Annotated in this window: 80 protein-coding genes; 45 read left to right on the top strand and 35 right to left on the bottom strand. The window is 69.6% G+C overall.

Features of this window, described 5'->3' with window-relative positions:
* Window positions 1-28 precede the first annotated feature (28 nt).
* From Q0Q47_RS18140 to Q0Q47_RS18120, 5 genes are all read right to left on the bottom strand, one after another.
* Window positions 29-808 carry a 3-hydroxybutyrate dehydrogenase gene (locus tag Q0Q47_RS18140; protein WP_293862904.1) on the bottom strand — a complete coding sequence of 260 codons (780 nt, stop codon included), beginning with the start codon at window positions 806-808 and terminating at the stop codon, window positions 29-31.
* Window positions 809-834: 26 nt separating this feature from the next.
* The gene (locus tag Q0Q47_RS18135) at window positions 835-1,572 is read right to left on the bottom strand and encodes an acetoacetate decarboxylase (RefSeq protein ID WP_293862902.1); all 738 of its coding nucleotides are present in this window, start codon (window positions 1,570-1,572) and stop codon (window positions 835-837) included.
* A gap of 83 nt (window positions 1,573-1,655) precedes the next feature.
* Window positions 1,656-2,894, bottom strand: a complete 1,239-nt coding sequence (locus Q0Q47_RS18130) for a patatin-like phospholipase family protein (protein ID WP_293862900.1) — start codon at window positions 2,892-2,894, stop codon at window positions 1,656-1,658.
* 135 nt (window positions 2,895-3,029) lie between these two features.
* On the bottom strand, window positions 3,030-3,287 hold the full coding sequence (locus Q0Q47_RS18125) for a hypothetical protein (protein ID WP_293862898.1): 258 nt from the start codon (window positions 3,285-3,287) through the stop codon (window positions 3,030-3,032).
* 362 nt (window positions 3,288-3,649) lie between these two features.
* Entirely contained in the window at window positions 3,650-3,853 is a 204-nt protein-coding gene (locus Q0Q47_RS18120; protein WP_293862896.1) for a hypothetical protein, read from the bottom strand.
* 217 nt (window positions 3,854-4,070) lie between these two features.
* Here Q0Q47_RS18120 and Q0Q47_RS18115 point away from each other — a divergent pair, with 217 nt between their 5' ends.
* On the top strand, window positions 4,071-4,454 hold the full coding sequence (locus tag Q0Q47_RS18115; RefSeq protein ID WP_293862894.1) for a hypothetical protein: 384 nt from the start codon (window positions 4,071-4,073) through the stop codon (window positions 4,452-4,454).
* Window positions 4,455-4,487: 33 nt separating this feature from the next.
* Here Q0Q47_RS18115 and Q0Q47_RS18110 read toward each other — a convergent pair whose 3' ends face one another.
* Window positions 4,488-8,768: a PAS domain S-box protein gene (locus tag Q0Q47_RS18110; RefSeq protein WP_293862892.1), complete on the bottom strand. Its 4,281-nt coding sequence runs from the start codon at window positions 8,766-8,768 to the stop codon at window positions 4,488-4,490.
* A gap of 278 nt (window positions 8,769-9,046) precedes the next feature.
* On the opposite strand from Q0Q47_RS18110, the gene Q0Q47_RS18105 reads away from it, so the two are divergent.
* Together Q0Q47_RS18105 and Q0Q47_RS18100 are read left to right on the top strand one after the other, a co-directional pair.
* Window positions 9,047-10,327: an arsenic transporter gene (locus Q0Q47_RS18105; protein WP_293862890.1), complete on the top strand. Its 1,281-nt coding sequence runs from the start codon at window positions 9,047-9,049 to the stop codon at window positions 10,325-10,327.
* Window positions 10,328-10,355: 28 nt separating this feature from the next.
* Complete coding sequence (locus Q0Q47_RS18100; protein WP_293862888.1) at window positions 10,356-11,633, top strand: MFS transporter; 1,278 nt, start codon at window positions 10,356-10,358, stop codon at window positions 11,631-11,633.
* On the opposite strand, the gene Q0Q47_RS18095 is transcribed toward Q0Q47_RS18100, so the two are convergent.
* The 3 genes from Q0Q47_RS18095 to Q0Q47_RS18085 all read right to left on the bottom strand — a co-directional run bounded on the left by Q0Q47_RS18095 (window position 11,630) and on the right by Q0Q47_RS18085 (window position 15,161).
* Window positions 11,630-12,760 (bottom strand): sugar ABC transporter substrate-binding protein, encoded by a 1,131-nt coding sequence (locus Q0Q47_RS18095; protein WP_293862886.1) that lies wholly within the window; start codon window positions 12,758-12,760, stop codon window positions 11,630-11,632. The genes Q0Q47_RS18100 and Q0Q47_RS18095 overlap by 4 nt on opposite strands.
* Window positions 12,761-12,815: 55 nt before the next feature.
* Window positions 12,816-14,150 carry a CHASE3 domain-containing protein gene (locus tag Q0Q47_RS18090; protein ID WP_293862884.1) on the bottom strand — a complete coding sequence of 445 codons (1,335 nt, stop codon included), beginning with the start codon at window positions 14,148-14,150 and terminating at the stop codon, window positions 12,816-12,818.
* A gap of 96 nt (window positions 14,151-14,246) precedes the next feature.
* Window positions 14,247-15,161, bottom strand: coding sequence for a LysR family transcriptional regulator (locus tag Q0Q47_RS18085; protein ID WP_293862882.1), 915 nt, complete (start codon window positions 15,159-15,161; stop codon window positions 14,247-14,249).
* Between the two features lie 176 nt (window positions 15,162-15,337).
* On the opposite strand from Q0Q47_RS18085, the gene Q0Q47_RS18080 reads away from it, so the two are divergent.
* The 6 genes from Q0Q47_RS18080 to Q0Q47_RS18055 are packed head-to-tail and all read left to right on the top strand — an operon-like array spanning window position 15,338 to window position 22,359.
* The gene (locus Q0Q47_RS18080) at window positions 15,338-16,918 is read left to right on the top strand and encodes an ABC transporter substrate-binding protein (protein WP_293862880.1); all 1,581 of its coding nucleotides are present in this window, start codon (window positions 15,338-15,340) and stop codon (window positions 16,916-16,918) included.
* Between the two features lie 55 nt (window positions 16,919-16,973).
* Window positions 16,974-17,948 carry an ABC transporter permease gene (locus Q0Q47_RS18075; protein WP_293862878.1) on the top strand — a complete coding sequence of 325 codons (975 nt, stop codon included), beginning with the start codon at window positions 16,974-16,976 and terminating at the stop codon, window positions 17,946-17,948.
* The gene (locus tag Q0Q47_RS18070) at window positions 17,948-19,021 is read left to right on the top strand and encodes an ABC transporter permease (protein WP_367278265.1); all 1,074 of its coding nucleotides are present in this window, start codon (window positions 17,948-17,950) and stop codon (window positions 19,019-19,021) included. The genes Q0Q47_RS18075 and Q0Q47_RS18070 overlap by 1 nt, the downstream gene beginning before the upstream one ends.
* Complete coding sequence (locus Q0Q47_RS18065; RefSeq protein WP_367278266.1) at window positions 18,957-19,859, top strand: ABC transporter ATP-binding protein; 903 nt, start codon at window positions 18,957-18,959, stop codon at window positions 19,857-19,859. The genes Q0Q47_RS18070 and Q0Q47_RS18065 overlap by 65 nt, the downstream gene beginning before the upstream one ends.
* On the top strand, window positions 19,856-20,863 hold the full coding sequence (locus Q0Q47_RS18060; protein ID WP_293862874.1) for an ABC transporter ATP-binding protein: 1,008 nt from the start codon (window positions 19,856-19,858) through the stop codon (window positions 20,861-20,863). Before Q0Q47_RS18065 ends, Q0Q47_RS18060 begins: the two co-directional genes overlap by 4 nt.
* Window positions 20,864-20,904: 41 nt before the next feature.
* Window positions 20,905-22,359: an amidohydrolase gene (locus tag Q0Q47_RS18055; RefSeq protein ID WP_293862872.1), complete on the top strand. Its 1,455-nt coding sequence runs from the start codon at window positions 20,905-20,907 to the stop codon at window positions 22,357-22,359.
* 106 nt (window positions 22,360-22,465) lie between these two features.
* Here Q0Q47_RS18055 and Q0Q47_RS18050 read toward each other — a convergent pair whose 3' ends face one another.
* Together Q0Q47_RS18050 and Q0Q47_RS18045 are read right to left on the bottom strand one after the other, a co-directional pair.
* Window positions 22,466-23,305, bottom strand: coding sequence for an SDR family oxidoreductase (locus Q0Q47_RS18050; protein WP_293862870.1), 840 nt, complete (start codon window positions 23,303-23,305; stop codon window positions 22,466-22,468).
* Between the two features lie 242 nt (window positions 23,306-23,547).
* Complete coding sequence (locus tag Q0Q47_RS18045) at window positions 23,548-24,156, bottom strand: FMN-dependent NADH-azoreductase (protein ID WP_293862910.1); 609 nt, start codon at window positions 24,154-24,156, stop codon at window positions 23,548-23,550.
* A gap of 126 nt (window positions 24,157-24,282) precedes the next feature.
* On the opposite strand from Q0Q47_RS18045, the gene Q0Q47_RS18040 reads away from it, so the two are divergent.
* Together Q0Q47_RS18040 and Q0Q47_RS18035 are read left to right on the top strand one after the other, a co-directional pair.
* Complete coding sequence (locus tag Q0Q47_RS18040) at window positions 24,283-25,227, top strand: LysR family transcriptional regulator (protein WP_293862868.1); 945 nt, start codon at window positions 24,283-24,285, stop codon at window positions 25,225-25,227.
* A gap of 99 nt (window positions 25,228-25,326) precedes the next feature.
* Window positions 25,327-26,712: a Xaa-Pro peptidase family protein gene (locus tag Q0Q47_RS18035; protein ID WP_293862866.1), complete on the top strand. Its 1,386-nt coding sequence runs from the start codon at window positions 25,327-25,329 to the stop codon at window positions 26,710-26,712.
* Window positions 26,713-26,781: 69 nt separating this feature from the next.
* Here Q0Q47_RS18035 and Q0Q47_RS18030 read toward each other — a convergent pair whose 3' ends face one another.
* The 3 genes from Q0Q47_RS18030 to Q0Q47_RS18020 form a co-directional block, all read right to left on the bottom strand.
* Window positions 26,782-28,062, bottom strand: a complete 1,281-nt coding sequence (locus Q0Q47_RS18030; RefSeq protein ID WP_293862864.1) for a flavin-dependent oxidoreductase — start codon at window positions 28,060-28,062, stop codon at window positions 26,782-26,784.
* An 85-nt stretch (window positions 28,063-28,147) separates the two neighbouring features.
* Window positions 28,148-28,993, bottom strand: a complete 846-nt coding sequence (locus tag Q0Q47_RS18025) for a c-type cytochrome (protein ID WP_293862862.1) — start codon at window positions 28,991-28,993, stop codon at window positions 28,148-28,150.
* 140 nt (window positions 28,994-29,133) lie between these two features.
* On the bottom strand, window positions 29,134-29,697 hold the full coding sequence (locus Q0Q47_RS18020; protein ID WP_293862860.1) for a GNAT family N-acetyltransferase: 564 nt from the start codon (window positions 29,695-29,697) through the stop codon (window positions 29,134-29,136).
* Window positions 29,698-30,006: 309 nt separating this feature from the next.
* Between Q0Q47_RS18020 and Q0Q47_RS18015 the strand changes: the two genes are divergently transcribed.
* Both Q0Q47_RS18015 and Q0Q47_RS18010 read left to right on the top strand, forming a co-directional pair.
* A complete protein-coding gene (locus tag Q0Q47_RS18015; protein WP_293862858.1) occupies window positions 30,007-30,978 on the top strand; it encodes an ABC transporter substrate-binding protein in 972 nt (323 codons plus the stop codon).
* A gap of 14 nt (window positions 30,979-30,992) precedes the next feature.
* Window positions 30,993-32,708, top strand: a complete 1,716-nt coding sequence (locus tag Q0Q47_RS18010; RefSeq protein WP_293862856.1) for an iron ABC transporter permease — start codon at window positions 30,993-30,995, stop codon at window positions 32,706-32,708.
* Window positions 32,709-32,728: 20 nt separating this feature from the next.
* On the opposite strand, the gene Q0Q47_RS18005 is transcribed toward Q0Q47_RS18010, so the two are convergent.
* Window positions 32,729-33,379: an alpha/beta family hydrolase gene (locus Q0Q47_RS18005; RefSeq protein WP_293862854.1), complete on the bottom strand. Its 651-nt coding sequence runs from the start codon at window positions 33,377-33,379 to the stop codon at window positions 32,729-32,731.
* 85 nt (window positions 33,380-33,464) lie between these two features.
* Window positions 33,465-34,634, bottom strand: coding sequence for a mandelate racemase/muconate lactonizing enzyme family protein (locus Q0Q47_RS18000; RefSeq protein ID WP_293862852.1), 1,170 nt, complete (start codon window positions 34,632-34,634; stop codon window positions 33,465-33,467).
* A 139-nt stretch (window positions 34,635-34,773) separates the two neighbouring features.
* Between Q0Q47_RS18000 and Q0Q47_RS17995 the strand changes: the two genes are divergently transcribed.
* The 3 genes from Q0Q47_RS17995 to Q0Q47_RS17985 are packed head-to-tail and all read left to right on the top strand — an operon-like array spanning window position 34,774 to window position 38,592.
* Complete coding sequence (locus Q0Q47_RS17995; RefSeq protein WP_293862850.1) at window positions 34,774-35,817, top strand: succinylglutamate desuccinylase/aspartoacylase family protein; 1,044 nt, start codon at window positions 34,774-34,776, stop codon at window positions 35,815-35,817.
* A gap of 59 nt (window positions 35,818-35,876) precedes the next feature.
* Window positions 35,877-37,379 (top strand): M81 family metallopeptidase, encoded by a 1,503-nt coding sequence (locus Q0Q47_RS17990; protein WP_293862848.1) that lies wholly within the window; start codon window positions 35,877-35,879, stop codon window positions 37,377-37,379.
* 37 nt (window positions 37,380-37,416) lie between these two features.
* Window positions 37,417-38,592: a mandelate racemase/muconate lactonizing enzyme family protein gene (locus tag Q0Q47_RS17985; protein ID WP_293862846.1), complete on the top strand. Its 1,176-nt coding sequence runs from the start codon at window positions 37,417-37,419 to the stop codon at window positions 38,590-38,592.
* 400 nt (window positions 38,593-38,992) lie between these two features.
* Here Q0Q47_RS17985 and Q0Q47_RS17980 read toward each other — a convergent pair whose 3' ends face one another.
* Genes Q0Q47_RS17980 through Q0Q47_RS17965 form a run of 4 tightly spaced genes read right to left on the bottom strand, consistent with a single transcriptional unit; the run spans window position 38,993 to window position 42,249 of the window.
* Entirely contained in the window at window positions 38,993-39,454 is a 462-nt protein-coding gene (locus Q0Q47_RS17980) for a hypothetical protein (RefSeq protein WP_293862844.1), read from the bottom strand.
* Between the two features lie 60 nt (window positions 39,455-39,514).
* Window positions 39,515-40,510 (bottom strand): ABC transporter ATP-binding protein, encoded by a 996-nt coding sequence (locus Q0Q47_RS17975; RefSeq protein ID WP_293862842.1) that lies wholly within the window; start codon window positions 40,508-40,510, stop codon window positions 39,515-39,517.
* Window positions 40,507-41,517 (bottom strand): ABC transporter ATP-binding protein, encoded by a 1,011-nt coding sequence (locus tag Q0Q47_RS17970; RefSeq protein WP_293862840.1) that lies wholly within the window; start codon window positions 41,515-41,517, stop codon window positions 40,507-40,509. Before Q0Q47_RS17970 ends, Q0Q47_RS17975 begins: the two co-directional genes overlap by 4 nt.
* A 12-nt stretch (window positions 41,518-41,529) precedes the next feature.
* Entirely contained in the window at window positions 41,530-42,249 is a 720-nt protein-coding gene (locus Q0Q47_RS17965) for a GntR family transcriptional regulator (RefSeq protein ID WP_293862838.1), read from the bottom strand.
* Between the two features lie 138 nt (window positions 42,250-42,387).
* Here Q0Q47_RS17965 and Q0Q47_RS17960 point away from each other — a divergent pair, with 138 nt between their 5' ends.
* From Q0Q47_RS17960 to Q0Q47_RS17935, 6 genes are all read left to right on the top strand, one after another.
* The gene (locus tag Q0Q47_RS17960; RefSeq protein ID WP_293862836.1) at window positions 42,388-43,938 is read left to right on the top strand and encodes an ABC transporter substrate-binding protein; all 1,551 of its coding nucleotides are present in this window, start codon (window positions 42,388-42,390) and stop codon (window positions 43,936-43,938) included.
* A gap of 18 nt (window positions 43,939-43,956) precedes the next feature.
* The gene (locus tag Q0Q47_RS17955) at window positions 43,957-44,904 is read left to right on the top strand and encodes an ABC transporter permease (RefSeq protein ID WP_293862834.1); all 948 of its coding nucleotides are present in this window, start codon (window positions 43,957-43,959) and stop codon (window positions 44,902-44,904) included.
* The gene (locus Q0Q47_RS17950; RefSeq protein ID WP_293862832.1) at window positions 44,894-45,787 is read left to right on the top strand and encodes an ABC transporter permease; all 894 of its coding nucleotides are present in this window, start codon (window positions 44,894-44,896) and stop codon (window positions 45,785-45,787) included. The genes Q0Q47_RS17955 and Q0Q47_RS17950 overlap by 11 nt, the downstream gene beginning before the upstream one ends.
* Before the next feature lie 115 nt (window positions 45,788-45,902).
* Window positions 45,903-46,223, top strand: a complete 321-nt coding sequence (locus tag Q0Q47_RS17945; protein ID WP_293862830.1) for a DUF1330 domain-containing protein — start codon at window positions 45,903-45,905, stop codon at window positions 46,221-46,223.
* A 76-nt stretch (window positions 46,224-46,299) separates the two neighbouring features.
* On the top strand, window positions 46,300-47,286 hold the full coding sequence (locus tag Q0Q47_RS17940) for an acetamidase/formamidase family protein (protein WP_293862828.1): 987 nt from the start codon (window positions 46,300-46,302) through the stop codon (window positions 47,284-47,286).
* Window positions 47,287-47,301: 15 nt separating this feature from the next.
* Window positions 47,302-48,063, top strand: coding sequence for an SDR family NAD(P)-dependent oxidoreductase (locus Q0Q47_RS17935; RefSeq protein WP_293862826.1), 762 nt, complete (start codon window positions 47,302-47,304; stop codon window positions 48,061-48,063).
* Window positions 48,064-48,151: 88 nt separating this feature from the next.
* Here the strand turns inward: Q0Q47_RS17935 and xth are convergent, their stop codons facing one another.
* Window positions 48,152-48,958 carry an exodeoxyribonuclease III gene (gene xth / locus Q0Q47_RS17930; RefSeq protein ID WP_293862824.1) on the bottom strand — a complete coding sequence of 269 codons (807 nt, stop codon included), beginning with the start codon at window positions 48,956-48,958 and terminating at the stop codon, window positions 48,152-48,154.
* 286 nt (window positions 48,959-49,244) lie between these two features.
* Here xth and Q0Q47_RS17925 point away from each other — a divergent pair, with 286 nt between their 5' ends.
* From Q0Q47_RS17925 to Q0Q47_RS17900, 6 genes are all read left to right on the top strand, one after another.
* Window positions 49,245-50,225, top strand: coding sequence for an ABC transporter substrate-binding protein (locus Q0Q47_RS17925; protein ID WP_293862822.1), 981 nt, complete (start codon window positions 49,245-49,247; stop codon window positions 50,223-50,225).
* Window positions 50,226-50,418: 193 nt separating this feature from the next.
* Entirely contained in the window at window positions 50,419-51,939 is a 1,521-nt protein-coding gene (locus Q0Q47_RS17920; RefSeq protein ID WP_293862821.1) for a sugar ABC transporter ATP-binding protein, read from the top strand.
* Window positions 51,932-52,930 (top strand): ABC transporter permease, encoded by a 999-nt coding sequence (locus tag Q0Q47_RS17915; protein WP_293862820.1) that lies wholly within the window; start codon window positions 51,932-51,934, stop codon window positions 52,928-52,930. The genes Q0Q47_RS17920 and Q0Q47_RS17915 overlap by 8 nt, the downstream gene beginning before the upstream one ends.
* A 14-nt stretch (window positions 52,931-52,944) precedes the next feature.
* Window positions 52,945-53,928, top strand: a complete 984-nt coding sequence (locus Q0Q47_RS17910; protein ID WP_293862908.1) for an ABC transporter permease — start codon at window positions 52,945-52,947, stop codon at window positions 53,926-53,928.
* A gap of 30 nt (window positions 53,929-53,958) precedes the next feature.
* Window positions 53,959-55,047 carry a mandelate racemase/muconate lactonizing enzyme family protein gene (locus Q0Q47_RS17905; RefSeq protein ID WP_293862818.1) on the top strand — a complete coding sequence of 363 codons (1,089 nt, stop codon included), beginning with the start codon at window positions 53,959-53,961 and terminating at the stop codon, window positions 55,045-55,047.
* Window positions 55,044-56,672, top strand: coding sequence for a GMC family oxidoreductase (locus Q0Q47_RS17900; protein ID WP_293862816.1), 1,629 nt, complete (start codon window positions 55,044-55,046; stop codon window positions 56,670-56,672). Before Q0Q47_RS17905 ends, Q0Q47_RS17900 begins: the two co-directional genes overlap by 4 nt.
* Window positions 56,673-56,810: 138 nt before the next feature.
* Here Q0Q47_RS17900 and Q0Q47_RS17895 read toward each other — a convergent pair whose 3' ends face one another.
* Both Q0Q47_RS17895 and Q0Q47_RS17890 read right to left on the bottom strand, forming a co-directional pair.
* Window positions 56,811-58,418: an arylsulfatase gene (locus Q0Q47_RS17895; RefSeq protein WP_293862814.1), complete on the bottom strand. Its 1,608-nt coding sequence runs from the start codon at window positions 58,416-58,418 to the stop codon at window positions 56,811-56,813.
* Window positions 58,419-58,483: 65 nt separating this feature from the next.
* A complete protein-coding gene (locus Q0Q47_RS17890) occupies window positions 58,484-59,395 on the bottom strand; it encodes a LysR family transcriptional regulator (protein WP_293862812.1) in 912 nt (303 codons plus the stop codon).
* Between the two features lie 205 nt (window positions 59,396-59,600).
* Here Q0Q47_RS17890 and Q0Q47_RS17885 point away from each other — a divergent pair, with 205 nt between their 5' ends.
* From Q0Q47_RS17885 to Q0Q47_RS17875, 3 genes are all read left to right on the top strand, one after another.
* Entirely contained in the window at window positions 59,601-60,956 is a 1,356-nt protein-coding gene (locus Q0Q47_RS17885; protein ID WP_293862810.1) for an ABC transporter substrate-binding protein, read from the top strand.
* Between the two features lie 194 nt (window positions 60,957-61,150).
* Window positions 61,151-62,041 (top strand): carbohydrate ABC transporter permease, encoded by an 891-nt coding sequence (locus Q0Q47_RS17880; RefSeq protein WP_293862808.1) that lies wholly within the window; start codon window positions 61,151-61,153, stop codon window positions 62,039-62,041.
* A 5-nt stretch (window positions 62,042-62,046) separates the two neighbouring features.
* Window positions 62,047-62,865 (top strand): carbohydrate ABC transporter permease, encoded by an 819-nt coding sequence (locus Q0Q47_RS17875; RefSeq protein WP_293862806.1) that lies wholly within the window; start codon window positions 62,047-62,049, stop codon window positions 62,863-62,865.
* Window positions 62,866-62,980: 115 nt separating this feature from the next.
* Here Q0Q47_RS17875 and Q0Q47_RS17870 read toward each other — a convergent pair whose 3' ends face one another.
* Window positions 62,981-63,907 (bottom strand): formylglycine-generating enzyme family protein, encoded by a 927-nt coding sequence (locus Q0Q47_RS17870; RefSeq protein ID WP_293862804.1) that lies wholly within the window; start codon window positions 63,905-63,907, stop codon window positions 62,981-62,983.
* Window positions 63,908-64,066: 159 nt separating this feature from the next.
* On the opposite strand from Q0Q47_RS17870, the gene Q0Q47_RS17865 reads away from it, so the two are divergent.
* The gene (locus tag Q0Q47_RS17865; protein WP_293862802.1) at window positions 64,067-65,446 is read left to right on the top strand and encodes a sulfatase-like hydrolase/transferase; all 1,380 of its coding nucleotides are present in this window, start codon (window positions 64,067-64,069) and stop codon (window positions 65,444-65,446) included.
* 127 nt (window positions 65,447-65,573) lie between these two features.
* Window positions 65,574-66,566 carry a DUF808 domain-containing protein gene (locus Q0Q47_RS17860; protein WP_293862800.1) on the top strand — a complete coding sequence of 331 codons (993 nt, stop codon included), beginning with the start codon at window positions 65,574-65,576 and terminating at the stop codon, window positions 66,564-66,566.
* 28 nt (window positions 66,567-66,594) lie between these two features.
* Here the strand turns inward: Q0Q47_RS17860 and Q0Q47_RS17855 are convergent, their stop codons facing one another.
* From Q0Q47_RS17855 to Q0Q47_RS17825, 7 genes are all read right to left on the bottom strand, one after another.
* Entirely contained in the window at window positions 66,595-67,698 is a 1,104-nt protein-coding gene (locus Q0Q47_RS17855) for an ABC transporter ATP-binding protein (RefSeq protein WP_293862798.1), read from the bottom strand.
* Entirely contained in the window at window positions 67,695-68,777 is a 1,083-nt protein-coding gene (locus Q0Q47_RS17850; protein ID WP_293862796.1) for an extracellular solute-binding protein, read from the bottom strand. Before Q0Q47_RS17850 ends, Q0Q47_RS17855 begins: the two co-directional genes overlap by 4 nt.
* A 31-nt stretch (window positions 68,778-68,808) precedes the next feature.
* A complete protein-coding gene (locus Q0Q47_RS17845; RefSeq protein ID WP_293862794.1) occupies window positions 68,809-69,618 on the bottom strand; it encodes an ABC transporter permease in 810 nt (269 codons plus the stop codon).
* The gene (locus Q0Q47_RS17840) at window positions 69,615-70,541 is read right to left on the bottom strand and encodes an ABC transporter permease (protein WP_293862792.1); all 927 of its coding nucleotides are present in this window, start codon (window positions 70,539-70,541) and stop codon (window positions 69,615-69,617) included. Before Q0Q47_RS17840 ends, Q0Q47_RS17845 begins: the two co-directional genes overlap by 4 nt.
* A 17-nt stretch (window positions 70,542-70,558) precedes the next feature.
* Complete coding sequence (locus Q0Q47_RS17835) at window positions 70,559-71,578, bottom strand: DUF6282 family protein (protein ID WP_293862790.1); 1,020 nt, start codon at window positions 71,576-71,578, stop codon at window positions 70,559-70,561.
* A 183-nt stretch (window positions 71,579-71,761) separates the two neighbouring features.
* Window positions 71,762-72,604 (bottom strand): MurR/RpiR family transcriptional regulator, encoded by an 843-nt coding sequence (locus tag Q0Q47_RS17830; protein WP_293862788.1) that lies wholly within the window; start codon window positions 72,602-72,604, stop codon window positions 71,762-71,764.
* A gap of 103 nt (window positions 72,605-72,707) precedes the next feature.
* Complete coding sequence (locus Q0Q47_RS17825; RefSeq protein ID WP_293862786.1) at window positions 72,708-73,754, bottom strand: D-2-hydroxyacid dehydrogenase; 1,047 nt, start codon at window positions 73,752-73,754, stop codon at window positions 72,708-72,710.
* 185 nt (window positions 73,755-73,939) lie between these two features.
* On the opposite strand from Q0Q47_RS17825, the gene Q0Q47_RS17820 reads away from it, so the two are divergent.
* The 6 genes from Q0Q47_RS17820 to Q0Q47_RS17795 all read left to right on the top strand — a co-directional run bounded on the left by Q0Q47_RS17820 (window position 73,940) and on the right by Q0Q47_RS17795 (window position 80,528).
* Window positions 73,940-74,929 (top strand): ABC transporter ATP-binding protein, encoded by a 990-nt coding sequence (locus tag Q0Q47_RS17820; RefSeq protein ID WP_293862784.1) that lies wholly within the window; start codon window positions 73,940-73,942, stop codon window positions 74,927-74,929.
* A complete protein-coding gene (locus Q0Q47_RS17815) occupies window positions 74,926-75,903 on the top strand; it encodes an ABC transporter ATP-binding protein (RefSeq protein ID WP_293862782.1) in 978 nt (325 codons plus the stop codon). Before Q0Q47_RS17820 ends, Q0Q47_RS17815 begins: the two co-directional genes overlap by 4 nt.
* Before the next feature lie 268 nt (window positions 75,904-76,171).
* A complete protein-coding gene (locus Q0Q47_RS17810; RefSeq protein ID WP_293862780.1) occupies window positions 76,172-77,098 on the top strand; it encodes an ABC transporter permease in 927 nt (308 codons plus the stop codon).
* A 2-nt stretch (window positions 77,099-77,100) separates the two neighbouring features.
* The gene (locus Q0Q47_RS17805; protein ID WP_293862778.1) at window positions 77,101-78,012 is read left to right on the top strand and encodes an ABC transporter permease; all 912 of its coding nucleotides are present in this window, start codon (window positions 77,101-77,103) and stop codon (window positions 78,010-78,012) included.
* Window positions 78,013-78,048: 36 nt separating this feature from the next.
* Window positions 78,049-79,614 carry an ABC transporter substrate-binding protein gene (locus tag Q0Q47_RS17800; protein ID WP_293862776.1) on the top strand — a complete coding sequence of 522 codons (1,566 nt, stop codon included), beginning with the start codon at window positions 78,049-78,051 and terminating at the stop codon, window positions 79,612-79,614.
* A gap of 65 nt (window positions 79,615-79,679) precedes the next feature.
* Window positions 79,680-80,528 carry a MaoC family dehydratase N-terminal domain-containing protein gene (locus Q0Q47_RS17795; protein WP_293862774.1) on the top strand — a complete coding sequence of 283 codons (849 nt, stop codon included), beginning with the start codon at window positions 79,680-79,682 and terminating at the stop codon, window positions 80,526-80,528.
* 13 nt (window positions 80,529-80,541) lie between these two features.
* On the opposite strand, the gene Q0Q47_RS17790 is transcribed toward Q0Q47_RS17795, so the two are convergent.
* Together Q0Q47_RS17790 and Q0Q47_RS17785 are read right to left on the bottom strand one after the other, a co-directional pair.
* Window positions 80,542-81,219: a methyl-accepting chemotaxis protein gene (locus tag Q0Q47_RS17790; protein ID WP_293862906.1), complete on the bottom strand. Its 678-nt coding sequence runs from the start codon at window positions 81,217-81,219 to the stop codon at window positions 80,542-80,544.
* Window positions 81,123-82,472 carry a protoglobin domain-containing protein gene (locus tag Q0Q47_RS17785; RefSeq protein WP_293862772.1) on the bottom strand — a complete coding sequence of 450 codons (1,350 nt, stop codon included), beginning with the start codon at window positions 82,470-82,472 and terminating at the stop codon, window positions 81,123-81,125. The genes Q0Q47_RS17790 and Q0Q47_RS17785 overlap by 97 nt, the downstream gene beginning before the upstream one ends.
* Window positions 82,473-82,492: 20 nt before the next feature.
* On the opposite strand from Q0Q47_RS17785, the gene Q0Q47_RS17780 reads away from it, so the two are divergent.
* Complete coding sequence (locus Q0Q47_RS17780) at window positions 82,493-83,479, top strand: aldo/keto reductase (RefSeq protein ID WP_293862770.1); 987 nt, start codon at window positions 82,493-82,495, stop codon at window positions 83,477-83,479.
* A 70-nt stretch (window positions 83,480-83,549) separates the two neighbouring features.
* On the opposite strand, the gene Q0Q47_RS17775 is transcribed toward Q0Q47_RS17780, so the two are convergent.
* The gene (locus Q0Q47_RS17775) at window positions 83,550-84,695 is read right to left on the bottom strand and encodes a pilus assembly protein TadG-related protein (protein ID WP_293862768.1); all 1,146 of its coding nucleotides are present in this window, start codon (window positions 84,693-84,695) and stop codon (window positions 83,550-83,552) included.
* A 307-nt stretch (window positions 84,696-85,002) separates the two neighbouring features.
* On the opposite strand from Q0Q47_RS17775, the gene Q0Q47_RS17770 reads away from it, so the two are divergent.
* The 3 genes from Q0Q47_RS17770 (at window position 85,003) to Q0Q47_RS17755 (ending at window position 89,373) form a co-directional block, all read left to right on the top strand.
* Entirely contained in the window at window positions 85,003-85,782 is a 780-nt protein-coding gene (locus Q0Q47_RS17770; RefSeq protein WP_293862766.1) for a TIM barrel protein, read from the top strand.
* 435 nt (window positions 85,783-86,217) lie between these two features.
* The gene (locus Q0Q47_RS17760) at window positions 86,218-87,411 is read left to right on the top strand and encodes an aminotransferase class V-fold PLP-dependent enzyme (RefSeq protein ID WP_293862764.1); all 1,194 of its coding nucleotides are present in this window, start codon (window positions 86,218-86,220) and stop codon (window positions 87,409-87,411) included.
* A 213-nt stretch (window positions 87,412-87,624) separates the two neighbouring features.
* Window positions 87,625-89,373, top strand: a complete 1,749-nt coding sequence (locus Q0Q47_RS17755; RefSeq protein ID WP_293862762.1) for an adenylate/guanylate cyclase domain-containing protein — start codon at window positions 87,625-87,627, stop codon at window positions 89,371-89,373.
* A gap of 26 nt (window positions 89,374-89,399) precedes the next feature.
* On the opposite strand, the gene Q0Q47_RS17750 is transcribed toward Q0Q47_RS17755, so the two are convergent.
* Entirely contained in the window at window positions 89,400-90,338 is a 939-nt protein-coding gene (locus tag Q0Q47_RS17750) for a dihydrodipicolinate synthase family protein (protein ID WP_293862760.1), read from the bottom strand.
* Between the two features lie 103 nt (window positions 90,339-90,441).
* On the opposite strand from Q0Q47_RS17750, the gene Q0Q47_RS17745 reads away from it, so the two are divergent.
* Both Q0Q47_RS17745 and Q0Q47_RS17740 read left to right on the top strand, forming a co-directional pair.
* On the top strand, window positions 90,442-91,113 hold the full coding sequence (locus tag Q0Q47_RS17745; RefSeq protein WP_293862758.1) for a GntR family transcriptional regulator: 672 nt from the start codon (window positions 90,442-90,444) through the stop codon (window positions 91,111-91,113).
* A 42-nt stretch (window positions 91,114-91,155) separates the two neighbouring features.
* Complete coding sequence (locus Q0Q47_RS17740) at window positions 91,156-91,536, top strand: VOC family protein (protein ID WP_293862756.1); 381 nt, start codon at window positions 91,156-91,158, stop codon at window positions 91,534-91,536.
* The last annotated feature ends 134 nt before the right edge of the window (window positions 91,537-91,670 follow it).

Here is a 91,670-nt window from a genome sequence, read left to right as displayed (position 1 = left end):
CTCCCGGGGCGCATCGGCGGCGCTTGGCTCACTGCATGAACCATCCGTGGCTGACCACCAGCGACTGGCCGGTCAGGACGTTGGTGGGCGACGCCGCGAAGTAGAGCACCGCCGAGGCGACGTCGTCGGTGGTGGTGAACTGGCCGTCCACGGTGTCCTTCAGCATCACCGTCTTGACGACCTCCTCCTCCGAGATGCCCAGCTCCTTGGCCTGCTCGGGGATCTGTTTCTCGACGAGCGGCGTGCGGACGAAGCCCGGGCAGACCACGTTGGCCGTGACGTTGTGCTCCGCGCCTTCCTTGGCCAGGACGCGCGCCAGGCCCAGGAGGCCGTGCTTGGCGGTGACGTAGGGAGCCTTGAGCTTGGAGGCCTCGTGGGAGTGGACCGAGCCCATGTAGACCACCCGGCCGTAGTTGGCGGCGTACATGTGCTTGAGGCACGCCCGCGTGGTCAGGAAGGCTCCGTCGAGATGGATCGACAGGAGCTTCTTCCAGTCCGCGAAGGGGAAGTCGACCAGCGGCTTGACGATCTGGATGCCGGCGTTGCTGATGAGGATGTCGATCCTGCCGTACTTCGCGACGACCTCGGCGACGCCCTTTTCCACCGCCTCCTCGTTGGTGACGTCCATCGCCACCGCGAAGGCATCCGCCCCCGTGGCCTTGATGGCGTCGGCCGTGGCCTTGGCGGCCTCCAGGTTGAGATCCGCGATGACGGGAATGCCGCCGCGCTCGGCGAGCTTGATGGCGATCTCCTTGCCGATGCCGCTGGCGGCCCCGGTGATGATGCCGACGCGTTGTGCGAGGTCCATGACGAACTCCTTCGGTTGTCCGGCCCTCAGGCCAGGTAATCGTGAACGACCTTGCCGAGCTCGAGCGTCAGGTCCGCCTTGATGTGGACGGCCGACAGGACCTCGAGCACGGGCAGTTCCGCGACGGGCGCGAGCGCGTGCGAATGCAGTTGCAGTTGGGCGGGACCGGTCCAGGCGCCCTTCATCACGATGTCGCTGAGGCGGTACTCGACGAGTTCGCAGATGCGCGGCGTGCCGTCCACGTGCGGGATGATCTTCAGCAGGAAATTGGGCGCTTCCATGCCCGCCTTCACCGCGGCGATGTCCGCCTGCCGGTGCTTGTAGCCCATCGTTCCCAGGGCCACCTGCATGCGCCCGTAGTGCAGTTCTCCCACCAGCGTGTCGATGTCGACCGCCAGCCGGGGCTGCGCCAGCTTCTTGGGGAAGCCCCAGAGTTCACGGCCGCCGGCGATGGGCGGGTGGTCGTTGAGGAACATGCAGTGGGTGTAGGAGCCCTTGCGTCCCTGGAAGCTGACCGGGATCACCTGCCCGCTTTCGGTGTAGTCCCCGAACCCGGTCGAATCCGGCATGCGGATGAATTCGTACTTCACCACCGGCTCGTCGACCTGCAGGGGCTCCGGCACCACGGCGCGCAGCCGCTCCGGATCGGTCCGATAGGTGACGATCATGTATTCCCGGTCGATGAACCTGTAGGGGCCCGGCGGATAGGCCGGACTGGTCAGGGGCATCGCGAAGGCGCGCTTGACGACGTCGTCGCTGTTCACATCGGGTCTCCTGCTCGGGGGAAGGACTGCGGTCGGGTTCGACGGGCGGCGGCGCTGCCCGCGACGCGGCGCCGGCGCGGCGGCTAGCCGTCGGGCCAGTCGCGGCACACGTCGTAGATCGCCACGCCGTCGGCATCGGTCGGCCGTTCGTAGATGGCGCGGTGGCGCAGCGTCTTGCGCGCGTCGGTGAGCCCGGCGTGCCAGTGCTCGTCCATGCTGACGCGCGAGAACTCGTAGTCCTTGGCATGGCCTTCGTAGCGCTGCGACCGGTAGATCAGGTGGACGATGTTGTAGACCTTCGGGTCGGCCTCGTCCCGCAGCAACCGGGCGGCGGCCCCGTCCCGAAGGTTCTCCGGAAGTCCGTCGAGAAGCTCCGCCAGCGCCACCCGCAGCCGCTGCATCCGTTCGAAATTCGTGGTGTTGGCCCGCGTCCGGCTGGAGAACTGGATCTCCTTCTGCCGGACCGCGACCTCGTTGAGGTCCCTCGGCAGGTCGCCGCGGGCGTTCCACAGGTCCACCTGGAACGCCAGCGTGTCCAGACGCGCCCCGCTGTCCGACACGACCCATTGCAGCGGCGTGTTGGAGATGAGGCCACCGTCCCAGTAGTGCTGGCCGTCGATCTCCACGGGCGGAAAGCCGGGAGGCAAGGCCCCGCTCGCCATGATGTGCTCGGGCCCGATCCGGTGCGTGGTCGTGTCGAAGTAGACGAAGTTGCCGGACTGGATGTTGACCGCACCGACGCTCAGGCGCATCGGGCCGTCATTGATCCGGTCGAAATCGACGAGCTTCAGGAGGGTCTCCCGCAACGCGTCCGTCGAATAGTGGCTGAGCGCCCCCGGCGAGCCGACCGGCGCCAGCCAGGGCGGCGGCATGCGGGGCCGGAAGAAGCCGTTCGCCCCGGACGCCAGCGCGGCGGAGGCGCTGAGATTGTTCAGGCCGACGCGCGCCTGGTCGCCCGTGTCCTTGAAAAGCGGCGACAGCAGATCGACGAAGGGGTTCTCGGTGATCGTCGACCAGAAGTCCCGCAGGCGCTGCACGCGGTGCTCGGGTGGATTTCCGGCGATCAGCGCGCAGTTGATGGCGCCGATGGAGATGCCCGCGACCCAGTCCGGCGTCACGTCGCGCTCGGCCAGGGCCTCGAAGACGCCGCACTGGTAGGCGCCAAGGGCTCCGCCGCCCTGCAGGACCAGCGCCACCGCCTCGAACGGCGGCCGGCCGGGATTGTCCACCGGCTTGTCGCGGGTCGGCAGCAGCCGGTCCGGCGACCGCGGGGTCTTCCCAGGCCGGCGCTTCTCGGATCGCTCGCGCTGGTCTGCGCTCATGGGCTGGCCCCGGGGATGACCGCTGGATCGGTTCGCAGGTGCAGCATAGCCGAAAGAGGGCAAGCGTCAGATAGTGATTTTGCAATTCATACCGGGCATGTGATCGCCTTGCCCCCCGCTCGCCGTATCGCGCGGTCAGGGCGCGGCGGCCGCCGTGGCTGGACTCCAGTCGATCTCGCCCACGCGATAGCGGCGCTGCAGGTTGAACTCCTTCGCCGTCAGTCGGGCGGCCAGCGCTTGCTCGCGCGTGTCCGACCGCGTGCACACGGAGCGCCAGCGCGCGGGATCGGGGAGCGGGAGGGATGTGCGAAAGGCGTCACTCAGCTGGTCGACGTCCAGGGAGCTCGCGAACGTGCCGGCGGTGACGATCGAGGCCTGGCTGTCGTCGCTCACGGCCACGCAGACCCACCAGTCCGCTGCGCAGGCACCATCAAGCAGTGCTCCCGGAGCTGCGCAGAACACGACTGTCGCCAGCCACCACCTTGCCGAAACGCCCATGGTCCTTCCACCGGCCTCGGTGTGGCCGTCATCCTTGCTGCCGAACGAGCCTCTGCCTTGGCACGAGCGTGCTGGGGCAGACTCGCGACGGTCTCAGCAAGGCCCGGGCCACACTGCATGGGCTCAGAAACACCGGTTTTTTCGGGACGTGCGACCGTCGAAGCGGATCGCCCGGCCTCCACGCGTTGGAGGATCCCGCATGTTTTGGAGGTTGTTGAAGGTGTGGGCGTCCGGGCGGCGAGCCGCCCGCGCCGTCGTCACCGGCGGGAGGGTTCTTTCGCCTCGAGCCGCGCATTGACGAGCTTCGGAGCGAGACGATCGATCACGCTGATTTCGTCGAGAAGGCGCGCGCGCTCCTCGGCTCCGAGATTGATGGCCTGGAGCGTGACGACGTGGGCGCCCTTGACCCGCAGGATGATGGCCAGGAGCGCGTCGAGATCGTGGAGTGACAGTGTTTTCATGCTCGTCGCTTGTCGGGGGAATCAAGCTGCCGGCTGACATGCATGCATAAGGCCAATCGAGGTGGTCCGAAAGCGAAAGCAACGCCCAGCCCACGTCAAAGGCCACGATCAAGCTGCAGGTTGTCTCTGGCACTTCCTACTGTTGATTATTGTGGAATTCGTCTCTCTCTATTATGATCTTTCAATCCTATCGCGTGGATGCGGAAGGACTGCGGTCATGGTGGACGGTTCGCTTGCGGCCAAGGTCATCGTGGCCGCCCTCCTGGGCGCCTTCGCGAGCGAAAGCGTCGCGCGACAGACCTGCGACGGGGCGCGCGCCGAGGCGCGCCGGCATCTCGCACAGGCCGAGGAAAGCCGGGATTGGGTCGAACTCTGGCGCGGGCTCGACGACCGCGAGGCCGCGGCGGAGCTCGGCTTTTTCGAAGACCATCTGCGCCATGCCGAGAAGGCTCTCGACGATGCGGACTGTACGGCGCTGGAGAGCGGCGAGATCCTCGGCCCGCGCTTGCGGCACGAGGCGGTCTGGCTGGAACGGACCAGACGTGTGCTCGGCCGCCCGGCCCCCTTCGCGGATGCGAGCCTGAAGCGCCCGGGCCGTTGATGCGCCGGGCGGCGACCGGCTCGCGCGGCGCGCTCACAGGCGCCGCGCCAGCATCCGGGTGAGGACGGCCTGCAACTCGTCGAGGCCGAAGGGCTTGCGCAGCACGGCGGACTCTCCCCCCGCGGCGCTCTCGATGGCCGAGCTCTCGGCAAAGCCCGACGCGAAGACGATCGGCAGGTCCGGGTGCCTGGCGCGGATCCGTCTCGCCACCTCGGCGCCGTTCAGCTCGGGCATGGCGAAATCCAGGATGACCGCGTCCGGCACCGCGCTCTCGAGAGCGGCGAGCCCGCTGGTCCCGTTGTCGGCCTCGACGACGCCGAAGCCGAGCGCGTCGAGCGAGTCCGTCAGGAACCGCCGGACATCGGGGTCGTCATCGATGACGAGAATGCGCGCCGCCGTGGCCGCGGGCCCGAGCGCGCCGGCCCCCGGCGCCGCCGGGATCTCGGGCGCCTCGGTGCGGGGCAGCAGGAGGCGGACCGTCGTGCCGGCGCCCTCCCGGCTCTCGATGCGCACGGTGCCGCCCGCCTGGCGCATGGCGCCGTAGACCTGGCTCAGGCCCAGGCCAGTGCCCTTCCCCAGGCCCTTGGTGGTGAAGAAGGGGTCGAAGGCGCGGGCGATCACGTCCGGCGACATGCCCGTGCCGGAGTCGACGATCGCCAGCTCGACATAGTCGCCGTCGGCGAGATCCGGATCGCCGGCGATGCCGAGGGGGCGGGTGCGGATGACGAGATCGCCCCCCTCCGGCATGGCGTCGCGGGCGTTGAGCGCCAGGTTCAGCACGGCCATCTCGATCTGGACCTCGTCGCCCAGCACCACCAGGGAGTCGGTGGCGAGATCCAGCCTGACGCGGACGAGCGCCCCGATGGTCCGGTCCAGCATGTCGCGGAAGCCGGTGACGAGGTCCGAGATGACGATGGGCCGCAACTCGAGCTTCTGGGATCGGCTGAACGCCAGCAGCTGGCCGGTGAGCTTGGCGCCGCGCTCGGCCGCCTTGAACCCCGCCTCCGCCCACCGCTGCACCCGCTCGCGTTCCGCGGGACGGCGGCGGATCAGGTCGAGGCTGCCGGCGACGCCCTGAAGCAGGTTGTTGAAGTCGTGGGCGATGCCGCCGGTCAGCTGGCCCACCGCCTCCATCTTCTGGGCCTGTCGCAAGGCGTCCTCCGCCTTGCGCAGGCGCTCCTGCTCCTGCATGCGCTGCGTGACGTCGTAGACGAACTGGTAGGCGCCCACGAGGCGCCCCTGCGCGTCGCGCAGGGAGTTGTACTTCATCTCGTAGTGGCGCCGGGCCCGCGTCGGATCGCCGAACTCGCTCACCTGCGTGAACTGCTCGCCGGCGAGGGCCCGGCTCCACACCGCCTTCACGGCCGCCTGCTGTTCGGGCATCCCGGCGAGCGCGTCGAGCATGGAGGCCCCCACCCGCGGGCGCACCCCGAAGATCTCCTGGAATTCCCGAGCCGCCGCCTTGTTGATGGCGAGCCAGCGGAAGTCGCGATCGGCGACCTGGACCAGGGCATCCGTGCCCTCGACGATGTCGGCGAGCAGCTTGCGCTCGGCCAGCGCCGCTTCCACCCGTCGTTCCAGGGTCTCGTTGAGGTCGCGCAGGCGCTCCTCGGCCAGCTTGCGCGGCGTGACGTCGATGGCGGTCCCGGCGACGCGCAGGCAGCGGCCATCCGGGTCGAACACGCCCCGGCCCTTGGCGGCCACCCAGCGCACCACGCCGTCGTCCTTGCCGACGGTGCGATACTCCACGTCGTAGAGGGCGCGCAGCGTGGGGTCGGTGGCGGCACGGTAGGCGGCGGCCGTGGCGTCGCGGTCCTCGGGGTGAAGCCCCTCGTAGAAGTCCCGCATGGTGACGGGTGCGTCCTGCGAAATCCCGAACATGGCCTTCACCCGCCCGGGCCAGTGGAGCACGTCGTTGACGACGTCGACGTCCCAGAAGCCGACCTCGGCATTCTCGGTCGCGAGCCGCAGGCGCTCCTCGTTCTCGCGAAGCTTCGCCTGCGCCGCCTTCACGTCCGTGAGGTCGTCGATGACGGCGACGACGCGACCGGGCTCGCCCGGCAGCGGAGCCGACGACAGGCGGACGGGCACGCGCCGGCCGCACTTGTCGACGAACTCCTTCTCGAAGGGGGCCCAGAAGCCGCGGGTCTGCGCCTCGGCGACGGCGGCGGCATCGAGAGGCAGGTGCTCCGCCGGGGTGAAGACCCGCCAGTCCCACTCCCCGCTCTCGAACTCGGCCCGGCTGTGTCCCGTCATGGCCAGGAGGCGATCGTTGACGGCGAGGGTCTCGCCGGTGTTGGCATCGAAGATGGAAAAGCCCAGGGCGCCCGACTCGAAGACGCCCCGGAACCGGGCTTCGCTCGCCCTCACCTCGGCCTCGGCGCGCTTCCTTTCGGTGATGTCGACGACCGTGGCGCCGACCTGCACGACCGTGCCGTCGATGGCGAACACCGGAAAGAACCCGGTCAGCCACGACCGGCGCTCGCCGGGCCTCGCCGGCGTCTCGCCATCGACCTCCAGGGCGCTGACCGCCTCGCCGGTCGAGAAAACCCGGTCGAGCACGGGCCCGACGGACAGCGCGTTGACCGGAAGCAGGTCCTCGATGGCGCGGCCCACGTGGGCCTCGGGTGGCAACCCGTTGATCCCGGCCAGCACGGCGTTGACGCGCAGATAGCGATGCTGCCGGTCGAAGAAGGCAAAGCCGATGGGGGCGTTGGCCACGAGCGCGTTCAGGGCCGCCGCCGTCTCGGCGAACTGGGCCTGGATCTGCTTCAGGGCGTCGATATCGGTGGCCGTTCCGTACCAGCGGACCCCGTCGCTGCCCTGCGAACGCACCGGCACCGCCCTGCTGATGTGCCAGGCCCATGTGCCGTCGGCCCTGGCCAGACGGTGCTCGCACGAATAGACGGCCCCCTGGCGGCTCGCCTCCTGCCAGGCGGCGACGGTGCGCTCGAGATCGTCCGGATGGACCACCGGCACCCAGTTCCACCGGTCCGGCACCGCCTGCGGCGTCGGGACGTAGGCCTGTCGCCGGGCGTTGTAGTAGTCGACGACGCCGTCCGCGTCGGCCGTCCAGACGAGCTGGGGCATGGCATCGGCGAGGTAGCGGAAGCGCTGCTCGCTTTCCGCCAGGGCTTGCTGGTCGAGCTTGCGCTCGGTGATGTCCATGACCACGCCGACCGAGCGGATGCCGTTGGGCGCCGCCACGAACTGGCCGTGCGTGCGAAGCCAGCGAACCTCCCCGCCGTCGGCGCGCACGACGCGGTAGGAGACCTGCCAATGACCGCCCTTCGCCGCCATCTTCCGGTGGCGCCGTTCGAGCCGGGGCAGGTCGTCGGGGTGGATCCGCTCCCGCCAGCGGGCGTAGGGCACTTCACCGTCGGGTGTCGGCTCGAGGCCCAGCATGCGGAAGGCGGCCGGCGACAGCGTCCCGTCCCCGCTGGCGAGATCGATGTCGTAGGTTCCGATCCCGGTGCCCTCGGTGGCCAGGCGCAGACGTTCCGCCGTCGTGCGGATGGCGGCCTCATGGCGCCTGCGATCGGTGATGTCGATGACGTAGGCGTGGAAGCCGTCGATGGCGCCTGTTTCGTCCCGGTGGGGCAGGTAACGGGCCTCGCCGTACCGGACGCTCCCGTCGCTGCGGGCGATCTCGACGTCGAGGCTGCACTCCTCGCCGGCCAGCGCGCGCTCGATGTAGGGCCGGCGCACCGCGTAGGCGGCCTCGCCCAGCACGCTGCGCACGTCCCGGCCGACGATCTCCGCCGGGTCCCGGCCGTACCAGGTCTCGAACGCCCTGTTCGCGAAGCGGTAGATGCAGGTCTTGTCAATGAAGCTGATCAGCTCGGGCAGGGAATCCGCGATGATCCGGAGTTCGGCCTGGCTCTCCCGCAGGGCCTCGTTGGCCCGGTGCTGCTCGGTCACGTCCAGGTTGATGCCCACCATGCGGACCGGCCGGCCCACGTCGTCGCGGACGGCCGTCGCATCCGTGCGGATCCAGCGGATCTCGCCGGTGTCGGGACGCACGATCCGGAACGTCCTCGAGAACCCCTCGCCGCGCGCGGCGTCGGCACGGGTCAATTCGTCCTGCGCCTGCCGGTCCTGCGGATGCAGCACGCGCAGCCACCCGGCATAGGGATCGGCGGCGTCGGCCACCGGATCCAGGCCGAGGATCGCGTACATCTCGGGCGACCACTCGACCCGCTGCCGCAGCAGGTCCCAGTCCCAGACGCCGAAGCCAAGCGCCCGCTGGGCCAGCGAGAGCCTTTCCTCGCTCGCCTTGAGGGCAGAGTCGCCCCGTTGATCGCCCGCTGACACGAACAACTCCTGGTCAGCCCCCTGGGCAACGGCTGTCCGCCGGTCCGCGTCTTCTCAGGCGCGCGGTCCGACATGGCCGTCCGCCTGAAGCTTGGGACCGGGATCGCGGTTTGTGTCAAGCGAGGGCTAGGGCGCGCCGATCGCGCGCATCTGCACGGGTGACCCGCCCCCGCAGAGGTGGATCGAACCTTTCGAGCGCTGCTGCGTTTGAGCTTGGTGCGGCGGTGGCTCGGCCTTCTCGTTCCCCGGTCCAGTCGCCGCATCCCTCCTGGACGCCCATGCTCGACACGGTCTCTCCCGCCCACGCGATCTGGTTCATCGCCGCCGCCGCCACGAGCGGCGTCGTCCTGCGGCCGTTCCGTCTTCCGGAGGCCGTCTGGGCGCTCGCGGGAGCCGGGGCGCTCGTGCTCCTGGGGCTCATGCCGTGGGCGGATGCGCTCGCCGCGGCGGCCGAGGGCACCGACGTCTATCTGTTCCTGGCCGGCATGATGCTGGCCGCCGAACTGGCGCGCCGGGAGGGCCTGTTCGACTGGATCGCGGTCCACGCCGTCGCTGCCGCCCGCGGGTCGAAGAGGCGCCTGTTCGTGCTCGTCTACCTCGTGGGCGTCGCCGTCACCGCGCTCCTGTCCAACGACGCGACCGCCGTGGTGCTCACGCCCGCGGTCTATGCGGCGACGCGGGCGGCGAAGGCGGAGCCCCTGCCCTACCTGCTCGTCTGCGCCTTCGTCGCCAACGCGGCGAGCTTCGTGCTGCCCATCTCCAATCCTGCCAACCTCGTGATCTTCGGCGCCGCCATGCCGCGGCTGGCGGACTGGCTGGCCCTGTTCTGGCTGCCCTCGCTCGCCGCCGTCGCCATCACCTTCGCGGTTCTCTACGCGACGCAGCGCAAGGCCCTGTGCGGCACGCTGGAGCCCGTCGGCGCGCCCGTGCCCCTGTCGCGCGGGGGACGCCTGGCCGCCGGCGGCCTCGTCCTCACCGCCGCGGCGATCCTGGGCGCCTCGGCGCTGGGCCAGCCTCTCGGCTGGCCGACGGCGCTCGCGGGCCTCGCCAGCAGCCTCGCCGTGCTCGCGCTGAAGCGGGAGAGCCCGGGGCCGCTGCTGCGCGGCGTGGCCTGGGGCGTGCTTCCCCTCGTCGCCGGGCTGTTCGTCCTGGTCGAAGCCGTGGGGCGCACGGGCGTCCTGGCCGAGCTGTCGGGCCGTCTCCAGGCGCTCGCCGCCACCTCGCCCGCCGAGGCGTCCTGGTGGGCGGGCGGGCTCGTGGCCGTGGCGTGCAATCTCGTGAACAACCTGCCGGCCGGGCTCCTGGCGGGCTCGGCCGTCCAGGCAGCCCATGTCCCGCCGCAGGTGGCCGCCGCCGTCGTGATCGGCGTGGACCTCGGCCCGAACCTGTCCATCACGGGATCGCTGGCGACGATCCTCTGGCTCGTCGCCCTCCGGCGGGAGGGCGAGACGATGGGCGCCTGGTCGTTCCTGAAGCTCGGGCTGATGGTGATGCCGCCGGCGCTGGCCGCGGCCTTGGCGGCCCTCGTCCACGTGCCTCTGCCCGGCCTCACCCCCTGACATCGCCCCGCTCGCCCGAGAGGCCGCCATGACGCTGCTCGCATCCCCCCTCGATCCCGCCGCGCGGGAGAACGACGGCAAGAGCCGCTCCCTGCGGGCGCTCAACGCCGTCAATTTCTTCCTGGCGGACGTCCGCGACGGGCTGGGCCCCTTCCTCGGCGTGTTCCTGATCGGCCAGGGCTGGGGCACCGAGACGATCGGCCTGGTGATGACCGTCGGCGGCATCGCCGGGATGCTGGCGACCACGCCGCTGGGGATCCTCGCCGACGCCACGCGGGCCAAGCGGTTCGTGATCGGTCTTTGCGCGGCCCTCGTCGTGGCCGCGAGCCTCCTGATCCTCTTCGCACCGACAGTGGGGTGGGTGGCCGCCTCCCAGGTCGCCACGGGCATTGCGGGCGCGGCCATCGGACCGGCACTGGCGGGCCTGACGCTGGGGCTCGTCGGCCAGGCCGGACTTGCGCATCAGCTCGGCCGCAACGAGGCCTGGAACCACGGCGGCAACGTCGTCGCGGCGGCGCTCGCCGGCCTGCTCGGCTATCGGTGGGGGCTTCCGGCCGTCTTCGCATTGATGACCGCGATGGCGCTGGGCTCGATCGCTTCGGTCCTGCTGGTCCGCCCCGAGGACATCGACCACGACACGGCGCGGGGGCTGGAGCGTGCGGGAGACGGCGCCGCCGAGGCCCCGTCGAGCTTCGCGGTGCTGCTGCGCTGTCCGCCGCTGCTGGTGCTGGCCGGAACGCTCATGCTCTTCCACTTCGGCAACGGCGCGCTCCTGCCGCTCCTCGGGCAGCAGGTCGCCTCGGACGGATCGGCCGACCCTGCGGTCTACACGGCGGCGACGATCATCATCGCGCAGCTCACGATGATCCCGGTCGCGCTCGGCGCCGCCAGGACCGCCGAACGGCACGGCTACTTCGTCGTGATGCTCGCGGCCTTGATCGCCCTTCCCGTGCGCGCCGTCCTCGCCGCGCTGTGGGCCAGCCCCTGGGCCGTGGTCCCCGTGCAGGTTCTCGACGGCGTCGGCGCGGGGCTGCTCGGCGTCGCCGTACCGGGCCTCGTCGCGCGCATCCTGAGGGGCACGGGACACGTCAATGCCGGGCTGGGCGCGGTGATGACCGTCCAGGGGGTGGGCGCGTCGCTCAGCCCGCTCGTGGCCGGGTGGATCGCCGCGCGCTACGGCTTCACCGCCGCCTATCTGTCGCTCGGCGCGATGGCGGCCCTCGCGCTCGTCGCCTGGATGGCGCTGTCGCGTGGCCCGGGCGCGGCGGATGGCGCCCGGGATGCCACCGCCCGGCGCAGGCCCTAGGGCCGCCGTTCCGAGGACCAGGCGAAGTTCACGAAGCGGTCGCGCGTCTCGTAGCAGATGTTGCCGTACATCTTGAGATAGCGATCCCGCCGCGTGCGGTCCCGGTACACGGCGCCGGGATCGGCAAGGTCGGCTTCGTATTGCGTGATGTTGGAGGCCGACAGCGTCGTCGGCAGGATGTCCATCGCCTGGGGGATGCTCCGGCCGTCGAGCCAGTCCGCCGCGTGCTGGCCCATGGCATAGCCGAAGACGGGCGACGCCAGGCTGATGCTGGCCTTGTAGACCGTGCCGGCCTTCAGCTCGGCCACAGCCTCGGGTTCGCCGTCGATCCCGCCCAGGAACTGGTCGGGCCTCGCCTTGCCGGCCGCGCGCAGGGCCGCCAGCGCGCCCAGGACCACCGTGTCGGCGCCCAGCACCACGTCGATGTTGGCGTGGGCGAGCAGCACCATCTGCATCGTCGCGTAGCCGCCCTCCTTGTTCACGGTCTGGGGCGAGATGTCGGCCACGATGGAGACGTCGGGCAGTTCCTTCAGCGCCTGGCGGATCGCGACGAAGCGCTGCGCCAGGTACTGGTTCGTGTCGTGCGTCAGCAGGACGACCCGGGCCTTTCCGTTGAGGCGGCTGCGGATGTAGGACACGGCAGCGTCGCCCAGCGCCCTGCCCGTGAGGAACTGGGGCGCGTTGAGGAGGGAGACGGCCGGCGGGGGAACGATGGTCCCCACATAGCCCCCGTCCCAGATCATCTCCATGAGCGCGGGCGCCAGGGTCGAGGCGTTGATGGGCGCGGCGACGACGGCGCCCGCCTTCTGCTCCTTCGCCTCGCGCACGTGCCGGATCATCTGGTTGGGGTCGTTGGCGGCCGTGGCCACCCGGAACGCGAGACCGCGATCACGCGCAGCCGCGGACAGGCCGGCGGCCACGCCCTGCATGAACTGGCGGTCGTTGTCCTGGGCGAAGACGAGCGAGCGTTCCCGGCCCGGCGGCGGCGCGCAGGGCGCCGCATTCTCGTCGAAGGCGGGGAAGGCCTGTGGCCTCGTGATGCCGGTGGGGCGATCCTGGGCGAAGCCGGCCCCGTTCACCAGAAGACATCCCGAGGCCAGGAGCGCTCGGCGAGACAGGCCTGTCATCGTTCCGTGTCCTCGTGCGAGAGGCCGCAATCGGGATGGGGCGACGACCGCGGGATCATGCGGCCAGCGCCAGCTTGAGCTGTGCCCGGGTGCCCGGGTTTCGCGGGGCGTAGTCGATGTCGGCCGACATGGAACTGGCGATGATCTTGACGATCCGCGTGCCGAGGCCGGTTCCCTGGACCGGCTTCTGCTCGCTGCGCCCCACGCCGTCGTCCTCGACCGTGACCTCGAGCGCCTTGTCCTTGCGCTCGAGCCTGACGCGCACCTCGCCCGGCGTGCCGCCATAGGCGTATTTGAACGCGTTGGTCACCCACTCGGTGATGATGATGCCGAGATTGATGCAGTCGTCGGCGGGCAACTCCACATGGTCGAAGCTGCAGTTCAGGCGCACGCCCGAGCCCCCGGCGATCATGGCCGTCTCGGTCTGCGACAGGACGGCGGTCAGATACTCGTCGACGGCGACGTGGCTCACGTCCGAGGACGTGAACAGGTGCTTGTGCAGCTGCGCGATCGCATGGATGCGGCCCTGGATTTCCTGCAGGGCCTCGCGGGCGGCGGGATCGGAGAGGCCGCCGACCTGCAGGCGGATGAGCGAGATGACGAGGGCCAGGCTGTTGGCGACGCGGTGGTTCACCTCGGCCAGCAGCACCTCCGCCCGGTCGCGCGCCCGCGACAGCGCCGCGGTCCGGTCCTTCACCCGGATCTCGAGCGTCTCGTTCATGCGGCGGACCTCGTCGCGCGCCGCCAGGATCTCCTGCGTGTAGCGGGCGATCGTGACGATGGTGCCGCCCACGACGAGGATGATGACGAGGCCGCCCAGGATCGAGGTCCACCGCAGCCACGCCGCGTTCGACCTCTGCTCGGAGACGCTTTCGGTGAGCCGGTCCTCGGCCTGGAGGGTCAGCGCCGTGATGAAGACGTTGGCCTCGTCCATCAGCGCCTTGCCCCGGTTGGAGCGCATGATGGCGAGCGCCTCGGCCTCCTCGCCGGACGTCTTCAGGCGGATCGTCGTCTCCAGCTCCGCCATCTTCTCGCGCACCACGGTCTGCAGGCGGTCCAGCATCGCCGCGCGCTCGGGGACGCCCGCCAGCAGACGCTGGAGGCGCTCCAGCTCCGACGTCACCTCGAGCTTCGCGTTGTCGAGGGGGGCGAGGTAGATCTCGTTGCCGGTGAGAAGATAGCCGCGCTGGCTGGATTCCGCCGTCGAAAGGCTTTCGCGCAGCACCGTGGCCGCCGTGCGCAGGTCGCGCGCCGACATGACGGCGTCGAAATGCTGGTTGGCGCGCTCGCCCAGCCACGCATTGGCGCCCACGATGAAGACGAGGACGCAGAAGGCGATGCCGAGCAGCCCGATCGACGATCTGACGACAAATCGGGCCGAGATGGGCATGGGTCGGGTACCGGCTTCGCGCGAACGGGGGATCTTCGTCTTTCGTCTGATTGGCAGCTATATACCACCGTTGGCGAAGGGGGCGAGCCTTTGCAACTAAAGGTCGTTGCGCCGCCGGAAGTCGGCGAACGCCAGCTTCAGCTCGCGAACGAAGCTGTTGATGACCGGTCGCACCATGCTGCGGCGGCGATAGATCAGGCCGATGTCGCGCGACCAGGTGGGGCGATCGAGGGTCAGAGCCACGAACTGGGCCCCCGGCCCCAGGCGGTAGGCGCTGGTGCGGGTGAGATAGCTCAGCCACTGCGACCCGGCGATCATGGCCACCTGGAAATTGGCCGAGGTGGTCTCGCAGACGGCGACCGGCCGCGGCAGCCGGGCCGCGGTGAACATCGCGTCGAGCGCCATGCGGTCGGGCTCCGGGCGCGACGGGATGAGCCAGCGATAGCCGGTGAGCTCCTCCAGCGCGACCACGCGATCCCCAACGAGGGGGTGGGCGCGGTCGGCGACGATGTCCACGGGGAGGTCCAGGAGTTCGACGAACTCGACGTCGTCGGACACGTCGCGCGGGCGCACCACCACCGCCACGTCGATGGCGCCGCTGAGCACGGCCGCGTGCAGGCCCGGGCTCATGTCCTCGGTGAACGACACCTCGACATCGGGATGCGACGCCATGAAGGCCTTGATGGCGGTGGGCGCGAGTTCGCGGATCGCGGTGGTGATCGCGCCGATGCGCAGCCGGCCGCGCTTCGCGCCGCGCATGGCGTCGATCTCGCTGCGGGCCTCCTCGGTCAGCGAGAGGAGCAGGTCGGCGTATTCGATCAGCTTCTCGCCGTAGGCGGTCGGCTTGACGCCCCAGGGACCGCGCTCCAGCAGCCGCACGCCGGTCGACTCCTCGAGGGCCCGGATGCTCTTGCTCAGCGCGGGCTGAGTGAGGTTGAGCTGCGCGGCGGCGGCGCCGATGCTCGCGTGACGCGCCACGAGCACCAGGTACTTCAGCTGCTTCAGGTCCATGCCGTCCTCCCGCCGTTCGCCCCGGCGCGCCCTGCCGCCGAGCCACAATCATGGTCATAAGATTTTTTCATGCCTTCGGCAGCCTTAGTTTGTAGCGGGCCGCCGGGCGCCGGGGAACGATGAGGGGTGCGCCCTTGCGCGTGCGCCTCTTTCCACCAACGGCGGGAACCACGACCATGAGCTTCGTTTGCAAGGGGATGGCCGTGTCGGCGGCCGCCCTTCTCATCGCCCTCCCCCCGGCTTCCGCGGCCGACCTGAAGATCGGCATCAAGTCCGAGCCGTCGTCGATGGACCCGCAGTTCCACGTGCTCGTGCCGAACATGCAGGTGTCCCTCGCCATGTTCGACCCGCTCGTGATGATGAGCCCGAAGCTCGTCGCCGAACCCGCGCTGGCCCAGAGCTGGAAGACGGTCAGCGACACCGTGTGGGAGTTCAAGCTGCGCCAGGGCGTCAAGTTCTCCGACGGCTCGCCGCTCACGGCCGACGACGTCGTCTTCACCTTCGACCGCATTCCGAAGGTGCCCAACAGCCCCACGGCGTTCACGCTGTTCACCCGGCAGATCGCCAAGGTCGAAGCCGTGGACGCCGGCACGGTGCGCTTCACCACGAAGCAGCCCTACCCGCTCCTCGTCACCGACCTCGCCAACCTCCCGATCCTGTCGAAGGTCGCCGCCTCCGGCCCGGCGCCCGAAGGCAGGACCACGACCGAGCTCAACCGCGGCGAAGGCCTGGTGGGCACGGGGCCGTTCAAGTTCGTGTCCTGGCAGAAGGGCGCGGACATCGTGCTGGAGCGCAACCCCAACTACTGGGGCAAGGCCTCCGAGTGGGACAAGGTCATCATCCGGCCGATGACCAATCCGGCGGCGCGCAGCGCGGCTCTGCTGTCCGGCGACATCGACATGATGGAGGACCCGCCGACGGCCGACCTCGAGCAGCTCAAGGCCAATCCCAAGGTCGAGGTGTCCGAAGGCCTCGCGATGCGGATCATCTACGTCGCGCTCGATTCCTTCGCCGAACCCAGCCCCGGCATTCCCGGCGTCGGCAGCCGGAACCCGCTCAAGGACCGGCGGGTGCGCGAGGCCCTGTCGCTGGCGCTGGACCGCAAGGCGCTCGTCTCCCGCGTGATGGCCGGGGCCGGGGTCGCCACGGGCGACATCATGCCGACGCCGCTCGCCGGCGCCCTGGCAGCCCGCCAGGCGCCCCCGCCCGCGGACATCGCCAAGGCCAAGGCCCTGCTGGCCGAGGCCGGCTATCCGGACGGCTTCCAGATGACGCTGGGAACGCCCAACGGGCGCTATGTCAACGACGCCCGCGTGGCCCAGACCATCGCCGCCATGTGGTCGCGCGCCGGGGTAAAGACCGAGGTGTCGGCCGTCGCCTCGCCCCTCTACTTCAAGGCCCGCGACAGCTTCGAGTACAGCGCCTATCTCGGCGGCTGGGGGAACTCGACCGGCGAGGTCGCGACCACCCTGCGCTCGCTCGTGGGAACCCGCGACGCCGCCAAGGGCTCGGGCGCCAGCAACGGCGGCCGCTACTCGAACCCGGAGCTCGACGCCCTGCTCGACAAGGCCTCCGGCACGATGGACGACAAGGCGCGCGAGGAGATGCTGCGCAAGGCCTCGGAGATGGCGCTGTCGGACTACGCGGTCCTGCCCATCCATTTCGAGGTGCCCACCTGGGCGCTGCGCAAGGGCCTGACCTACGCCGCCCGGGCCGACCAGTACACGCTGCCCCAGGGCGTCGTGTCGGCGAAGTGAGCCGGCGCCGGCCCCGCGCCGGCGCTCCCTTCTCCCTCGCTGTGGATCCCCCCGGATGGCGGTCTTCATCATCAACAGGCTGATGCAGGCGGCGGGCGCCATCCTGGTGATGTCGGTCCTCGTCTTCGTGGCGCTGTTCCTCATCGGCGATCCCACCGCCATGATGATCAGCCCGCAGGCGACGGAGGCCGAGCGGGATGCCTTGCGTGTGGCCTTCGGCCTCGACCGGCCGCTGTGGACGCAGTACGCGTCCTTCCTGGCCCACGCGGCCTCCGGCGATTTCGGGCGCAGCTTCCTCACGGGGCAGCCGGCCCTCCAGCTCATCCTGCAGCGCCTGCCCGCCACGCTCGAGCTCGTCATCGTTGCGATGACCCTCGCCGTGGTCGTCGGCGTCCCCCTGGGCATCCTCGCCGGGCTGCGTCCGAAGGCGGTCTCCAGCAAGGCGATCATGACCGGCTCGATCCTCGGCTTCAGCCTGCCGAACTTCTGGATCGGGCTGATGCTGATCCTGCTCTTCGCCGTCTATCTCGGCGTGCTCCCCGCCTCGGGACGCGGAGACACCGTCGCCATCGGGTCGCTGAAGCTCAGCGTGCTCACGCTCGACGGCTGGCGCCACCTCGCCCTGCCCGCCCTGACGCTGGGCCTCGCCAAGGCCGCCCTGATCATCCGGGTGACGCGGGCGGCGACGCGCGAGATCCTGCCCATGGACTACATCAAGTTCGCCCGCGCCAAGGGCCTCGCCCCCTCGCGCGTCCTGCGGGTGCACCTGCTCAAGAACATCATGATCCCGATCGTGACGGTGACCGGGCTCGAGTTCGGGCAGGCGGTCGCCTTCGCCGTGGTCACGGAGAGCGTGTTCTCCTGGCCCGGCATGGGCAAGCTGCTGATCGACTCCATCGTCACGCTCGATCGCCCGGTGGTCGTTGCCTACCTGATCCTGGTCCTCGGCTTCCTCGTCGTCCTGAACCTGCTCATCGACATCGCCTACATGGCGCTCGATCCCAGCGCCCGCGAAACGGTGAAGAGCTGATGAGCGCGGTCACGGAGACGCCGGTCGCGGCGGCGGCCAGGCCCGAGACGCCGCTGCGTCGCCTGCTGTCGCAGTTCTTCGAGAACCGGCTTGCCACGCTGGGCCTGGTGCTCCTGGTGGTGCTGGCCGTTCCCGCCTTCGCCGCGCCCTGGATCGCGCCCCAGAACCCCTACGACATCGCCAGCCTGGACATCCTCGACGCGCAACTGCCGCCCGGCAGCGTCGCCGAGGGCACGGGCATGACCTACTGGCTCGGCACCGACGGGCAGGCCCGCGACGTGCTCTCGGCCATCCTCTACGGCCTTCGCACCAGCCTGACCGTGGCCTTCGTCGCGGTGGGCGCGTCCCTCCTCCTGGGCGCCACGGTGGGGCTTTCGGCCGCCTATGCCGGCGGCTGGATCGACGCGCTGTTGATGCGCATCGTCGACATCCAGCTGTCGATCCCGGCGATCCTGGTCGCGCTCACCATGCTGTCGATCCTCGGCCAGGGGCTCGACAAGGTGATCGTCGCGCTGGTGATCGTGCAATGGGCCTATTTCGCGCGCACGGCCCGCGCCGCGGCGCTCGTGGAGCGCAACAGGGAGTACATGCTGGCGGCCCGCTGCCTCGCGCTGGGCTGGCCGCGCATCGTGTTCCGGCACCTGCTGCCCAACTGCATGCCGCCGCTCATCGTGATCGCCACGATCGACCTCGCGCACGCGATCGCGCTGGAGGCGACGCTGTCGTTCCTGGGCATCGGCGTACCGGTGACCCAGCCCTCGCTGGGCATGCTGATCGCAAACGGCTTCGAGTTCATGATGTCGGGGCGCTACTGGATCTCGTTCTTCCCGGGCATCGCGCTGGCGCTCGCCATCGTCGCCATCAACCTCGTGGCGACCACCTGCGCGACATCCTCAATCCGAGGAACGCCCCATGACCGCCGATGCCGCCCTGCGCCCGGGTGCATTCCGGCGTCCGCTGCTCGCGGTCGAGGGCCTGAAGACGCATTTCGCCACGCGGGCCGGCCTGGTGAAGGCGGTCGACGGCATCAGCTTCGGGCTGGCCGAAGGCGAGATCCTGGGCCTCGTGGGTGAATCGGGCTCGGGCAAGTCGATCACCGGCTTCTCGATCCTTGGCCTCGTCGATCCGCCCGGGCGCATCGTCGAGGGCTCGATCGACTTCGAGGGCCGCGACCTCGTGGGCATGTCGGAGGAGGAGCGCCGGGCGCTGCGGGGCAACCGCATCGCCATGATCTTCCAGGATCCGTCGATGACGCTGAACCCGGTCCTGCGCATCGACACGCAGATGATCGAGACCGTGCTCGCCCATCGCTCCATCCCGGAGGCGCAGGCGCGGCGGATCGCCCGCGATGCGCTGGAGAAGGTCGGGATCCCGTCGCCGGACGAACGGCTCAAGGCCTATCCCTACGAGCTGTCGGGCGGCATGCGCCAGCGCGTGGCGATCGCCATCGCGCTGCTCAACCAGCCACGGCTGATCATCGCCGACGAGCCCACCACGGCGCTCGACGTGTCGATCCAGGGGCAGATCCTGCACGAGGTGCGCACGCTGTGCCGGCAGACCGGCACGGCGCTCATCTGGATCACCCACGACCTCGCGGTCGTGGCCGGCCTCGCCGACCGGATCGCCGTCATGTATGCCGGCCGCATCGTCGAGACCGGCACGACGGCCGAGATCATCGAGAGGCCGCTGCATCCCTACACGCGGGGCCTCATCGCCTCGGTGCCCAGCCGCGCGACGCGCGGGCACCGGCTGAAGCCCATCCGCGGCATGACCCCTTCGCTCATCCACCTGCCGAAGGGCTGCGCCTTCAAGGACCGCTGCGACCGGACGATTGCCGCCTGCGACGAGGCGCCGCCGAGCACCGTGCTGCCGGGCGGCCGCACCCTGCGATGCTGGAACCCCGCCCCATGAGCCAGGCCCCCACGCCCCTGCTCGAGCTCGACGGGCTCACCAAGACCTTTTCCAAGCCCGTCGGAGTGGCGGGCCACATCGCCAACCTGTTCGGCGCCGGAATCGCGCCGGTCGACGTGCGGGCCGTCGCCGGCATCGACCTCACCGTCGCGGCGGGCGAGGTGGTCGGCGTCGTCGGCGAGTCGGGCTGCGGCAAGTCGACGGTGGCGCGCATGATCGCGGGCATCACCGGCATCAGCGCCGGCAGCATCCGCTACCGCGGCGTCGCGACCGGCGACATGACCCCGGCGCAGCGGCGCGACTTCGCGCTCAGCGTGCAGATGATTTTCCAGGATCCCTTCGCCTCCCTGAACCCGCGCATGCGGGTGCTCGACATCGTCGGCGAGGCGCCGGTGGCCCACGGCCTGGTGAGCCGGGCGGACCGGCGCGACTACGTCGTCGGGCTCCTGCAGAAGGTCGGGCTGCCGGGCGGCTACGTGGACCGCTACCCGCACCAGTTCTCAGGCGGGCAGCGCCAGCGCATCGGCATCACCCGGGCGCTCGCCGTGAAGCCGTCGCTGATCGTCTGCGACGAGGCGGTGGCGGCGCTCGACGTGTCGATCCAGGCGCAGGTCCTGAACCTGTTCATGGACCTGCGCGACGAGCTGGGCCTCACCTACCTGTTCATCTCGCACAATCTCGGCGTGGTCGAGCACATCAGCGACCGGGTGGTGATCATGTATCTCGGCCGGGTCGTCGAGATCGCGCCGACGGCCGAGCTGTTCGAGGCGCCCAACCACCCCTACACGAAGCTTCTGCTGGAGCTGCTGCCCGTGCTGGAAGCGGGCGAACGCGCCTACGAGCCGATCAAGGGCGAACTGCCCTCCCCGCTCGCGCCGCCGCCCGGCTGCGCCTTCCACCCACGCTGCCCCGCGGCGACGGAGCGGTGCCGCCGCGAGGCGCCCGTCCTCGCGCCGATCGGCCCCGGCCGCGCGTCGGCCTGCCATCTCAACGCCGGCGCGTGAACCACCACCGCCAGGCCAGTGCCTTCCACGAGGATACGCCCATGTCCGTGACCCCTTCCCTGCGCAACGCCGTCCTCGAGACGGACCACGTGGCCCGCTGCGCGGACCGCAAGGCCCCGGCCTTCGTCGCTCTCAGCGACCGGATCTGGGGCATGCCCGAGCTGCGCTTCGAGGAAACGCGCTCCATGGAGGAGCACGTGCGCGCGCTGGAGGCCGAGGGTTTCCGCATCACGCGCGATCTGGCCGGGATCCCGACGGCGTTCATGGCGGAGGCCGGCGAAGGCGACGTGACGATCGGTTTCCTGGGTGAGTTCGACGCGCTGGCCGGGCTGTCGCAGGAAGCCGGCGCGACGGAGCAGAGGCCCCTCGAGGAGGGCGGCAACGGGCACGGATGCCACCACAACCTGCTCGGCGCGGCCTCGCTGCTCGCCACCGTGGCGCTGCGCGACGCGCTGGCCGAGAGCGGCGTGCGGGCGCGGGTGCGCTACTACGGCTGCCCCGCCGAGGAAGGCGGGTCGGGCAAGACCTACATGGCGCGGGCCGGTTCGTTCGACGATCTCGACGCGGCCTTCTGCTGGCATCCCTGCGTCTACAACGCGGTCATGTCGGCCTCGACGCTGGCCAACATCCAGGCCTATTTCCGCTTCACCGGACGGGCGTCGCACGCCGGCATCAGCCCCCATGTAGGCCGCAGCGCGCTCGACGCGCTGGAGCTCATGAACGTCGGCGTCAACTTCATGCGCGAGCACATGCCTCCGGAGGCACGCGTGCACTACGCCATCACCGGCACTGGCGGCATCTCGCCCAACGTCGTTCAGGCCTCCGCCGAGGGGCTCTACCTGGTGCGCGCGCCGCGGCTCGACGACGTGCAGCGGCTGTTCGAGCGGGTGCGCAAGATCGCCGACGGCGCGGCGCTGATGACCGAGACGAGCGTGGAGATGGTGTTCGACCGCGCGACCTCCAACGTGCTGCCCAACCGGGCCCTGGAGGAAGCCATGGACGAGGAGTTCCAGGCGATCGGCCCGCCGCGGTTCGACGCGGCGGACTTCGCCTTCGCCGACCGGCTGCGGGCCGTGGCGATCACCGACGAGGACGTCCGCGCCGCCGCGGACTCGTTCGGCGGGCCAGCCGACTATCCCCGCTCGCTCCACGACGCGATCCTGCCCCTGCCCGACAAGCCCGGCCTGCTGCCGGGCTCGACGGACGTGGGCGACGTGAGCTGGGTGGTGCCGACCGCGCAGTGCCTGACGGCGACCGCCGCCGTCGGCACGCCCTTCCACAACTGGCAGACGGTGACCCAGGGCAAGCTGCCCGCCGCCCACAAGGCGATGGTGGTGGCGGCCAAGGTGATGGCCGCCACGGCGGCCCGCGCCATCTCCGACCCCGACCTCCTGGCGCGGGCCAAGGCCGAACTCGTGGCGCGGCGCGGCGGCGGCCCCTATCGCAGCCCTCTGCCCGACGGCGTCGGCGTGCCCACGAGCTCCTCGCGGCGCTAGAACGGTCGACCTGACTGCATCAGGTTCACCGCTCCAAGTTGTTGTTCTTTCGCACTTTCTTGCGACGAACCGGAGTCCACTTCGTCGGAAAATGCTCCAGGCGGCCTCAGCCCTTCGCCAAGTGGTCGGCGAAGGGCTGCGCCCAGTCCGCGTGCCAGCGCGAGAGCGCGGGCCGGTTCTCGATGATGTCGCCGACGGCCCAGGCCATGCGCTTCTCGTCGAGGGCGCGCGGCGTCTGGTTGTCCGGGCACAGGATGTAGAAGTCACCCCGGGCGAGGCTCTCCAGGAAGAAGTCCACGGTCTGCTCGGGCGTCCAGGCCCCGTCGGGCTTGGGCTGGCCCTGCCGGGCGGTCAGGCCCGTGTGGACCCATCCGGGGATGAGCAGGTGGGCGCTGACCCGGCAGCCCTCCCGGTTGCGCAGTTCGTGCGCCAGCGCCTCCGTGAAGGTCTTCACGGCGGACTTGGAGACGTTGTACGCGGGATTTCCCGGCGGCGTGGTGATGCCCTGCTTGGAGCCGGTGTTGACGATGACGCCGGGCTCGCCGTGCGCCAGCAGCAGCGGGGCGAAGACCTGCGTGCCGTGGATCACGCCCCACATGTTGGTCGCCAGGATGCGGTCGAACGCGCCGGGATCGCCCAGGCACGACGAGGCTTCGGAGCGCCCCGCATTGTTCATGACGACGGTTGCGGGCGGCAGCTCCGCGGCGATGCGCGCGCTCGCGGCCTCCAGCGCCGAGCGGTCCGAGACGTCGAGGGGCAACGCCAGGACCTTTGCGCCGGCGGCCGCGAGCTCGGCCACGGCGGCGTCGAGCGTGGGACCCGGCACGTCGATGACGGCCAGGGCCATGCCGCGGGCCGCCAGCGCGGCGGCCGCCGCGCGGCCGATCCCCGAGGCGCCGCCGGTGACGATGGCGGTCCGCCCGGAGGCGAGGGCTGGATGGGACATGGGGCGTTCCTTTGCCTGGCGGGCGGACAGGCAGCGAGCCTGACCGCCGATTTCACGACGCGTCGAGGCGACGAGTATAGTCGCCCCGGACGCTCCGGCGCAGGCCCTCCCATGCGGCGGGCGACAAGGTGGCGCACCTCGGCACCCGCCAGGGTCTCAGTCCGGACGCCCGTGCGCGTGGCGCGGCACGCGAGGCCGGACGGTTCTCGCCATGCCCCGCCTGGAGGCGGGACGGCCGGACGTCACGCGGCCAGCCCTTCGATTGCCCGGGCCGCATCGTCCATCGAGCGGGCGCGCTGCTCCTCGCCGAGCGCCACGCCCTCGGCCCGGACGAAGCGGATGTCGGTGATGCCCAGGAAGCCGAAGACCGACCGGAGGTAGCTCTCCTGGTGGTCGAGCGCGGCCATCGCGGTTCCCGGCCCGTAGAAGCCGCCGCGGGTGGACGCCACGATGACGACCTTCCCGCCGGCGAGCCCCACCGGGCCCTTCTCGGAATACTGGAAGGTGCGGCCCGCCACGGCGATCCGGTCGATCCAGGCCTTGAGCTGGCTCGGCACCGAGAAATTGTACATCGGGGCGCCCACGACCACGATGTCGGCGGCCAGGAACTCCTGGAGGACGGCCTCGCCCGCCGCCACGTCGTCGCGCACGCTCGCGCTTTCCGGCACGGCGCCGTGCAGGGCCGCGAGATGCTCGCCCGTGAGATGGGACACCGGGGCGCTGCCGAGGTCGCGGCGGACGACCTCGAGGCCGGGGTGGCGCGCGGTTTCGGCCTCGACGATGAGGGAGGTGAGGCGGCGGCTCGCCGAGCCGGCGCCGAGGATGCTCGAATCGATGTGGAGGAGCTTCATGGTCGTGCTTTCGATGGGCAGCGCTTGCTGCGGTGCATCGAAGCTAGGCATGCGGGCAGGATCGTTGTAGCCACTATCTCTGAATGCGAACCATCGGTCAGACCGATGGATAGATGGAGACCGGCCGTGCTGGACGCCCTCACCCTGGACCAGATCCTCACCTTCCTCGCCGCGGCGGACGAAGGGAGCTTTTCCGCGGCCGGCCGCCGCCTCAAGCGCTCCCAGTCGGTGGTCAGCCAGACGCTGGCCAACCTGGAGGCCCAGCTGGGCGTCAAGCTCTTCGATCGGTCGTCGCGCTACCCGGTACTCACGCGCGAGGGCCAGGCGCTGGTCGCCGACGCCCGCGCGATCACCCGCCAGGTCGGCACGCTGAAGGGAAAGGCCCGGGCGCTCGGCGGCGGGCTGGAGCCCGAGCTCGCGGTGGCGCTGGACGTGATGTTCCCCATCCAGGTGTTCGCGCGCGCCGTCCGCGACTTCAGCATCGCGTTCCCGGAGACCCCCCTGCGCGTCGAGGTGGAGGCGCTGGGAGGCATCCTCCTGCCGGTCCTCGAGGGGCGGTGTTCGCTCGCGGTGGCAGGCTTCATGCCCGACGTGCCTCCGCAGCTCGTGAAGGAACACCTGCTGTCGATCCGGATGGTCACGGTCGTGGCGCCCGGCCATCCCCTGGCCGCGGCGCCCTCGCCCGTCGCGCGCGACGAATTCGCCCGCCACGTCCAGCTCGTGCTGAGCGACAGGTCCGGCCTGACCAAGGGCAAGGACTTCGGCGTCATCGGCAGGAATCCGTGGCGCCTGGCTGATCTCGGGGCCAAGCGGACCTTCCTCATCGCGGGGCTGGGCTGGGGCAACATGCCGCTGCATCTCGTCCAGGACGACATCGCGGCCGGCCGGCTCGTCCTGATCCGCCAGGAGGACTGGCCCGATGGCGTCAGGGCGCCCATGCGCGCCGTCCACCGCGCCGACAGTCCCCCCGGCCCCGCCGGCCGCTGGCTGCTCGACCGCCTCACGGCGACGGTGGAGGAATGCATCGAGCACGGCGCCGCCGAGCGCGGGACGGACCCAGGCCCGGCCTGACGCCGATGCGGACTTGATCGAAGCGCCGCGCCCGGATGAACATCGCAGCGGCCGTGCCATCGGCGCGCGTGCCCGGACCTGCACTGCAACGGATTGCCCATGGACAGCGACCTCACCCACGCCCTGCGCGCGATCGGCTCCGGCTTCGATGCCGCCGTCGCGCTCGCACAGACGTATCGCGACCCGGCGGCCTCGCCGTCGGCGGCGCTGCTCGTCGATCGGCCGTTGCAGCCCGAGCCGGCGCCTTTCGGGACCGACCGCCTGCCGCTTCGCTGGTACCAGGACCGCGCCGAGGCCCTGAAGGCGCGGCTGCCGGAGGTCGACGCCATCCTGCTGGCGACGAAGTTCAACCAGATCTACTTCACCGGCTGCTTCCGCGGCGGTGACTCGCGCCGCTCCTGGGTGCTGCTGCCGGCGCGCGAGGCCGACGCCGCCCACTGGTTCATCCCGCGCATCGACCTCGCCCTGGTCGAGGCCTGGTGGGCGACGAGCTGCACCACCTATTTCTGCGATCCGCACGCGGCCGACGGCTACCCGAACGAAGGGCGCGTGACGCCGGGCAACCGGGTCGATCTCTTCGCCTGGATGCTCGAGAACCTGAAGGGCAAGGGCTACCGCACCATCGGCATCGACGCGACGCTGGGCGAGGCCGAGCGCGCCGCGATCGAGGCCATCCTGCCGGGCGTCACCTTCGTGCCCATCGCGGCGCCCTGCCAGGCCATGCGCGCCCGCAAGACGCCCGAGGAGGTCGCGCTCACCCAGCGGGTCTACCGGTACTTCGACCGGCTGCACTGCTTCGCCCGCGACTACATCCTGGCGCGCGGAACCGATGCGACGGACTTCGAGATCGGCATGGTGATGCGCATCTTCGGCATCCACCTGCTCCTGCAGGACGTGCAGCGCGACGGAAAGCCCCACAGCGCCATCGGGGTCGACGTGACCGCGCATTACGTGCGCTGCGGGCCCGCGACCGCCTACCCCCACCCCAACCAGTTCTTCTGCAACCGCGTCCAGCGCGGCGAGCCGCTCTACGTCAACTCCGACATGTATCTCGGAGGCTATGGCGGCGAGTGCTACCGCAACTACCAGATCGCTCCGGTGGCGCCCCACCAGGAGAAGATGTGGCAGGTGGTGGCCGACACCGCCCAGATCATGGTCGAGGGCTGCCGCCCCGGCCGGCGCTGCTGCGACGTCGCCCACGACGTCCATGCCTACCAGGTGAAGCACGGCATGGCCGACTACATCTATCACCGCCCGGGCCATGGCCAGGGGATGAACCACGAAGGCCACCAGATGCCGTGCCTGTCGCTGGGCGACGAGACGCCGATCGAGGCGGGCATGATGTTCAGCGTGGAGCCCGGCCTCTACGACACACAGCGCGGGCTCGGCATCAACCCCAGCGACACGATCCTCGTGACGGAGAAGGGTGGCGTGCTGATGAGCCGGGTGCCGTTCAGCCGGGAGTGGAGCTTCCTGACGCTCTGATGTGCGCAGCGGCCCGCCGACCGGCGGCGACCTTGCCCGCACCGACGGGCAAGGCCATGGGCCGGAGCCTCACCGCACCCGTGCGCCCGGCGCGATCGTCGGGGCCGCGCCGTTCAGCCGGTCCTTGGCGAAGCCGGCCGCCGCCTTGTAGCGGGCCATGAATTCGTCGCGCTCCGCGGGCGAGATCACGTCGTCGATGGCCTCGAAGGTGCCGCCGCAGCGTTCGTCGACGATGTTGAGCAGGCCGAACGGGCCGGCGCCGCGGTTGCGCAGGACGACGGCCGAGATGTCCTTGCAGAGCAGCCCGTCGTAGCGCGCCAGGGCCGCCTCGGTCACGCCGTGCTCGACCAGGCAGGAGCCGAGGACGCGCGCGTCGACGATGGCCTGGCTCGCGCCGTTCGACCCGGTCGGATACATGACGTGGGCGGCATCGCCGAGCAGCGCCACGCGGCCGTCCTGCCAGGTCGGCACCGGGTCGCGGTCGATCATCGGATACTCGTACACGACCTCGGCGCGCCGCAGCATGGCGGGAACGTCGATCCAGTCGTAGCTCCAGTCCGCGAAGTGATGGATGAAGTCGTCGATCTCGACCCGGCGGTTCCAGTCGCCCTGGGTCCAGCCGGCGGAGTTGTCGAACGTGACCTCGGCGATCCAGTTGATCGTCGCAAGCCCCGTCGCCGGATCGGCGGGCGAGATCGGGTAGAACACGACGCGGTGCCTGTGCGTGCCGAAGCCGACGAAGGACGCGCCGGTGCGCACCGGATAGCCCGGGCTGGTGCCGCGCCACATCACCGCGCCGCCCCAGTGGATCGGGGGCTGGCCCGGATGCATCTGCGCGCGGACGGCGGAATGCAGGCCGTCGGCCGCCACCAGCAGCGTGCCATTCACCTCGGCGGTCGTGCCGTCGGCCTTCCGGATCGAGGCCGTCACGCCATCGGGCCGGTTCGCGTAGCCGACCACCCGCTCGCCCGTACGCACCGCGTCCGGTCCCAGGCGCTCGATCACCGTCCGGTAGAGGAGCATCTGCAGCGCGCCCCGGTGCACGGCGTATTGCGGCCAGCGGTAGCCGGCGTCGAGCCCCCTCGGCTCCGAATAGATGTCCTTGCCGTTGAGGCCGACGAGCGCCCATTCCCGGGCCGGCAGGCCTATCGTGTCGAGGTCGGCGGCCGTGATGCCGAGGTCGTACAGCTCGCGGACGGCGTTGGGCTGCAGGTTGATGCCCACGCCCAGGGGCCGCAGGGTCTGAACGGTCTCGAAGACCCTGCAGGGCACGCCGATCTGGTGCAGGGTGAGCGCGGTGGCGAGCCCCCCGATGCCGCCGCCGGCGATCAACACGAAAGGCTGCGACATCGCTTCTTGGTCTCGCGCTCGGTTCCGAGCGCGGCATAAGGTCGGCCGCCTCCCGCGTCAATGCGGGCGCCGGCACAGCCCCGCTTCAGTCACGGGCCGGCAGGGTCCTCAGCCAGGCGACGATGGCGTCGAGGTCGGCCTCGCTGGCGCGCTCGTAGGAGGCGAAGGACATCGGCGGCGCGAGGTGCGAACCGTCCTTCGAGATCCCCTTCGTGATGGCCCGCTTGATCTCGGCATCGGTCCAGCCGCCCAGCCCCTTGGTGGTGCTCTGCGTGATGTTGCGGGAGATCGAGATGCCCCACGGGCCCTTGAGCTCGAACCCACCCTTGCCGAGGTCGTTGGCGAAGTCGCGTCCGCGCGGTCCCATCGGGGTGTGGCACTCCATGCAGTGGGCGAGCGTCGCGAGATAGAAGCCCCGGGCGACGGGCGCCTGAATGTCGGTCGCGGTGTAGGGCTTCTCCGCCCCGGGAAACACCTGGCGCGGAATGACCGCGCGGTAGACCGGGTCCGGCACCTTGTTCTTCACGGCCGGTACGGAGCGGAGGTAGGCGACCGCCTGGTCGAGGTCCTCCTCGCTCATCAGCCCGTAGAAGCCCGTCGGCATGATCGGCGCCAGCGGGACGCCGTTGGGGCGGACGCCGGTCCGCAGCAGGCGCTTGAGATCGTCGGCGCTCCACGATCCGATCCCGGTTTCCGGGTCCGGCGTGATGTTGGAGGCCGTGACCTTGAAGGGCCCCTCGTCGAAGGTGAGACCGCCCGAGAAAGCCTTCTCAGCGATGTCGCCCTGCGGCCCCTTCGGCGTGTGGCAGCTGCCGCACGCCATCAGGCCGTTGACGAGATAGCTGCCGCGACCGCCGTCGCCCGACTGCGCGACGGCGACGGTGGGAGCGAAGAGCACGGCGAATGCGAGGAGGACCCTGAAGGACGGCATGGACGGTCGATCCCTGTGGCACGCGTGGGGGGGACGGGCGACTGCGCACTCTTGAGGCAAATCGGGATTCCGGTTGAGAATTGTATGCAGTGCCCGCGCCTGTTGAAATGTATTTTCGCCAACACCGCCTTTGCCGAAGCTCAGTCCCGAACGCTCGCCGCGAGAGCCGGCAGGTCGTCCCACACGAAGATCAGGTTGCGGGAGCGCCACCGCGGCCCAGGGTCCGTGTAGGCGCCGACCATCCGGCCGCCCAGGCGCGTGTAGAACGCGATCGCGCCCCGGTTGCCGTCGACGACGCCGAGCCCCAGCCGCGTCTCGCCACGGTCGAGGGCGCGCCGTGCCGCCTCGGCCAGCAGGCGGCGCCCGAGGCCCCTGCCCTGCAGGGTGCCGCGCACGAAGAGATGCCTGATTTCGCAGCAGGCCCCGAAGGCAGGTTCGGACGGTGGCCCCATGAGCATGAACCCCGCCAGGGTGTCGCCCGCCCGGGCGACCATGACGAGATCCTGGCCGGGCTCGTCCAGGATCGCGCGCCACCGGGTCCGACGTGCCTCGAGCGTCATGAGTGCCGGCAGGTCGGGAGGAGCCAGCGCCGCGTAGGTCTCGTGCCAGAGGTCGTGGTGCAGCCGGGCGATCGCCTCCGCGTCGGCGCGCGACGCCTCGCGCAGGGCGATCGCGTCGGGTCCAGACGGGGCCGGGGTCGTCATCATGTGCTCCCGCGCATGGCCGCGGCTCGGGCGGCGATTTGCGTCGGCCGGTCGCTCGTGAGCGCAGTTCTGCCACGTTCGAGCCGGCTCTGACACCCCGCCTCCCAGCGGCCGGGGAGCGTCACGGAACCGTCGTGGAGGACGGCTAGGGACTTCGCCGGCCGGCGGGGCGCGGGCCGGGAGCGAGAAGCTGTGGATTTCGGCCGCGTCGGGGGCAAGGCTCCGCGACACGGTACCGGCTTGATCGCTATCGAGCTTGAACTAGCCTAGGACGCCGGCGATGCCGCAACGAACCAGGGAAACGTCACGATGAGAGCCTTGCTCACGGCGGCCGCGATGGCCATCGCCAGCACCGCCGCCTTCGGCCAGGAGGGAAAGCTCGTCCTCTACACGAGCCAGCCGCAGACCGACGCGCAACAGACGATCGACGCGTTCAAGGCGAAGTTCCCGAAGGTCGACGTCTCCTTCGTCCGCGACGGTACTCCGCGGGTTATGGCGAAGCTGCGGGCCGAAATCGAGGCCGGCCAGCCGCAGGCCGACATCCTGCTCATCGCCGACAGCGTCACCATGGAGGGCCTCAAGAAGGAAGGCCGGCTCCTGCCCCACAAGCCCGCCAACCTCGCCGCCTATCCCGCCGGCATCCATGACAAGGACGGGTTCTGGTTCGGCACGAAGCTCATCACCACGGGCATCGTCTACAACGCCAAGGCCCCCTTCAAGCCCACGAGCTGGGCGGACCTGAAGCGCCCCGAGGCCAAGGGCCAGCTGGCGCTGCCCTCGCCGCTGACGTCGGGCGCGGCGATGATCCACACCGTCACCCTGGTCGCGAACCTGCCCGAGGGCTGGGGCTTCTACGACGCGATCGCCGCCAACAAGGCGGTGCCCGGCGGCGGCAACGGCGACATTCTCAAGCAGGTGGCGGGCGGCGAGAAGATGTTCGGCATGATCGTCGACTACATGCCGATCCGCGAGAAGGCCAAGGGCGCGCCCGTCGAGTTCGTCTTCCCCAAGGAAGGCGTCTCGGCCGTCAGCGAACCGGTCGCGATCCTCAAGACCACGAAGAACGAGGCGGCGGCGCGCGCCTTCATCGACTTCGTGCTGTCGCCGGAGGGGCAGGATCTCGCCACCAAGCAGGGCTACGTGCCCGCTCTGCCGACCGCCGCGCTGCCTCCCGGCTATCCCGAGCGCGAGGCGATCCGGCTCATGACCTTCGATGCCGGCAAGGCCCTGGCGGAGGACGACGCCAACAAGAAGCGCTTCTCCGACATCTTCGGGCAGTGAGGGGCGGCGGGCGTTTGCGCACGACGAGGTTCGAGAGTTCGCCGCTCTGGCGCGGGCCGGGCGCGTTCGTCGCGCTGGCGGCGATCGGCGTGGCGGTGGGGCTCCTGTCGGCGCTCCCGGTCGTGCGCCTCGCCTTCGCCGGCCTGACGCGGGGCGGCGAACTGGCCGTGGCCGCGGCCTGGTCGCTCGCCAGCAGCCGAGCGGCCCTGCTGGCCACCCAGCACTCGCTGGAGACCAGCCTCGCCTCGGCGGCCATATCCCTGGTGCTGGGCGGCGCGGTCGCGCTGGTCGCGACCTTGTGGGACATGCCGGGGCGGAGGGCCTTCTCCTTCCTCTTCCTGCTGTCGATGATGATGGCGCCGCAGGTCGCGGCGCTGGCCTTCGCCGGGCTGCTGGGTCCCGCCTCTCCGCTGCTCCTCGCGCTCGACCTCGCGCCGCCGGCCGGCTCGAGCAACCCCATGCGCGGGGCGGCCGGCATCATCGGCGTGCTCGGCCTGCACCACGCGCCGCTCGCCTTCGTCGTGATCCGCGCGGGCCTGGCGCGCCTGCCGCGCGAGGTCGCGGAGGCGGCTGCACTCGACGGCGCGAGCCGGACGCAGACGATTTTGCGGGTCGTGCTGCCGCTGACCCGCGGCCACGTCGCGGCCGCGGCACTGTTGTGCTTCGCCTCCGCCCTCGGCAATTTCGGCATTCCCGCCATCCTCGGCCTGTCGAGCGGCTACCTGACGCTGCCGACGCTGATCTACCGGCGCCTGACGAGCTTCGGTCCCTCCGTCATCGGCGACGCGGCCAGCCTGAGCCTGGTGCTGGTGGTGCTGGCCGGCGGCAGCGTGCTCGCGGCCCAGCGCCTCGTCTCCCGCGCGCCGGCCCTGTCCTCGGACGGCCGCACGCTCGACGGGCTGTGGACCCCCGGCCGGGCCGCGCGCGCCGCCGCCGTCTTCTCCTGGTTCATGATCGTGCTGTGCACCGTGCTCCCGTTCCTGTCGCTGCTCGGCAGCGCGCTCGTGCCGTCCTACGGGATGCCGCTGTCCTGGCGCACGCTCACCGCCGACCACTTCGTCGAGGTGCTGCTGCGCCAGGACGTGACGACGCGGGCGTTCCGCAACTCGCTGCTGTTCGCCGGGACGGCGGCGCTGCTGTGCGCCAGCCTGGCGCTCGTGCTGGGCTACGCCCTCGTCCGGCGCTGGCCGCGCCTGAGGGCCACGGTCGAGACCGCGATCGAGCTGCCTTACGCCATCCCCGGCATCGTGCTGGCACTGGCCGCGATCCTGCTGCTGCTGCGTCCGCTGCCGCTCGTCGGCATCAGCCTCTACGGCACCGGGGCCATCATCGTGCTGGCCTATGCGGCGCGCTTCCTTCCCCTCGCCTTCAAGCCCGTGACGGCCTCCATCGACCAGCTCGATCCCGCGGTCGAGGAGGCGGCGGCGCTGTGCGGCGCCGGGGCCCTGCAGCGCCTGCGCTACGTCGTGGCCCCGGCCGTGGCGCCGGGCGTCGTGGCGGGCTCGCTGATGGTGTTCCTGCTCGCCTTCAACGAGCTCACCGTGTCGGCGCTGCTGTGGTCGCGCGGGACGGAGACCATCGGCGTGATCCTGTTCTCCCTCGACGAGGCGGGCCTCGCCTCCACCGCCGCCGCGGTCGCCGTGCTGTCGACGCTGGTCATCGCGACGGTGATGCTGGTTCTCGATCGCCTGGCCCCGCGCCTGCCGGCGGGTAGCCTGCCCTGGCAATAGCCCCCCGCGTGAGGGCGTGACTACGCCGACGGCAGGCGGTCGACCCAGGCCCGCACCGCGCCGGCGAGGGTCGCCATGTGGTCGGCCGCGGTGAAGCCGCTCACCGCCTTGCGCGGCTTGAGATCATGGTCGCCGTCGGCCAGCCACAGCAGCTCGATGGCCGGCGACAGCGCGTAGCCCGCCACCTCCTCCGCCGTCCCGAACGGATCGCGCGTGCCCTGGGCGATCAGTGTGGCCGTGCGCAGGGCCTCGAGGTGCGCGGTGCGGGTCTTCGCGGGCTGGCCGGGAGGGTGGAAGGGATAGCCGAGGCACAGCAGGCCGGCGATCGCCCCCTCGTCCAGCAGGTCGTCCGCCACCATCGAGGCGACCCGGCCGCCCATGGACTTGCCACCGATGACGAGGCGGGACCGCGGCGCGCGCAGCGCGGCGGCCCCCGCCACGGCGGCGCGATATTCCCCCATGAGGCTCTCCGCCCTGGGCGGAGGCCGGCGCTGGCCGGACCGGCGGGCCGCCATGTAGGCGAACTCGAACCGGAGCACCCTCAGCCCGGCCGTGGCCAGGGCCGTGGCGATCGCCGACATGGCCGGCGCGTCCATGGGCGCACCCGCGCCATGGGCCAGCAGCAGGGTGGCGGCCGCGTCCGCGGGACCGCTCTCGAGATAGTCTGGCATGGGCACACCGACCGGATGGGGCCTGCACCGTGCCCCATCCCGTCCGCGACGTCACCCTCTGCTGCGCGAGATCGACCGAAGGCTTTCAGGCGAACAGGGGCGCCGGATCGGGCGTGTACCGCGCGATCTTGTCGCGATCGATGCGCACGCCGAGGCCCGGCTCGTCCGGAATGTCGAGCATGCCGTCGGCGTCGAGCTTGAACGGCTCCTGGAGGATGCCGTCGACATAGGGACTGCCGCCGATGAACTCGACGAGGTCGCAATCGGGGAACGCCGAGGCGAGCTGCAGGTCGGCGGCGACGCCGAGCGCCGTGTTCCAGCCGTGCCCGATGTACTTCACGCCGAAGTCGTAGGCGAGCCAGGCGATCTTGCGCTGCTCGGAGATGCCGCCGACCTTGGTGACGTCCGGCTGGATGATGTCGAAGGCGCCCTTGGTGAGCCAGGGGATGAAGGCCTGGCGGCGCGTCAGCACCTCGCCGCCGGCGATCGGCACGGGGCTCGCCTTGCGCAGCGTGATGAAGTCGTCCAGCGCGTCGGGCTTCAGCGCCTCCTCGAACCAGCCGACGTCGTAGCCGGCCAGCATCTCGGCGGTGCGCAGCGCCCATTTGAGGCCCTGGGGCCAGTAGGCGTCGCTCGCGCCGGGGTCGACGAAGAGCTTGGAGTCCTGGCCGGCCGCGTCGCGCGCGGCGGCGACGATGGCCTCGTCGAGGCCGTAGTCCTTGGCGCGGCCGAAGGGGCCCCAGCCGATCTTGAAGGCGCGGAACCCCTGGGCGCGATACTGCGCCACGAGGCGGTGCATGGCGTCCGGCTCTTCCATCAGCAGCGAACAGTAGGGCTGCACCTTGCGCCGGTAGCTGCCGCCGAGCAGCCGGCCGACCGAGAGACCCGTCGCCTTGCCCAGGATGTCCCAGCAGGCGATGTCGATGCCGGAGATGGTGTGGGTGAGCGTGCCGCCGCGTCCCATCCAGAACGTGTTCTGGTGCAGCTTCTCGGTGACGCGCTCCGGCTCCAGCGCATTCTCGTCGCGGTAGAGGGGCTCCAGCACCTTCAGGCCCGCCTGCACGAGGCGCCCGTCTGTGAAGACGCTGCCATAGCCCGTGATGCCGGCGTCCGTGTGCACGGCGACGATGGCGTGGATGGAGTCTTCCGGCCGGATCTCCGCCGACCAGCCTCCCTTCGGGCTCTCGCCGAACAGCGGCGCGGCCTCGATGCGGGTGATCTTCACGGGCCCGAGTGCACGCCGTCCTTCGGCCATCGATCGCTCCTCCCTCAAGGCGCCTCGTGCGCCTGGAATCTGTGTCGCCCGGGGCGGCCGGCGACCTTCGCCGCCGCTTGACTTGCCCCAAGATCGTATACAAACATACGATCCGAGAAGAAACTTGTCGAGGGCTGCCATGGCGACCGAGAGACCAAGAAGCCGGGTTCGGTGTGAGGTCGACTTCGACAGGAACGGGCGGCAGGCGGGCTATGCGCGAGCCCCGCTGTCGCGCAACACGTCCGGCTGGGGCGTGGTCGAGATCCCGATCATCGTGCTCAAGAACGGCAGCGGCCCGACCGTGCTGCTCACCGGCGGCGTGCATGGCGACGAGTACGAGGGGCCCATCGCCGTCTCGAAGCTCGCACGCACACTCAAGCCCGAGCAGGTGCAGGGCCGCGTCATCATGATGCCGGCGGTCAACATCCCCGCGGTCATGAACGACACGCGCCTTTCGCCGGTCGACAACCGGGACATGAATCGCTGCTTCCCCGGCGACCCGCGCGGCACGTTCTCGGAGATGCTGGCCCACTTCATGGACAGCGTGATCCTGCCCCTGGTCGACGTGTCGGTGGACCTGCACACCTGCGGGCACTCCGGCGACAGCGCCCCCTCCACCAACATGCACTATGTCGACGACGCGGCGATCCGCGAGCGGACCATGGCGCTGGCCAAGGCCTTCGGCGCGCCCTTCAACGTGGTGTTCAGCGGGGTCGACGAGGGCGCGACGCTGACTTCCGCCGTCGAGCGGCGCGGCATCGTCTCCCTCGGCACGGAGCTCGGCGGCTGGGGCCGCGTCAGCGTCGAGGGCGTGCGCATCGGCGAGCGCGGCGTGCGCAACGTCCTGAAGCAGCTCGGCGTCATCGAGGGCAAGCCCGACACGGCGCAGCGCGACGGCAGCCCGGCCACCCGCCACATGATGGTCCGCAACGCCGAGTGCTACGCCTTCGCCCCGCGCAGCGGCCTGTTCGAGCCCCTGCAGGTGGTGGGCGACCGCATCGAGGCCGGGCAGACCGCGGGCTTCCTGCATTTCGTCGAGGACGTCGACGCCGCGCCGATCGAGGTCGTGCACCGCGCCTCGGGGCTCCTGTGGATGTCGGCGGGCCCCGGCCGCGTGCAGCGCGGCGACTGCGTGGCGGTCGTCATGCAGGACTACGACGAAGCCCAGTTCTCCCACGACTGACGGCGGCACGGCCCTGCCGCGTCCCGCCCTTCCGCTCACCCCTCCCCGAGGACCTCGCCATGACCAGGCGCCCGCGCATCCTGATCGTCGAATGCATGCAGGAAATCTCGTCGTTCAACCCCCTGCAGTCGGGCTATGACGACTTCCACATCGAGCGCGGCGAGGAGATGCTGTCGCAGGACGGGCTGAACACCGGCCTCGGCGGCGCCCTGCCGGTGCTGCGGGCCGCCGGCTACGACATCGTGCTCACCATGAGCGCGCGGGCCGGATCGGGCGGGCTCCTGGCCGCCGCCAGCTGGAAGCGGCTGTCCGGCGAACTCGTGGACGCCATCAAGGCGGGCGCGGCCGGCGGGATCGACGCGGTGTACTTCTCGCTGCACGGCGCCATGGGGGCCGACGGGGAGCTCGATCCCGAGGGCTGGCTGCTGCAAGAGACCCGGCGCATCGTCGGCGAGGCGATCCCGATCGTGATCTCGCTCGACCTGCACGGCATCCTCACCGACCGGATGCTGAAGCAGGTCAACGGGCTCGCGATCTACCACACCTATCCGCACGTCGACTTCGCCGACACCGGCGAGCGCGCCGCCAGGCTCCTCGTGCGCATCCTGGACGAGAAGCTGAAGACCACGATCGCCCGGGTCGTGATCCCGGCGCTGGTGCGCGGCGACGAATGCATCACCAAGTCCGGCTGCTACGGCGACTGCATCCGCGAGGCCCAGCGCATCGAGCGCGACGGCACCGCGCTCGCCGCAGGCATCATGATCGGCAACCCCTTCACCGACGTGCCGGAGCTGTGCTGCCAGGTGCTCGTGTGCACCGCCGGCGAAGAGGCCACCGCCAAGGCCGAGGCCGTGCGCATCGCCGAGGAATTCTGGCCGCTGCGCTTCCGCATGCAGGGCAAGTTCATCTCGCTGGAGCGCGCCATCGCCCAGGCCGAGACGATCAAGGGACCGGTGATCTTCACCGATGCCGCCGACGCGACCTCCTCCGGCGCGACCGGCGACAGCGCCATCATCATCGACGGCCTGCACCGGGCCGACACGCGCAAGCGCGTGCTGGCGCAGATCGTCGACCCGCATGCGGCGGCCGCCGCGCACAAGGCCGGCGTCGGCGCCACCATCGACGTGACGCTGGGCGGCGCGATCGATCCCAAGCGCTTCAAGCCCATGCGCGTGAAGGCGACGGTGAAGCTGCTCTCGGACGGCAAGGCGCGGCTGGAGACCATGAAGACCGGGCTCGATGCCGGCCCCACGGCGGTGCTCACCTTCGGCACCTTCACGGTCGTGGTGTTCTCGAAGACGCTGAGCCTGTTCGACCGCGCGATGTACTACGCCAACGGCCTCGACCCGCGGGACTTCGACGTCATCGTCGTGAAGTCGCCCCACACCGAGTACCACATGTACGACCAGTGGGTGGCCAAGAACTTCAACATCGACATCCCCGGCGCGACCTCGGCGAACCTGCCGACGCTGGGCCACACCATCTGCGCACGGCCGATGTACCCGCTCGACCCGAACGTGGAGTTCCATCCGCGTCCGGTGACCTACACCCGCCAGGCCTGAAGAGCCCCGCCCTCCCCCTGACAGGACCGCGTCCCCCATGAAAATCGAGGCCGTCGACTTCTTCTATCTCTCCATGCCGCAGGTGACGACCGAGGCGGACGGCAGCCAGGACGCCCTCGTGGTGCGGGTCGCCGGCGGCGGGCACGTGGGCTGGGGCGAATGCGAGGCGGCCCCCCTGCCCTCGATCGCGGCCTTCGTCTGCCCCATGTCGCACGGGGTCTGCCGGCCGGTACAGGATTCGGTGCTCGGCCAGACGCTGGACGGCCCCGCCGACATCGCGCGCATGGCCGCGCTGGTCGAATACGACAGCATGGACCTGCTGCAGGCCGCCCACACCTTCTCCGGCGTCGAGATGGCGATGTGGGACCTGCTCGGCCGGGCGCGCGGCGAGCCGGTGTGGAAGCTGCTCGGCTACAAGGCCTCGCACGGCAAGGTGCCCTACGCCTCGCAGCTGTTCGGCGACACGCCGCAGGAGACCCTCGAACTCGGCCGCAAGGCCAGGGCCCGGGGATTCCGCGCGGTGAAGTACGGCTGGGGTCCCATCGGGCGGGGCACGCCCGCCGAGGACGGCGACCACTTCGCCGCCGCGCGCGAGGGCATCGGCCCCGACGGCATCCTGCTCGTCGACGTCGGCCAGATCTTCGGCGAGGACGTGGACCGTGCGCTGGCCCGCCTTCCCGCGCTCGAGAAAGCCGGCGCGACCTGGCTGGAAGAGCCCTTCCACGCGAGCGCGCTCGAGGCCTACGGACAACTCGCGGCGAAGAGCGCGAAGGTGAAGCTCGCCGGCGGCGAAGGCGCGCACAACGTCTTCATGGCCCGCCATCTCATCGACTACGGCAAGGTCGGCTACGTCCAGATCGACTGCGGCCGTATCGGCGGCATCGGCCCGGCCAAGGCCATCGCCGACTACGCGTCGGCGCGCGGCGTGACCTACGTGAACCACACCTTCACGTCGCACCTCGCTTTGTCGGCTTCGCTGCAGCCGTACGCGGGGCTGGCGCAGGACACGATCTGCGAATTCCCGGTGGCGCCGAAGTCGCTCGCCGTGGACCTCACCTCCAACCACCTGAAGCCCGATGCCAATGGCGAGGTCCGGGCCCCCGACGCGCCCGGCCTCGGCATGACCGTGAGCGAGGCGGCGCTGCGGCAGTACCGGGTGGACGTGGAGATCAAGGTCGGCGGCAAGACGCTCTACGCCACGCCGGCGGTGTGAGGCGCGACGGGGGTCTTCCTGGGCCCCAAAATCGCTTTCGCGACCCCCTCCCCGCGTCCTGCCCGGGCCCGGCCCGGGCATCCACGACTTTGCCGGGGGCCGTCCTCAAGTCGCGGGTGGCCGGGCCAAGCCCGGCCATGACGTCGGAAAGGTTGGCGGAGGCTGGAAAGCCAGCAGACGTCGCAGGCCCGCCGGCCTCAGAGCGTGTGAATCTTTCGGCAGTCCAGCTGACACGTCCCTCTCCGCGTCCTGGCCGGGCTTGGCCCGGCCATCCACGACTTGAGTATGGCCCAGGCAAAGTCGTGGATGCCCGGGCCGAGCCCGGGCAGGACGGCGGAGGGGTGGTCGCGCACTGGAAGAGTTGGATGCAAAGCGGCGCCGAACATTGAATCACCAGCCCTCAGTTCGCCGCCGCCTGGCTCAGCACCTTGCGGATGCTCGGAGCCTGCTTGTCGCCGATGTCGAAGATCCGCAAGCCCGCCTTGGTCTTGCTCAGCACCAGCGTGACGCCGTCCTGCGCCGCGGAGTTTTCGAAGGTCACGTCCACGATGATTGTCTTGTCGTCGCTGGACCTTTCCACGAACGAGACGTTCTTGATGTCGAAGTCCTGGCAGGAGCACAGCGGGTTGTAGTCGATGGTGCCCACCTCCCCGCCGGCGCGCTTGCTGTCGGCCTTGAACAGGCGGATGAGCGAGTCGTCGAAATAGGCCTTGGCGTCCTTGCCGAGCGGTTGGAGCCCCCGGCCGTTGGCATCGAAATTCCGGTAGATCTTCGCCACGAGCGGCGCCACGCGCGCATCCTCGGCCGAACTTGCGGACGCGGCCAGGCAGAGTGCCGCCGCGATGAACCCTGTGCGTTGCATGTCGGCAGCCCGCTGAAACCTCGCGCTCCGCTGCATTGAGCTGAGCTCAAGCCGATCCTGTCAACCCGCGGGCCCCGTCTGGTGGGCCGGCCCGAGAAGATGGCACGCCGCCTCGTGCCCCGCGCCCACCGCAGCCAGCTTCGGCCGCACGCTCCGGCACACGTCCATCACGTGCGGGCAGCGCGTGTTGAAGCGGCAGCCCGGCGGCGGGTTGCTGGCGCTGGGGACGTCGCCGGTGAGCGGCTGGAAGCGGCGCTTTCCGACACCGACCTCGGGAATCGAGGCGAGGAGGGCCTGGGTGTAGGGGTGCCTCGGCGCGGCGAAGAGCGCGGCGCGGTCGGCGATCTCGACGATCTCGCCCAGATACATCACCGCCACCCGGTCGCAGATGAAGCGGATGACGCCGAGGTCGTGCGAGATGAAGAGGTAGGTGAGCGACAGCTCCGCCCGCAGGTCCTGCAACAGGTTCAGGATCTGGGCCTGGATGGAGACGTCGAGGGCGGACACGGCCTCGTCGAGCACCAGGAAGCGGGGCGAGAGCGCCAGCGCCCGGGCGATGCCGATGCGCTGGCGCTGGCCGCCCGAGAACTCGTGCGGGAAGCGCGCGGCGTGGTGCGGCAGGAGGCCCACGATGTCGATGAGCTCGCGCAGGCGCTTCTGGCGGGAGGCGTTGTCCCCCACGCCATGGACCACCAGCGGCTCGACGATGAGCTCGCCCGCCGTCATGCGCGGGTTCAGCGAGCTCATCGGATCCTGGAAGACGATCTGCAGGTCGCGCCGCAGGTCGCGCAGCGCCTTGCCGGCGAGCCCGGAGATCTCGGCGCCGTCGAAGCGGATCGAACCCATGCTGGGGTCGAGCAGGCGCACCACCATGCGCCCGGTCGTGGTCTTGCCGCAGCCCGACTCTCCGACCAGCCCCAGCGTCTCGCCCCGCGCGATGTCGAAGCTCACCCCGTCGACCGCCTTCGTCTCCAAGGGCGGCACGAGGAAGCCGCTGGCCCGGCTGCGGAAGACCTTGCCGAGGTCGCGGACGCGGACGAGCGGTTCCCCGGTCACGCGGGTGTCTCCAGCAGGGGCTTGAGGCAGGCCGCCCCGTGGGCGGGGCCGACCACGACGCGCGGCGGATCGGTGGCGGCGCAGGCGGCGTCCGCCTGGGCGCAGCGGGTGCGGAACCGGCAGCCGCTCGGCAGGTCGAAGGCTGGCGGGACGGTCCCGGGGATGGCGGTGAGCCGGGCCACGTCGTGCGTGGCGGAGGGCCGGCTGGCCAGCAGCCCGCGCGTGTAGGGATGGGCGGGCCGCGCGAAGATGGCGTCAGCGGCCGCGTCCTCGACGATGCGGCCGGCATACATCACGGCCACGCGGTCGGCGAAGGAGGACACGACGCCGAGATCGTGGCTGATGAGCACGATGCCCATGCGGTACTCCTGCTGCAACTCGCGCAGGAGCTCGAGAATCTGGGCCTGGATGGTGACATCGAGCGCCGTGGTGGGCTCGTCGGCGAAGAGCAGGCGCGGGTTGCAGGCGATGGCGATGGCGATCATCACCCGCTGCCGCATGCCGCCGGAGAGCTGGTGGGGATAGTCGTCGAGCTTGCTGCGGGGCGACGGGATGCCCACGCGCGCCAGCAGTTCGGCCGAGCGTTCCCGCGCCTGCCCCTGCGTCACGACACCGTGGCGCACCAGCGTCTCGCCGATCTGCCGGCCGATCGTCAGCACGGGGTTCAGGGCCGTCATCGGCTCCTGGAAGATCATGCTCATGGCCGAGCCGCGCAGGCGCTGCAGCCGCTTCTCGCCGATCCCCAGCAGGGTCTCGCCCATGAGCGACAGGCGGTCGGCGGTGACGCGGGCGGACGAGGGCAGAAGGCCCATGGTCGCCTGCGCCGTCACGCTCTTGCCCGAGCCCGACTCGCCGACGATGCCCAGCACCTCCCCCTCGCGCAGCGACAGGGAGACGCCGTCGACGACGGTGAGACCGGAGAAGGCGACGGAGAGCCGCGTCACCTCGAGGAGCGGCGCTTCGCCGCCCGCCTTCGCCGCCGCTGCCCGTCGCGCCGTGCCCAGCATCGACGGATGCCCTCAGCTCGCCTTGCCCGAGAGGCGAAGGCGCTCGATGAAGCCCTCGTGGTCGAGGGCCCGCGTGTAGTCGACGATGTGCTCGCGCATCAGCGTCGCCACGGCGCGCGCGGGCTTGCCGCGCAGCGCGTCGATGATGTCGGTGTGTTCGTCGGCGATCGGCACCAGGTCCTTTTGCATGGCCGACAGGCCGAAGATGATGGTGAGCTGCAGGGACAGCGGCTCCCAGGTGCGCAGCAGGACCTCGTTGCCGGTGAGGCCGCACAGCTGGCGGTGGAACACCGTGTCGAGGCGGGCGAGCTCGTAGCGGTCGCCGCGGCGGGCCGCGTCGACCATGAGGTCGCGGGTGCGCACCAGAGGCGCGAGGATCGACGGGTTCTTCTGCGCGGCGACCCGCGCCTCCTCGGCGGCGAGCTGCTCCAGCACGAGACGGACCTTCAGCACCTTCTCGAGCCGCACGACGCTGACGTCCATGAGGCGCATGCCGCGATAGGGCATGTTCTCGACGATGCCCTGGCTTTCCAGCAGCCGCAGCGCCTCGCGCACGGGCACCCGGCTCACCTGGAGCCGGCGGGCCACCTCGGCCTCGACCACGCGGTCGCCGGGCAGGAACGTGCCGCTCGCCGCGGCCTCGACGATGCGGTCGACGACCTGCTCCACGAGCGTCTTGCGCTCGTTCAGGGGTTCGAGCGCGTCGGACTGAAGGGGGATGGGAGAAGCCATTGCCTGCTCATTGCATTGTTCGACGAGTATCGTATACGATTATACGAACGGCGCCACAACCTGCCCTTCGTCGGCGCGACCAATTCAATCAAAGACGGGCATCAATCGGGTGCTAGGAGGACCGCCGTGAGGATCTGCATGAACGCTGTGCTTTTCCGCCGCATCGCCGTGGCCGTCGCGCTCGGCGCGGCGACGTCCCTGACATCGCCCGCCTTCGCCCAGAAGGCCGGCGGCAACATGATTTTCGCGCAAGGGTCGAACCCGCCGAGCCTGGACGGGATGGTCACATCGTCCCAGGCCTCGCGCAACATCACGATGCACATCTACGAGAGCCTGTTCGGCTACGACGAGGACATTCGTCCGATGCCGATCCTGGCCGAGTCCCTGAAGATCTCGGACGACGGGCTCACCTACACGATCCCGATCCGCAAGGGCGTGAAGTTCCACAACGGCAAGGAGATGACCGCCAAGGACGTCAAGGCGTCGCTCGAGCGGTACCGCAAGCACGGCGCCACCGCCGGCCTGCTCAATCCGGTGACCAGCATCGACATCACCGGTCCCTACGAGATCACCCTGAAGTTCGCCAAGGCGACCCCCACCTTCCTGGAAGCCTTCGCCTCGCCGCGCGCGCCAGCCGTCATCATCCCCGAGGAGGAGACGGGGAAGGATCCCGGCAAGATCGAGTTCATCGGCACCGGTCCCTACAAGTTCGTCGAGTACGTGCCCGACAGCCACGTGAAGCTCGCGAAGTTCGCCGAGTACTCCCAGGACACGCGCTTCAAGGGGCCCGACGGCTTCGGCGGCAAAAAGACCGCCTACTTCGACACCATCACCTTCCGCATCATGCCGGAGACCGGCGCGCGGACGGCGGCGCTGGAGGCGGGTGAGATCCAGGGCAACGAGCAGATCCCGGTGCCGACCGCCAAGCGCCTCGCCGGCGATCCGAAGTTCTCCGTCTACGAGAACAAGCGCTGGGGCTTCCTGACCTTCATCATGAACCTCAAGCAGCCCCCGGCGGACAATCCGAAGTTCCGCCAGGCCGTGCAGGTCGCGCTGAAGATGGAGCCCATCGTCGGCATCGCCACCGAGGGCCTGTTCGGGCTGAACCACGGCTGGCAGTATCCCGGCACCACCTACGACGCCGGCGACATCGGCAAGAACCTCTACAATCTCGGCGACGCGGCCCGGGCCAAGGCGCTGCTGCAGGAGGCGGGCTACAAGGGCGAGCCCTTCTCCATCCTCACCGACTCCAACACGCCCGAGCACGGCAAGTCGGCGGTCGTCATCGCCGAGCAGCTCAAGGCGGTGGGCATCAACGCGGTCATCAACCAGGTCGACTGGCCGACGGCGCTGAAGATCCGCCTGCAGGACACGGGCTGGAACGGCTGGACGCTGGTGATGGGCATCGAGCCCTACATGGGCCCGGTGGCCGTGGTCTCGACCCTGTCGGGCCCGACCACCCACTTCCGCCAGCCCGACGCGAAGCTCGACGAACTCTACCAGGAGCTGATCACCGGCAAGAGCGTGGAAGAGCGCCAGGCGACCTTCAAGAAGATCCAGGCCCGCCTCTACGAGCTCAACGCCATCATCAAGATCGGCGACGTGGGGCTGGCCCAAGCGACGCGGTCCAACGTGAAGGGCTTCAAGACCTTCCGCTTCCCGCGCCTCTACGACGTGTGGTTCGAGTAAGCTCGGCCGGGACTTCGCATGCTGCGTTTCCTGATATCGCGACTGATCAGCGCCGTTCCGGTGCTGATCGTCGTGTCCCTGGTCTGCTTCCTGCTGATGTGGATCGTTCCGGGCGATGTCGCCTCGGAGATCGCCGGCGCGGACGCGACCCCGCAGCAGATCGCGCAGATCCGGATGAATCTCGGCCTCGACCGCCCGCTGCTGCAGCGGGCGGTCGACTGGTACTGGAACCTGCTGCACGGGGACCTGGGCCGCTCCTACCTGCTGAACCGCAGCGTGACCGACGCCGTGCTCGAGCGCCTGCCGGTGACGCTGTCGCTGGCCGCCATCGCGCTGACGCTCGCCATCGTGCTCGGCGTGCTCCTGGGCGTGCTCGCGGCGGTCAACCACAACCGCCCCCTCGACCAGGGCGCCATGACGCTCGCCCTGCTCGGCCTGTCCATGCCGGATTTCTGGTTCGGGCTGATGCTGATCGTCGTTTTCGCCGTGCAGCTCGGCTGGCTGCCGACCGGCGGCTTCGTTCCGCCATCGGAGAGCCTCGTCGGCTGGGCGAAGTCCATGACCCTGCCGGCCCTCACCCTCGCCTTCACCCAGATGGGCGTGATCGCGCGCATGACGCGCTCGGGCATGCTCGACGCGCTGGGGCAGGACTACGTGCGCACCGCCCGGGCCAAGGGCCTCAGCGGCGGGCAGATCGTCTTCGTCCATGCGCTGCGCAACGCGCTCATCCCCATCGTCACGGTGGCCGGCGTCATGACCGGCGTGCTCATCGGCGGCGCGGTGGTGGTGGAGACCGTCTACTCGCTCCCCGGGAGCGGGCGCCTGATCGTGGGGGCCATCCAGCGGCGTGACTACCCGATCATCCAGGGCGGCCTCTTGATGACGGCAGGCATCTTCGTGTTCGTGAACATCGTCGTGGACGTGCTCTACGGCCTGCTCGACCCGCGGGTGCGCCATGGCCGCTGATGCCGCCCTGCCCTCCGCGACCGCGATCCGGCTGCGCCAGGCGTGGCGCTTCGCGGTTCGGCTCCTCGAGCACCGCTCCTTCCTGATCGGGGAGATCCTGTTCCTGGCCATCGTCGCCTGCGCGGCGCTGGCCGGCGTGCTGGCCCCCGACGATCCCAACCGCAACGACTACACCGCCATCCTGACCGCGCCCGGGGCCGAGCACCGCTTCGGCACCGACGCCTTCGGACGCGACATCTTCGCCCGCGTGCTGCACGGCGCCCGCGTCTCGCTCTTCATCGGGCTCAGCGTCGTGGTGGGAACGGGGATCGCCGGGGTCGTGATCGGAACCCTGGCCGCCTACGTCAACGCGCTCGACGGACTGTTCATGCGCACCATGGACGGGCTCATGGCCTTTCCCGGCGTGCTGCTGGCGATCGCGCTCTCCTCCGCGCTCGGGCCGTCGGAGTTCAACGTGATCCTGGCGCTCACGGTCTCCTTCATGCCGCGCACGGCGCGCGTGGTGCGCGCGAGCGTGCTGGTGGTCAAGGAACTGCCCTTCGTCGAGTCCGCGGTGGCCATCGGCGCGGGCCACTGGCGCATCGTCACGCGCTACATCCTGGCCAATTCGCTGTCCCCGCTCATCGTCCAGCTCACCTTCGTCTTCGCCGTGACGGTGCTGGCCGAGGCGATCCTGAGCTATATCGGCGTGGGGCCGCCTCCCCCCGCCCCCTCGCTCGGCAACATCATCGCCGAGGGGCGCAACTACATCCGCGAGGCGCCGTGGATCGCCTTCTTCCCCGGGATCGTGATCGCCGCCACCGTGCTGGGCCTGAACCTCATGGGCGACGGCCTTCGCGACGTGATCGACCCGCGCCTGCGCAAGCTGCGCGAGGCGGGCTGAGACCGGGGGCCGCCCCGGTTCGATGACCTCGGAGGTCATCGACTCGCCGCGCGATCCGCAGTGTTCTCCAGGCGTCGCGCCGGCATGGCGCATACGGCTGCCACGGAGACGCATCATGACCACCTATGCCATCGGCAACCTGCGGGACGTCCGGATGGGGCCGGACATCGTCGGCTATCTCGAGCGCATCGACGCGACGCTGCGCCCGTTCGGCGGGCGCTTCCTGGTGCACGGCGGGCCGGTCGAGACGCTGGAAGGCGACTGGCAAGGCGCCCTCGTGGTGATCGCCTTCCCGGACCGGGCGAGCGCCACGGGATGGTACGGATCGCCCGCCTATCGGGAGATCCTGCCGCTGCGCACGAACAACGCAACGACCGACGTGATCCTCGTCGACGATGTCGGACCGGCGCACAAGGCGACAGACGTACTAGGCTGAAGCGACGCCCGCCCCCTGGAACCGTCCGCCGTCGCGCCTAAGATCATGGCGTCATGCCATGGAATGGGAGGCGGGGATGAGCTGGATCGAAACGTCGTACATGGGCCGGCGCGGCGTGGCGCGCGGCGCGCAGGGCCAGACGCACGAGATCACCGAGGCGGTGCAGGGCGAGTATCGCTACATGTACGGCCCCTATGTCGCTCCCGTGCTGCGGATCAGGCCCGGCGACGTCGTCGCCGCCCACACCCACGATGCCTTCGGCGGGGCCATCAAGACCGAGGCGGACCTGCCGTCCAAGGTCCTCAACATGCCTTTCGTGAACCCGCAGAACGGCCCGGTGGCGGTGGAAGGCGCCGAGAAGGGCGACGTGCTGGCGGTGCGGATCCTCTCGATCGTGCCGCGGGGACCGCAGCCGGCGGGCACCACCGCGTTGATCCCCGAGTTCGGCGGCCTCGTCGCGACGCCGACGACCGCGATGCTCAACGCGCCGCTCGCCGAGAAGGTCAAGAAGATGGAGGTCACGACGGCGGGCGTGAAGTTCTCCGACCGGATCACCCTGCCCTACGAGCCCTTCGTGGGCACGCTCGGCGTGAGCCCGGAGATCGAGGCGGTGTCCTCGCTGCAGCCGGACTACTGGGGCGGCAACATGGACCTCCCCGACGTGGCGCCGGGCGCCATCGTCTACTTCCCGGTCCAGCACAAGGACGCCTACCTCTACATGGGCGACTGCCACGGCCGGCAGGGCGACGGCGAACTCTGCGGCGTGGCGGTCGAGATCCCGGCCGTGCTCACCGTGCAGGTCGACCTGATCAAGGGCTGGAGCATCCCCGGTGTCCGGCTGGAGACCGAGGACTTCATCATGAGCGTGGGCAGCGCGCGGCCCATGGAGGACGCGGCGCGCATGGCCTATCGCGACCTCATCCGCTGGCTCGTCTCCGACTACGGTTTCGACGAGGCGGAGGCCTATTTCCTGTGCACGCAAGCCGGACGCGTGCGCGTCGGCAACATGGTGGACCCCAAATACACGCTCGGGGCCTCCATGCTGAAGAGCTACATCCGGTAACAGAGGGGCATCGTCGTGGATCTCGGACTGAAGGGACTGAACGCGCTCGTCACGGGCGGCAGCAAGGGCATCGGACGGCGCTGCGCCGACATCTTCGCCGACGAAGGGGCGAACGTGTCGGTGTGCGCCCGCAACGCCGGCGAGGTGACCGACGCCGTCGCGGGCCTCACCGCCAAGGGCGTCAAGGGCTTCGGCCAGGCGGTCGACGTCAGCGACAAGGCGGCGCTGGAAGCCTGGGTGGCCGCGAGCGCGCAGGCGCTGGGCGGTCTCGACATCCTCGTCGCCAACGTCTCGGCCCTGGCGGTCGAGAACGACGAGGAGGCGTGGCGGCGCGGCTTCGAGGTGGACATGCTCCACACCGTGCGCGCGGTGACCGCGGCCATGCCGTATCTCGAGAAGTCGAAGGCGCCGGCGATCGTCATCATCTCCAGCGTCTCGGGCCGCGAGGTGGACTTCACCGGCCCGGCCTACGGCGCCTTCAAGGCCGCGCTCGTCCACTACGCCCAGCGCCTCGCCTACGAGCTCGCGCCGAAGATGATCCGCGTGAACGCCGTGTCGCCGGGCAACACCTATTTCGACGGCGGCATCTGGCAGCACATCGAGCGCAACATCCCGGACCTGTTCAAGCAGGCGCTCTCCCTCAACCCGACCGGGCGCATGGCCACCCCGGAGGAGATCGCCCGCGGCGTCGTGTTCCTGGCCAGCCCGGCCTCGTCCTTCACCACGGGGACGAACCTGGTGATCGACGGAGCGCTGACGAAGGGCGTGCAGCTGTGAGGTGAAGCTCGCCGAGGTCGGCGAGCTTTCTTCCGTCAGGATGCATCGATGATGGGGGGCCGGTGCGGGGAGAGCGCCGGCCCCCTGCTCACCGCCGCGGCACGCGCCCGGCCGAGCCTTCAACCTCGCCCAGGCGGATCCATGTCGGCGCGTGGTCGCTGGCCTTCTCCCAGCCGCGCACGTGCCGGTCCACGCCGGCCTCGAGCAGGTCGTCGGCCACGGCGGGGCTGGCCAGCAGGTGGTCGATGCGCAAACCGGCGTCCCGGCCATAGGCATTCCGGAAATAGTCCCAGAAGGTGTAGATCCGCTCGCCGGGATGGAGGTGGCGCAGGCAGTCCGTCCAGCCCTGGTCCACGAGTTCGGCATAGGCTGCACGGACCTCGGGGCGGAACAGGGCATCGTCCCGCCAGCGTTCGGGCTTGTAGACGTCGAGGTCGGTCGGCATCACGTTGAAGTCGCCGGCCAGCACGACCGGGACGTTCTCGGCCAGCAGGCCCGCCGCGTAGGCCTTGAGGCGCGCGAACCAGCGCAGCTTGTAGTCGAATTTCGGCCCGGGTGCCGGGTTCCCGTTCGGGAGGTAGAGGCCGCCCACCAGGATGCCGCCGACAGCAGCCTCGATGTAGCGGCTCTGCTCGTCCTCCGGCTCACCGGGAAGGCCGCGGCGCGTCGGTACGGGCGTCGTACCCTTTGCCAAAATCGCGACCCCGTTCCAGCTCTTCTGCCCGAGCCATGTCGCGCCGTAGCCTGCGTCCTCGATCGCCGCGGCTGGAAAGCGTTCTTGCGGGGCCTTGAGTTCCTGCAGGCACACCACGTCGGGCTGTGCTTCCGCCAGCCAGCGCAAGAGAACCGGCAGGCGTCCGTTGACCCCGTTGACGTTGAATGTCGCGATCTTCATGACGGCGTCCTGCTTCCGGGAGCCAAGGTCCAGAGCTCAACCGATGGCACGTCGGGCTCGTTCCGCCTCCCGCGTAGCGAGCGCCACTGCGGAGCGGTCATGTCTTCGGTTGATCGATGACGTCGTTGCCAGCCGACATCGATCGCTTTGTACGACATTTTCTGTCAATACTTGAAAGCCTGAACTCTGCTTTACTTTCATTTTACTTGACTGTTCGCTGATCCAATTCTCTTCTTGAGCCGTGGCAGACGAACCACGTGGACGAGAACACTCCTGGGAGAGAACCATGACGCTCCTGACGCGCCGCACGGCACTGCTGGCGGCAACGGCCGCCCTCGCGCTCGGCACAAACCCGGCGCTGGCTCAGGGCCTGCCGCCGCTCAAGGCCAAGCAGACCTACAAGGTCGGGTTCGCGCAGACGGAGAGCAACAATCCCTGGCGCATCGCGCAGACGCAGAGCATGCAGGACCAGGCCAAGAAGGAAGGCTGGCAGCTCGTCTACACCGACGCCGCCGGCTCGGCGGCCAAGCAGGTGTCCGACGTCAACAGCATGATCGCCCAGAAGGTCGACCTCATCTTCCTGGCGCCGCGCGAGGAAAAGCCGCTGATCCCGGCCGTCATGGCGGCGAAGAAGGCTGGCATCCCGGTGATCCTGCTCGATCGCAGCGTCGACCCCAGCCTGGCCAAGCCCGGCGTGGACTATGTCACCTTCATCGGCTCGGACTTCGTGGACGAGGGCAAGCGCGCGGCCGAGGCGCTGATCAAGGCGACCAACGGCAAGGCGACGATCATCGAGCTCGAGGGCACGACCGGATCCTCGCCCGCCAACGACCGCAAGAAGGGCTTCGACGAGCGCGTGAAGGCGGAGAGCGGCATGAAGATCGTCGCCTCACAGTCGGGCGACTTCGCCCGCGACAAGGGCAGGCAGGTGGCCGAGACGCTGCTGCAGGCCCACCCGGACGCGACCGCCATCTACGCCCACAACGACGAGATGGCGATGGGTGCGATCGCGGCGCTGGAGGCCGCCGGCAAGAAGCCCGGCAAGGACGTGATCATCGTCTCGATCGACGGCACCCGCGACGCGCTGCAGGCGATCGTCGACGGCAAGCTGCTGGCCACGGTGGAATGCAATCCGAAGTTCGGGCCCAAGGCCTTCGAGACCGCCAAGCGCTACGCCAAGGGCGAGAAGATCGAGCCGTGGGTGGTGAACACCGACCGGTTCTTCGATGCGAGCAACGCCAAGCAGCTGATAACGGACGCGTATTGAGGGGGGCCTCACCCGCAGTGCCAACAGGTGGGCCCGCCACACTCTCAGCCGTCCTGCCCGGGCTCGGCCCGGGCATCCACGACTTTGCCCGGGCAGTTCTCTGGCCCACCGCCGAAGTCGTGGATGGCCCGGCCAAGCCCGGCCGGGACGCGGAGAGGTGGTTGATGGCCCGATAGGTCCGGACGACCGCTTCATGGCGCCTCTCCTCCTGATGCAGGGCATCGACAAGGCCTTCGGCGGCGTGCCGGCGCTGCAGCAGGCCTCGCTCGCGGTCGAGCCTGGGGAGGTGCATGCGCTGATCGGCCAGAACGGCGCCGGCAAGTCCACCATGATCAAGGTCATGACCGGCAGCCACCGCCGCGACGCGGGCGAGATGGTGTTCGATGGACGGCCGGTCGCCTTCGCCAATCCGCGCGCCGCGCAGGACGCGGGTATCGCGACCATCCACCAGGAGATCAACCTCGTCCCGTTCCGCTCGGTCACGGAGAACATCTGCCTCGGCCGCGAGCGCCGGCGCTTCGGCTTGCTGGACTGGGGCGCCATGCACCGGGAGAGCGAGGCTCTTTTGGCGCGCTTCGCCATCCGCGGCATCGACGTGCGCCGCCCCCTGATGAGCTATCCCACCGCCGTGCAGCAGATGGTGGCCATCGCCCGGGCGGTGGGCTTCTCCGCGCGGCTGGTGGTCATGGACGAGCCCACCTCCTCGCTCGACGAGGCGGAGGTGGAGGTGCTGTTCGGCGTCATCCGCCAGCTCAAGGCCGACGGGGTCGCCGTCGTCTTCGTGAGCCACAGGCTCGACGAGCTCTACGCCGTCTGCGACCGGGTGACGGTGATGCGCGACGGACGGACCGTGCTGAGCGCGGCCATGTCGCAGGTGAGCCGCTTCGAGCTCGTGCGCGCGATGCTGGGGCGCGACCTCGAACAGGCCGTCCATGCAGGCACGGCCGGCACGCCGGGCCGGGAGCCCCTGATGGAGGCCCGCCATCTCGCCCGCGGCCGCCGGGTGCGGGACGTCTCCCTCTCCGTCCATTCGGGCGAGATCGTCGGCCTTGCCGGGCTCCTCGGGTCGGGGCGCTCGGAGACCGCGCGGCTGATCTTCGGCGCCGACAGACCGGCCTCGGGCGACGTGATCGTTGCCAGCGCAGGACCCATCGACGGGCCTGCCGCCGCCATCGCCGCGGGCCTGGGCTATTGCGCCGAGGACAGGAAGACGGAAGGCATCGTTCCGGACCTGTCCGTCCGGGAAAATCTCGTGCTCGCCCTCATGCCGCGGCTCACGCGCCGGGGCGTCGTCGACGAGGCGCAGGCCAAGGCGGTGGCCGACCGCTTCATCGCGCGGCTCGGCGTGCGCTGCGCCTCCCCCGAGCAGCCGATCCGAGAGCTCTCCGGCGGCAACCAGCAGAAGGTGCTGCTCGCCCGCTGGCTGTGCATGGATCCGCGCCTGATGATCCTCGACGAGCCCACCCGCGGCATCGACGTGGGCGCGAAGGCCGAGATCCTGACTCTCGTGCGCGAACTCGCGGCCGACGGCCTCGGCGTGCTGATGATCTCGTCGGAGCTGGAAGAGGTGGTGGAGGCCGCAAGCCGCATCTTCGTGCTGCGGGACGGCGTCTCGGTTGCGGAGCTGCGCGGCGCGCAGGTCAGCGAAGACGCGGTGATGGCCGCCATGGCGCATGGAGGCGCCGCCGAGGCGCCCAAGGTGCGCCATGACTGAGAGCCTCGCAGCCCCCGCCCCCGCCGGCTCGCGGCGGCCCGGCTGGGGCCATCGCCTGGCCCCGCACGGGGCGCTGCTCGCGCTGGTGCTCCTCATCCTGTTCAACGCGGCCTTCACGCCCAACTTCCTGACCTGGCAGACGCTGAACGTGAACCTCACGCAGGTCTGCGCCACCGTCATCGTGGGCGTCGGCATGACGCTGGTCATCGCCACGGCGGGCATCGACCTCTCGGTAGGGTCGCTGATGGCGATCGCCGGGGCGCTCGCCCCCCTCATCTTCCTCGGCCATCTCGTGCCGGGCCTGAGCGGGCCGCCGGCGATCGTGCTGGCCTTCGTCGTGCCCGTCGCCGTCACCGCGGCGCTCGGCTGGTTCAACGGCTGGCTGATCACGCGCTTTCGCATCCAGCCCATCGTGGCGACGCTGGTGCTGTTCATCGCCGGGCGCGGCATCGCGCAGGTCATGACCAACGGCAATCTGCAGGTGTTCAACACACCGGGCTTCCAGTGGATCGCGCTGGAGCGCGTCGCGGGCATCCCGGTCCAGGCGATCCTGATGGCGGTCGTCGTCGTGGTCGCCGCCTGGGCCCTGCGCCGGACCCTGTTCGGACGCCGGGTGCTGGCCGTGGGCGGCAACGAGACCGCGGCGCGCCTGGCCGGCGTTCCGGTCGTCCGGGTGAAGCGCGGCGTCTACGCCCTCTCCGGCGCGCTGGCCGGCGTGGCGGGCCTGATCGTCGTCGCCCGAAACTCGGCGGCGGACGCCAACCTCGTGGGCCTCGGCGTGGAGCTCGATGCCATTGCCGCAGCGGCGGTCGGCGGCACGCTGCTGACCGGCGGACGGGCGAGCGTGGTGGGGACCCTGTGGGGCGCGCTGCTCATCCAGCTCGTGCGCTACACGCTCCTCGCCAACGGGGTACCGGACGCCGCCGCGCTCGTGGTCAAGGCGGGGATCATCCTGGCTGCCGTGGTCCTGCAGGTGAGGCGCGCGCCGTGAGCCTTGCCCCTCCCGTGCCCGTCACCACGAACCCGGCCAAGGATGCCGCGCTGCGCCACCTCGGCCAATGGGGTGTCTTCCTGGCGCTCGCCGCCCTCGTCCTGTTCGGCTGGGGGCGCTACGAGAACTTCCTCGATCCGTTCAACGTCATGAGCGTCCTGCGCTACAACGGCATGTTCGCGCTGGTCGCGCTCGGCATGGCCTTCGTCATCATGACCGGGGGCATCGACCTCTCGGTCGGGTCCACGGCCGCGCTCGCCAGCGTGGCCTCGGCGCTGGCCTCGGCCCACGGCGTGGTGGCGGGTCTCGGCGCCGGGCTGGCCGCAGGCCTCCTCGTGGGCACCGTCAACGCCGTCGTCATCGTGAGGCTGCGGGTCCTGCCCTTCATCGCCACGCTGGCGACCATGCTCGCGGCCAGCGGCTGCGCCCTGCTGCTCGCCGGCAACCAGTCGGTGTCCGTGTCCTATGAAACCGGCTTCACGGAGCTCGGCCAGGGTGACCTCCTCGGTGTGCCCGTGCCAGCCTGGATCGCCGCAGCCGCGTATTTGGCCGGGTCCGTCGTGCTGAACCTCACGGCGCTCGGCCGCACCGTGCTGGCCGTCGGCGGCAACGAGGATGCGGCCAGGCTCATGGGCCTGCCCGTCGACCGGGCCAAGGCGCTCGTCTATCTCGCCTCGGGCGGGCTGGCCGGGCTCGCCGGCGTCATCCTGGCGGCACAGTTCGGAGCGGGCCAACCCATCGAGGGCGTCGGCTGGGAGCTCTTCGCCATCGCCGCCGTCGTCGTCGGCGGCACCCTGCTCACCGGTGGCGTGGGGTCGGTCGGCACCACGCTCGCCGGCGTGTTGCTGCTCGGCCTCATCTTCAACATCCTCAACTTCGAGAACGGGCTCGGCTGGATCAGCCTGTCCGCCTACTGGCAGTCGGTGGTGCGCGGCGTGTTCCTGCTCGTCGTGGTCATCCTCCAGTCCCGTCTCGCGGGCCGGGCCGAAGAGGCCTGAGCCCGCCGGCTCCTCACGCGAGAGATCCCCATGCCCGCCATCGACAACCTCGAAACCGGCTTCTACCGCATCCCCCTGCCCCAGGTGCTCACCGACAGCACGCACGGGCAGATGCGCGACTTCGAGCTCAACACCATCCGGGTGCGCGACGCCGACGGGGCCGAAGGCGTGGGCTACACCTTCACCGTCGGGCGCAACGGTGCCGCGGTCGACACGGTGCTGGCCCGCGAGATCCCGGAGATCGTGGCGGGCGAGGACGCCGACGCGATCGAGCGACTGTGGGAAAAGGTCTGGTGGGCCACCCACTATGGCGGGCGCGGCGGGCCGACGGTGCTGGCGCTATCGGCCTTCGACATGGCCCTGTGGGACCTGAAGGCGAAGCGCGCCGGCCTGCCGCTGTGGAAGCTGCTCGGCGGCTACGATCCGGCCGTGCCCTGCTACGCCGGCGGCATCGACCTCGACCTGCCGCTCGACGCGCTGCTGCGCCAGACGGACGACAACCTCGGCAAGGGCTTTCGCGCCATCAAGATGAAGGTCGGCCGCAAGCTGCTGGCGGAAGACGTCGAGCGGGTGGCCGCGATGCGCGAGCACCTGGGCGACGGTTTCCCGCTGATGGTCGATGCCAACATGAAGTGGAGCGTCGACCAGGCGATCCGGGCGGCGCGCGCCTTCCAGCTCTACGATCTCGGCTGGCTCGAGGAGCCGACCATCCCCGACGATCCGGCCGGCCACGCCCGCATTGTGCGCGAGGGCGGCGTGCCGATCGCGGCCGGCGAGAACCTGCGCACGCTGTGGGAGTTCAAGCTCTACATCGCCGGTGGCGGCGTCACCTTCCCGGAGCCCGACGTGACCAATTGCGGCGGCGTCACGCCCTTCGTGAAGATCGCCCACCTCGCGGAGGCCTTCAACCTGCCCGTCACGAGCCACGGCGCCCACGACGTCACCGTCCACCTCCTCGCCGCCTGCCCCAACCGCAGCTACCTGGAGGCGCACGGCTTCGGGCTGGAGCGCTACATCGCCGAACCTCTCGTGATCCGCGAGGGCAAGGCCATCGCGCCGGACCGGCCCGGCCACGGCATCGCCTTCGACTGGGCGGGGCTGGAGAAGATCCGATCATGAGCGCGGACGCGGAGCGGTTCGACCACATCGTGGTCGGCGGCGGGTCGGCGGGGTCGGTCGCCGCCGCGCGCCTCGCCTCGGCCGGGGCGCGCGTGCTGCTCCTCGAAGGCGGCTACTCGCACCGCCATCCGCTCCTCGACATGCCGCCGGGCATCTTCAAGATGATCAACGGCAGCAAGTACATGCGCTACCACCACACGGTCCCGCAGGAGCACCTGGACGGGCGCGTGCACGACATCCCGCAGGCCAACGTGCTGGGGGGAGGATCCTCGGTGAACGCGCAGGTCTACATGCGCGGCCGGCCCTCCGACTACGATGCCTGGGACAGGCTTCTGGCGGGCGACAACGACCAGCCCGGCTGGTCCTGGACCGACGTGCTGCCGCATTTCCGCGGGATGGAGGGCAACAACCGGCTCTACAACGACCTGCACGGGGCCTCGGGCCCGCTGCAGGTGTCCGATCCCGGCCATGTGGACGACGTCTCACGCTGGTTCGTGCAGAGCGTCCAGGCGCTGGGCGAGCCCTACAACCACGACTTCAACGGGCCGACGCAGCGCGGCGTCGGCTTCTATCAATTCATGAACTGGCGCGGCCGTCGCTCCAGCGCGGCCTACGCGTTCCTGGCCCCGCTCGAGGGCAACCCCGCCCTCACCGTCCGGCTGCAGAGCCGGGTGCGGCGGATCGTGGTGGAACACGGACGGGCCCGCGCCGTCGTCTACCGGGACGCCACCGGTCGCGAGCGCCGCGCGGAGACGGACGGGGAGATCGTGCTGTCGGCCGGGGCGCTGGTGACGCCGCAGCTTCTCATGCTGTCGGGCATCGGCCCGGCGGACCAGCTGCGCACCCATGGCCTGCCGGTCGTCGCCGACCTGCCCGGCGTCGGCGAGAACCTGATCGACCATCCCGAGGTGCCGATGATCGCGCTGCTCAGCGGGCGGCACGGCTATTACCGGCAGGGCGTCGGCTGGCGCATGCTGCTCAACGGGCTCCACTTCAAGCTCTTCGGCAGCGGGCCGATCACGTCGGCGGGCGTGGAGGCCGGCGCCTTCGTGAACCCGCTGGACCCGTCCGGCGAGCCGACGATCCAGGCCTTCTGCGTCCCGATCGTCTATCTCGACCGGGACACTCTGACGCTCGTTGCCGACACCTACGGCGTCACCATCACCACCGTCGTCGTGAAGCCCCGCTCGCGCGGCACGGTGCGGCTCGCCTCGGCCGATCCCGACGCCATGCCGCTCGTCTCGCCAAACCTGCTCAGCGATCCGCAAGACCTGGCGATGATGCTCGCCGGCCAGCGCTTTTTCCTGCAGGCGCTGAAAGCGGGGCCGCTGGCCGACCGCATCTCGAAGATCGCGATCCCCGACGCGGCCGAACCCGACGACGCGGCGCTGACGCGCCACTGCAAGCGCTTCGTGAAAACCAACTACCACCCCTGCGGCACCGCCCGCATGGGCCCGGCCAACGATCCCATGGCCGTGCTCGACGGGCGCCTGCGCGTGCGCGGCGTGGAGGGGCTGCGGGTGTGCGACCTCTCGGCCATGCCGGACATCAACGCGGGCAACACCAACGCCCCTGCGATGATGATGGGCAGCCGCTGCGCGGCGTTCATGCTGGGGGCGGTGTAGCCCCTCGCTTCGGCATGAGCCTCTCTCCACTGTCCTGGCCGGGCTCATCCCGGCCATCCACGACTTCGGCCAGACGCGCGGAAGTCGTGGGTCCCCGGGCCAAGCCCGGGGATGACGCCCGGAGGGTTGGGAGCGAACTCACCCCGCCGCTTCCATGGGCCCCAGCCCCTTCTCGGCGTAGATCGACAGCGTGACCTCCCACGGGATCACGCCAACCCGCCCGGCCCAGGTCGCCCAGCGGGCCGACAGGTCGGCCACGACGCCGGGGTTCTCGCCCGCCACGTCGTTCAGCTCGGTCCGATCCTTTTCCAGGTCGTAGAGCTCCCAGGCATTCGGCTCCTCGCGCACGAGCTTCCACGGCCCCACGCGGATCGCGGCGTTGCCGGTGTGCTCCCAGTAGAGCGGGCGCGGCTCCATCGCCTCCCCCCGAAGCGCGGGCAGGACGCTGCGGCCCTCGAGCGGCAGCACGGGTTCGGGCAGGCCTGCGGGCGGGTAGGACGCGCCCGTCGCCTCCAGGATGGTCGGCACGAGGTCGACGAGCTGGCATGGCAGGTCCACCACATGGCCTGGCTTCAGGCCGCCGGCGGGCCAGTGCACGATGAGCGGGGTCGCGATGCCGCCCTCGTGCACCCAGCGCTTGTAGTAGCGGAAGGGCGTGTTGGAGAGGTTGGCCCAGGCGCGGCCGTAGCTCGCATAGGTGTCCTCGGGGCCGGGCACGATGTCGGGCGAATTGCCCACCCGCATCGGCCTGCCGTCGCGGGCGCGCGGCGGGCAGATGTCCGTGCGCAGCACGAACTGCTCGAGCTTCACCAGCGGCAGGGCTTCGGACGACGCTCCGTTGTCGGAGAGGAAGACGAACAGCGTGTCGTCGAGCACGCCGCCTTCGCGAAGTGATTCAAGGATCCTGCCGATCCCTTTGTCCATGCGCTCGATTTGTGCGGCATAGGCCTGCATGCGCTTGACCTCCCACGCCTTGTGGGCGGCGTCCGCCCAGGCGGGCTGGGTGGGGTCGCGCTCGCTCATGGTGGTGTCGGCGGGCAGCACGCCCTCCTCCACGATGCGCGCCATGCGCTTCTCGCGCAGGCTGTCCCAGCCCTCGTCGAAGCGGCCGTTGCAGGCGTCGATGTCCTCCTGCGGCGCATGCAGTGGCCAGTGGGGCGCCGTGAAGGCGGTGTAGAGGAAGAACGGCTTTCCCGCGGCCGCCTGCGCGCGCACGAAGGCGGCCCCCTCGTCGGCGATCGCGTCCGTGTAGAAGAAGGACGGGTCGTCGGCCTCGGCCGAGGCATCGGCCTCCTGCCGCTTGAGGGTGCCGGGCTTGTAGAAGCTGCCGCAGCCCGTCAGCGTGCCGAAGAAGCGGTCGAAGCCACGCCGGGTCGGCCAGCAATCGTTCGGCGTCGCCATGTCGACGGCGAGGTGCCACTTGCCGGCGAGGCAGGTGGCGTAGCCCGCGCCCTTCAGCATCTCGGCGAGCGTGGCACAGCGCCGGTTGATGGTGCCGGGATAGCCGCGCGGGCTGCTGTCGTTGGTGAGGATGCCGATGCCCGTCTGGTGCGGGTGCAGGCCCGTCAGCATCGAGGCGCGCGACGGGCTGCAGCGGGCCGTGTTGTAGAATTGCGAGAAGCGGGCGCCCTTGCGGCCGAGGGCGTCGAGATTCGGGGTCCGGATTTCGCCGCCATAGCAGCCGATGTCGGAAAAACCCATGTCGTCGGCGAGCACGATGACGATGTTCGGGCGCTTGGCGGGCATGCTGGGATCACCTGATGAGCGTGGTCCTTCAGACTTCGATGCTCCGGCCCCCCTGTAAAATGATTTCAGACGTGCTGTCCCATAGCCTCCGGGAATTGCCGGACGGAGGTCCGCACCAGGTCCACGAAGGTGCGGATGATGGGGACCGAGCTGCTGGAGCCGCGCGTCACCAGCCCGGTGGTCATCTTCCAGAAGGTGCGGGCGGGATGGCGGATGATGAGCCCGGCCTCCGTGATCACGGGTTCCAGCGGAGCCGGCGCGATCATCAGGTGGTCGGTCTCGGCCACCAGGCGCAGGCCGGTGGCGAAGGAGGAGGTCGAGACCGCCACCCGGTAGCGGTGGGCTCCCCCGGCCATGTAGGCGTCGAGGTGCTTCATGAAGCGCTCGTCGTGCTGGAAGAGAACGAAGCTCGAGCCCGCCAGCGTCTCGGGCGTGATCAGCGTGTCGCGCAGCGGATGGCCCGGTCGCATGATCATGGCGTGCTCGACCACCACGAGCGGGTGAAGCTCGAGCCCGTAGCTCGGCAATTCGGCATCGATCTCGCCGCAGACGACGTCGACCTCGCCGCGCTGAAGCATCGGGAACACGATCGGGTTGATGCCGGCGACCACGTCGATCCGGGTCCCCGGGAACTCCTCCATCAGCGTGCGCAGGACGCGGGGAATGTGGAGCATGTGGTAGAGCGGCCCGGCCCCGATGCGCAGCACCGGCAACCCGCCGTTCTTCGTGGCGGCGATCTCCTCGACGGCGAAGCGGTACTCGGCCTCGATGCGGCGGGCGTGACGGAGGAAGCTCTCGCCCGCGCTCGTCAGCTCCATGCCCCGTGTCCTGCGGACGAAGAGCCTGGTGCCGAGCTCGGCCTCCAGACGCTGCAGGAACTTGGTCAGCGACGGCTGCGCCAGGCCCACCCGGTTCGCCGCCGCCGTCAACGTGCCTTCCTCGACGATGGCCAGGAAGGCCATGATCTTGCGATCCATCGCTATGCCCCAGGGGAATGGATGCGGGTGCTCAATTTCATTTCTTCGGAATGTCCATAGCACGTAGCATCCCCCTGCCGACACAGACGGTGCAGGAACCGCCGCGCGACATGCGGCGCGGTCCGGCCTACGCGACGGTGAAGAATTCAAGGGCGCTCGGAACGGCCCAGCGATGGCCGCAGACGCCGACAACGGGGAGGATGGGATGCAGCTGAAATCAGCACTGGCGGCGGCCGCGCTCGGCGCCGTTCTCTGGACCGCCACGCCGGCCCCGGCTCCGGCGGCGAGCTTCGTGGAGGTGGGCAAGCAGGCCCCCATCACCATCCTGATCAACGCCTCGCCCTGGTACGCGGGCTTCGAGAAGGCGGTCGACCTCTACTCCCAGCAGACCGGCAACAAGGTCGACCTCGACGTGACGCCCTATGGCGGCATGCTGGAGAAGGCCCGCAACGCGGTGCGCGGCGGGACGAGCCCCTACGACCTCCTCAACCTCGACGGCGGCTGGACGATCGAATTCTACGAAGGCGGGTTCCTGAAGCCGCTGAACGACATCGACGCCGGCTTCACCGTGCCGAAGGAACTGCTCTCCTGCGGCAACACCCACTACTGGAACGCCGCCAAGCGCTTCCGCACGCCCGACGGCGGCAAGCTCATGGGCGTGCCTCCGAACTGCAACGTGCACATCCTGGCCTACCGCAAGGACCTCTACGACAAGGCGGGGCTTTCGGCGCCCAAGACCTATGACGACGTGCTCGCGGCCTGCCAGAAGATCCAGTCGCCGCCCAACATGTACGGCTTCGTCGCCCGCGGCGAGCGCGGCAACTCGATCCGCTACGACTTCTCGACCTTCATGATCGGCCATGGCGGCGAAATCGTCGCCAACCCGCAGGAAGGCGACTTCACCGTCACCGTGAACAGCCCGCAGGTGCTGGCGGCGCTGAACCAGTTCATCACCCTCATGAAGACCTGCGGGCCGGGCAACTACGGCTCGATCGGCCAGGCCGACATGATCCAGCTGATGGCCAGCGGCAAGGCCGCCGCGGTGCAGGCCGTCATCGCGGCGTGGTCGAACTTCGAGGACAAGACGAAGTCCGCCGTCGTCGGCAAGGTCGCCGCCGCCCCGGTCCCGGCCGCCGTCGCCGGCAAGAAGCCGGGCGTGGTCATCGGCAACTGGAGCTTCGCGGTTCCCAAGAACACTTCGGACGACAAGGCCAAGGCCGCGATCGCGTTCCTGAAGTGGTTCATGTCGCCGGAAGCCCAGCGCGCCTATGCGGAAGCTGGCGGTATCCCGGTGCGCGTCGACACGCTGAAGTCCGACCTCGCCTCCAAGCCGCAGTTCTCGTGGATGCCGGCATATCTCGACAGCGTCGAGGCCTCGGTCGCTTCGCTCGGCTACGCCGAGGCGGCGGCGGTGGAAGCGGCCTTCGGCCTTCGGCTCAACCAGGCGCTGATCGGCGAGATGTCGCCGGCCAAGGCGCTGAACACCGCGGCCGGCGAGATCGAGGCCATCTTCGCCAAGTCCGGCCGCAAGACGGGCAAGCTCGCTCCGCTGCCGGAGTGATCCGCTGACACGTGGTGCGTCCTTCGACACGCCGCCTGCGGCGGCTGCTCAGGATGAGGACCTTTGTGGTTGTTCAACGCCAACAATTCCCCTCATCCTGAGCAGGCCGCGCAGCGGCCGTGTCGAAGGACGCAGGATCGTCCAACCGCGCACCCCGTCCTAACCGCATCCTTGCCCAAGGGAACGCTCGCCCGATGAAACCGCCATCGTCCGGGTTCCTGGACAGGTCGTTCCCTTACTGGACGCTGCTGCCCGCGGTCATCGTCTTCGTGGTGCTCTCGGTCTACCCGATGCTCAACCTCGTCGGGATGAGCCTGCACGTGTACCGCTTCGAGGGCGGCCAGGAGATCGCCACGTTCAATCCGTGGCAGAACTTCAGCTACTTCTCCGGCGACCCGATCATCCGTCCGGCCATCGTCAACACGATCGTCTTCGTGCTGGTGGCCGTGTCGGCCGAGATGGCGATCGGGCTGGCGCTCGCCATCTGCGTCTCGCGCGTCTCGAGGGGCAAGGGTCTGATCCGCACCCTCATCATCCTGCCGATCCTGGTGCCGCCGGTGGCGATCGGCAGCATGTGGCGGCTGATGTACAATTTCGACTTCGGCATCCTGAACCAGGGCGCGGCGCTGCTCGGCCTTGGGCCGATCAACTGGCTGGGCGACCCGCGCTTCTCGCTGCTCTCGGTCATCATCGTCGACGTCTGGCACTGGGTGCCCTTCATCTTCCTGATCCTGTTCGCCGCGGTCGAGGGGCTCCCGGGCGACGTCATGGAAGCGGCCAAGATCGACGGCGCCACGCAGGGCCAGACGACGCGCTACGTCGTGTTGCCGCTGCTGAAGCCCGCCATCGTCGTGGCCTTCACCTTCCGCTCGATCCTCGCCTTCAAGACCTTCGACGAGGTGTTCCTGCTGACCTCGGGCGGGCCCGGCACGTCGAGCGAGCTGATCAGCCTCCACCTCTACAAGGTGTTCTTCCAGCAGAACAATCTGGGCTACGGCGCGATGCTGTCGATCACCGTGATCCTGATGGTGGTGTCGTTCCTCCTGGTGTCGCGGCGCGTCACGGCCGCGCAGGCGCAGGGCTGACGGGCATGGGACACCTCACGCCTCTCCAGCGGGTGTTCCTCGCGGTGGCGCTCGTCGTCATCGTGGCGCCGTTCCTCTGGATCCTGATGAACTCGTTCAAGTACCAGATCGCCATCTACCAGGGCTCCTGGGTCTTCGAGCCGACGCTGAGCAACTACACCGACGTGCTGTTCAGCCGCCGCTCGCGCTTCTCCGACAATCTCTGGAACAGCGTCGTCGTCGCCGTCACCAGCACGACCATCGTGCTGGTGCTCGGCACGCTCGCCGCCTACTCGCTCAACCGGTTTCCCTGGGCGCCCTGGGTGTCGCGCGGGCTGATGGCCTGGCTCGTCGTGTTCCACATGGTGCCGGTGCTGACGCTGGTGGGCCCCTGGTACCTCATCTTCCGCCACTTCGGGCTCTACGACACGCTGACCGGCCTCGTGCTGACCCACGTGACGCTCAACCTGCCCATGGCGATCTGGCTGATGCTGGCCTTCGTGCGCGAGGTCCCGCGCGAGATGGAGGAAGCCGCCGAGATCGACGGCTGCAGCCGCATCCAGACCTTCGGCTACGTGGTGCTGCCCGTCATCGTGCCGGGCCTCATCGCCACCGGCGTGCTCAGCTTCATCTTCAGCTGGAACGAGTTCGCCGTGGCGCTGAACCTCACCTCGCGGGCCACCGCGACGGTGCCCGTCGGCGTCGCCAAGTTCGCGCAGGAATACGAGATCCAGCACGCCCAGATGGCGGCCGCCTCGATCCTGGCCACCATCCCGGCGATCCTGATCATGTTCTTCGGCCAGAAATTCGTGGTGCGCGGCCTGACGCTGGGGTCGGTGAAGTAGCGCTGCTGCACGGCTCTCCACTCCAAAGCCCCTCGTCCTGAGCCGGCCGCGTAGCGGCCGCCTGCGGCCGCGGCTCAGGATGAGGGGCATGGGAGTTGTCGAGAGCGCCGTGCGCTCAGTCGAACGCCACCCGGAAACCCACATGCCCGGTCGATGTGTTGGGGTTGCGGCCGAGCCGCGCCGCGATGCGGTACCGGTAGCAGTAGCTGATGTGGCACAGGTAGGAGCCGCCCTTCATCACGCGCTCCTGCTCGGCCGCCGCCTCGCGGTCGCGCTCGCGGCCGATGCGGGAGAGGGAGCGGGTGCGGAAGGGGTCCTGGCACCATTCCCAGACATTGCCGGCCATGTTGAAGAGCCCGGCCGGATTCGGCGCGAAGGCATCGACCGGCGCCGTCCCGGGGAAGCCGTCGACGGCGGTGTTGAGGTCCGGGAAGCGGCCCTGCCAGATGTTGCAGAAGACGCGCTCGTCGGTGGGCTCCTCGTCGCCCCAGGGGAAGCGCCGGTCGGCGGCGCCGGCGCGCGCGGCGTGCTCCCATTCGGCCTCGGTCGGGAGCCGGCCGCCGACCCAGGTGGCGAAGGCCTGGGCGTCCGTCCACGACACGTGGGTGACGGGGTGGTTCTCGCGGCCCGCGGTCGACGAGCCCGGGCCTTCGGGATGGGCCCAGTCGGCCCCGTCGATCTTGCGCCACCAGGGCGTGTCGATCGGCGCCGGGGCGCTGAGCCTGGGGTCGAGGAAGGTCTGGAACACGAAGCTCCAGCCGAAGGCCTCCGCCTCGGTCCTGTAGCCGGTCGCGGCGACGAAGGCGGCGAAGCGCGCATTGGTCACGGTGAAGCGTTCGATGCCGAACGACTTGAGGCGCACGGGGCGGCGCGGCCCCTCCCCGTCCGGCTTCAGCGCGGGGCGATCCGTGCCGATGAAACTCGGGCCCCCGTCGAAGCGGACGACGCCCTCGCCTCCGGCGGTCTCGGATCGGCTGATCGGGGTCGCCGCGGCCGGCATGGGCGGCAGGACGAGGGGCTCGGGCTTGGGGCAGCAGGTCATCGGCGATCTCTTTCGCCCCTTTATCGGCGGATCGCGCGCGCGACACAAATGCCATGCTGCAGGGGTGCCCATTCTCTGCGGCTATGACGGGCAGCAAGCAATGTCATTTCCGGTGATCGCAACGACTGCCTAGTCTGGCGGAAGCGGAGGAAAAACGACATGCGCAAGCCCAACGTCATCGTGTTCTTCACCGACCAGCAGCGCTTCGACACGGTCGGCGTGCACGGCAATCCGATGGGGCTCACGCCGAACTTCGACCGCTATGCGCGCCAGGGCACGCACCTGTTCAATGCCATCACCGTCCAGCCCCTGTGCGGCCCGGCCCGCTCCTGCATGCAGACGGGCCGCTTCGCGACGCAGACGGGATGCTGGCGCAACCACATCCCGCTCGCCCAGGACGCCGAGACGCTGGCGCGCGTGTTCAATAAGGGTGGCTACCACACCGGCTACATCGGCAAGTGGCACCTGGGCTCCGACGATCCCGTCAAGGCGCCCGAGCGCGGCGGATACCAGAGCTGGCTCGGCGCGAACCTGCTGGAGTTCTCCTCCGACGCCTATGACTGCCTGCTCTGGGACGAGGAGAACCGCCGCCGCAAGCTGCCGGGCTACCGGGTCGACGCGCTGACGGATGCCGCCATCCGCTTCGTCGACACGCACCAGCAGGAGCCCTTCTTCCTGTTCATGTCGTTCCTGGAGCCGCACCACCAGAACCACCTGGACAACTACCCGCCCCCGCGCGGCCGCGGCCTGGACAGCGGCCACTGGGTTCCGCCGGACCTCGTGGCCCTGCAGGGCACGAGCCCCCAGCACCTGCCCGGCTACTACGGCATGGTGCGCCGGCTCGACGAGGCGTTCGGCCGGCTGATGGATGCGCTCATCAGCCTCGACCTCCTGGACAACACCATCGTCCTGTTCACATCGGACCACGGCTGCCACTTCAAGACCCGCAACGGCGAGTACAAGCGCTCCTGCCACGAAAGCTCGGTGCGGGTGCCGACCCTCATCACCGGCCCCGGCTTCGTGGGGGGCGGCGAGGTGCGCCATCTCTTCGGCACCATCGACGTGGCGCCCACGCTCATCGACGCCGCCGGCCTCGAAGTGCCCGCCTCGATGATGGGCCGCTCCATCCTGCCCGTGGTCCGCGACAAGACGGCCCCCTGGCGCGACGACATCCTCATCCAGATCAGCGAGAGCCAGACGGCCCGCGCCATCCGCTCGGCGCGGTGGAAATACAGCGTGACGGCGCCCTACGACGAGGCCGCGCAGGACGCGGCGAGCTACCGCGAGGAGTACCTCTACGACCTCGACAACGACCCCTACGAGCTCGTGAACCTCGCCGGCATGTCGACCTTCCGCGGCGTCGCCGACAACATGAAGGGCCGCCTGCTGGACTGGATCGACAGGGTCGAGGGCAAGCGCCCGACGATCGAGGACATGGCGGGCACAGATCCGCTGCAGCTCATCGCCGCGAAGGGGGACGGCGTGGCGGCGGACCGGCAGGGCATCGATCCCTATCGCAGCCCGCTGCTGAAGTTCTAGGCAACGGTTCCAGGCAACCTCCCCCGGCCGGGCGGGGTTGGGGTCGGCGACAATCGGCTCACCGTTCTGTAAGGAAGGCGGGCGACCATCGGTCGCGTCATCGCCCTCCGCCAGACCGGGAGCCCGCGTGAGCATCGGACTGATCGCCCTCCTCGACGACGTCGCCGGCCTCGCCAAGGTCGCGGCGGCCTCGCTCGACGACGTCGCTGCCCAGGCCGCCAAGGCCGGCGCGAAGGCCGCGGGCGTCGTCATCGACGACGCGGCGGTGACGCCGCGCTACGTGGTGGGCTTCGCGGCCGACCGCGAGATCCCGATTGTCGCCAAGATCGCCAAGGGGTCGCTGCGCAACAAGCTCTTGATCCTGCTGCCGATGGCGCTGGCGCTGAGCCTCTTCGCGCCCTGGGCGATCACGCCGCTGCTCATGCTGGGCGGCGCCTTCCTGTGCTACGAGGGCGCCGAGAAGGTCTACGAGAAGCTGTTCCCCCACGCGGCACACGAACACGAGGCCGCCCTGCCCCCCGCGGACGTCAGCGCCCAGTCGCTGGAGGACGAAAAGGTCTCCGGCGCGGTGAAGACCGACTTCATCCTCTCCGCCGAAATCATGGCGATCACGCTGGGCGCCATTCCCGAAGGCAGCTTCTGGACGCAGGCGGCCATCCTCGCCGTCGTGGGCATCGGCATCACGGCCGTCGTCTATGGCGGCGTCGCGCTCATCGTGAAAGCCGACGACCTCGGCGTGGCGCTCGCCCGCAGCACCTCCACCTCGATCCTGGGCTCGCTCAGCCGCGGGGTCGGACGCGCGCTGGTGAAGGGCATGCCCGTCTTCCTCGCCGTCCTGTCGGTGGTCGGCACCGCAGCCATGATCTGGGTCGGCGGCGGCATCGTCGTCCACGGCCTGGAGGAATACGGCTTCCCATGGCTCGGCCACCTCATCCACGACGTGGCCGCCAGTGCCGGCAAGGCGATGCCGGCCGGTGGCGGCGCCGTCGAATGGGTGGTCGGGGCGGCCGGTTCTGGCGTGGTCGGGCTGGCTCTGGGCTTCGTGCTGATCCCGGTGGTGTCGTCCGTGATCGCGCCCGTGTGGAAGGGCGTGGCGGGGCTGTTCAAGCGCGGCGCCTGACCGCCGACGGGAGCGGCGAGGCCGTTCCCTACGCGAGGCCGTGCACTTTGTCGCCCGACCATGCGGCGAGCACCGTCTGGCCAGGCGCCAGAGGCTCCCCCTCGCCACTCGGCCGGGCCGCGATCAGGCTGTCTCCGCCCGCGAGCCGGACGTGCAGCTCCGTCAGGCTGCCGCGGTGAATGATGCGGTCCAGGGTGCCCAAAGCCTCGTTCGCCGCCGCGTCGGACCGCTCCGCCGCGGGCCGCACGCGGATGGACTCGGGTCGCAGGCACGTCATGGTCTCGCCGGCCTCGGCCGGCAGCCCCCGCACCGTCAGCAGGCACCCGGCGCTCGTGCGCACGAGCGCCTCGGCGCCGTCGCGCCGGACCACCGTTCCGTGCCAGAGGTTTGTCGTGCCGATGAAGCCCGCCACGAAGACCGTCGCGGGGCGATCGTAGACATCGCCAGGCGTCCCGCATTGCTCGATCCGGCCGGCATTCATTACCGCGATGCGATCCGACATGGTCAGCGCCTCCTCCTGGTCGTGCGTCACCATGACCGTGGTGATGCCGACGCGGCGCTGCAGGTCCTTGATCTGGATCTGCATCTCCTCACGCAGCTTACGGTCGAGCGCCGCGAAAGGCTCGTCGAGAAGGAGGATGCTGGGTTCGATCGCGAGCGCCCGGGCCAGCGCCACACGCTGCTGCTGGCCGCCGGACAGTTCCGCGGGATAACGCTCGGCGAACGCTGTCAGGTGCACGAGGTCCAGGGCCTCGCCCACCTTGCGGGCGATGGCCCCCCGGTCGGAGCTGCGCATCTCGAGACCGAACGCGACGTTGCCGGCCACGGTCATGTGCGGGAACAGCGCGTAGTTCTGGAACAGGACGCCGACATTGCGGTGATGCACGGGAACGCGGGTCACGCGGTCCTCGCCGAAGAGGATGTCGCCCCCGGACGGCGCCACCAGCCCGGCCACCATGCGCAGCGTCGTCGTCTTGCCGCAGCCCGACGGTCCGAGCAGCGCCATGAGCTGCCCGGGCTCGACCTGGAGATCGATGCCGTCGACGACGGCCGAAGACCCGTAGGCCTTGCTCAGGCCCGCAAGCCTCAGGCGTACGGCCTCGCGGCGCGCCGACACCGCCACCTCGGTCATACGGAGAAGATGCGGTTGGCCGATTCCGTCCACGCCGCCCGCTGCTTGTTGATGTAGCCCCAGTCGGGAATGAACAGGTTGAGCTCGTCCATCCGCTTGTCCGGATAGGCCACGTATTTCAGCGCCTGCGCCGACAGGTCGACGCCGGAGACGGGCGGCGACACGAGAGCGAACTCCGCGAGTTCCTTTTGCACCGTCGGCGAGAGCATGCGGTCCATGAACGCGACGCCCAGGTCCTGGTTGGGGCCCCCTTTGACCAGCACCTGACAGTTCACGCCGGCGAAGCAGCCTTCCTTCAGGAAGACCATGTCGATCGGCGCGCCCTTGGCCGTGTAGGGGTAGATGAACTTCGAGTAGTCGATGCCGCCGATGACCGCCTGGCCCTGGGCGATCTCGTTCGCCGCCTCCACGGCGGAGGTGTAGACGTTCTGGACGTTCGGCTTGAGCTCGGCGAATTTCTGCCAGACCTTGTCGACCTCGTACTGGGCCTGGGCGAAGGGCTTGCCGGTCACGAGGGCCGCGGTCGCGATGAGGAAGAACAGGCCCGACGTGTTCTGCCAGCTGTTGAGCTTGATCGCCTTCTTGTAGCGGGGGTCCCACAGGTCAGCGAAGCTCGTCGGCGGCTTTTCGGCGACGTTGTAGTACATGGTGCCGATCGAGATGCCGAGGCCGGTGCCGTAGCCGTCCTCGTAGTTGAAGCGCGGAAAGAGCTTCGCCATGTTCGGCATCTTGTCGGCCGGCAGCGGCGCGATCAGGTCCTCGGCCTTGCAGATCGGCACGGCGAGGTCGTCCACGAACATCACGGTGTATTTCGGGTTCGACTTCGTGGCCCGCATCTTGGCGATGTTGGGCAGCGTGAAGCCTTCCTCCGCCAGGACCGTGCAGCCGAAATCCTTTTCGAAGGCCGGGATCACCTGCTTGCGGATGAACTCGCCCTGGGCGCCACCCCAGATGCCGACGATGATCTCCTTGCCGGCAGCCCAGGCGTTGCGCCGCAGGATCATCGGTGCTGCGAGGCCGGCACCGGCGGCCAGGATGGTGCGTCGTGATGGAATGAACCGCGAGGCGTGCTCAGTCATGGTCGGTCCTTTCGGGTGTGGGGAGGGACAGTCATCCGGCGACGATGCGCTGCATGTTGAGCCCGAGGATGCGTTCGACGAGCAGCAGCAGCGCGAGGGAGAAAAGGATCATCAGGGCCGAGATCGCTGCGACGCTGGGGTCGAACGAGCGCTCGATGAAGACGTGGATCTGAAGGGGCAGCGTGAAATGGCGGGCGTCCGCCAGCCACATCGCCATGGCGTAGTCGTCGAAAGAGGTGATGAAGGCGAAGATGCAGCCGGCCAGGATGCCGCCCCGGATCTGGGGAAGCGTGATGCGGCGGAAGGTCGTCAGCGGGCCGGCGCCCAGCGTCCGCGCGGCATCCTCGCTCGAGGGCACCACCAGGTGCAGGGCGCCGGAGACGGTGCGCACGAGGTAGGGCAGGCAGATGACGGTGTGGCCCACGAGCAGCTGGAGGAAGCTGTCGTTCACCCCCATGCGGGACGACAGCTGCAGGAGAGCCACTCCGGTCACGAGGACCGGGAAGACGATCGGCGAGAGGATGAGGCCAAGCACTACCTGGCGGCCGGGAAAGTCGAAGCGGGTGAGGCCGACGGCGCAGGGCACGCCCAGGGCCACGCTCAGGCCCGTGACCAGGAGGGCCAGCTGCACGCTGAACAGGAAGGTGCTGCGGAAGTCCCGGTCGGCCATCACCTGCGCGTACCAGCGCAGGGTGAAGCCCTTCGGCGGAAAGCTGACGAACAGGCTGTCGGAGATGGACACGGCGACGGGAATGGCCAGGGGCGCCAGGATGGCAGCCGCCAGCACCAGGCAGCACAGCGCCAGCGGGGCGGAGACGGCACTGGTCCTCGCCGCCATCATCGGCCCCCTCCCCGCCCGACCCAGCGCCCGAAGCGCCTCTCGAACAGGCGCAGCAGGACGAGGTTTGCCAGAAGCGTCATGGCCAGAAGGACGGTCGCGAGGGCCGCGGCGAACGGCCAGTCGTTCACCGAGAGGATCTGCTGCTGCACCAGCGTCCCCAGCATCGCGGCGAAGTTGCCGCCGAGGATCTGCGGCGTCACGTAGGCCGACGCGGTGAGCGAGAAGACGAGCGTCACGCCGACGGCGAGCCCCGGCAGGCTCAGCGGCACGACGATGCGCCGGAACATCGTCCAGCGCCCGGCGCCCAGCGTGCGGGCTGCTTCCTCGACGGCCGGGTCGATCTTGCCGATCGCTCCGGCCAGCGGCAGCACGACGAAGGGAAGGAACACGTGGGCCGAGGCGATCACCACCGCCCATTCGGTGTAGAGCAGCGCCGGAGGCGAGGCCGACAGGCCGACCCCCTTGATCAACCACGACAGGAAGCCCTGCTTGGCCAGGATCAGCTTCCACCCATAGGCCCGCACGACCACGAGCACCAGCAACGGCGAGATCACCGTGAACATCACGAGCCTCGACCAGAACGGCCCGCCCCGCGCCAGCACGACGGCCAGAGGATAGGCGATCGGGATGCTGACGAGGCTGGTCACGAGCGCGATGCGCAGGGTCCGCAGCAGCACCACCCAATAGAGCTCGGAGCGGAACAGCCTGGCGTAGTTCTCCAGCGTCAGGCCGCCGACCGTCGTGCCCTGCGTGACGTGGGCGGTGACGCTGTAGCCGACCATCTCGGCGATCGGCACGACAAAGGCGAGGACCAGGAAGATGGCGGCGGGCGCCGCCAGCAGAGAGCCCGTGAGCGCCGGCGGGAGCGCGTGCAGCGGCAGCGCACGACCGTCGGCGAGCGTCCGGCGCGGCTGCAGCCCCATCGCTCCGGCTCCGGGCGTCATTCGTCGAGGCCGAGCAGGCGGGCAGGATTGCGCTTGGTCATCAGCGCGATCTCGTCGACGGTGAATTCCAGGTCGAGAAGCGTGCTGATCAGCAGCCGCATGCCCTCGACCGGCGCGGGCGCGGAGCGGATGCCATAGTCGGTTCCCAGCACGATCGACTGGAGGCCGATCTCGCGCAGCTGCCGCGCCCACGGCACGACGCCGGCGAAGCGGGGCGCGTTGGCGATGCCGGCGATCTCGTCGGCGTATTCGGGCTCGGCATAGTAGTTCGACCGCGGCAGGCCACGGTGGAACATCCAGTCGGAACAGGCGCCTTCCAGGAAGACGCCGCGGGCGGCGAGGTTTTTCTGCTGCTCCATGGTGAGCAGCGCGCGGGCGGGATGGGCCACCTCGAGCCTGCGGATGCCGAACCGTTCGGCGAGGTCGGCGAGGCGCATCACCTCGTCCGGTGAGACGTGGCCCGTGTTGACGTAGACGTCCGGGTGGTCGGCCGCGAGCACGAGGATCTCCTCGAGCTCGCGCGGGATCGGATCGGTCAGCGGGATGCGAATGGCCCGGGACAGCTCCTCCTCGGCGAAGCGCGGATACAGGTCCTTGAAGGGCACCGGCTCGCCGTCGACCAGCGCCCCCTCGCGGCTCGCCATGTGGTAGGTGCAGTGCGCCCCGAAATGGATGAACTTGGCGCCTGCGCCGTAGTAGAGCGCGGTCTTCACCGCCCGGGGGTTCATGCCGCCCTGCACCGTGGTCAGGATGATCCCGCCATGAATGGCGATGTCCGGCACGACGCGGCCGGTCAGCCAGGCGGTGCCGCAACTGTTGCCCAGCGTATGGTCGTAGAACACCACGCCCGCCATGCCGGCGTCACGGGCCCGGCTCGCGATCTGGATCGGGTCCATGCGCCCCGGGCAGGACGTGAGCCAAGGGCCGCCATGAATATGCGTGTCGATCGTGCCGACGAGGAGTTCGTCCGGCAGGTCGTAGGAGCGGTGGAGACGGGTCTCTCCGACAGGCGCCATCCGAAGCCTCGCAAGCCCGCGAAATTCGTTCTTCGCGATACATTGCTCATGCAATCATCGTTTCACGCACCTCGCAAGCCGTTGGGAATGCGATGCAAATTCTTTGCGCAAAGATCCCCCGGAAGCACAAATTTGACGCAGCGGCCGCGCAATTCTGCAGCAGCCTGGAACGGCCGCAGCGTTTCAGGCGTCGCCCAGCGTCTCGTTGATCGCCTCGAACCGGCGCAGCCGCTCGGCCGCCGCCGGACCGCACGCGGCGATCACCTGCTCGGCGATCATGTGGCAGACGGCCATGACCCCGACATGGCTGAACAGGGGGCCCGCCGAGGTGGTGGAGCAGCGCACGTGCCACGTGGCGTGTTCGTGGAAGGTCACGCCCTCGTCGGTGATGTACAGCGTCCTCGCGCCCTTCTGCCGGATCAGCGCGAGAATGCCGTCCATGGCCGCCACGCGACGCCGCAGCCCGAACACGATGGCCACGTCCTGGGGCGCCACCGCGACGAGATGCTCGCCCAGCGTCTGGCCGCCGGCCGGCAGCAGCGTCGCATGCTCGCTGATCTGGAGGAGCTGCCAGTGCATGTAGGCGGCAAAGGATTGCCCGGCGCGCAGCCCCACGATCCAGATGCGACGCGCCTGGACGATGGCGGCCGTCGCGTCGTCGATCTGCCGGGGATCCAGCCACTGGGCTGTGCCGTCGAGATTGGCGCGGTAGTGGTTGAAGCGGTCGGCCGCGTTCAGCGTGCCGTCTTTGCGGGCCCGACTGCCCAGGTAGAGGCGGGAGCCCGTTTCGCGCTCGACGCGCACCTGCACCCGGGCTTCCTCGTAGGAGCCGTAGCCGAGCCGGCGGATGAAGCGTGAGACCGTGGCGGTGGAGACGCCAGCGAGGTTGGCAAGTTCGACGGCCGAGTAGCTCGCCAGATCGCCGGGAAAGTCACAGAGCATCAGGCCCAGCTTGCGCTCGGCCGGATGCAGCGAGGGAAGCGCCTGCTGGACCCTGGCCAGAAAAGAGGGTGCGCGTGGGCTCATGCGGCCGGTCCCGATTCCGTTCGATGACCGCACCGTAGCAAGTCAGCCCTCCGGGAATACAGGGCCGCCGGCCCGGCGCGCCCACACCGCGGTCGAGGAGGCCTCAATACCCCCGTGCCGCGTCGAACTGGTTGCGCATCGGCCGCCCGTCCCTGAACCGCTGGAGGTTGTCGAGGAAGAGATCCACGATGCGGTGGTTCTCGGCGTCGACGGTGCTCGCCGAATGGGGCGACACGATCACGTTGGGCATGTCCCAGAGCGGGTTGTCCTTGGGCAGCGGCTCGGTGGCGAACACGTCGAGGGCGGCGCCGCGGATGTGGCCGCTGGCGAGCGCGGCGGTCATGGCGGGTTCGTCGATGACTTGGCCGCGGGCGATGTTGACGATCACGGCGCCCGGCTTCAGGGCCGCGATGTCTGCGGCCCCGATGAGGCCCTTGGTTTCCTCGGTCAGCGGGCAGGACAGCACCAGCGCATCCACATGCGGCAGGGCCGCGCGAATCTCGCTTTGGGCCACCCAGCGGGTGACGCCCTCCGGCATTTCGCCGCCCGGGCTGCGACGCGTGCCCCAGACGTCCATGCCGAAGGCGGCACACTGGCGGGCGGCCTCGCGCCCGACCTGGCCGAGGCCGACGATGAGCACGCGCTTTCCCTCGAGCCCCTCGACCGTGTAGCGCTCCCAGTGCTTCTTCGCCTTCATGGCCGTGAGGTGCGGGATGCCGCGGAAGAAGTGGAGCAGCCCGAGCATGACGAACTCGGTCAACGGGCGGGCGTGCACGCCCGCGGCGGTCGTGAACAGGATCGACGAGCGGTCGAGCCCCGTGCGCCGCACGAACTCGCCGATTCCCGAACTCGTGGCCTGCACCCAGCGCAGCCGGGGCGCGAGGCGCGGCAGGTCGGCGGCGTTCGCCCGGTCGAAGTCGAAGAGAATGTCGGCCTGCGCCAGGAGACCGGCCCAGTGCTCCTTCTGCGCGGCGGTGAGCGTGCGCGGATGCCCGTTGTGGTCGGCGACGTAGCGGGGAACGCCGAGGAGGTCCGGCTCGTGGATGACGCGCACCGCGGGATCGGAGGCCTGGATGCGGGCGACGTGCTCGTGCTCGAGCGGCGAAGCGACCAGGATGGTGAGGGGACCTTGGACGGGCGTGCGTGTCATGGGAGTTCCGGCGTGGCGAGGTTCGACCCGCATCGTCGCAGGCCGCAGGCGCCGCGACCAGTGCGCAGAGCGCGATGCATGTCCGCCATGCGCGACCTACCCCTCGAGCGCGGTTGTTCGGCCGCGCCGCCGGTCCTAACCTGCCGGCGCGCCCGTCAGTCCCCTTTCCGCCGCTTCGAGGATCCGTGCCGAAACTTCTCGAGGTGAACGCCCTGGAGACGCGCTTCCACACGGTCGAGGGCGTGGTGCATGCGCTGAACGGCATCTCCTACGAGGTCGATCGCGGCGAATGTCTCGCCATCGTGGGCGAGAGCGGCAGCGGCAAGACCGTCGGAGTCCTGTCGATCCTGCGGCTCATCCCCTCCCCGCCCGGTCGAATCGCCGGCGGCAGCATCCGCTTCAAGGGCGTGGACCTGCTCGGCCTCGACGACGCGGCGCTGCGCAAGGTGCGCGGCCAGGAGATCGGCGTCATCTTCCAGGACCCGATGACGTCGCTCAACCCGGTGATGCGCGTCGGCGACCAGCTGGTCGAGAGCCTCACGGCGCACGAGGCGCTCACGGCGCGGCAGGCCCGCACCCGCGCGGCGGAGCTCCTGGCGATGGTGGGCATCCCCGCCCCGGCCTCGCGGCTCGACGACTACCCGCACCAGTTCTCCGGCGGCATGCGCCAGCGCGTCATGATCGCCATGGCGCTGTCCTGCTCGCCCGAGCTCATCATCGCCGACGAACCCACGACGGCGCTCGACGTCACCATTCAGGCGCAGATCGTCGAGCTGGTGAAGCGGCTGCAGAGCGAGCTCGGCACCGCGGTGATCTGGATCTCGCACGACCTCGGCGTGGTGGCGCGGCTCGCCGACCGGGTGGCGGTGATGTATGCCGGCTTCATCATCGAGACGGCGACGGTCGACGACCTCTATGCGCGGCCGGCCCATCCCTACACGGTCGGCCTCCTGGGCTCGCTGCCGCGCCTGGACGCGGGCGCACGGCAGACGCTCAAGGCGATCGGCGGATTGCCTCCGGTGCTGATGGGGCCGCCGACAGGATGTCCCTTTGCGCCACGCTGCACCTTCGCCACGGACCGCTGCCGGGCGGAGAACCCCGCGCTGGTCACCGTCGCCGCCGGCCATGCCGTGGCCTGCTGGCACGATCGGCTGTCGGCGGAGAGCCGGCCATGAGCGAGGCGGCTCTCGTCGCGGTGGACGGCCTCGCCGTCCACTTCCCCATCCGCAGCGGGCTCCTCGGCCGGACCACCGGCGCGATCAAGGCCGTGGACGGGATCAGCTTCACCATCGCCAAGGGCGAGACGCTCGGCATGGTCGGCGAGAGCGGCTGCGGCAAGACCACGGCGGGCCGGGCCATCCTGCAGCTCACCCGCCCGACCGCCGGCCGCGTCGCCTTCCGCGGCACCGACCTCGTCACGCAGGAGCCGGAAGCACTGCGGCGGACGCGCCGGCACATGCAGATGATCTTCCAGGACCCCTATGCCTCACTCAATCCGCAGATGCGGGTCGGGGAGATCATCGCCAGGCCCCTGCGCGTGCACGGCGTCACGCGAGGCGATGCGGACGAACGCGGCACGGTCGCCACGCTCATGGAGACGGTGGGCCTGAACCCGAGCCTGCGGGACCGCTATCCGCACGAGTTCTCCGGCGGCCAGCGGCAGCGCATCGGCATCGCGCGGGCGCTGGCGACCAATCCGGACCTCATCGTCTGCGACGAGCCGATCTCGGCGCTCGACGTGTCGATCCAGGCGCAGATCGTGAACCTGCTCGAGCGGCTGCGCGAGGAGCGCGGGCTCACCTATCTGTTCATCGCGCACGACCTCAGCATGGTGCGCTACCTCTCCACCCGCGTGGCGGTGATGTATCTCGGCAAGCTCGTCGAGCTCACCTCCAGCGCCGAACTCTACGCGCGGCCGCTGCATCCCTATACGCAGGCCCTCCTGTCGGCGATTCCGATCCCCGATCCGGTGCTGGAGCGCGCGCGCCAGCGCATCCTGCTGGAGGGCGACGTGCCGAGCCCCGCCAACCCACCGCCCGGCTGCCGCTTTTCGACGCGCTGCCCCCTCGCCACCGCCCGCTGCCGGCAGGAAGAGCCGGCCTTCCGCGAGGCCGAACCCGGACATTTCGTGGCATGTCACCTGGTATGAACGCGCGGCGCGATGCCTGCCCCCTTCATGAAGCGCTCCAGGGCTGCGCTGGTCCCGAGCGGGCGCTCCCCTCTCCGCCGTCATGGCCGGGCTTGGCCCGGCCACCCACGACTTCGGCGCGGCCCCGGCAAAGTCGTGGATGCCCGGGCCAAGCCCGGGCAGGACGCGGGAGGGGGATGCCGCCGATCAGCCCAGGGTCAATCCGTCGAACGACCAAGGAGCGACGAAGCTTCCGTCCCCATCGCTGGACCGCGGGAGGCCGCTGACCATGCGCTACGTCCTGCGCCGGTTGGCCCAGTCCGTCATCGTCGTGTTCGGCGTGAGCATCGTCGCCTTCGGGCTCCTGTTCCTCACGGGCGACCCGACGGAGGTGATCCTGGGCGACGGAGCGGACCGGATGACGGTCGACCAGATCCAGGAGTTCCGGGCGAAGATGGGCTTCGACCGGCCCTGGCTCGTCCAGTATGCGAGCTTCGTCGGCAAGGCGCTGCAGGGCGATTTCGGGTACTCGTTCATCCGCCACCAGCCGGCCTACGAGGTCATCGTCGACAAGCTGCCGGCCACCATCCAGCTCGCCGCCTTCGCCTTCGTGCTGTCGCTCGTGATCTCCATTCCCCTCGGCGTGCTGTCGGCGACCCGGCCGAACACGACGGTGGACCACGCCGTGACGGCCCTGACGCTCGCCGGCCAGTCGATCCCGAGCTTCTGGCTCGGCATCCTGCTGATCCTGTTCTTCGGGGTGGAGCTCAAGTGGCTGCCCATCTCCGGCAGCGGCACCTGGAAGCACCTGGTCATGCCGGGGATCACGCTGGCCGCGTTTCCCATGGCGCGCAACATGCGGCTGACGCGCTCGTCCATGCTCGACTTCATGCAGCGCGACTTCGTGCGCACGGCCCGCGCCAAGGGCATCAGCGAGCGCCGCGTGGTCTACGCCCACGTGCTGCGCAACTCGCTGCTGCCCATCGTCACCGCGGTGGGGCTCGAGCTCGGCTTCCTGCTGGGCGGATCGGTGATCGTCGAGACGATCTTCGGTTGGCCGGGCGTCGGGCGCGAGATCGTCGCCGCCATCGGCTCGAAGGACTTCTTCGTGGTGCAGGCCGGCGTGATCATGCTGGCGCTGATTTTCGCCGGCGTGAACCTGCTCATCGACCTCGTCTATGTCTGGGTCGATCCGCGCATCCGGCTGGGAGGCTGACGATGAGCGCGGACGCCGATCTCGCCCCCGCCCCCGCGACCGTTGCGCCGAAGCCGCGGCGCAGCCGCCTCCTGAAGCGCTTCGTGGGGAGCAAGGCCGCCGTCGTGAGCGCCATCGTGCTCGCCGTCGTCCTCATCGCCGCGCTCGGGGCGCCGTGGCTGGCGCCCAACGATCCCTTCGCGATCAAGCTCATCCAGCGGCTCAAGCCCCCCGGCTGGGTCAATTCGGCGGGTGCCACCTTCTGGCTCGGCACCGACGCGCTCGGCCGCGACGTGCTCAGCCGCCTCATCTACGGCGCCCGCGTGTCGCTCATCGTCGCGGTGTCGGCGCTGGCGATCTCGGGCGTGATCGGCCTCTTGCTGGGGCTCGTCTCCGGCTATTTCGGCGGCGTGGTCGACGACATCGTCATGCGCATCGCCGACATCCAGCTCTCCTTCCCCACCATTCTGCTGGCCTTGGCCATCATGGCCGTGCTGGGCAGCGGCCTCGACAAGCTGATCCTGGTGCTGGGGCTCACCGGCTGGGTGCAGTACGGACGGATCGTGCGCGGCCAGGTGCTCGCCATCAAGCAGGAGGAGTTCGTGCTGGCCGCGCGCGCCACCGGCGAGCGCCAATGGCGCATCCTGTTCCAGCACATCCTGCCCAACGTCTGGAGTCCGGTGATCGTGGTGGCGAGCTTCACCATGGCCAGCAACATCGTGGCCGAAGCCTCGCTCAGCTTCCTGGGCGTCGGCGTGTCTCCCTCGGTGCCGAGCTGGGGGACGATGCTGGCCGACGGACGGCAATATATCGGCATCGCCGAATGGCTGACCATTCCCGCAGGTCTGGCGATTTCGCTGACGGTGCTGTCGATCAACTTGCTGGGCGACTGGTTGAGGGACTTCCTCGACCCGCGCCTCAAGAACATCCTATAGTTTTCCCGCAACCTCCTGCCTGAACAGGACCCCGCGATGAACCAGATCCGCCTGCTCCGCTCCTCACTGATCGCGCTCGGCCTCGGCCTGGCCACCGTCGCTCCCGCCGCGCGCGCCGCCGACAAGCCGGTGGTGGTGCTCCTGAACGCGGAGCCGGTGAGCATGGACCCGATGTTCACGCAGGCCGACGCCCACCTGATCCTGACCATTCACGAGACGCTCTTCCGGCTCGACAACCAGGGCAAGGTCGTCCCGGCCATCGCCGAGTCGATCAAGATGCTCGACCCGCTCACCTGGGAGATCAAGATCCGCCCGGGCCTGACCTTCCACAACGGCGAGCCGATCAACGCCGACGCGGCGGTCTTCACGTTCGACAGGGCGAAGAAGCTTTTCGCCGAGGGAAAGGGCGACCTGACCTTCGCCTTGGGCGCGCTCAAGTACAAGACGATGGAGAAGGTCGACGACCTCACCGTGAAGCTCAACATGAGCGAGCCGGATCCGGTCATCACCGCGCACATGGTCAACCCGGAGCTCTCGCTCCTGCCGCCGAAGTACTACACCGAGAACCCGCCGGAGAAGGTGGCGTTCGCGCCGGTCGGCGCCGGCGGCTACAAGTTCGTGTCCTACAAGGCTGGACAGGGCGTCGTGCTCAAGGCCTTCGACAAGTACCGGCTAGGCAAGCCGCCGGTGGACGACGTGATCGTCAAGGCGGTGCCGGAAGTCGCGACCCGCATCAGCGAGCTGAAGGCGGGCTCGGCCGACCTGATGGTCGGCGTGCCGGCCGACCTGAAGCCCAGCCTCGACAAGACGCCGGGCATGAAGGTCATCGTGGCGCCGAGCTACCGTCGCCTGTTCGTGGCCATCAAGCAGGGCCGCCATCCCGCGCTCGCCGACGTGCGGGTCCGCCAGGCCATGAACCACGCCGTGAACTGCGAGGAGATCGCCTCGGCGCTCATGGGCGGCATGGCGAAGTGCAACATCGACCTCATCAACACGCCCTACAACAACCCGGGCCTGAAGCCCTTCGCCTATGACCCCGCCAAGGCCAAGGCGCTGCTGGACGCCGCCGGCTGGGTGCCCGGCAAGGACGGCATCCGGGTGAAGGACGGCGTGCGCCTGGCGCTCGACTTCGACACCACCAACGGCTCCTACCTGAACGACAAGGAGATCGCGCAGGTGATGGCCGACAGCTGGAAGGCCGTCGGCATCGAGATCAAGGACCTGCGCGTCATCGACAACGCCATCAACTCGCAGATGCGCGCCAAGCAGGGCGCCGGCTACCGCGACCTGATGAACTCCTCGTCCGGTCCCGACTACACCTGCCAGGGCGACCTGCTGCTGGTGCAGAAGGACAGCGGCTCCAACCGCATGAGCTGGGTCGACGACAAGTTCGAGGCCATGTTCAAGGCCTTCAACCAGGAATTCGACCAGTCGAAGTGGCAGAAGATGTGCTGGGACGCCGAGGCCTACGTGGCGGAGCAGGCCCCGGTGATCTGGATGTTCACCGAGCCCACCCTCTACGGCGTGTCCGACCGCCTGTCCTACGAGGCGCGGCCCGACGGGCGCATGTACCTGAACCTGGTGCTGAAGGGCGTGAAGTAAGGCGTTCACCTGAAGCCGGCGGAGCAGCCAGCCCCGCCGGCGCCCACGCGACAGGACCTGCCCCCGTGAGCGATCCGCCGCCCCTCGACGAGAGCCTTCTCAAGTCGTGGGTCGGCCGCGAGGAGGTGGCGCGGGACGTCGTCACCGAAGACCTGGCGCGCAAGTTCGCCGTGACGCTGGGAACGCCCGTTCCGCAGGTGGGCGAAGCGGTGCCGCCGCTCCTGCATTTCTGCCTGGCACAACCGGCGCTGCCCTTGGACGTGCTCGGGCCCGACGGTCATCCCCGCAAGGGCGGCTTCCTGCCGCCCGTTCCCCTGCCCCGCCGCATGTGGGCCGGCGGCGACGTGACGTTCCACCGCGACCTGTGCGTCGGCGACACCGTCCTGCGCCGATCGCGGATCGCGGACGTGACGATCAAGGAGGGCCGCACCGGGCGGCTCTGCTTCGTCTCGGTGCATCATGTCCTGGAGACGGGCGGCACGGCCGCGATCGACGAGATCCAGACGATCGTCTACCGGGACGCCACGCCGGTCGCGCCGGCGTCCAAGGCCTTCGTGCCGGCGCCCGCGGGCCAGACCACGGCACGGATCGTCGCCACGCCCACCCTGCTGTTCCGCTATTCGGCGCTGACCTTCAACGGCCACCGCATCCACTACGACCGCCGATATGCCGTGGAGGACGAAGGCTATGCGGGCCTCGTGGTCCACGGGCCGCTGCAGGCGACGTGGCTCTGCCACATGGCCGCGCGGGTGGCCGGGCGCACGCCGGCCCGCTTCACCTACCGCGGCCAATCGCCGGTGTCGGACGGCGAGACGATCGGCATCCATGCCGGTCCCCTCGCCGATGGTCGCCTCGCCCTCTGGACGGCCCGCGAGGGCGGGCCGGTCGCCATGTCGGGCGAGGCTTTCTGGTGAGCCGCCGCCGCGGTCAGCCGCGGGCGCGGGCAAACTGCTTCGGACGACCGGCCCCGGATCGCGCCGGCTGGCCGCGCTCGGCCTCCCATTGCGGCGCGGCCGAGAGCGCCGCCCGCACCGCGCCGAAGCGCGCGGCGGCGGCGGGCGTCTTGAACTGGGCGACGAGGTCGGACAGCCGCTCGACCTGCTGACCGAGCGTGGTGGCGGAGGCCGAGCTTTCCTCGGCGAGCGCCGCGTTCTGCTGCGTCATGCCGTCGAGATGCGCGATGGCCTGGCTCATCTCGTCGATGCCGCTGGCCTGCTCGGAGGCGGCCGCGGAGATGTCGCCCACCGTCGCCGCGGCCTCGTTGGAGGCCGAGACGATGCGGTCCAGGACCTTGCCGGCCGCGTTGACGAGCTTCACGCCCTCGGCCACCTCGTTCACCGACGTGCCGATCAGGTCCTTGATGTCGCGCGCCGCCTCGCCGGCGCGCTGGGCCAGCGTGCGCACTTCCGACGCCACCACCGCGAAGCCCTTGCCCGCATCCCCGGCGCGAGCCGCCTCCACGGCGGCGTTGAGCGCGAGCAGGTTGGTCTGGAACGCGATCTCGTCGATCACGGCCGTGATGTCGGTGATCTTGGACGAGACCTGCTCGATCTTGGCCATGGCCTCGACGGCCGTCTTGACCGTGCGGCCGCCATCCTCGGCGATGCCGCGGGCCTCCTCGGCCTTCGCCACCGCGTCGCGGCTCGAGGCGGCGGTCGTCTTGACCGACGCGGCGAGCTGTTCCGTCGTGGCGGCGGTCTCCTCGAGCGAGGAGGCCTGCTGCTCGGTCCGGGCGGCGAGGTCGTGGGCGCCGACGCCGATCTCGCTCGCGGCGCTGTGGATGTCCCGCGCCACGTCGCCGACGGCGCGATCGACTGCCCGAGCCGCTCGGCGGCTTCGTTGAAATCCGTCTTCAGGCGCTCGAACACGGGGGGCACCTCGGTGTCGATGCGCACCGTGAGATCGCCGGCGGCCATGGCCGTGAACGCCGCCCCGAACAGGTCGACGACCTGCTGCTGGGCCTCGTCGATCGCCTTGCGGGCGGCCACGGCCTGCTCCTCCTCGGCCTTGCGGCGGGCGGTTTCGGCGGCCTCGATGTAGACGCTGATGGCGAGGTCGATGTCGAGCAACACCGCCTTGGACAGCGCGGACAGCATCGCGGCCTTGTCGCCGTCGCTCTTGCCCCTGCCGAACCACGAGGACGCCCCGTCCTTCTGGCCGACGATCGCCTCGATGAGGTGCGAGAGGATGACGGCGTAACCGCCCACGTACCAGCGAGGCTCGAGGCCGATGCGGGCGTGGGTCATGCCGACCGCCCGGACGCCCTTGCCGTAAGCCTCGTTGAACGTGCCCGTCATGAGCATGTCCCAATGGCCGACCTGGCGGGACCGGGCCCCGTCCATCATGGTCTGGGACTTGAAGAAGCGGCGGGCCTGCTCGAACCCCTGCACGTGCCGGTAGAACTTGTCGAGGGCAACGGGAAGCTCCCGCTTCACCACGTCCGATGCGGACCGAAGGGCCTTCGCGGCAGCCTCGTCGATCGTATAGAAACTCAGCCTGGCTTCGAGATCGAGGCTGGACGGTTCGGTCTGCATACGCTCCTCGCTCCTTAGGTCGAATTCACGGTGAAGGACGCGGCCGATCGCTCTCGCCGGGCCGGGGCTCTCCCAGTCCGGTCGACGTCGCATTCGGTCCGTAGACATACGTAAGTGGATCTGCGTACGGCTATTTGCGTAGGCGACACGTACAAACAATCGGTAAAGCGAATGCCGAGCTGCAGCTTTGGCGTGCATTTGCGTCGCGAAAGCGATGTCGCACCCCATGTCGCAGCCGTCCCCGCAATTCGCAATACCGTTCTTGATCTGGGTTAAGTTTTGAGCGGTTGCCGCGCTCCGGCGGCTGGGGGATGCTGCGGCCATCCATCCTCGGAGAGAGCATCATGAGCACGCTGCCCCATCGCACCCTGGGAACCCAGGGCCTGTCCGTCTCCGCCATCGGGCTGGGCTGCATGTCGCTGTCGGGCACCTACGGGGATGCCGACGACACCACCTCGATCGATCTCATCCGCACCGCCGTCGACCACGGGCTGGACCATCTCGACAGTTCCGACATGTATGGCTGGGGGCACAACGAGGGTGTGCTCGGACAGGCCCTGAAGGGTCTTCGCGACAAGGTCGTTCTGGCGACGAAGTTCGGCCAGATCCAGAACCCGGGCGGTCCCAACGGGGTCAACGGCCGGCCCGACTATGTCAGGCAGGCCTGCGACGCCTCGCTCAAGCGGCTCGGCGTCGACGTGATCGACCTCTACTACCAGCACCGGGTGGACCCGTCCGTGCCGATCGAGGAGACGGTGGGCGCGATGGCCGGGCTCGTGCAGGCCGGCAAGGTCCGCTATCTCGGCCTGTCGGAAGCCCATCCCGATACGATCCGCCGCGCCCATGCGGTGCACCCGATCAGCGCGGTGCAGACCGAATTCTCCCTCCTCTACCGGCAGGAGGCCGAGGCCACCCGGGCGGTCACCCGCGCCCTCGGCATCGGCTTCGTGGCCTACAGCCCGCTCGGCCGCGGCTTCCTGACGGGCGCGATCAAGGAGCAGTCGCAGATCGACGGGAGGCGCTCGGCCCACCCGCGCTTCCAGCCCGAGAACTTCGGCACCAACCGGGCCCTCGTGGAGAAGGTGGAGGCGATCGCGGCGGAGAAGGGCTGCACGCCGGCGCAACTGACGCTCGCCTGGCTCCTGGCGCAGGGCGACGACGTGGCGGCCATTCCCGGCACCCGGTACTGGTCCCGCATCGAGGAGAACCTCGGCGCGCTGAAGGTCTCGCTCAGTCCGCAGGACGTGGCCCGCATCTCGGCCGCGGTTCCCGCCGGGGCCGCCGCCGGGACGCGCTATCCGGCCGGCGGCATGACGTCCGTGCAGCGCTAGCGCGGGCCTCTCCCGACACGTCGCGTTCGGCCTTGGCGCGGCATGATCCAGCCCAGGCCCTCGCCCGTGCTCACTGCAGCAGCATGGCCGAGGTGCCGATCTTCGCGATCTCGGCGACGGAGGTCATCTTCGTCACGTCGGCCTGCGCGGTCGCGTTGCCGGTCAGTTTGATCTGGTCGGCGATGATCGGCATGTAGGTGTTGGTCTGGCCGAAGGTGCCCGACCCGTTGATGGTCACCGTCTGGGTCGGGGTGTAGATCGCGCCTGCCAGCTTCGTCGACGAGTTGCCGTTGAGCGTGTTCCCGGCGCCGGCATTCGACGCCCTGTCCTGGAAGATCAGGATGCCGGCATAGGACCCCGACGTCGTCGCCTTCAGGTCGATGTTGGCCCCGCCATTGATGGTGAAGCCCGCCGATTTGCCCGTGAGCACGAAAGTGACGCCGTTGCCGGTCACGTTCGACTGGCTGGAGATGGCGAGGCCACCGTCCTTGATGATGTAGACGCCGGGGTCGAGGGTGGCGTCGCCCTTGATGTCGAGCCCGCCGCAATAGGTGCCGGGCGACAGCGCCTTCGACTTGTTCGGCTGGACGGTGAGGTTGTTGTAGCTGCAGCCGCCGCTCGTCGCCGTCGCGACCGCCGCGAACGGGTCCTTGGCGGGATAGCAATGGGTGAACGGCTTGGGGTTCATGTCGGCCGGGCCCGAGAAGCCGCCGACCGAACAGAACCCGTCGGCGGTGACGCTCGCCGACCCCGCCACGGAGATGGCGCTGTCGCTGTTGGAGTTGCTGTAGATCGAGCAACCCTTGGCGACCGTCAGGGACGAGCCGGAGAACGTGATCGCGCCGGACACGGTCTTGTTCAACGCCAGCAGGCACGCCGGCGGACCGCTGCGCAGCCGCGCCGCGACCGATTTCGTCGTCGCCGCCATGGATTGGGTGCCGGCGATCGATAGGAACGGGGTCTTCACCGTACTGGTCGCGGTCACGGTGACGAGATCGCCGTTGGCCACCGCCGTCACGGTGCTGGGCGTGGCCGTGTTGGTGAAGAAAGCCTGCGCAATTGTCGTCTTGTCGCCGTCCAGCGCCAGGGCCGCCGCGATGGCCGCCGCATCGGTCTGGGCCTGCATCTGCTGCCGGTGCTTGATGACCGTCGCGAAGTCCACGGCCCCCCCGATCGCGAGCCCGATCGGGATCATTCCGACCGCGAACGCGGTCATGACTGCGCCTTTCTCATCGTGGCGGAAGCGCTTCAACATCGGATACCTCCAAGCGTGGCAGCGTGAAGATGCGCATGTGTAACCGCCTGGGCAACATCCAGGTTAAGCTTGGGCGAACGAACTTAATCCTCCGACGGTCAACTTAATTCCTATCTTAGTAGTTACGGAGATGAATGGCCGCTAACCATACGGCCGCAGCCTGTTGACGAACGTCAATTCCGTGGCACTGGCGGCGCAGCCCGGCCCGTGCGAGGACATGTGTCCTTCGCGCCGCGCCGCCCGCGGCCCCGTATCGGAGAGACATGCGATGTCGCAGTTCGCCCTGTCCGTTTGCGCCGAGATGATCTGGCAGGACCGCCCGATGCCGTGGCGCGTCAACCGCCTGAAGGAGCTCGGCTTCGGCGTCGGCCTGTGGAACTGGCCGAACCACGACATCGCCGCGCTCGAGAAGACCGGCGCCTGCTTCAGCATCATGAACGGCTTCATGGCCGGCAGCCTGGTCGATGCCGAGGGCGCGCAGACGCTGCTGCGCAGTGCGCGGGAGACCGCGGCCGTCGGCAAGCGGCTGGGTGTCGCGCGCCTCAACATCCTGGGCACAGCGCTGGGCAACGGCGGCCTTCCCGTGCAGCCGATCGAGACCGTCACCGGACCGATGTGGCTCACCGCTCTCGATACGCTCAGGCGCGTCGCCGATCTGGCGGAGGCCGAGGACGTCGTCTTCACGCTGGAGAACCTGAACCTGCGCGTCGACCACCCGGGCGTGCCGTTCGCGCGCGCGGCGGATACGCTGGCGCTGGTCAGCGCCGTCGGCAGCCCGCGCCTGCGGCTCAACCTCGACCTCTATCATGCGCAGGTCGACGAGGGGAACCTGACCGAGCTCTGCCGGGCCTGCCTGCCCTGGATCGGCGAGATCCAGGTCGCCGACGTGCCCGGGCGCTTCGAGCCGGGGACCGGCGAGGTCAACTGGCCGGCCGTGGCGCGGGCGCTGCGGGGCATGGGCTACACGGGCGCGATCACCATGGAGGCCTACGCCAGCGGCGACCCGGAAGACGCCATCGCCGCCTTCAAGGCGGCGTTCACGGTGTGACCTGCGTCCGCCAAGTCAGGCTGGCGCGGTCCACGGATCGATGAGCTCGACATCGCAATCGACGAAGTCCCGCACATTCCTCGTGGCAAGCTGCGCCCGATGCGTACGTGCGATCGCCGCGATCTGGGCGTCCGACTGACTGATCCCCGCTGCGTTTCGCCTTCGCCGACCACGCCGCGCGAGATCTCACGCACCTCTTCCTCCATGGAGCGCCCGTTCCTGGCCGCGCGCACACGCAGCCGGCGCTTCAGATTGTCGTCGACTTGGCGGATGGTGATGCTGGCCATTCGAACTCCATCGGACCCGCTGCCGATCAAGCAATGCATGCATTGCTTTCAATTGGGGTTTTTCATTGACCCGTGCTCGCCGCCGTGGTTCTCCGACAGCCTCGCGCGTTGCTTGCCGCCCCTTCGCCCCCCTACAGGACACACGCCCATGTCGCTTGCCCGCGGACGTCACTTCCAGGCCATTCCCGGCCCGTCGGCCATGCCGGACGAGGTGCTCTCGGCCATGCACCGCGACGCCCCGAACATCTACGAGGGCTCGCTGATCGACGTCACGCTGGAGGTCGAGACGCGGTTGAAGGCCGTGGCCCGGGCCCAGAAGGCCGGGATCGTGATCTACATCACCAACGGCCATGGCGCCTGGGAAGGCGCGCTGATCAACCTGTTCTCGCCGGGCGACAAGGTACTCGCCCTCTACACCGGCCGCTTCGCGCGCGGCTGGGCGGACATGGCCAGGGCCATGCGGGTCGAGATCGAGGAGATCGACTTCGGCGCCCGCTCCTCGGTCGACCCGCAGCGGGTCGAGGACGCGCTCCGCCGCGACAAGAGCATCAAGGCCGTCCTGATGGTGCAGACCGACACGGCGAGCTCGGTGCGCAACGACGTGCTCGGCGTACGCCGCGCCATCGACGCGGCCGGCAGCGACGCCCTGTTCCTGGTGGACTGCATCGCGAGCCTGGGCTGCGAACCCTACGAGATGGACGCCTGGGGCGTCGACGTCACGGTGGCCGCTTCGCAGAAGGGCCTCATGACGCCGCCCGGCATCGGCCTCAACTACGTGGGCGAGAAGGCAAGGCGGGCGCGCAAGTCCGCCCAGCTCGTAACGCCCTACTGGGACTGGGAGCCGCGCCTCGAGCCCACCGCCTTCCACGCCCGCTTCTGCGGTACGCCGCCGACCCACCACCTCTTCGGTCTCCATGCCGCACTGGGCATGATCGAACGGGAAGGCCTGGAGAACGTGTGGGAGCGCCACCGCCGCCTCTCGGGCGCCGTGCACGCCGCGGTCGAGGCCTGGGGCAAGGGTGGCACGTGGGAGCTGAACATTCCCGACCCGGCAAACCGCTCCTGGGCGGTCAGCGCCATCCGGACCGGCATCGACGCCAATACGCTGCGGACCTACTGCGATGCCGAGCTCGACCTGACGCTGGGCGTCGGCATCTCGCTCTCCTCGGGCGCTGTCGGGGTGCGCGAGGCCGGCCTCTTCCGCATCGGCCACATGGGGCACCTGAACCCGCCGGCGATCCTGGGCACGCTGGCCACGATCGAGGCCGCCATGGAGGCGCTACGCCTCGAGCGCGGCCCCGGTGCCGTCGAGGCCGCCGCCAAGGCACTCGTGAAAGGCTGAGCCGCCGAGCGAAGGCCGGCAGCCAACGGCATGGCGCCCGTTCGGCGGGCGCCGTGGTCATCACGTCTGCGTGCCGTGGACCGGATCGGCCGCCGGCTGCTGCGCGCTCGGATTGCAATGCGGCATAGCTCTCGCCAGACTTGAAATCGGACGGGGAGTCCCCGATCCGGTTTCCGTGCTGACGAAAGCAGGCTGATGAGCGACGACTTGTAGGTGGAACGGCGTCTGGCAGCCATCCTCGCCCTGGACGTCGTCGGCTTCAGCCGCATGACCAGCCAGAACGAGGAAGGCACCCTCGCGGCCCTGAAGGCGCATCGGCGGGACCTGATCGACCCGACACTGCTGGCGGCACGGGGCCGGATCATCAAGTCGACGGGGGACGGCCTGCTCGCGGAGTTCTCGAGCTCGGTCGGAGCGGTGCGGTCCGCCGTGATGATCCAGCAGGGCATGACGGCCCGCAACGCCGGGCTCGCGCCGGACCAGCGCATGACGCTGCGCATCGGCATCCATGTGGGCGACGTGGTGGTGGACGATGCCGACCTCCTGGGCGACGGCGTGAACATCGCCGCGCGGCTCGAGGGCGTCTCGGCGCCGGGCGGCGTCGCCATCTCCGAGGACGTCTGGCGTCAGGTCCAGGGCAAGGTGGGCGCCGCCTTCGCCGACGCCGGGGAGATCCAGCTCAAGAACATCGGGCGCCCTGTGCGCGTGTTCCAGCTCGAGATCGCCGAGGTCTCGGCGCTGGACGTGCCGGCCCAGCCGGCGAACCTCGCCGTGCCGATGCCCGAACTGCCCTCGCTCGCGGTCCTGCCGTTCCAGAACATGAGCGGAGATCCGGACCAGGAGTTCTTTGCCGACGGGTTGGTGGAGGACATCATCACCACCCTTTCGAAGCTCACCGGCCTGCGCGTGATCGCCCGCAACTCGAGCTTCGTCTACAAGGGCCAGTCGGTCGACGTGCGCGAGGCCGGCAAGCAGCTCGGCGTGCGCCATGTGCTGGAGGGCAGCGTCAGGCGCGCGGGCAACCGCATCCGCATCACCTGCCAGCTCATCGACACGCGCACCGGTGACCATGTCTGGGCCGAGCGCTACGACCGGTCCGTCGACGACATCTTCGCGGTGCAGGACGAGATCACGCTCGTGCTGGCGACCGAGATGCAGGTGAAGCTGACGGAAGGCGAGCAGGCCCGGCGCCACTACACGACGAGCACGAACGTCGAGGCATGGACCTTATGGATGCAGGCCCTGTCGCTCTACAGGACGGCCGTCTCGAAGGACAATTGCTCGCGTGCGCTCGCCATCCTGCGCAAGGCCCTGCAGCTCGACCCGGATGCGCCGGCCCTCAACGCCATGGCCGGGCTGATGCATGCCGCCGATGCCCGGTTCGGATGGTGGGACGACCGGCCGACCGCGATCGCCAAGGGCAAGGAGCTCGCGGGCCGTGCCCTCGCCGTCGATCCCGAAAATCCCGATGCCCATGTCGACTTCGCCATGCTGGGCATGATCGAGGGCGACTGGGAGGCGGCCATCGCCCATGTGCGCAAGGCGACGGAGTGCTCGCCTGGCGCGGCAGACGCCGCGATGATGGCCTCGTTCATCCTGTGCTGTGCCGGGCATCCGCAGGAGGCGGTGCCGCTGATCGAGCGGGCCATGCAGTTGAGCCCGCACTATCCGGCCAACTATCTCGGCCACCTCGGCAATGCGTACAGGCTCACGGGGCGTTTCGACGAGGCCATCGCGGCCTTCAAGGCCTTCGATGCACGCTCGGCCGGCTTCGGCCTCACGGATCTCGTCATCGCGTATCGGCAGACGGAGAGACCCGAGCTGGCACGCCAGACGGCGGAGCGCTTCCTCGGCCTGCGGCCGACCTTCACGGTCGCCGGCTGGCGGAACACGCAGTTCCGCCGCAACCAGGCGCAGCTCGACGCCGAGGTCGGGATGCTGCAGGCGGCCGGACTGCCCTGAGGCAGCCCCGGCCGGCTCCTGCGCGATCAGCCGTCCGTCTTCGCCCAGTTCGCATACCAGCTCTGGAAGAGCTCCAGGTGGCTGCGGGCGAAGGTCTTCTGGCTTTCGGTGAGCGCGTCGGACGGGTTGAAGTGGTGCTCGTACTCGCGGTTGCCGGTGAGCACCATCAGGTACTTGTAGAAGAGCACCAGGTTCGATCCCTCGTCGAAGGTGGAGAGCACCTTCATCGCGGCCTCGAGCTCGAAGGCGCGGCGACGGGCGACGACGTCGCCGGCCTGGGCCTTCTGGCACAGCGACACGAGATGGAGCACCTCGCGCGGCAGGACGTTGCCGATGCCGGTGATCGCGCCCTTGGCGCCGCAGTAGACGAAGCCGTGGCAGACGCCGGTGTCGACTCCGACCATGAGGCTGAGCTCGGGCGAGCGCCCGGTGATGAACTCGGCCGCATAGGACATCGCCTCGTTGGAGCCGAACTCCTTGAAGCCGACGAGGTGCGGGTACTTCGCGTTCAGCGCGAAGAACAGGTCGGCCTTGGTCTGGAAGCCGTAGTAGGGGCTGTTGTAGATCACCGCCGGAAGGTCGACGGCGGCCTCCAGGATCCCGGCGAAGTGCGCGAACTGCGCGGCCGGCTCGGTGCCGCGGGAGAGCACGCGCGGGATCACCATGAGACCCGCCGCCCCCACCTTCTTGGCGTGGGCCGCGAGCGCGGCCGCGCGCATCGGGTTCTGCGCGCCCGTGCCGACGATCACGTTGACGCCGGCCTCGACCAGCTTCTCGACGCCGGTCATGCGCTGTTCGTCGGTGAGCAGCGGCCAGTCGCCCATGGAGCCGCAATAGACGACGCCCGACATGCCGAGGCCGACGAGTTCCCTGGCCTTGCGGACGAGCGAGACGTAGTCGGGCGCGCGGTCGGGACCGCAGGGCGTCATCAGCGCGGGGATCACCCCCTGGAACACGTTGGTCATGGTCTGTCTCCCGGTCGGATGCGGTGGGCGTTGACACTTTTGTAGATTGTATACATTATCCAGGCAAGGCCTTTTTCGAGGCGAGCCCTTTTCGAGGATAGAAATGGCCGCGCAGCCGCTGAAGCTCAGGACCCTGCAGGAAGCGATCGTCGATCGCCTGCGGGAGGCTATCCTCGCCGGCGAGCACCCGCCGGGCACGCAGCTGCGCCAGGAGGCGCTCGCCGCCTCCTATGGCGTGAGCCGCATTCCCCTGCGCGAAGCCTTCCGCCAGCTGGAGGCCGAGGGCCTCATCGAGATCGCCCCTCACCGCGGCGCGGTGGTCACGGGGCTCTCGCCGGAAGAGGTGCGCGACGTGTTCGCACTGCGGCGCGTGCTGGAAGCACGGTTGCTGCGGGCTTCGATCCCGAAACTCGACACCGACGACTTCAAGGATCTCGACACGGTGCAGGCGGCCTTCGCCGACGCGATCGCGCGCGGAGACACCAGCCAGTGGGGCGTTCTCAATGCGCGGCTGCACATGGCGCTCTACGGACGCGCCGCCCTGCCCCGCACGCTGAGCATCGTGGCGGGACTGCTGCAGACGAGCGAGCGCTACACCCGCCTCCAGCTCGCCACGCGCGAGGCCTGGCGCCGGGCCCAGCAGGAGCATGGCGAGCTGATCGCCCTGGCGCGCGCCGGGGACATCGAGGGCGCCTGCGCGCTGCTCGACCGGCACATCACGGCCGTGCTCGGTGATCTCGAAAGGCTGCTGGCGTCGACCGAGGACGTGGCTTAAGTCCGGGTCGCGCCCATCGAACGCAACCGCGGGACAGAACCGATGACCTACACCTACGACCACCTCCACCTGCGCAGCCGCGACGTCGTGGCCGCGGCCCGCTTCTATGTCGAGGCGCTGGGCGCCCGCGAGACCGGCCGGGTGGGCGACGCGGCGGCGCCGAGCCGCATCATGATCGAGCTCGGCGGCGTGAAGGTGTTCATCGAGCAGGCCCCCCAGGACATGCCCGCCGGCGCGACGCCGCCGCATGTCGGCCTCGAGCACCTCGGCCTTACCGTGCCCGACATCAAGGCAGCCGTGACCGACCTCGCCGCGCGCGGCTACCCGCTCGTCTCCGGCATCACGGAGTTGCGCGCCGACCTGAAGATCGCCTTCTTCGACGGCCCGGACGGGGTCCGGATCGAGCTGCTGCAGCGCAGCTGAGAGGTGGTGCGTCGATCGACGCGGCCGCCTGTGGACTCAGTGCTCGTCCAGCCAGGACACTTGAGTTCGCACCATCTCTCCGTCATGGCCGGGCTTGGTGTACAGACCGGAGACATGGTGAACACTCGTTCGGG

This window comes from uncultured Alsobacter sp. (assembly GCF_945952055.1).
In the GTDB taxonomy this organism is placed as follows: domain Bacteria; phylum Pseudomonadota; class Alphaproteobacteria; order Rhizobiales; family Beijerinckiaceae; genus Alsobacter.
The sequence above is the reverse complement of the archived record's forward strand: the minus strand, read 5'-3'. Positions and strand labels throughout refer to the sequence as shown.

Bases quoted from the DNA above. Each gene is read 5' to 3' on its own strand.
- Q0Q47_RS18140 (WP_293862904.1), bottom strand. From the start codon at position 808: ATGGACCTCGCACAACGCGTCGGCATCATCACCGGGGCCGCCAGCGGC.
- Q0Q47_RS18130 (WP_293862900.1), bottom strand. From the start codon at position 2,894: ATGAGCGCAGACCAGCGCGAGCGATCCGAGAAGCGCCGGCCTGGGAAG.
- Q0Q47_RS18120 (WP_293862896.1), bottom strand. From the start codon at position 3,853: ATGAAAACACTGTCACTCCACGATCTCGACGCGCTCCTGGCCATCATC.
- Q0Q47_RS18115 (WP_293862894.1), top strand. From the start codon at position 4,071: ATGGTGGACGGTTCGCTTGCGGCCAAGGTCATCGTGGCCGCCCTCCTG.
- Q0Q47_RS18105 (WP_293862890.1), top strand. From the start codon at position 9,047: ATGCTCGACACGGTCTCTCCCGCCCACGCGATCTGGTTCATCGCCGCC.
- Q0Q47_RS18100 (WP_293862888.1), top strand. From the start codon at position 10,356: ATGACGCTGCTCGCATCCCCCCTCGATCCCGCCGCGCGGGAGAACGAC.
- Q0Q47_RS18095 (WP_293862886.1), bottom strand. From the start codon at position 12,760: ATGACAGGCCTGTCTCGCCGAGCGCTCCTGGCCTCGGGATGTCTTCTG.
- Q0Q47_RS18090 (WP_293862884.1), bottom strand. From the start codon at position 14,150: ATGCCCATCTCGGCCCGATTTGTCGTCAGATCGTCGATCGGGCTGCTC.
- Q0Q47_RS18085 (WP_293862882.1), bottom strand. From the start codon at position 15,161: ATGGACCTGAAGCAGCTGAAGTACCTGGTGCTCGTGGCGCGTCACGCG.
- Q0Q47_RS18080 (WP_293862880.1), top strand. From the start codon at position 15,338: ATGAGCTTCGTTTGCAAGGGGATGGCCGTGTCGGCGGCCGCCCTTCTC.
- Q0Q47_RS18075 (WP_293862878.1), top strand. From the start codon at position 16,974: ATGGCGGTCTTCATCATCAACAGGCTGATGCAGGCGGCGGGCGCCATC.
- Q0Q47_RS18070 (WP_367278265.1), top strand. From the start codon at position 17,948: ATGAGCGCGGTCACGGAGACGCCGGTCGCGGCGGCGGCCAGGCCCGAG.
- Q0Q47_RS18060 (WP_293862874.1), top strand. From the start codon at position 19,856: ATGAGCCAGGCCCCCACGCCCCTGCTCGAGCTCGACGGGCTCACCAAG.
- Q0Q47_RS18055 (WP_293862872.1), top strand. From the start codon at position 20,905: ATGTCCGTGACCCCTTCCCTGCGCAACGCCGTCCTCGAGACGGACCAC.
- Q0Q47_RS18050 (WP_293862870.1), bottom strand. From the start codon at position 23,305: ATGTCCCATCCAGCCCTCGCCTCCGGGCGGACCGCCATCGTCACCGGC.
- Q0Q47_RS18045 (WP_293862910.1), bottom strand. From the start codon at position 24,156: ATGAAGCTCCTCCACATCGATTCGAGCATCCTCGGCGCCGGCTCGGCG.
- Q0Q47_RS18035 (WP_293862866.1), top strand. From the start codon at position 25,327: ATGGACAGCGACCTCACCCACGCCCTGCGCGCGATCGGCTCCGGCTTC.
- Q0Q47_RS18030 (WP_293862864.1), bottom strand. From the start codon at position 28,062: ATGTCGCAGCCTTTCGTGTTGATCGCCGGCGGCGGCATCGGGGGGCTC.
- Q0Q47_RS18025 (WP_293862862.1), bottom strand. From the start codon at position 28,993: ATGCCGTCCTTCAGGGTCCTCCTCGCATTCGCCGTGCTCTTCGCTCCC.
- Q0Q47_RS18020 (WP_293862860.1), bottom strand. From the start codon at position 29,697: ATGACGACCCCGGCCCCGTCTGGACCCGACGCGATCGCCCTGCGCGAG.
- Q0Q47_RS18015 (WP_293862858.1), top strand. From the start codon at position 30,007: ATGAGAGCCTTGCTCACGGCGGCCGCGATGGCCATCGCCAGCACCGCC.
- Q0Q47_RS18005 (WP_293862854.1), bottom strand. From the start codon at position 33,379: ATGCCAGACTATCTCGAGAGCGGTCCCGCGGACGCGGCCGCCACCCTG.
- Q0Q47_RS18000 (WP_293862852.1), bottom strand. From the start codon at position 34,634: ATGGCCGAAGGACGGCGTGCACTCGGGCCCGTGAAGATCACCCGCATC.
- Q0Q47_RS17995 (WP_293862850.1), top strand. From the start codon at position 34,774: ATGGCGACCGAGAGACCAAGAAGCCGGGTTCGGTGTGAGGTCGACTTC.
- Q0Q47_RS17990 (WP_293862848.1), top strand. From the start codon at position 35,877: ATGACCAGGCGCCCGCGCATCCTGATCGTCGAATGCATGCAGGAAATC.
- Q0Q47_RS17985 (WP_293862846.1), top strand. From the start codon at position 37,417: ATGAAAATCGAGGCCGTCGACTTCTTCTATCTCTCCATGCCGCAGGTG.
- Q0Q47_RS17980 (WP_293862844.1), bottom strand. From the start codon at position 39,454: ATGCAACGCACAGGGTTCATCGCGGCGGCACTCTGCCTGGCCGCGTCC.
- Q0Q47_RS17970 (WP_293862840.1), bottom strand. From the start codon at position 41,517: ATGCTGGGCACGGCGCGACGGGCAGCGGCGGCGAAGGCGGGCGGCGAA.
- Q0Q47_RS17965 (WP_293862838.1), bottom strand. From the start codon at position 42,249: ATGGCTTCTCCCATCCCCCTTCAGTCCGACGCGCTCGAACCCCTGAAC.
- Q0Q47_RS17960 (WP_293862836.1), top strand. From the start codon at position 42,388: ATGAACGCTGTGCTTTTCCGCCGCATCGCCGTGGCCGTCGCGCTCGGC.
- Q0Q47_RS17955 (WP_293862834.1), top strand. From the start codon at position 43,957: ATGCTGCGTTTCCTGATATCGCGACTGATCAGCGCCGTTCCGGTGCTG.
- Q0Q47_RS17950 (WP_293862832.1), top strand. From the start codon at position 44,894: ATGGCCGCTGATGCCGCCCTGCCCTCCGCGACCGCGATCCGGCTGCGC.
- Q0Q47_RS17945 (WP_293862830.1), top strand. From the start codon at position 45,903: ATGACCACCTATGCCATCGGCAACCTGCGGGACGTCCGGATGGGGCCG.
- Q0Q47_RS17940 (WP_293862828.1), top strand. From the start codon at position 46,300: ATGAGCTGGATCGAAACGTCGTACATGGGCCGGCGCGGCGTGGCGCGC.
- xth (WP_293862824.1), bottom strand. From the start codon at position 48,958: ATGAAGATCGCGACATTCAACGTCAACGGGGTCAACGGACGCCTGCCG.
- Q0Q47_RS17925 (WP_293862822.1), top strand. From the start codon at position 49,245: ATGACGCTCCTGACGCGCCGCACGGCACTGCTGGCGGCAACGGCCGCC.
- Q0Q47_RS17920 (WP_293862821.1), top strand. From the start codon at position 50,419: ATGGCGCCTCTCCTCCTGATGCAGGGCATCGACAAGGCCTTCGGCGGC.
- Q0Q47_RS17915 (WP_293862820.1), top strand. From the start codon at position 51,932: ATGACTGAGAGCCTCGCAGCCCCCGCCCCCGCCGGCTCGCGGCGGCCC.
- Q0Q47_RS17905 (WP_293862818.1), top strand. From the start codon at position 53,959: ATGCCCGCCATCGACAACCTCGAAACCGGCTTCTACCGCATCCCCCTG.
- Q0Q47_RS17900 (WP_293862816.1), top strand. From the start codon at position 55,044: ATGAGCGCGGACGCGGAGCGGTTCGACCACATCGTGGTCGGCGGCGGG.
- Q0Q47_RS17895 (WP_293862814.1), bottom strand. From the start codon at position 58,418: ATGCCCGCCAAGCGCCCGAACATCGTCATCGTGCTCGCCGACGACATG.
- Q0Q47_RS17890 (WP_293862812.1), bottom strand. From the start codon at position 59,395: ATGGATCGCAAGATCATGGCCTTCCTGGCCATCGTCGAGGAAGGCACG.
- Q0Q47_RS17885 (WP_293862810.1), top strand. From the start codon at position 59,601: ATGCAGCTGAAATCAGCACTGGCGGCGGCCGCGCTCGGCGCCGTTCTC.
- Q0Q47_RS17880 (WP_293862808.1), top strand. From the start codon at position 61,151: ATGAAACCGCCATCGTCCGGGTTCCTGGACAGGTCGTTCCCTTACTGG.
- Q0Q47_RS17875 (WP_293862806.1), top strand. From the start codon at position 62,047: ATGGGACACCTCACGCCTCTCCAGCGGGTGTTCCTCGCGGTGGCGCTC.
- Q0Q47_RS17870 (WP_293862804.1), bottom strand. From the start codon at position 63,907: ATGACCTGCTGCCCCAAGCCCGAGCCCCTCGTCCTGCCGCCCATGCCG.
- Q0Q47_RS17865 (WP_293862802.1), top strand. From the start codon at position 64,067: ATGCGCAAGCCCAACGTCATCGTGTTCTTCACCGACCAGCAGCGCTTC.
- Q0Q47_RS17855 (WP_293862798.1), bottom strand. From the start codon at position 67,698: ATGACCGAGGTGGCGGTGTCGGCGCGCCGCGAGGCCGTACGCCTGAGG.
- Q0Q47_RS17850 (WP_293862796.1), bottom strand. From the start codon at position 68,777: ATGACTGAGCACGCCTCGCGGTTCATTCCATCACGACGCACCATCCTG.
- Q0Q47_RS17845 (WP_293862794.1), bottom strand. From the start codon at position 69,618: ATGATGGCGGCGAGGACCAGTGCCGTCTCCGCCCCGCTGGCGCTGTGC.
- Q0Q47_RS17840 (WP_293862792.1), bottom strand. From the start codon at position 70,541: ATGGGGCTGCAGCCGCGCCGGACGCTCGCCGACGGTCGTGCGCTGCCG.
- Q0Q47_RS17835 (WP_293862790.1), bottom strand. From the start codon at position 71,578: ATGGCGCCTGTCGGAGAGACCCGTCTCCACCGCTCCTACGACCTGCCG.
- Q0Q47_RS17830 (WP_293862788.1), bottom strand. From the start codon at position 72,604: ATGAGCCCACGCGCACCCTCTTTTCTGGCCAGGGTCCAGCAGGCGCTT.
- Q0Q47_RS17825 (WP_293862786.1), bottom strand. From the start codon at position 73,754: ATGACACGCACGCCCGTCCAAGGTCCCCTCACCATCCTGGTCGCTTCG.
- Q0Q47_RS17815 (WP_293862782.1), top strand. From the start codon at position 74,926: ATGAGCGAGGCGGCTCTCGTCGCGGTGGACGGCCTCGCCGTCCACTTC.
- Q0Q47_RS17810 (WP_293862780.1), top strand. From the start codon at position 76,172: ATGCGCTACGTCCTGCGCCGGTTGGCCCAGTCCGTCATCGTCGTGTTC.
- Q0Q47_RS17805 (WP_293862778.1), top strand. From the start codon at position 77,101: ATGAGCGCGGACGCCGATCTCGCCCCCGCCCCCGCGACCGTTGCGCCG.
- Q0Q47_RS17800 (WP_293862776.1), top strand. From the start codon at position 78,049: ATGAACCAGATCCGCCTGCTCCGCTCCTCACTGATCGCGCTCGGCCTC.
- Q0Q47_RS17785 (WP_293862772.1), bottom strand. From the start codon at position 82,472: ATGGCCGCAGCATCCCCCAGCCGCCGGAGCGCGGCAACCGCTCAAAAC.
- Q0Q47_RS17780 (WP_293862770.1), top strand. From the start codon at position 82,493: ATGAGCACGCTGCCCCATCGCACCCTGGGAACCCAGGGCCTGTCCGTC.
- Q0Q47_RS17775 (WP_293862768.1), bottom strand. From the start codon at position 84,695: ATGACCGCGTTCGCGGTCGGAATGATCCCGATCGGGCTCGCGATCGGG.
- Q0Q47_RS17770 (WP_293862766.1), top strand. From the start codon at position 85,003: ATGTCGCAGTTCGCCCTGTCCGTTTGCGCCGAGATGATCTGGCAGGAC.
- Q0Q47_RS17760 (WP_293862764.1), top strand. From the start codon at position 86,218: ATGTCGCTTGCCCGCGGACGTCACTTCCAGGCCATTCCCGGCCCGTCG.
- Q0Q47_RS17750 (WP_293862760.1), bottom strand. From the start codon at position 90,338: ATGACCAACGTGTTCCAGGGGGTGATCCCCGCGCTGATGACGCCCTGC.
- Q0Q47_RS17745 (WP_293862758.1), top strand. From the start codon at position 90,442: ATGGCCGCGCAGCCGCTGAAGCTCAGGACCCTGCAGGAAGCGATCGTC.
- Q0Q47_RS17740 (WP_293862756.1), top strand. From the start codon at position 91,156: ATGACCTACACCTACGACCACCTCCACCTGCGCAGCCGCGACGTCGTG.